A 115,343-nucleotide genomic window follows, 5' to 3' on the forward strand; every position below is an offset into this window, starting at 1 on the left:
CATATCCGGAAGATACGTCTTAAAGTCATCTTTAGCCTGTTTCACCAAAGCTGTACGATCCGCTAAAAATAAGATATTGGTGACATAGCCGCCACGGGATAAGACATCGCTTAAACTGGAAGCTGTCCTTGTCTTCCCTGTTCCGGTGGCCATGACTAATAAGGATCGGCGGTGTCCAGTTTCGATATTCTCACAAACCGCGCGGATGGCCTCTTTTTGGTAATAGCGGTCGGTAATTTTATCGTCAATGACGATCTCATTTAACTTTTTGCGCTCCTGGCGGCGGTTCATGAGCTTTTCCAAATCCGCTTTGGCAAATACCCCGCTCACCTTGCGCTGGGGAGAAGTCACATCATCCCAGAGATAGGTTTCAAAGCCATTGGTGATAAACATCATAGGCCTTCTGCCGGTTATTTTCTCCAAGCAGTCAGCATACAGCTTGGCCTGCTGGGTGCCGATCTTCGGATCTTTGGAAGTCCGTTTAGCCTCAATGACAGCCAGCGGCAAACCATCTTTGCCGTAAAGCACATAGTCGGCGTAGCCTTTCCCTTCCGGGTTCGGCATCCCAACAAGTTCAACCTCTTCCCGGACATCTTCCCCGAATACCCACCCTAAGAGCTTTAAATCTACATCAATATATTTTTTACGGGTCAGGAATTCGGAGATATCTTCCGGATTAAACTGGCGTTCTTCCTTATGCTGCTGCTTATCTGCAGTAAGCTGGCCGCTCATGCCGGCAATCTGTGCCCGCAGAGCTTGGATTTCCGAATCCTTTTGCTCGATCAGGGTTTCTTTTTCCTTAATCTTGGTTTCATCGATGATGATCTTTTCACCAGGAATCTTGGCTTCCTCAAATGACCGTTCTTCATAATGAGCGCCATAGCAATAATCGATCCATTGCACAAATTCAAACAAGGATGCTAAAGAAAGAATCGAATCACTGCGGCTGATCGCTTTTTCCGTGTGTACGGCAAGGTTACCGAGCTTAATAATGTAGGGCAGCTTATTCCAGGTGATATTGTCCATTGCAAAACGGAAACTCGGTTCGTGAATGAGCGCCTGCAAATTATCCTTATAAGGTAAGGAGATGGTATTATCCGCAGAGTACACCCATTTGACCGCCAGCTCAAAGGCCTTACGGCTACCTACGGCCGCCATAGCCGGGGAGGTAGTTAGTACCCGCTCCGCTTCGATACAGGCTGGGGCGAAGAGTTGATATTCTTTTTGGCCTTCAAGGAATCCAAAGTTTGCAGGCATCTAAATCACCTCGGATTAATCAAAATACTGGCTCATTAGGCTGTCTAAGTTGTATTGGGTTTCGTCGATGGCTTTTTTGACAAGGGCTTTTTGTTCTTCGATTTTGGTAACGATGGTGGCGAATTGAGTTTGGACCCCTATCGGAATTTCAAATATATCAAATTCTTTTATATGATTCATATTTAGAAAGGCTTGAACTCCAGCAGATGCAATCTCTAACATTTTCGGTTTATAGAAATGTAAATAGTATAAAAGAAATTTTGTATCGACAATTTCTTTATTAACCCGAATTCTACAGCTCCCAGTTGTTGATAATACCGCCTCAGAAAATTTTTCAGGAAAGATACATAGGTTCCCTATAGTTCCAACTTTAGTAAGTACAATATCATTCGGTAGAACTTGACTTCTAATAACTGTTTCATATTTTTCTCTTTTCATGAATTTCAGATCTTCAGTTACGAATTCTAAGTTACTGACATTTTTTGTTCGTATGACAGGTATTTCTCCGTCAGATACATAGTCAACTTTTGTATTTACAGATGATCCAAATGGCCCATCGACTAAATCATTTTTATTTTTTATCAGAGACTTCAATTTTACTAACTTCTGATGTAACGAGTTTCTGACAGGATCCCCAAACATATCATAAAAGACAGCCTTGATAAGCCCATCTAATTCTGCAAGCTGCTGTTTGCGCATACTAAGAAGCTCTGAAACTGTATCTAAGGTTTTGGCAATTTGCTTTTGGGTTTCGAGGGGTGGGAGAGGGATAAGAGATTCTTTGAATTCTTTAGTAACAACTCGCGGCATTTTCGCTCCAGCGACTTTTTCAGAAATATGTGAAACAAATACACAAGAACGCAAATAATGCGTCAAATATTCTCTTGATAACAATCTCGGATTAGGACGCAAAGGTAACATTTCAGAAGTTGCATATCCTGCTTGGTCTGGCATGACAACCTTATTTAAATAAGGACGCAGTTTGGAGTAGAGTACATTCTCTGTGTCAAATTTTATTGTTGAATTCCCTATCTCTTTTTGATTCACAAAAACGTACTCCAACACTGCCCCACTATTTGACTGAACCACGTCTAAATTTAATAACCATACTTTTTCGTTTGGAATATTTACAGAACTAGCAACAATAGGGGAAACGTCACCTATTTTCACCTTCTCCCACTTACTCACCAATAAGCCCCCTCAACTCTTCCATCTTGGAAGCGATATTAATCGTAAGCTCATCCAAACGCGCCATAATAACGTCCGGCGCATCATATTCTACTTTTTCATAAACAACTTCTTTATAGCGGTTGATGGACAAATCATAGTCATTTGCAGCTATCGCAGACTTCTTTACAAAAAAGCTCTGCTCAGTAGGTTTCCGATCCGCTTCCCCTTCAAGGTTATGGAAACGGGCTAGGATATCCGGAATATCATTGGCTTCGATCGGTGTGCGTTTATCATCTAAGGAGTAACCGTCTGCCTTCATATCATAGAACCAGACCTTATCCGTTCCCCCTGCTCCGGTCTTCGTAAAGACCAGAACAGCGGTGCTCACGCCGGCATAGGGTTTAAATACACCGCTCGGCATAGAAATAACCGCCTGAAGCTGGTGATTTTCTACTAATTCCTTGCGTAAAGCTTTATGGGCCTTCGTGGTTCCGAATAATACCCCATCAGGAACAATACAGGAGCAACGACCACCTTTGCGCAACATCCGCAAAAACAAGGCCACAAAAAGCAACTCTGTTTTCTTAGTGCTGCAGACCGCTTTGAGGTTATCATTAATGCTCTCTTCGTCGACTGTTCCGGTAAAAGGCGGATTCGCTAGGACAATATCATAGGTAGAGGAAATACTGTTCTGCTTGGAAACGCTATCTACATAATCAATACGCGGTTGTGTAATCGAGTGTAGCATCAGGTTCATAGCGGAAAGGCGCAACATGGTCCGGTCGGTATCAAAGCCGGTAAACATATCCCCGCTGAAATGCTCCCATTGTTCACTGCTCATTTCTGTTTCAAACTTTTCCCGGATGTACTCGGCACAGGATACGAGAAATCCTGCCGTCCCACAGGCAGGGTCACAGATTTTATCGTCCGGAGTTGGGGCTAAGAGCCGAACCATCATATCCCGGATCTGTTTGGGTGTCCTGAACTGACCATTGGTACCTGCCTGAGATAGCTTACCGAGCATATACTCATAAACATCGCCCTGCATGTCTAAATCTTTAATATCGTATTCATAAAGTTCATCCAGGCCGGTAATAATCTTCTGCAATACCTGAGGGGTCGGAATTAAAAACATGGCATCCTGCATATAACGCGAAAAGGCCGACTGGCTTTCCCCATTCATCGTTTTGATAAACGGAAATACCTTCGTCCCGACAATGTCATAAATGATCCGGGAATCCTTTGTTTTAAATTTGCTCCAGCGCATATCCTGTCCGTCTTCGGTCTGAGGGAAGATCTTCTGAAGGGATTCTCCGCTTAATGCTTCAGCACTCTCTATTTCCAGTTCCTTTTCGTCTAAGGAACGGATAAACATTAAATACGTAAGTTGTTCAATAACGGTTAGCGGATTGGTTATACCTCCGGCCCACATATCGGTCCAGATCTTGTCAACCTTGTTGCGAATATTTCCTGTTAACATCTGTTAGCTCCTATTCAGCTTGATTTTAAAATGCTACGAAATGACCTTTTACATTATTCTTCATCGAAAATATATTTCCTTTTTAACTTTAACGGTTTTAGATTATCGGACATATCATTTGCGTAAGTGACCTACTCTTATCCATCATCGGTTTTTCAGGTATGGTATACAGCCCATTCTCCTGCCCCGGTAACCGTCAGACAAAGTGCATCGATCACATCATCGGTTTTCTGGCGATAAGGTACATAGGCCAAATACTTTTCTACAACTGGCCTCGGGATAATATCGCTGTAACATGCGAAGTTTATACTTACCTTTAAAAGACTGATCATAAATATAATGAAAAGCACCTCTGTGAATCATAATAGGCAAATAACTATGACTAATAAACTATCTTTAAGACTATATGTAAATAGTTCTACATTAGGGCAAATTCATAGCTCAGAAATCATGTTTTGAATAACCTTATTTCGCAATTTATATGCAATTGGGTTGAGCTTTTGGCATTGCGGGTCCAAGTGCATAGCTTCGTTGTAAATAATACTAAGCAAAAAGTGAACCTCTGGGATATTCGCACCTTTTTCTTTTGCGAATGCAAGTTTGTCGGTTGTTTTGAATATTGTCAAAAAAACTACTTGTTCCTCCGTTGATAGTTGTCCATAGGCAAATCTTTCAATATATATTCTTAGCCCACAACAGACTAAAGCAGGATCGTACTCTCTAGTGTTCTTATAATTTTCCAACTCACGTAACGCTGCTATACGAAAGCTCTCTGGACTAAGTAATGGAGTTTCAATGCCTATTGATTGGAGATATATGGTTTCATCAGTATTATCGATAGAATAATGCAAGTAATTTGAGGAAATACGGTCATAAAGAGCTTTGTCCTGCTTTTTACAATGCTCTCGGTCCTTAAGCAGATTATTTATCTTATACTTGTTCGTTATTATAGTAACTCGATCTAGATAGACAACATTCTTCGTAGAAAAGCTGTATGTATTAAAAAACATTGGATCTAGGTGAGTTAGAATTATTGGGAATAACTCTTTGTTTGCGTCTTTGAATTGACCAATGAATTTAACAAGGAAATATTGAACCGCTATTATGTTCGCATCGTCTAAATAGTCAAAGATTTCATCAATTATGAGGATAGCCTTATCTTTACGTAGTTTGTTGCGTGCTTCAAATAGTTTTCCAATAAAACATAGAACATCACGCTCACCATTAGAAATCTGATTTGCTTTCGGAAATTCTATGACAAACTGCGTTCCATTTTTTCTGGCTTTAATGTTTTTCCATGTACAGTTGAAAAAACTGAGCATTTCATTTATTTCGTTCTTATCGGATACAAAATCATAGTAACTGATAATACTTGAAATTCGTTGTTCATTTATTCGATACAACTCCCGTAACTGAGCAATGTTTACCAATTTCTCATTTATAGAACGGCCCTTAAAGAGAAAATCAAATGCGTCAATTATTCGGTTAACCGCATCGATGCCTAATAAAGCAGATGTATCAATATTACAATTAGCAACTTCTGCTGTGCTTCCTTTAGTTTTGTTGACCTCAATTAAAAAGGATTTAATTTTGCAATTATTACGGCTTTGAAGTAACCGTACGAGGTCAGACTTTATAACAGAAAAGCGATGAACAAAAGTTGAATCCTTAATTGATGTATTCATATTGATAAGCAATTTACCAGCAGAGGTTCCAAACACGCGTTTCATCTCTGAAAATGAATAAGTAAATTCACTTTTATTGGGTATTGTCTTATATAATACAATGGGTTCAACTACTAATGTTGGTGTTGACGAAGAAAAACTTCCAAAGTTTCGCGTAGAAGCTTTTGGCTTAACTTGACTATTGATAACGCAGATGCTAAAAGTATCAGTTATCGTGTTTGATATTGAATTCGCAATATACACAGTTCTCGTTTCGTCGGTGATTTCTACCTGAGGTAGTGCATTCGGATTATTCTGAAACATATCTTCATCTTGAACTTCAATCCTATTTCGGTTCATGGAATTGAAGGCAGTCGCAATGGAGGTTTTACCAAATCCGTTAGGCGCAACAAAAAAGGTTGGTGTGTTGGGATGGATATCTAAAGATATCTCTCGTGAAGATATTCCGCGGACATTTTTGATCTTAATTTTTCTTATATTCATGTAACCACCTACAATAAGCGTTATATAAGTTGTTTCTATTGCCAGTTTAAAAATAGTAATACTAAACCGTCGATTAAGCATTCCCAAGTCCCCATTATTATCCTAATGGGTATATGGGTAATGTAAACATAATTGGCTAATACGAAAGTCATACTATCCAAGATCTTGGATCTGTTTTAACACTATTTCTTCCAAATCTAAAATGATTTTTGTTTGCAATATTAAAAAGCCGTTGTCGACAAACTGAGGAAAGCAACCATTAATATCTTCATTAAGAAATTCAAAAAAAGTATTCTTATATTGCTCTTCTAGTACCAAATGATTCATATAATTTCGGTATAATCGGATTTTATATAATTGACGTTGTAGTTTTGGATATTTTTCTTTAAATGTATTCCAAAAGTACTTTTTAACTCCATGCTGTTTTGTTGCCTGTTCTATCGACTCTACAAGCGATTTGTTCATTGCGTTAATAAAGGTTTTAAAAGTATTCTCATTTTTAGCAACTGGTGAATCAAGCAAATTAGTCATTTCTGGCATAGCGACTTCACCTAACCATCCGATATTCTCATGTTCCCTCATTCTTTCATCTAATGTGTAAACTTGTTTTACAATATTTTTGAGTTTATTTTCTAAAGATTGTTTTGTGGTAATTAAATCAATCTTCTTTATCGTGTGATTTACTCGTTTATTACTATAGTAATCATTTACAAGCTTTACTTCTTCTTTAGTTAAATGAAAACCTTCTTCATATAGACCTTGTTTTGAGCTTGGCAGACATAATTCATTTTTTATAAATACAGAAATTATACCTCTAAAATCATCGACTAAAATACACTTATTTAAGGATTGAGGTATATGAGTAAGTACTAGATTCTTATATATTTTTTTAAGTTTAAAGAAGTAATCAATTTTATTTTTCCTGTCTGAATTAAGAAATTCTTGCCCACTAAAGATAATTTCTGTTTTAATCCCTTTTTCGAGTGCCTTTTCAATCAAATAAGTAATTTGTTCATTAGGCGTACAAATATCGATTAATGGAAAGTTTATTATTATTTTACTGTTTGCCAGTTTTAAATTATCACACCATCCTCTCCAAACCTTTCCTGGTCCTATTTTTTCGCTTACACTTATAGAAAGTTCCTCAATCATTTCATATTGATGATCAAAATACTTTCCTCCATATGTTTTAATTACTTGAAACCCTTTTTCTTCAAGTTCATGTAATTTGGCTTCATATCCATCTAATTTTTGAGAACCATCATAAATCTGAAATCTAATGCTATCGTTGTTTCTAAACACCAATAAATTGAGCCTTTTAAATTTTGTATTTCCCGTTTCAACGTGAAATACATCTATAATCTCTCCTGGATAGCTCTCAGGTGAAGTCTTTTTATACTCTTTAACAACATTTTTAACTTGCCTTAAATCGATATCTTCAATATCCGGCGATTCTACTAACGGATGCAAAGCCCGTAACTGTTGGTCTTTAACAGCGGTACGAGACATTAACATGCTACTTTCCTTTTTCATCTTACCAGTTAGTCCATCGACATTTACTTTTACAAATATTTTTTCGAAATCATCAAGCTTATTTTCTTTTATATATTTTTTACCTTCAGTAGTTATACTCTTTGTCCTTAGATTAATTAATTCTGCCTCGATAAGTTTCCACCAAGCATTATCAACTATTTCTGCATCTATACCTAATAACTTATGTATTTGGTATTTCGGAACATCTGCATCATAATAATTAAGAACAAATTCTTCTATAACAGGGAGTTGTCTTTCAGTTTGAAATAAGCAGTACAAATGGGCTGAGAATACTGGAAAAGCTAACTCTTCATATCCTACCAAGCTATAACCCGGCAATTCATTTTCAAACCTATCAACGATCTCCTCAATACTCATTTCTATATGTCCTCCACTATGCAATCATTTGGATTATTTCTAAAATATCTGATAACTGCTTCAAATGGGTTACCACCTAAAGCCTTAGCTCGTTCAGCAAATTTGATATTTCCAACTATAATTAGGCATGTTTTTCCTCTTGATAAAGCTACATTTAAACGTCTTGAATCATTTAAGAATCCAAGCCTAAGCTCTTTATTCGACCTTACGACACTATAAATTGCAATATCAGTTTCCGAACCCTGAAAGGCGTCAACGTTGTCTATAAGGATATTTGCATATTTCCATTTTTGAGTGTTATGCGGATCAATTAAGTTTTTTAGTTGAGCTTTTTGTGCCTCATATCCCGAAATTACGGACACGGATATATGTTGGTTATTGTTCTCATAAGCTGTTTCTATGTTTTCAAGAGTTTTTAAAATTACCTGTGCTTCAACTTTATTCCTTTTTGATTGTCCAAATTCCTGCTCGATATTTCCTTGTATATTTTCTGTATTTAACCATATAAGGGTTTTAGGCCACCAATTTAGATGGTGTTTTCGATTTTCCGGAAGTGTTTTTGTATCAAGTTTTACCGTCGGGTAGAATACTTCAAAAATTAACTTTGCTATGGACGGATGCATTCTAAACTGAGCGTTTAAAATTGTTTTAGCCTGACTTGGTACTCTTTCAATAAGTTCCTCAAATAAACTTTTTTCAAGATCACTAGCCTTTAATCCCTCCTCTTTTTTTACTTCAAAATCCAAATTGACAACCGGTGGAAGCTGATGATGATCACCCACAAGGACTATTTTGTGCCCCTTTATCATTGGCACTAATAATTCTGGTGCAGTTGCTCTGGCGGCTTCATCAATAATTACCCAATCGTACTGGACTTTATTTAAAACATGTCTTGATGCAATTCCTAAACATGTTGCGGCTACAATAGAAGCTTTATCGGCAAAAATTTCATTAAACTCTTCCGATTTTCCGAGTCTTCGATGCCATTCCATAGAAAGTCTTTTTATTGACCTTATTTTTTGGTCATTTTCATCTGAAAACGGTATGTCTATATTATTTTTTTGTTGATCTTCAGTTCTATATTTCTTATCTCTGAATAACTGTAACTCCAAAATAAAATCATTTATAAATTGCTCAGAACATCCTAACTCTTCTTTAAGATAATTTTCTATACCAGTTTCAGACTTATTTTGAACTTCCTTTTCCCAGGTTCTTAATTGATTCTCTATCAATAAAGATTCGGAATCTATTGAAATTCTTTCACGCCTTCCAAGTCTTATAGGGAGCTTACCCTCAATGTATTTAGTAATGCCTTTTAGTACATGATCAACAGCAACATGGGACTGAGAAGATATAAGTATTCGTGCTTTTGGTTCTTTTTGTAAAACCTGACATACTAACTCAGTTATAAAAGTTGTTTTACCTGTTCCAGGAGGACCTTGAACCAAAAATATATCCTTTGTCGCGAGTGCCCTGTTAACTGCCTTTTTGATTGCATCATCCAAATTCTGAAAATAGTTTATAGTATCCTGTCGCAAATTATTTGTAGTAACCAATTCCGGTTCATTTATTACTCCGACTAAATTGGGATTAACTAAATCTCGAATTTTTAATGCCCGTGTTGCATTTTTTAATCTTTTTAAACTTGTAGTAACCTGAATTACGTCAACTCCAATTACACCTCTGTCAGATATATCTTCTAAATCAATATCCGAATTCAATATGACGTGTAAAGTATTATCCTGTATATCTTCTAAGGTGCCAATTGCTATTGGTTTTCCTGCTTTTGACGTAACTTGTATAGGATCATTTTTTTGCAGATTTAAATTGGAGTCATTAGCATAAATATTTATTCCATAACCTGTGTCGTCAAGGTCATAACCAGAATAATTAGACATTTTAGTACGTTTATTTAATAAATTTAATTCGTCATCTAGGTATTTATCCCATTTTGCTACAAGCTCATTTGCTATAGATTCACGTTTAAGTTTAGCTTGCCTTACCTGTTCTTTATCGTTGACATCTTCTAGAAGATCTATTAGGTCATCAGAATCATTTATAGAATCGGAAGGTTTAACGATTTTCCATATTGCTCCTAGTTTTATACCCCGATTATTTTCATGCTCATAGATAGTATAATCGTCAAGACTATGTACTTTGGATATTATTAAACTCGTTTGTTCATCAGAAAGTTTACACATATATTTTATTTTATTACCAATAAGGTAATAGTTACTTTTGTTTTTGTAGATTTTACAATCATTTAAATCAGCCTGAACATATTTAACTGCATGTTCTATCAACGCATATGATATCTTACCAATTTCGCAAAGCTGCCGTGGGGTACTGTTGGAGAGTTTGACATAGATTTGACTCTTTTCATGCGTTTGTTTCCTGAATTCCTTTTGTATCTGTCGAAGAACTTGAAAAGCGCTTTGAGGTCTTTGCTTAGGATTTAACTCTAATAATTTTCTAATAACTTCTTCAAGTCCAAAGTAATTCTTAATAGAATTCAAATAAGCTTCTAATTTCTCTTTCTCAACTGGAGGCTCAGTACCAGTAATAACATAAGCCATTATCGCCCCAATCGAGAATAAATCACTCTCTGGTTTAACTACGTTCCGAAGTAATTGTTCAGGAGAAGCGTAAGATGCTGTCATATAGTCTTTTAATGTTAGAGACGCATCATAGGTCAAGCCAACAATTTTACTAATGCCAAAATCAATAATTTTTAGATCTCCGTTATCATCAACCAAAATGTTAGTAGGTTTCAAATCTCGGTGTATTATTAAATTTTTATGTGCCTCACCAATTCCTTCTAGCATTTGAATAAAAATACTGTATATGTCTTGAACTCTAAGCTGTTTGCTTTTTATATATTGAAACAGATTACAGCTGTGGAAGTATTCGGTCACTATGTAAAATTTATCATTATCTATTCCAGAATCTATATATGAAATAATATTTGAATGATTAATTTTAGATAACGAGTTACATTCACGTCTAAATAATTCAGATATCCCATTCTTTTCTTCGCCCAAATTTGCAATAGTCAATATTTTTACAGCAACCACATTTAAATCTTTCATTAAATCTTTAGCAGTAAATACTTCACTTATGTGACTGCCACCAATCCGTTCTAATAACTCGTATCTGTTACCTATTATCATTTGAATCTTCCTCCAGAATGAACTTTCTATGAAACGTCATGATTTCATTTAAAAACTATTATTCATCATTATTGCACCTTTTCCCCAACCTCTCCGCCACCTCAACATCCGCCGGGCAAAACGTATACTGCGCCAATTCCTCCGCCCTCACCCATCGTATATCCCAGTGAACTATTCTTTGCAGCTCCCCCTTAATAATCCGACTCTCAAAGAAAGTAAAGCCCATCTCTTTCTCTCCATACGTATACCGGCTCTCCGCAAACACCTCACCAACCTGAATCGTGATCCCCAGCTCCTCCTGACATTCCCGAACCAGACATTCCTCCAAGGTCTCCCCGATTTCCTGCTTCCCGCCCGGAAATTCCCAAAGCAGCGGACAGCTGCCGCTATCGTCGCGCTGACATATCAAAATCTTATCATCCTGTCTCAGAATCGCTGCGGTGACTTGCGTTATTTTTTTCTGATCCATCATTTCATCCCTCGTCTTAACCCACAATCAGTTTATTGGTTTTCTTCATAAACTTCGCCGGAATCGCCTCATGCAGCCGCCAGATAATATTCATCGGCCTGCTGGCCTCATGTTTGACATAATCCGCTAACCCCAGAAATGTATAAGGTTCTGCGCCTGTGGCATCCGCTTTATATTCCCGCACAAATAGCAGAACCTTGCTGCCGTTTTCTTGATGATGAATATAACGATGACCCGTCGCCGAATCTGCCGATGTCGTGCTCTGGCTCTGCCAGTGGAACAAGCGGTCATTGATCGAATAATCATGATAGAGGGTGGTCGGCGAGTAGTCTTTATCCGATTTATTGAGGGTAATAAAGAAAATATCCGCTTTCTTATCCGGTAAATACTTGACTCCCTCCCGAACGGTCGCCGGTTTCAGAAAATCATAAGCGACCATAATTTGATCCCGGGTATAGGTACAGTGCAAATCTAAGGGGCAATCAAATCCCAGGTTCACCGGCCTATCCAGAAAATCAATCTTGTCATAGTTGTAGCGCAAGATCTCCAATAACTCCTCGCACAATACCGGATTCTTTTTCAAGAGCATTAGACCCTCTTTGAGTGACGAAGATCCGCAGTCTTCCACTGATTTCTGCCAAACGGTAAAATGGAACATCTGCAGCATCCGCTTCTCACTATCTGAGAAGTCCTCTTCGTCCAATGCTTCCATCTCCGGCAGCACCTCGAGCAGAAATCGAATCCACCTTCGGGAATCCATGGCACAGATCCGGCCGAATGCCTTGGTCAAGATATTCTCCAGTTCCTCTTCAAAATCATCCCTGACCCCTGCTATCACACAAAGCCGGGAGAAAGAGCCTCTCGCATAAAGCGTTTTGATACCGATATGTGCGTGCTCCAAGAAATTAGCCAGGTTTAATTCTAAGCCGGTATCTTCCGTAAAACTGGCCAGTCGCGTAATCATCCCTGTTTTATTGCCGTAAGAACTGCGAATATTGTCCAGGATATATTCCTTTGCTTTACGTTCCAGCTGAATAAAACAGCCTTTGGGTAAAGCGTTAAACCCTTCTTTGACTTCACGCTGGATATTTCGGGTCGTGTTATCTAGGAGTGCGGCAAATTTCTCTTCAAAATTATATTTTTTATTGGCAAGACCTATAAAATCAAGAACGGTCAGACAGTCCTTATTGTCAGCCAGTCGCAAACCCCTCCCGAGCTGCTGCAGGAAAATGGTGAGACTCTCCGTTGGGCGCAAGAAAAGAACTGTATTGATCTCGGGAATGTCGACCCCTTCGTTATATAAATCCACAACAAAAATAAACCGTATTTCGCCGCTTACCAATTTCTTTTTGGCGGTGTTCCGTTCTTCATCACTGGAATTCGAAGTCAAAGATATTGAGGGAATATGGGAACGGTTAAAACTTTCTGCCATATACACGGCGTGTTCCTTCGAGACACAAAAGCCTAACCCCTTTACCTCTTCCATATCTGAGACATATTTCATCAGGGCTTTCAGAATCATCATGGTGCGGATATCGTTGCCGGTATAAACCTTGGAAAGCTCGTTTTTCTCGTACCCGCCCCGGATCCATTTCAGGCTTTCTAAATCAACCGTATCAGTCACCCCAAAATATTGAAAAGGGCATAAGAGTTTTCGTTCGATCGCTTCCGGCAGACGGATTTCAGCTGCGATTCTCTGGTCGAAATAAGCCAGAATATCTTTGCCGTCCATACGTTCCGGCGTTGCCGTCAGCCCGAGTAATATTTGCGGCTGGTAATAGGACATCAGTTGGTGGTAGCTTGGTGCCGCCGCATGGTGGAACTCGTCGACAACTACATAATCGTAAAAATCCGCTGACGTATGGTCGGTCAGTTCTTTGGAATTTAGCGTCTGAATCGAAATAAACAGATGATCGATTTTCGTTGGCTGGTAACCGCCAACAAACAGTTCGCCGAAATTCGGATCTTTTAAGACGCCCCGGAAACAAGCCATGCTCTGTTTTAAAATTTCCTCCCGGTGCGCGACGAATAACAGGCGGCAGGGTTTTTCTTTGTTCTCCTTACGAAACCGCAGGTAATCAAAGGCCGAGATGACTGTTTTTCCAGTTCCGGTCGCTGCTACGATTAGATTACGATAATGTCCGCGAACACTTCTTTCCACCACGAGCTTATCCAGAATTTCCTGCTGAAAAGAAAAAGGTGTCAAATCAAAGTAATAAGAAACCACGTCCTCTTTTTCCTGATAACGTTCTTGTTTCAACGCCTTGCTCAGACGGGATTTCTGATCTGGGCTGTAAGTTTCAAACTCCCGCGCATACCAATAGCTCTCAAAGGTCGCTTCAATCTTTGTGATCGTATCGGGCATATCTTTGGCGGTTGCTTTCACATTCCATTCCAGACCGCTGGAAAGGGCGGCATTGGAAAGATTAGATGAACCGATATAGGCTGTGGTGAAGCCCGTCTGGCGGTAAAAGACATACGTTTTCGCATGCAGCCGGGTCCGCTTGGTATCATAAGATATTTTGATCTCGGTGTTTGGTAATTCCACGAGTTCGGCGATCGCTTTCACGTCGGTCGCACCCATATACGACGTCGTAATCACTCTGAGCTTGCCACCGCTTTGGGTAAAGCTTTTTAGTTCCTCTATAAGCAAACGAAGCCCGCTCCATTTAATAAAGGAGACGAGCATATCGATCCGGTCGCAGGATAGAATTTCTCTTTTCAGTTCAGCGAACATGCTGGGCTCATGGACTGCCCCGGTAAATAATGAGCTTTCGGCGAGAGACGTAACTGGGCGCACGATCTCTGCTTTGTCATTTAAAGCAAATGCGCTGTTTTCTTTATCAAATAAAGCGAATAGCTGTTCAGCCTTTTCATCGACAGATAACGCAGCGAGACTTTCTTGGGCAGTTTGATCAGATACAAGCGCAACAATATGATTGGCCAGCGCCACTTGGTCTCCAATACTGCCGCCATTATCTTTGACATTGGACAGAACGGCTTCCAGGACTTCAGCCAGGTATTTGGAAAGTATTCTTGGGGCTTCTTCCTGATCGATTGGCAATGCCTGAATGACCTTTCCCATGGATGTCGAAAGTTCTTGACGAAGAAGTTTGTTGATCAGTTGTTCATAGAGACCGGGCTTTAGCATGGGTTGTCTCCTGTATGGTGATACATTGTCACTTAGCTAAGTATATAAGCACGCTCATCAAACCGTAAACTTACACTTCGGATAATTACTGCATCCTTTAAATGTTCCATTCTTTCCTTTGCGAATGACCAGTTCCCCGCCACATCTTGGGCAGGTATTGGCAGCGATGATCTGAGCTTTTGTGATTTGAGTATTCTTAATTTCATTGACATGGTGCGATCGAATATCTTTATCCTTAAGGTTTAACGCTAGCAATCTGTTATAGATTGCTTCCACTTGTTCATTGTTGATCGTTTCCGTACTGTATTTCTTTATTGTTTTTAGCAGCTTAACAGAATAAATGAGATTCTCCTTAGTTTTGACTTTGAGATCGGCCTTAACCGAGAAAACGACAATGGGAATATAATTGATGCTGTCATACTCGTGTAAATTCTCTTTTAATGCCTGGATATGCCCATAATTTTGTCTTAGTGGATTATAAAGTTTTTCCTTCCGCTTATAAATCACCTGGGTCCAATATTCGGCATGATCATCTCCGACAATCCACCCCTTATAGTTTTTGGTTTCAATCACAAATACCCCAAAATTGGACACAATTACGTGATCAATCTGGGACGTCTTCCCTGAATGATTAAGCATTAGATCATTAATGACTTTATATTTGTTTTTATCCAGCCTGGATAAAATTACGGATATCGTTTTCTCTCCGAGCATTCCTTTTATCTTAGGTCGAAATAATCGATAGACAAAAGCAAGGATAATGAATACCCACAGGTACCAAAAATTGACAAAGATTGAGGTCATGCTTTTCTCCTAATCATTGACTTCATTTTCTATCTAGTCTGGATAAATTCACCATATGTGATATAATTCTCCTTATTTCCTTCAGTTCCTGTTTATTTTTGCCATTAAAATAAAAAAGTTTTCTTGTAATAAAATTACCGTATACAAATGCATACGGTTAAAAAATCTCTTTTTTGGTCGAAAACATCGAAGCAACATCAGGATGTATAGGTTCAATAACGTCTGAAATCTGTTATCAGAAAGGCTTCAGGGATGCAATGAAACTCATCATTGAGTCACTTGTTTATTGAAGTTTCTACCTTATGATCCGGCACATACTCCAACAAATCCTCGATCCTGCATTGAAACACCGCACAAATTTGATTGATCTGATCAATCTCAATTCGCTTTGTCTCCTCATAGTACATCTTGGATATGGTCGCCGGTCTGATTCCAGTAAGTGATGCTAACGTCTTTTGATTCATTTTATGTTTTCCGAGCAGTTCGGATAGTTTGATTCTGACCATACGGAACACACTCCACTATTTTATCTATTGGCTTGATTGTATCAATAAGCGTAATAAAATCATATAATTCCCGAATAATATAACCTATGTCGTATTTTTATATACCTCAGGAGTAATTTCGTGATAAAATTACTCCTGAGGTTATTTTGTTTCTGTTATCAGTAAACATAAGGAGTGATTCTTCTGATCAAAATACTAAGAACCTGCGGCTTCACCGGCTATCGTCCATCTAAGCTCCCTTTCCCCAACAATGAAAAGCATCCCGCCTGCCTGCGTTTAAAAGCTTTAATCCACGACACTGTCGAAGCAGCCATTCATGACGGCTACACCCACTTCATCTGTGGCTTTGCTCTGGGTTCGGATACTTATTTCGCCGAAGCGGTTCTAGTATTACGTACGCTTTATCCACAAATCACCCTGGAAGCAGCCCTGGCTTGCGAAGCCCAGGCGGAAAACTGGGCACAGAAAGACCGGGACAGGTTCTATGACCTCTTATCCCGGTGTGATGTCGAGACCTATATCAGCCGTAAGTATTATCCGCGCTGTTATCTGGACCGGAATCGCTATATCGTCGACCACTCGCGGCGGCTGATCGCGGTGTTCGACGGGAAACTTGGAGGAACGATGTATACCGTGAACCGGGCCCAAGCCAAAAAGATCGAACTGGTCATCATTAATCCGAGTGCCTATGCCGCGGATAACACTTAAGCCGGACAAAGCATATATTGTATTGGAATCGAAAATATCATCCGTTTCCGTATAAGCAGAAGCCCGGTTTGTCGCTGACCGGGCTTCCGCTTTTTGACTTGCCATTTATATCGCCGAATATATCGCTTAATATATCGCCAGTTTTCTTGATAAATTCTTCTTGAAATTATAATTGCTGTCAAGGAAAGAACGAAATCGTGCTCAGTTTAAAATTCTGGGTAAAGAAGGTTAATGGATCATTTTGGTGAATTTAATATTATATTCCATTCCAGCGGAGGTAAAAAATGTTTATTGAGAAATATGATATCATTATTATCGGAGCTGGGCCGGCAGGGCTGGTTTGTGGCAGGACTTTGGCATTAGCTCATAAAAAATGCTTGATTCTGGAAAAGAAGCTTAATTTGCACGGGAAAGTATGCGGAGATGGAATCTCCAGCAGATGTGTCAAGGTGTTGGAAGCTTTGAATATTTCACCGGAACTGTTAATTCGAGCAGGGGGTCATCCTGTACACTACAATATAGCGATACATCCAAACACGATCCATAAGTCAAAAGATCAGGAAAACGAGGCAAGTACTGAATATGGTATTGGGTTATCCAGAGATACGCTAGCCGATATTTTACTGGAGCAAGCTGTAAAGGCAGGATGTGAAATCAGATTCGGTGCAGATGGCATGGAAATCAGTCACACAGACGACGGGTATTTTTGGGGTAATGCTTGGGGACGGGATATTGTTATTGCGGCAGGAGCTGCTACTGGATATAAAATTCATCGCCTAATGGGTAAAGGGAGCCATAACCTTAAATATTTACCCGCTGGAATATCCAGCAGGGTTGTTGCCAATACGGATTTGTCGGACGATGCCTTTTATTTTGTATTTGATTCAGAGGAGCCATCCACAGGGTACTCCTGGGCATTTCCGCTTGGGAACCGCTTATGGAATATTGGTTCTTGGAGCAATCAAAAGGCAGTCAATTTAAAAGCCAAATATAGCACTTTTATGAAAGGTTTTGTGGCACAAAATTTTAACATCTTGTCTTATGACAGGGTTGCAAAAGGTGGAATCATTGGTGCGGTCCCCCTCAATTTGGAGATTGAAGTCAATGATCTATGCATTGGAGATTGTGCTTTTTGTGCCGATTTCATAACTGGAGAAGGAATATCTTATGCGATGATTTCAGGATATAACCGGGCCATCGACCTGCTTCAACAGGATTGATGACGGGTTAAGGGCTATTGCACAACAAACTGACTAGTTCTTATTTATATACCTGATCAACGTTCGGCAATACATATATAAAAGGAAATAGACCGCCAATCTGCAACTGTTAATACAGATAGATATCCGACGGCGTGTGCTGAGAGGCCGTCTGCTCATCCTTGGGGCTTTTGCTGCAGGACATATACGTGAAATAAAGTTCTCCTTCCGGGTCATTTACCGCAAATTCAATCTTCCATTCGCAGCCCAATTCCAGAATCGAACTCGGATTTTTTAATATCAAGCTGTCTTGCACCTGCCAGAAGGTAAGTCCCTTATTTTCTTCGTTTTTTATTTCTGCCCAAACTGCTTTGCCGTTTTTCGAATAACCTTCCTCGGCAGGGTCACTGTCCAGTTCATGAAAAAAGTAGCCTCTGATCGTCGCTTCCCATTTATCAGGCCCTCGTTCGGTCTTGCCCTTGTTTTTGAGTCCGGTCAATTCATAGATCGCCCAGCCGTGCGCATCAGAACCGTATCTAATGGTATACTTCCCATCCTCATAAATAAGCTCTGTTCCATCTTTTTGCGTATCAATTATCGGCCAGAAAAATCTCGTCACCTGGTGGTCAAAATTCTCTTCGCTGATAGAACCGTCCACAAAGTCCTCACCGGCATTGAAAATAATATAATGCGTAAGGTCGTCCCATGCTGGCGCTTGGCCGAAGGTAAACTCCGGCAGGAGTCTCAGCTCATTGCCGTTCTTAGAAAAATAGTCCTGAAAGAACAGCATAAGCTCCGGCGTAATCTCCATTTCACCGTTTACAATCTGGTTCGTATAGAACTCCTGCTGATGCGCGTATCCCGCAGGGCCGCTATCAGCGCCATCCCCGTTTTTAAGTGCTGTTTCCGAGTCATACGTCTCCGATATAGGGGAAGGTGCAGGTGAACAAGCAGACAAAAACAAGAGGATCATGATTAATACCGGGATTATCGCTTTCTTAAAAACCTTCATGTTATTCACCTCGCCCATCATCACTTAAACAGTCCCCCATATGTCCACTCTTCGCCAGTGAATTCCAGCGTGTATTTAGCCGAGACCGCCTGAGCGTTCTTTTCTTGCAGTAGGTATTCGGCGTAATCCTGCCAGAGGTTTTCCTGCTTAATCCAAAGGGCTAAAAGTATGCATATATAAATTCCGTAAATCAACATCTAATTCACTCTACAAAAAAAATGTATTCCCAAAATTAAAAATAAAGACCCCACTATGCTGTTTATGGCAGAAGGATATTTTCATTTGGCTAAATTAACCACATTTGTATAATTCTCTACAATCCTCACTATTCCTGTCCACAAACTGGGCAAGTATGTGAACTGCGGAATTCAGCAATAGGCGAACTTTTATACTCATCCCTGACGGCTTATTCTGCCGCACTTAGGGCAAGCCACGGTCGCCACTTTTGAGCCATCTTTACTCGCTAAAAGTACCATAACGGACATATCGTGAACCTCCAGTTCTTCTGATTCTATCAAGATTAATCCTCATTTTGTGTTGCACTATTAGAAATTTCCTCTGTGTCAGCCGCTGCTCCTGGCCGAATCCATTCGTAGACTTCGGAAATCTTGAACTTTCACTGCCGACCGACCTTTTGCGCGGGCATAACTTTTCAATTGTGAAATTTGTTGTTTTTGACGTATATAAGCCTACTTTTTTGAAAGTTTTACTCCCCATATATTAATGGCAATCCCAATGATTAGCAAAACCCATATCCACCAAGGCATATTTACAATAATCATTTGAATAGTAAGAAATGTCCAATGAAGAACTTCACCCATATCAATATTAAATTTAATAATTATCACACGCTTTCCTTAAATTTTTTCGTATTTCTTCACAAATTTTTACAAATTCAACAAGAAAAATTTTATGGATAATTGCATGTAAGATTTTACTCCCCATTATAGACATAGCCCTACTTCCTTTTAAAGGCTAGTCTTTATCATATTTACCCCTTCCCCAACCTCTCCGCCACTTCCACATCCGCCGGGCAAAACTCGTACTCTCCCAACTCGTCCGCCCTCACCCACCGAATATCCTGATGCACCGTTCTTTGCAGCTCCCCCTCTATAATCCGTCCCTCAAAGAAAGTAAACTGCATCTCTTTCTCCCCATACGAATACCGACTCTCAGCAAACACCTCTTCAACTTGAATCGTCACGCCCAGTTCCTCCTGGCATTCCCGAACTAGACATTCAGCCAGAGTCTCCCCTTCTTCCTGCTTCCCGCCCGGAAATTCCCAGAGCGACGGGCAGCTGCCGCTGTTGTCTCGCTGGCAGATTAATATCTTCTCATCCTGACGCAGGATCGCCGCAGTAACCTGCGTTATTTTCTTCTCTTCCATCATCTCAACCCACAATCAATTGATTGGTTTAATATCTTTGAACTGCACTCTCAAACATTTCATAGCTCTATATTTTCGCCTGGCTAAAATACCCAATTTTGTTTAATTCTCTTTTATTTTTCTATTTCCTTTTGTTTTTTTACAATAATTTGCAATAAAACTCTAAGGAATGGACTTTTTCGAACATTAAATACGAAGTGTAAGATTGCAAAAAGATACTGCAAGTTATACTTTCTTTCCACAAACGAAAATAGACCGCCCCAACTCACATTGATAACGGTCTATCCGTATTCATCTGCCGAACGCCCATAAGGCGGCTGTTGCAGGGAATCATGTTACTGCATGATTCCTCTTTGGTTATATATACCATATTGAAGTTAAAATACATAGTCATATGTTAAATTTTGTTAAAACATACTTGTACTTGTGATTTTCCTTTGCCAAGTCTCTTATTTCACGCTGTCGCCGGCGTTATCACGATCGTTAATCGCGGGTGTGTTCGCGGGCTGATTCATCAGGCGTTTCATTATTTGTTCCAGGTCTACGCCGGAAACACTTTTCAGCATCTCCGGGGCGGTAGCCATGAGGGACGTTACATAGTTGCTGAGCCTTGCAGCGCCTTGCCCGTTTCCGGTATCCACGACCGTCAGCTTATTGATGGACTGCAGCGGTTCGGCTACCTTGGCCGCCAGTTCAGGCAGCATTTTCACGATAATATCCAACACGGCCGCTTCGCCGTACTTGGCGAAGGCTTCGGCCAGCTTTTGCTTGGCTTCGGCTTCAGCCAGACCTTTCAGCCGGATAACTTCCGCTTCGGCGGTTCCTTTGGCTTTTTCGGCATCGGCGATGGCTAGCCCTTCCAGGCGTTTTTGTTCAGCATTGGCTTTCGCTTCGGCCTCGATCTTATATTTGAGGGCATCCGCTTCCCGCATATTTTTGGCTTTGGTAGCTTCGGCGCCTTGTTCGACGGAATACCGGTCGGCGTCGGCTTTTTTCTTGACTTCGGCGTCGTACTGTTTTTCCCGGCGCAGGATTTCTTTTTCTTCCAGCTCAATTTCTTTTTGTTTCTTAACGATCTCGACTTTCATTTGCTCTTCCGTAACCTGCTGCTGCGAACGGGCCTCCTGAATATTGTAAGCTTGGTCGGCCTCGGCCTTCGCCGTATCCTGATCTTTCTTAAAGGAAGCGACCTTCAGTTCTTTTTCTTTATTGGCTTCGGCAATATTGGTATCCCTAAGTAATTCGGCTTTCTGGCCGTCTTCGTCCGCCTGGGCTTTCTGAATTCGGGCATCCCGGATGGCTTGTGCTTCCGCAACCTCAGCGTCACGCTTTACAGCGGCGATCCGCGGTTTTCCCAGCGCTTCCAGGTAACCGTTTTTGTCCCGGATATCCTTAATCGTAAAGGATACGATCTGCAGGCCCATTTTTTTCAGGTCTCTGGCCGCGACGCCCTGCACTTCCTGCGCGAATTTGTCCCGGTTGCGGTAGACTTCCTCCACCGTCATGGTTCCCAGGATAGCTCTTAAGTGGCCCTCAAGGACTTCCTGGGCTTCCAGGTCCAGCGCTTCGACCGGCTTGCCCATGAATTGCTCTGCCGCCGTCGCCACATCTTCAACGGAACCGCCGATTTTAATGATGGCCACCCCGTCCGCCATGACCGGAACACCCTGCTCTGTGTAGACTTCCGGTGTGGTGACATCCAGTTTATGGGATAATAGAGAAATAAACTCCGCTTGCTGGAATACCGGAAGGATAAAAGCGCCGCCACCGCGGATAATTTTGATTTTGCGGCCTGACTCATCCGTATGGACATTTTTACGGCCCAGATAGGAGCCGGTAACAATCATGGCCTCATCAGGCCCGACTGTCTTATACCTGGCCCAAAAGACCAAGCCGAGCACAATCAATACGACAACGATAATGATGGGAATAGACAGAAAACCGGAAATAAAACTGACCATTCTTTTTCCTCCAATTATTATTTTTTATTCAAAGGGGAATACGTAGAGTATCCCGTCTTTCACCTCGCCAACCACGATCCTTGTTCCGTCCGGTATTTCCGCTTGGGTCATATTGGCGGCGATTTGATTGGTAAGACCGGCCCCGATTTTCATGACGACTTCGCCATACCCCCCGGCCGGGATGGGAACAGATACGTCACCGATTTTGCCGACAAGATCATTCATCGAAAAACCGGAGGAGTTTTCACAGTTTTTCATCGGTTTGACATAGGCAAAGAAAACAATCACCGAGACAAGAACAGCAATGGCCAGGGAAATAACAGCGACCGGCAAAGGTTCCAAACGGGTATAGCGATTAAGCATGATCCCCGAGCCGCCCAGGACGGTAATCCCTCCGACCAGGACCATCGGCTGCAGAAAGTCAAGGTGGTTCATGGAGAAGGTGTCGAAGAGTCCATCGAAAAAATTGCCCAGAATATCCCCGAAGATGATGGTAACGAAGGCGAATAGCACCCCGCCGATCAAGCATACCCAGTAAAATTCGTGCATCGTCATCCCCCCTCCATCGACTATTTTACCAACATTTTACGAAAAAGATAGTTTTTTTTAATTCAGGAACTATTCCTCTTCATTGGCAATATTTTCTTTTTGAATACTTTCCTTTAAGGCTGCCAATTCTTTTTCGATGTCCGCTTGATCATTACCCAATGCTTCCAGTTCCCGGTCCAGGCTGTCACGCATTCCCGCTATTTCCCCAATCGCTTGGGCTTGGGCTTCCATATGGAAGATTTTATCTTCCATCCGTTCAAAATTACGGCGGGCGTTGTCCCGGCCTAAACCGCTTTGGGCATCATAAATTCCTTTTTGGGCTTTTGCCGACTGGGCTCTCGCAACGAGGCTGTCCCGTTTGAACCGCAGTTTTTCGTATTCGTTTTTCATTTCCCGCAATTGCGACTTGAGCTGTTCAGCAAGGGTATCGCAGTTTTCATACTCCCGCCGGTAGTCTTCCGCTTTAGCCTGCTGTATTTTCTTGTCTTCCAGTGCTTTTCTGGCCAGGTCTTCACGATCTTTCTTCAAGGCTTCAACAGCTTGGCTCTCACGTTTTTCGGCCAGAGCCAGGGCATCGTCCAACTGGACTTTAAACTTCCTGGCGATGGCCAATTGTCTGGCTACCGAAGATTCCGCATCGTCCATATCCTCTTCCATATCCCGCAGATACTGGTCCAGAAGTTTTTCCGGATCTTCGGTCTTATCCAGGAGAACATTCAGATTTGCCCGGATATTGTCACTCACGCGTTTGAATAAACTCATTTCTCCGCACTCCCTTCATTATTAAACCTATTCCGTAAGTATTTTCTCTAAACCTCCTTTGCTAACGCACTATGATCTCGACACTTATATTATATATAACAGCTATATAAACCTCAACACGTAGTTTTAATTACCACGTGTTGTTTTGGTTTGTTTCCTTTTCCTGCCTTTTATTTGCTCATCCGCACGCAACGTAGCATCGGTTACTACGTCAAATGGCTTCCTATATCTTGTTAAATCACCATGATTTCTTTATAATAGGAGCTGAGGTGATTATGATGATAGAATTCGACGAAGCCGTACTGGACCAATTAATTGAAGAGTTATCACTGACAGAAGATATCGCGATCTCGGAGATTCCGGATATCGAGCTGTACATGGAACAATTGACGACGTTTATGGAAAGCAAGCTGGAAAGCCAAGTAAACGGTACCCCGGAAAAGGTGCTGACCAAAACCATGATCAACAATTACACCAAAGCCGGCATTGTGATGCCGCCGGTTAATAAGAAATACACGAAGCGGCATATCATTCTGTTAATCCTGATCTATAACCTGAAAAACATTTTATCGATCAAAGATATTAAAAGCCTGTTCGGACCCGTGCTTAACAATATTGCCACCCCGGACGACGATCTGATTACGCTGGAAGAGATTTATACGACCTTTCTCGATGTAAAAAACGTCGAATTGGCTTGTTTTCGCCAGGGACTGGCTGAAAAGGCCAATATGATCAAGGCCAAGACGGAGGCTTCGGATAACGCGGGCAAGAAAACCGCCGAACTGTTCCTGATCGTTATCATGCTGGTCGCGCAAGCGGATGCCCATAAAAAACTGGCGGAAAAGATCATTGAAAAGTATTTTTAGGATTTTCTGAGAGGGATGAGATGACAAAATTATTTTGAGGAGACAATAAAATAAGCACCTGTCATAAACAGATGCCGCTCGCAATACCCACCCCTTCAGCCCACCAACAATCACTCTAGCCATATGTAAAATTTTGTTAAAACATACATTTCTGCCGTTGTTCGTTTTATGGATTTTATAGGTCATGATTCTTTCTCCCCCAACGCTTCCCTCGCTTTAGCGGAATAATAATTCTTTATCTTCCACGCTGCCGCTTTATGCAAATACGGCGCTGCTAATTCCTGCTCGCCGGCTTTCAGATAAGCCAGACCGATAAAGTAATTGTTTTCCACTTCTAAAATAAAAGCATCATAGATCAGCGTCGTTTCTTTCAAACTGAGGACAGTCTTCTTCTTTTTGCCTTGCGGCGGCTGGTAGTTTCGGACGTATTCCAGCGCCGCTTGGAAATCTCCGCGGCAGCTTTCACGCAAAGCCAGAAGGGGCTGTAATTCATTGTTATTATAAAGTTCTCGAGCCTTATCCAGCATCTCGCCGGCGTTTTCCAATTCTTGTTCTAACAGCAGCAAATTGATTGCATAAAGGCAGTGATAACAATACAGAAGTTTGTTGTCCTTGATGTCTTCCAGTTTGATTTCATCCAATACGGCGAGGGAACGGTGCAAATCCCCAGCGCGGTTATGACAGTTGGCAATATTATATACCATGGGGTTTTTTAATTTAGGGTTACGCTTGTAAGCCGAGGTGTTCATCGCCTTTTTCATTTTTTCTATTGCCTGTGCATAGTCCCCTTTTGCCATAAGCTGCAGAGGGTCCATAAAAGAATAGAGTCGCAGCAGGGTCAAACCTATGAATATGACCAGGAAGACACAAAGATAAATATAGACAAAATCAAGAAGATGACTCATGCTTCCTCCCTCCAATCATGTAACTCTTTCCTATAAGTTATCAATTTTTTGGCTATTTCACAATCTTTCTCCGTAAATTTACAGCTTTAATGTAAAAAAAAATACATAGTCCATGACTATGCAAAGTTCTTTCTTTCCACAAAAGGAAATTGACCGCCAATCTGCAATGGATACACCGGTCTATTTCGTTACAACAGCCGACCGCCCTAAAGTGACTGTTACGGGGAATCATGTCTCCAGCATGATTCCTCTTTGCTTATACTATATACCATATTTAGGTAAAAATAAAGAGTTTTTTGTCACTATACTCTTTCTACATTAATTATACCAAAAATATTTCTCTAATAACATTCTTATAATTATCCTATATTTTGTGTAAGATAAAACTTATCAAACTTAAGCCGAACTTAGGGGGTAAACTTTTGGAACGGGACCGCCTTGATCAAGATTTTGAAATCAGACGCCTGGAGCAGGTGCTGGCTCTCGCCCGGGAACAATTAGACTCTGCCCTGCAAAAGAGCGAGGAAAATAAAGACGCCATTATTGCCGCGAAGTTAGATATGTGGGAGGATACCTCCCGCTCCATCTCCGGCCTTTGGAATATGGATAATTTCCATGAGCTTGTCGAGTTGAGCCAGTATGCCAATCCGGTGTCGGAACGGGTGTCGGATTACGAACGGGATGCAGCTAAGATCCTGGCTTTAAAAAGATTGCTCTATTCCCCCTACTTTGCGCGGATCGACTTTCAGTTCGAGGGCGAGGAAGCCTTTGAGAATATTTATATCGGGCGGTCTTCACTGCAGGACGGCCTAACCCGGGAAATGGTTGTCTATGACTGGAGATCTCCCATCGCCAGTGTCTTTTACCGCTTTGGCCCGGGGAAAGCGTTCTATGAGTCGCCGGGCGGTAAAATAACGGGAGAGGTCCATTTAAAACGCCAATACGAGATCAAAGATGGCAAACTGCAATATTTCTTCGATGCGGATATTCAAATCATTGACGAATTTTTGCGCGAACTGCTTTCCCGGAATGCTTCCCCGAAAATGAAAACCATCGTCGAAACCATCCAGAAAGACCAGGATATGGTGATCCGCGATCTGGAAATGGATTTGCTGATGGTTCAGGGAGCTGCCGGAAGCGGCAAAACTTCGGTGGCACTGCACCGCGCGGCTTATCTGATGTACCAGGGGCTGGCGGCCAAGCTGGCTTCCAATGAGATTGTGATTATTTCTCCCAACACCCTGTTTGAACAGTACATCGCCAATGTCTTGCCTGAGCTGGGCGAAAAGAATGTCCATTCGCTCGTCTTTGAAGAAATATTCGGCAAGGTTTTACAGACTGGTTCTATCCAAAGCAGGAATCAATATTGGGAAGGCCTGCTCTCCCCCGGCCAAAATGACCGAGCGCTTAGTTATAACGACAAGAAGCTCGCCAAACGCAGCATGGCCTTTAAAGGCTCCGGCCTGTTTGCTGAAATTTTAAGACGTTTCATTAAGGACTTGCCTTATCGCTGGCTGCCGTTTGCCGATATTTATTATGACGGAAAGGTCGTCGCTGACCGGCAATTGCTGAAAGCTAAAATCCTGAAGGGCGGTCAGGAATTCCTGCTGAGCGTACGTTTAAAGCAATTGGAAGCGTCGATTCTGCAAATTGTCCATGAACTGCGTCCCAGCCGTCAGGAAAAATTAAAAAAGTTTATTCAGGCCAAACCCGAGCATGAATTTGAATGGAAAGAAGTAGCCCGGCGGTTATCCATTCTGGAAAGCGCCGCCTTGCTGAAGAAGATACGAAGGTTTACCGAGCTGGATTGTCAGGAACTATACCGGAAGCTGTTCAGCGATAAAAGCTATTTTTATCATTTAGCTGAAGGTCTGGAGCTGCCTGATTGTATGGAAGAGATTCTTGACTACACCAGGGAAAACCTGCAAAAGGACGGTTTGCTTTATGATGACGCCCTGGCCCTTACTTTTCTCCATATCCATATCAAAGGATATACGGCTTACCGTGATATCAAGCAGGTTGTGGTCGATGAAGCCCAGGATTATGATCCTCTGCATTTTGAAATACTCCACGGTCTGTTTCCCAAAGCGCATTATACCATCCTGGGCGATATTCATCAGACGATCGGCAAACAGGAAGATTCCGCACGCTATGAACAGATTGGCAAGATATTCGCTAAGCCTAAATCCACGCTGGTGACTTTGGACAAAAGCTTTCGCTCCACCAAGGAGATCTTGACGTACAGCGCCAGGTTTCTTGACCCAAGCGTGAAGCTCCATCCTTTCGGGAGATCGGGAGATGCGCCTGCCGTGTTTGCGGCGCCAAACCGGGCGGCGCTGACTGCTCTCCTGCTTGCGGAAATGAATACCTGCCGGGAAATGGGTTACCAATCCATCGGGTTAATCTGTAAAACGGAACATGACGCCCTTGCCTTATATGAGCAGCTCAAGGACCAAAGCGATATTCAGCTGTTAAAAGGTGACGTTCAATTTGATTTAAACGGCGTATTCCTGATCCCGGTCTATCTGGCCAAAGGCCTGGAATTTGACGCCGTACTGATCTGCGAGGCCGATCAGGGGCATTATCACAGCACTGATGATAAAAACCTTTTATATGTTGCCTGTACGCGGGCGCTGCATCGACTGAACCTATTTTATACCGGAGAGATCAGCCCGCTTTTATAATACCGCGATCATTTGGTTGATTATCTATTGATTCTGCGAGCTGCATATAAAGCTGGATCGCTTCAAACTTACCACTTGCCTCGTCCAACATGGCCTGCGATTTCTGCTTTGCTTCTTTGTTTGATGACCCAGGCCTCGTCATGAGCTTGTTTAAACAAAGCAACACATGGCGGGTCAAGATTGATTTCGATACCTTCTTTTGCTAAATCTTTTATTCTCATCGCTAATTTGATGATTTCCATGTGGATGTCATTGGTCCGGTCTGAATTCAGGATCTTTTTGGCATCTTCTTCAGATAAGAGGTTGAATTTTTCCTTTGGCGCTCCACATTTCGGACAAAAATCGGGTGCGTCGTTTCCCTCATGAACGTAACCACAAACAGAACATTTCCATAACATTGTTATTTCCTCCTCGTATTTTTTGTTTTATCTTCTTAATGTTTCCTGGACTGTTTTAACCGGTTCGGTCACCGCATTAATCCCTGCAATATGACCGAAAGTCATTGCGGGACCGATGGTGCTCCCCGCACCCCAATAGGCATTGGCTGTCGGTGAAGCAATGCAGTTTCCCGCGCCATAAAGGCCTGGGATTGGATTTCCACGTACATCCAGGACTTGGGCACGACTGTCAATGACGGGCCCCCCATTGGTATCCAGCGTCCCTGCTCCAAGGATAACCGCATAGTACGGCCCATGATCACTTAGCGGATACATACAATAATTCCGGCTTCCTTCCGGAGGCCAAGGGGCACCGGGAACCGTCGGTGGAAATGTTGTCCATTCCCTGTCATACGTATAATCTCCCCGATGAAAATCCTCATCTTTGCCGTTTTGGGCAAATTCGTTAAAACGGGTCACCGTATTTTTTAAGCTTTCCAGAAAATCAGGGGCCAGTTCAAAGCCCCCGGTATGTTCGGCTAATGCCGACAACCGCTGAGATAATGATCGCGTGAGCTCCTCCAGCGTAGACCCTGAAATGATATAGGAAGGAAGCTCATCGCTTTGCAGCGGGTACGGCGGAAATCCTTGCCATAATTCTGCCGTCCTCTGGTCATAAATCATAAACACCAGCATGTTTGTCCATTCAGCACGTTGGGGATCCCATACGAAGTGGGTCATGGTTCGATCCGAATAATTTCTTTTTTCATCCATCATGCGTTTGCCGTAACGGTTGACTTCAATGACACTGTCACCGGGAATATAAAAGACGTTATTCGAACCTTCAGGATAGGCAAGGGCATTTTCCAGTATACTTTCTGCACGGAAAGCGCCGGCCATATTACCGAGCTTGGCACCGATTTCCACTGACATCGTAATGAAGTCGCCGGTATTCGTCGGTGCGGAGCAGCCGCCAAAGTGAGGCCCCCGCTGGAAATGAAGCATTAACTCCGGGTTGTGGGAATAACCTCCGCTGCCAAAGATAGCTGCCCTGCGCGCTCTGAACCTGATGATTTCTTTTCCTCCCCTGACAACTTCCAGCCCGACCACTTCTTTCCGGTCGTTCTGCAGGATATGGATAACCTGATGATCCGTCATGATCTTTATCCCATTGGCTTTCGCCCAATCCTCCAGTTGTCTGACCAGTTCAAAGCCGTAACTCATCTTGCCTTCGGGATTTTTAGAATACAAAACGCGTCCCCGGACGCCTTTGTTCTCCGGAAGATGATCCATATAATCCACCTGGGGTTTCCCTGTCCAGTTAATTTCCTGAATGCTGTTCAGGGCACCGCATTCAGCAAGAAACTCTACTGTCTCCGACGCCGTGTCAACCATTGCTTCGATCAGTTCATACGCGTTCTTCGGAATCCCCAACCTGAAATCCTTTGGGTTGTACAGATGGGGATAGGAATATCGTGCCATATAGCGAAGGGCATCCTCTTTTTTATCTTCAATCCCCCGTTCACGTTGAAACCGATTGTTTGGCGTCCAATAACCGCCTCCCGACCGAATGGTCGTTCCACCGACTGAAGACGCTTTTTCCAGCATGATAACACTGGCTCCTTGCTTTCTTGCAGTGATTGCTGCAGAAAATGCAGCCGCACCGCTTCCCACAATAAGAATATCTGCTTCATCATCAAAGGTAGACGATCTCGTTAACGAAGGGTTATTCAAGCCATGAGCATCTTGGCCGGGATCAACAAGTAATTGAAATTTCTCCTTTGGGGCGCCACACATGGGACATTTTTCAGGTGGTCCGGCCCCCTCATGGACGTATCCACAGACAGTACAAATCCATTTTTTCATAGTTTCAATCCTTCTTTCTCTTATGTACTGTTGAATGAAAAAAGTTTTTGCTGTTATTGTAACTGGTCGAGATCATATTTATATGCAGTTACTTTTTGAACATAATCATCATTTTCACAAGAGCCGCTGTCATTGAGGAAAATTTTGCTCCCTTCGATTCCTCTTTGTCTGGATAGTATGATGAGATCAAAGACCATCTCATCAGGATATCCTTGCTCGGTCCAATAGTCCCGATAATCAATCAGCTCTTGAATTGTGCTATTAATGTCATGAGGCTGCGCATCATTATTTCCATCTACTTGGAAAATCGCTAAAACTAGCTCATACGATAAGTTGTTTTTCTCGCACAGTTCCCAAATATCACGCTGCATTTTTTCCGGAATAGGTATCTTATAAATTGGCACTTTATCATCTGCAGAAAAGACTTCAGCTGACGTATGAACAGGGCCAGGGCAAATCAAGATTAGGATAAGAATTAAGATGATGAGAACTTGTTCTTGAATCAATTTTCTTAAATGAAACATGATTTTCACCCCTATCTATTAATCCAACTGTGATTACCCTGCCGATTTCTACATCTTTACTTTTTAGTTAACGATAATCTTCCCCTTCATGTATGGGTGATAGGTACAGATATAATCAAATGTTCCTGCATCACTGAAAGTTTGTTGATACGATTGGCCCTGGTTCAAGCGTCCGCTGTCGAAAGACTTACCTGTAGCCGTATGATCCATTGCATCCTTATTGATCCAAGTAATGGTTTCACCCTTTTGTATGGTTATCTCGGCTGGTTGGAATTGATTATTCTCAATAAGAACCGAATTTTTTTCAGGCGCTTGGGCAGACGGCTGCCCGCTCTTAGTAGGACTGCACCCTGTAAGGATTATGGTCAGTATCGCCAACATGATGCTGATAAACAGAAGTATCTTTTTCATAAACAACCCTCCATTTTCATAAACTTTTACAATCTAAATATTCCCCAATAGAGCCCTATTGCCATAGAACCATGGATCATTGCTACCAGAAGAATGACGTATCCCATGATTCGGTGCCATCGAAAAGGAATAGGGATGATTCTTTTCGCAACAAGAATCTGAAAAACGATCAGTAAGAATAATAGCAAACCAAGCCAAAGATGGAGCGGCTTTCCCATGATTACCGGTATCATCATGCTTTTACACTTCCAACCTTGCTATCTTCATACCTTCGTTTATTGCTAAGGACTGATTCATCATTATCTTCTAAGCGCTGCATGTTATCTTTGCCATATAATCCTTTTATGATCGCTCTAATGATCTTTACTTCCTTTTCATTGTTGAATGAATAAAGTATTTGCATATTTTCACCCTCATTTCTCAACTAACTTTTATGGATATTAAGAATGATAACAAAAAAAAATGTCATTATTATGACATTTTTCTTGCATTTAGCCTCTATTCTTTTCACATGGTCTTCATACTACAAAGTCTTTATACTACAAGGTCTTCATAGAAAGTCCTTGGGCGCAGTTGTCCGCATCTTCTTTGATTCGTTCCAGGTGATGAACTTCTCAAGTTTGCTCTGAAGAACTCCGAAGTTAATGGGTTTAGAAATATAGTCATCACATCCTGCGCGGAAAAACTCCCGGATGTCTTCTCGGAAAGTCGTGGCCGTTTGCATAATGACGTGAATGCCTTTCAGCGCCGGATCCTCACGGATTAATTTAAGTATCGTCATCCCATCCATCACCGGCATCTGAGAATCTAACAGCACGACATGAAAACTTTCTTCATGTAACAACTTCAGTGCAGCCTCTCCGTTTTCGGCTTCTTGATAATTGAGATTCATCCGGTTAAGGAAATAAGCAATCAGTTTCCGATTCTCCAAGTTATCGTCTACCACCAGGATCCGTAATCTCCCTAAGGCCTGCTTCTGTTTTTCTATATGGAGCTGTTTCATATCAAAATACGCTTTTGGAATCAATCCTAATATTTCCTTCACATCGGAGAATCTCTTCCTGACCTTCTCCATATCGGGTGGATTTTTTCTTAGTTCCGCCTCTATTTCAGAGGATTTCAGATAGACCTCTGTCATTCGTAGTGTCCCAGCGCTTCCTTTTAGAGAATGCGTCAGAGACTGAATTTTTTCGATCACCTGCTCAACAAGGGCATTCTCCAGAGCCTCTATTCTTATCACGATATGATTCAGGCACTCCAGCAGCATCTCAGGAGTTCCCATCTCCTCTTCTGCTTTGTTAAGCCATCTTTCCGCCATGGCTGTACCGAAGGCCTCCCTGCCTTGCATGACTTGACGGATAAACGAATAGAAGTCGTCTTCTTGATTGGGCTTTCCGTATTTCAGGGCGTTAGCGTCCGCCTGGAAACTGATCCGATCCGACCTGCATTTCTTCAGGCGGATGACTGGGACAAAGGTTGTCCGGAAATCCTGTTCCAAATCATGGGCCAACAGCTTCATCGTGCTGCTTCCGGTATCTTCATACAGTAGGACAACGTCGGCACTACCGATCATAATGCTGTCTTTTGTTTTCGAATCAAAAGGAAGTACTTTTATTGCGACCCCATCGCAGGAACCTCGTTTCACGATGTTCAGAACAACTTCCATATCGATCGGTTTGCTGCTGTCCACAATCAGGAATATAACCCGCTCATTGCTATTCGGTCCAGTTCCCGCTAAGACCGGTTCGATATAATCCTGTAATTCTATTTCCCCGGCTTCAGCCGGCAGGGATACGATAAATTCAGAACCCGTACCGGTGCTTTCATACCGAATGCTTCCCCCCATCACGTCCAGCAGGTTTTGCGTGATCGACAGTCCCAAGCCGGTCCCCCCATATTTTCTGGCATAAGAAGTATCTGCCTGCTCAAAAGCGGAGAAGATTACAATTTGTTTATCCTCTGGAATTCCGATGCCGGTATCTTTAACGATGATTTCCAGTTGCCCATTCTGGTAGGTAACCCGGATACTCACGCCGCCAAACTCGGTGAATTTGAATGCGTTCCCCGTCAAATTGACCAAAACTTGCATGATCCGGTGTTCATCACCTACGATGATTTCAGGAACAGAAGAATCAATATACACCTCCCAGGATAGGCGGCGTTCCTGCGATTGAATCATAAACATTTTTTTCAGGTTCTCCAACAGTTTGCGTATGGAAAACCTTTTTTGTTCTATTTGGATCATACCGGCTTCGATCTTAGAAAACTCGAGAATATTATTGATCAGGTTCAGAAGATGGCTGCCGGCATTTTTTATGATTTCAAGTTTTTCCCGTTTCTCAGAAGCCTTCTCCTCCTCATACAGGATATTTGTAAACCCTATGATTGAGTTGAGCGGTGTGCGGATTTCATGGGACATATTTGCTAAAAAACGGCTTTTCATGTTGTTGGCTGCTTCAGCTGCATTTTTTGCGTCTTTAAGCTTGATTTCATTAATTGTCAGTTCACGAAAGATTGAATTATAGGGGTCTTCAATCCCGGTCTTTACGATGGCACGGTACATGAGGTAGAAGGAGATGATTTTAAAGTAATGTCCGACCATATTCAGGATGCCAAAGTTATCAATATAGAGAGTAAAAGACAGTTCCTGAAAGATCGTGAAGACCATCGCAGCTGTCAACAATTTATAAGTCTTCTCATCGAAATTTTTTCTGTTCTTCCAAAGCAACAAAATACCGGTTACTAAAATAGAACAGATGATGTATTCACTGATAATCTTAAATTCTGTTTGTCCTTGGTTGGCAATAAAACAGATCGGGAAGATCTTCCATACAAAGATCGATGCCAAAAGGACCGCTGTTATAAGGAAATAGATTACGATTATTCCCCGGGTCCCGACCCTGTGTATCATTTGGTTAACCCTTTCAGGCCAGGCGAATGCGACCATCAAGGTCAGGCTTTCCATATATCGCGCCGCAATCCATAACTGATTGGCATAGAAGTCGTAATCCTTAAAAATAGACATGCCCTGATACGAAAGCGTATGCAAAAGATCGATAATGGCAACGAAAAGGTAGCCGATGCTAATAAACACCAGCACTTTGTTTTCCATATATTTTTTAGAATTCCACATGATCAGAAAAAGGGTTCCGGCGATGGCAATGCTGAATAATTCTACTAAAGAATGGAACAGTAAGTAATTAAACTTTCTGATAAAAAAAAGTCCAACGACGACAATCATCGCGCTAATCATATAATTCAGCGGATTTTCTTTCGCATTTTCCATAAAACACTTCCTTAGTGAAGGGTTCGGTTCCGCTATGTTTTTGGACGGTACCCCGAACAATAATTTAATTATAATGTCCTTTATTAGATGATAATAGATAATAATCCTTCTTTCTTGGATAAATGTTCTTTTACGGATACTAACAAAAAAAAATGCCATTATTATGACATTTTCATTTTATTTAGAATCTATGCTGCCAGATCTGATGAAAAGAGTTCTTTACAGGGGTTTCACTCCCAGTTTGTATCCGACTCCGTGTACCGTTTTGATGTAATAGGGATTGGTAACATCCGGTTCAATCTTTTCCCGCAGACGTTTTACCAGCGATGCAACGACTGAATCACTTCCAAAATAGTCAGTGTCCCAAATTTGGTTAAGGATCAGGTCTTTCGTAAAGACCTGATCAGGACGGTTGGCAAGTAACCAGAGAAGCGCATATTCCTTGGGGGTCAGATCAATTTCCTGGCTTCTTACCATGGTTGTGCGGCTGGTATTATTAATCGTCAGGCCAGGAAGTTCCACGATATTTTGAATGTTTTCCGATCGCCCATGTTCTTTAACCCGGCGCAATACCGCTTTAATACGTAAGATAAGTTCCGTACTGTCAAACGGCTTGGTGATATAGTCATCACATCCTAAAATAAGTCCGGAAATCTTATCTGCATGATCTTCCTTGGCCGTTAAAATGACAATCGGCACATTACTTTCTTTCCGTATTTTACGGATAACTTCAAATCCATCCATCCCGGGCATCATAATATCGAGCAAAAGCAGATCTGGTTTGTAATTCCGATACTCCGTGCTGACTTCCGTACCGTCTCCGACTACCTTTACATCATATCCTTCGCGGCTTAATAAGATATGCAAGAATTGCCGGATACTGGTGTCATCTTCTGCAACCAGAATTTTTGTTTCCAAGATGACGACCTCCTTCTCACTCAATAGCTTTGTCAGCCTGGATTTTTGCTTCATCCACAATCTCATTGAATACTTTCAGCAGTGATTTTGTCGATGACTTTATGATCATCAGATAGTCCCGTTGTTCATCCGTGATTTCCGTCATCAGTGTCAAATCAGTCATACTCATGATTCTTGTCATATACGTGCGAACTTCATGACTCTTATCTAGGACCATCACAAGAAGCACACTCCTCAAAGGGTCTTATCCCGCCTAAGATATATCTCAACATATTCCACGTTTTCTCGTCATTTCCTGCTCAAATGGCAGTACCTCCAGCGAAAAAATGATAAAGGCCAGAACGTCTGAAGACTTCTGACCTTTATGATTTGTTTGCCCTGCATGGCCGATTGATTACAGTTACAGTGTCATTTATTTAACTATCCATGATTGAGCTATACATGTTTGAACAGCTTGTGGTTAACGCTATTTGGTAATAAGTTCATACCCTTTCTAGCTCTTAAGAATCCATCGATTCCGATAAGCTCAGCATATTTTGAAAATTTCAGCATCGCTAAGTTTGTCCAGATATAACCAAAGTTGTTAAACGATCCACTGGCCATGAATTGCGTATTCATAAACATTGCAATTAAGGCGAACCAGAAAATTCTAAATCCAAGAATCATGGAGATACCTATCGTAATCTCAAATACAACGACGAGCGTATCCGTTACTCCTGGCATCCCTAAGAAGAAAGTGTTGGCAATCCATGCGAATGCTTTGTTCATATAAAGCGGATCAAACCTTGTAACTTCAGGTCCGGCAATATTCGCAACAAGCTTCGTGATCACCCCCGCTGAATGGATGTTTCCATCAGAAAGCCATGTTAACTTGTGAAGCCCGGAGGTAACCCAACCAACCCCATAGATAAGTCTAGTGATGGTGAAAACAATGACGAGAAAGGCTGCTTTACCATTTTTCATTTCGGCTGTTACTGAATCAATATAACTTTTCATTGCTGTAGACATTCTTTCCATCTCCTTCTTTCTTTGTATCAACGCTATGATAGCAAAAAAAAATATCATTTTTATGACATTTTTCTTTTATTTAGACGTTATTCTTTTTACTTGTGATCACGTTTTGCCCATCTCTCGACAATTTCATAAAATGCACTTGTTTCGACGGGTTTCGTTAAATAATCATCCATTCCTGCGTTAATACAGGTTTCCCTGACCCCTTCTAACGCATCAGCCGTCATAGCGATAATCGGTGTGTGCGCGCCTCGCTGACGCTCTAATTGTCTGATTGCTTCCGTTGTTTGGTAACCATCTAATCCCGGCATCTGACAATCCATCATGATGATATCAAATTCCTGTTTTTGATAAGCATCGAGGGCAGCATACCCGTCCTCTGCCAAAACAACTTTCCAGCCTTTGCGTAAGGAAAATTTTTCAATTACAATCCGGATGATCTCATCGTCCTCCACAATTAAAAGTGTTAATGAAAATTGGATTCCATGGGTCATGATGCTTCCTCGCCCAGCCACGCTTTGATGGATCGGTACAGGATCTCGGTCTCTGCCGGGGTCTTGCCGTTGACAATGACATATCCTGGATTGTCCCCGTCCAGCTTGAGGACAATGTACGCTCCGCCCTGGCTGTACACATAGAGCATGCATTTCCCGTATCCCTCGACAGTGAAATGGCCGAAACTTTTGCTTTCTCCGCCGTAGCCGTTGGTACGCAAGCTTCGGGGCAGGCTTTCTAGGGTGGAAACGGATACGATCTGGTCTTTTGCAAGGCTTAGGTCATACATTGCGGCGTCGATGGTGATCTGGGAACCGTTCTCCGTGATCACATAATCTTTGGCGCCGCCGTAGAATACAGGAATCAGGGCAGCCAGGACCAGCGCCAGGATACCGAAGCCGACGGCCTTACCGACCGGGTGGGCGAGATTAATGGTGAAGCCCATGCCCGCGATCCGTTTGGGTACGAAGATTCTGGGATCACTCGGGCTATAGTAGCATCCCCATTTGTAAGCGCCTTCTTGTTCGGAAAGATGGCTTTCGTTTTGAAGTTCAGGACCGAAGAAGTGATTTTCAGCAGCACGGATTTTTTTCTGCTGCCAGTAGGCAATGAGGAGCAGCGCGGTGATCAGGACAAACACCGGCAATATAATCAGGATACCATTTCCGGCGTAAAAGACGGAAAAACTGAACAGAAACCAAAACACCAGCATCGTCAGCCCGCTCAGCGTCGCCGCCTGCGTACGGATACGCTCCTGAGTTCTGGCGCAGACCTTATTGATCTCGGTGTTCTCGCTTAAGGCCGGGGTATGGCTATTGCGCATCTGGTAATACAAGAAAATCATATTCAGTTGGCAGAACGGACCGATCAAGCTGAAGACGACGGGATAGAACGCCTGCGCCGCCGGTGAGAACAGCAAGTAGAACGTCGGAATGAAACTCAGGAGCAGAAACAACCAGGACCAAACCGCGGAAACGCCTGCTTTACCTTTCTCTTTGACCACGTTCATATCCACGGTTACGATCCGCGAGCGCTGGTAGATCCAGCCTTTTTCCTTCTTCAGCGTCCGGAGCCTGCGCTGATAGCGGTGAACCGCCAGCCAATTGAAGAAAATATTGACCAGTACTAGGATCAGCAGGAAGAACTCCGTGAAGGATGCCGCGGCTGGAAGCAGCAGCAGAAGGCTGAGCCCTGCGGACAGCAGAAAAATGAGATAACACATCCGTTTGTAGCCGCTGATGATGTCCTGAACTTCCGGTGATAGGGCATGGGTGGCGGACAGGGTTACGCCCAGAATCTGCTGATTTTGCTGGTTCTTATAAAAGAGCGTAAACGCAGCCATCGTCCCGAAAATCAACCAGGATAGGATGAGCAGTGTTAAAAGCATAAACATTCCTCCTTATTCGTAAACCAAGTCAATCAGACCGGATAGATGCGTTGTGATCTCCTGCTTGGACGCACCTTTCATCCGGGCCTCCGAAAGCAGAAGTTCCAGCCGGCGGTCAAAATCCTGATTAAAAACCATGCCGGTCTTGCCGCAATCTCTGATCTGGGCGCCGTGCCGCCGGTCAATGATGATGATGCCTTCGTCTTTTAAGAGGGCATAGGCTTTGTTGACCGTCATAGGATTCACCCCAATATCCTGGGCCAGCTGGCGGACGGTCGGCAGCGCATCCCCGGGCTTTAAACTCCCTTTGGCTGCAGCAAACACGATCTGATTGCGGATCTGCTGGTAAATCGGGATATCGCTGGTCATGTCGATCCTTAATAGCATGGGCGTTCCCTTCTTTGCGTTAATGTGTTCTTTGTATTATTTGTATTACATAATATAATACAAATAATACAAAGATGTCAATAAAAAAATGGAAGCAGCGTCAAAAAACAGAAATCTGCAGCGTTAAGACATGCCAATGGATTCAGGCCATGAAGCAATCTTTTACTTCACGAGTCCAATTAAATTTCCGTACCCTTCCCGTTCCATATCTTCTTTAGGCACGAACCGCAGCGAGGCGCTGTTGATACAATATCTCAGACCGCCGGATTCCCTGGGTCCATCAGCAAACACATGCCCCAGATGGGCATCGCCGGCACGGCTCCTGACCTCGGTCCGCAGCATGCTATGGGAAGTATCGGTCTTTTCCCAGACTACATTCGGATCGATAGGCCTGGTAAAGCTCGGCCAGCCGCAGCCTGATTCAAATTTATCCGAGGAGGCAAAAAGCGGCTCGCCTGTCGTAATATCCACGTAAATACCCGGCCGGAAAATGTCCCAGAACGCGTTATGAAACGGCGGCTCGGTGGCATTATTCTGCGTCACTTCGTACTGCGTTCCGGTCAGGGTTTGGCGAAGCCTGCCAGGATCCGGCGCCTGATAATCGGCTGGGTTAATAATGGCCCCTGCCGCCTTCGTGAATTGATCCCTGCCAATGTGACAATAGCCGTCCGGGTTTTTATCCAGATATTTTTGGTGGTACGCTTCCGCCGGACAGAAGTTCTCGATTGCTTTTATCTCGATCACGACAGGTTTGTCGTAGTTTTTTTGCAGCTTGGCCAGGGACCGTTCTATCACCGGCAGATCATTCATATCCGCATAATAAATCCCGGTACGGTATTGCGTCCCCTTGTCGCCGCCCTGCCGGTTAAGTGAGACCGGATCAATCGCCTGATAATATAATTCCAGCAAGAATTCCAGCGGCACAATCTCCGGATCATAGTCTACATACACCGTCTCGGCATGTCCGCTGCCGCGCTGACACACATCCTCATAGGTCGGGTTCGCGGTCTTGCCATTGGCATAGCCCACTTGCGTGGTACGGACCCCGCGAATAGACGCAATATATTTTTCCACACCCCAAAAACAGCCGCCTGCAAGATAAATCTCAGACATAACAGACCCTCCATGATATCAGATGATGATATAATTCTCTGAAGCATGCGCTTTATTTTCTTTCATCCATCGTTGACCGTGACTGCAAAAAGAGCTCACATTTCATACAACTTTTGTTAATAAATGGTTTGTTTTGCCAATATGTGTTATCATTAGACTGCCTGATTTCCTCTTTGCTTATAGTATATACTCTATTCAAGTCGAAATACAAACTACTGACCAGGGTTCTTGCGCAACCAAACAGGCGTATTATCTTTCATTTATAAAGTAAAATTTCAGGAGATGAAACTTGATAAATGGAGGGATCGTTAAATTGAAAAAAATGATTACACATATATTGATCATCTGTCTTATATTTTCATTTACTTCCTGCGCCAAGAAACAAGAAACCCTGGTACCTCCGGCTGAAACGCCTGTAACAGAGAAAAAATATATCGCTAACCCCAAAATTGTCGTTTCCAGCAGCCATCATTACCAAGGTACCAGTTGGGTTGGCGACGAGGCAGAGGTAAAAAATAATACCGTAAGCCTGTCCGGGGATATCATAGGTTTTGAGATTACCTGCCCAATTTCTATGCAGATAAAATCAAGGTTATCGGATACGAGGAACCCCTGGAACTAGCCTTATTCGACGGCTATATGAAACAAAGCAAGATCATTCACGGCGTGGCACGCAACATTGAACATGGCAAGACTTACACCTTACATATTGCCAAAGATCTCTTGCTTGATCAGGAAGGCAATACGTTGGAAAAAGATATAGAAATCGGTATTCTAATTGAAGAAGATCCCGAAGCGTATTTTTCCCTTATCGGGTCGGAAAAAAGTTATACCGGTTTAGGACAGATGGAATCAGACCCCTATTCTGTACACGAAAATCTTTTTCTGACGACGGAACCAAAAACTTTTGAGATCGACTTCACCAAAGAAGTTAATACGAAAAGTGTTGAACAATCTATCTCCAAGGGGCTTGGCGATAAGGCTCAGGTCAAATTCGAGTGGGCCGATACGAAGAGACTTAAACTTTATGTCGATAAACTGGTTGCTGACACTGAATATCTTTTGTCCATGAAAAGCGCAGTTGATCAAAAGGGCTATCCGATTATCGGAAACCTTTTCTTCAGGGTCAATGCTCCCAATCAATTATGTATGGTTAATATCAAAGATAACACGACAAAAGTTCTCAAAGAATTCCGTGATAAAAGCTATATGATCTGGCCGGCTAAGGAATTAGGCAAACTATTTATCCTTGATGATACGCAGCAGTCTTATCTTTTCGATACAGAAAAAGAAAAAATAACCATACTTCATAGCAGGGCTTATGGCTTGGGATTCCCTGGACTGGATTGGTCTTCTAACTGGCTGGATCCTACTACCGTACTATATAGGGAATCTACGGAAAAGGATATCTCGATCTTTACCGAGAAGCTGACTATCGGGCAAAAAAATAAACTCTTTGAGTTACCGTCCCAACCCGTATTTTATGACGCTTTACTGTCTCCGGACAAACAGAAAATTGCTTTTACGTCCGACGATCTTGCCGCCTTTATGAATATTTATGTTTATTCCCTTGACGGGAAGATGCTCTATACTTTTAATCATATTGCCAGCGGAGAGGGCAGGAAAGTATGGCCGACAACAATTTATATCCAATGGCTGGACGAAGATAATCTTGTATTTATTGATAACGATGATGTGGTTAAACTCAATATTGCCACAGGAAAAAAAGAAACCCTCCTGAGGAATGCCACAAAACCTGTTACATTTCCCGGAAAAGGAATAGTGCTCGCTCAGGGTAAGGATCCAGGTAAACCTAGAAGCCTGTTATTTACGCCGGACGGAGTAAAAGAGGTACTGCCGGGCAATGACCTAAGTAATGTAAATTTTATTAGTACCGAAGAGTTTATATTTAATATCGAAGAAGATATTTATATCTATAATCTCAAGGAAGATAAGAAAAAAAGGATAGGCATAGGGTATATCCTTGGCCTGTCCCCCGATAAAAAAACAGTCTATTATCTAACCAATTATGATAACCTTTATTTTCATCTGGATTGGTAAGAGGAGTATATCTTTTCATCTTTGTAAATTCTTTGCATCTTTTGTTCGTTAATAAAAAGAAATCCGGCTGTCTGGAACAGCTGGATTTCCTTTATTATGGATACAACTATAATTTTATGGAATTAATATCTTTTGTCCCTCATAAATCAAATCTGGACTGGATAGTATATTTTTATTTGCTGCGTATATTTTCATGTAAAGTGAAGCATCACCATACTCTAATTGGGCTATTTTTGCCAGGGTATCTCCTGCTTTCACGGTATATATTCTTTGCTTTTCACCGGCAACGATATCCGGGAGCAGCCCCTCAGGCGGAAGGGTTAAAACCATTCCTGCGTATAAACGGTTATTATTCTTCTCAATAATATCACGATTTGCCTCATATATCTTACTGGAGTATTTGTAACTTCCGTAATGGTTTAAGGCGATCGTAGCTAACGTATCACCGGGCAGAACCTTATACGTGCTGTTAACCACTTCTACATCTGTTTTTGGTATCAGGTCAAGATAACTAAACGAGTTGCTTGAATTTAGCTCAGGCATTTGAATGTCCACGGGTAGGTTAATGTTTGTTATATCTGTATCATAGTTAAACGTAAGATTCAAAATGCCGGTAACATCCGATTGAATTTCTTCTCCGCCTACGGTATCATTCATCAATTTATTTAATGCTGACATATCGAGCTCTAGGTTGATACTTCCATTTTCATGGGTGATATAACCTTCGCTTGAAATCGTATACGTTAACTCGATACCTTTGTCCCCTAGAATAGAAACATCATTCAATTGATCCATGACTGAATTAAATTCAGTTAAAAACTCTTCATCAATAGAACCAAATTCCGATGAACTGCCTGAGAGCTCACTATACTGAGCAATTATCGTGAAGTATTCATTTAAAAAGTTCGACGCTTCTTTGTCCTTCGCAAAGTTATTAATCCCATAACGGATAAATTCCTTCAATTGTGCATCATTAAGTTTTATCGTATATTTTTGTGAGCCAAGGCCATCGTTTGCTGATTCACTAACGACGTCAATATTCGGGTTGAACCTTTGAACATAACTGTTTAGAAAATCAGTACTTTTTTTCTGTAGATCTGACTGCAATTTTATAAGGTTCGTTACATCCATATTTTTAAGATCCGTATTTTTCGCATCAAAAGGATTTATAACCATATATGGCTTTCCAGCATATCCAGGGGGTAAATAGGCTGCTGCAATTTGCGGGATTTTAAAGACTTCAATTAGCTTTGGAGTTTTTCCTGAGAAATCTTCATCTACCCAAAATGGCATGTTAATACTAAGACCGGATGCAATTACGTTACAATCTGCCTGTAATTTAGCGATTGTTTTCTCTTCGTTACAATTCATTTTCAAAACGACATCGAGTTTCGCATTATTTAACATCTCAGCAACTGAATCGATTTGTTCTTGGTCTGCCTGATCAAACCCTGTGCCGGACATTTGAAGAGACATCGTCATATGCTGCTGCATTGAAGTCACATCTTGCATTTTCATATAGGCATTAAAGATTGCCAGCTGATTTTGGGTACAACCAGCTAATACCACAACGAATACAAATAAGACCGTAAGAATTAAGGCTGTTTTTTTTCTAATCTTCATATAGTTACTCCCCTCTCCACTATGTTGTAACTATATGATTCTTCAGCTTAACGCCAAATACCTCCCAAATTATTCCTATATTTTCAATATTTTTGTACGCATAGCTTATCAGCCTGCGGATCATATTGAAAACCGTATCAATCAGAACTTGTTGTCAGAACTTGTTGTATGATACGACATCTTCTATTGGCTTGAATTCCGAATGTCCGGGGAAAGGCTTTGCAGCCGGCGCAGGATAGCCCATTACCAGCAAGGCGACCGGCTCAATGTTGTCCGGAATCGCAAACTCCTCCCTAACAGCCTCAGGTATAAAGTACATGACCCACGTCGTGCCCACGCCCAGTGTCGTAGCCTCCAGCATCATGTGTGTTGTTACAATGCTCGCGTCGATAACCCCGCTGGTCTCCCAGGTCAACGGGCAGGCGAGCCGATGCCGATAACAGTAGCATCGTTAGTGACTCCGGCGGGAAACCTGGCTTGGTTCGGATCGTTCTTTTCCGCCAGGACAATCGGACAATTGTTCTGGGCAGCCAACGGTGCAACCATCAGAGCTGCGGCCAAAGAGTAACCGTCAGCAAAGTAAACCTTGCTGGTATTAAGTCCCATCCTCTCGTTAAAATCCTGGTTGGTCACGTAGCGATCCACGCCGGACATGCGGCGGAATCCGTTTGTATCCTGAACTCTGGACGTGCCGCCCAAGATAACCAAATTATTGGCGTCTAGTCCAGCCTTTAGTAAACTCCAAGCTTCGGGATGATAGACACCGGCTCCGTCCGTTATGCGGATTAGCCATCCGTTGGCTGCCGCGTAGGGCCCGGCGCTCACGGCGTCGGCCAGAGCATCAAAACCTACGAGAAATACCCCACGTGGATCAGCAATTTCGTCTCCTACCAGGTTCGCCGTCTCCACGCGCCCTTCCCCCTGCAGCACTTTTGCCTCGAGATCGGGGATGGCTGCTTTCAATTTTTCAGACACGACATCCGCTTGGAAGCCGATGCAGTAAGCTCTTTTTGCTCCCAGCCGTTTTATCTCACCAATCACTTCGGCCGTCGGGACGCCACCTTCCACCATAAGGATCGGCGCCTGCTCCTGGCCGGCCAAGGGTGCTGCTGCAAGGGCGTCGATCAAATGGTTGTTTTCTCCGGGGACGACGACCACTGAATCAGCCTTTAGCCATCCTTCTTGGGACACTTTTACCGAGGTAGCCGGCGTACTGCCCCCGTTTATGGTTCTGTCCGCAGTGATTCCACTCGCCGGCATGGCCGGTTCGGAAACTTTCAGCCGTACGACGGCGATGATATTGGAGAGCTGACGCCCTGCGGGCGTTATTGTCTTTCCGCCCAGCCACAGGGCGCTGGAGGCGCCGCCGTCTAAATTCATAGCGTCTGATAGGTTATACGCCTGGGCAACCTGAGCCAAATTTTTGATCGTAAGACCCGGCGTGGTACCGAAAACCAATTGTTTGTCGGTCGTCAGCCCAATGAACGAACGATTGCCAGCAGCCGTGGTGAGTTTCGGGTCGTTCCAGCCCTCACCGGCCGGATCGGCAGTCACCTGTCCATCCAAGATGAGGCTCGGGCCGCAACCGGTGATGTTGGTCAAATTGATCCAATCAGCCGTATCATCCGTATTTGTGCGGCTATTCCATACTTGCCGCACAAAATCAATCGTCGATCCAACATGGAATAGCTGGCGGTAGGCGCTGTCAGTCGGCATCAGCAGCAAAAATCCATCGGCCGGAATTGCCGTATTGCCCTGGCTGATATCGGTAACAGTACCTTTCTGCAGAACTTTCACACCACCCGCTGTATAAACGCTACCCGTCACGTCTTTGACATTGCGTACCACCACACAGATCATATCTGTATCCCCGGTTTCCGTACCGTAATCCGGGGTGATGATCGCCTCGCGATAACTCGTATAGCCGACTGGCCTGATGACATTCCAGTTGCGTAAGTAAAAGAGTTGTTTATAAAGGTAATTGCCTCCGGTAACGTCGACATAGACGTACTGCCTGAAGGCCACCCTATCAAGCTGCGCTTCGCCGGCGCTGCCGAAACCTATCATGCTGCTGGTTTCATAGTGCATCGTCGCCCCATTATGTACCAAGGTCCCGTTTATGGGCTTCTTGCCTTCATTGTAGGCCTCAAAGAACGCGCCGTTGACTGCCGCCAATACTTCATACTTGTTTTTGTCTATGCTGCCGATGATCTGCTCAAAGGGCTTAACATCGCCGACTTTGCCTGCCGGCACGGAAAGCACACGGATATTGGGATCATTCAGATCGGCGCGCACCGCCTTAATTGTGGTGGATTGACCGGCAATACTGACGGACTTGTCGGCGCTCATCACCGAGCTTGAGTCGGCCCAAACCGTCGGTGCCTGCCAACCCACCAGCACCAGGGTAAAAATCGAAATCGCAACCCATAATCTCTTTACCAATCCCCGTTCTCCTTTCAATCTTCTCAGGATTCTTTGCGCTGATTGCCATTATTTGAATTCTACCCCATAAAAAAACGGCATGTCAACAGCCTATGTGCTTGCCATGCGCGTTTGAACGGACAAATCAAAAAGGATAACTTTTGTATTCTAACAGTCTAGCGTGACGGTGAGGGTACCGTCACGATTCCTGACTGCTTTATCCAGTTCAATACCCCAGCCATTCACTTCAGTTTGTAAAAAAAGAATGGCGGCCATTAGGCCGCCATTCTTTTTTTACTGCTTAATTATTCTTTCAGAAGATCTTCAAATGCACTGATGAATCCACCCAGGATCGCATCTGCGAATTCGTCATCCATGGTAATTGTCCAGCTGTTATTATTCTTCACAAGATTCACTTCGATTGTGACTGTTGTTGTCTGGTCCTCATTGGCAATGGCGTCAAACAGTAGCTGCTGTATCGCCTGTTCAGCTTCTGCATCACTTAATTGTTCCTCTTCAGGCAATAATCCCTGTTCAATCGCCAATTTCATGACCGCACCGAGATAAGCATCCAAGACGGCAGCGAAATCGGTATTGGTGATCTCCGCTGTCACGGTTGCCGTATCACCGTTTACGGCTGAAGACACAATGTTGTAATCGAGTTTGGCGAAGAAAGAGGCAATATTTTCATCGGTGATCGTGGTGCTGGTCGATTCATCAGAATTCATGAGTCCATCGTAGCTGAAATACCGGTCAACGGTATCCTGATCCAGCGCTTTGATCGCGTTCATCGCGTTGGCAAATGCTTCGGTGGGTTGCTCCAAAACGATACAAGAATAGATCTGATTCAGGACCAATGGCTTCACAACACTGGTACCGCCGACAGAATAAATTTTATTGATTTGTCCTACCTTGCCTGCTAAAAAAGTTTCTACGGAAGGATCAAGGCCATTGCCAACGAGCAGAATGGCTTTTCCCTGTTTTGCAGCTAACGCGGAACCAGCCAAGGCATCGGGGAAATTTAGCCCTGTGGCAACAAAGAGGGCATCCGTCGCTTGACCAAGGCCATTAATAATGTTGACTGCTGTTTCATAACGATTATTTCCGCCATAACGGGTTGGATCCGGAAGTTTGGATTCGACTTGCGCACTGATGACGCCAGTCCCGCCAGTAATAATCGTATCGGTTACTTGCAGCGTAGTTAAAGCTTGGCTTGTCGCTGCTGGTAGAGAATTTGTTTCGGATAACAGAATCGGTACACCGTTTTGCGCTGCCCAGGATGAGATCGCCAAGGCATCCGGGAAATTCTGTGCATAGGCGATAACAGCCTTTTTCGTCAACAGTTTATGATTGTCTTGCAGATATTTGGCAATATTCGCTGAAGTCTCATAACGATTGCCGCCTGTGATACGCTCGACCGTATAGTCCGCAGACAGATCCTCTTCAATCGCTGCGGATACCGCACCGGTACCGCCAAGGATATAGATCGTTTGCGCTTGGAGTCGTTCGATCTCCAACGCAGTGTCAGGAGAGAGTGATTGACTGTTCGTTAAAAGTATCGGGGCATCATAGGCTGCCGCCAGGACAGCACCGGCTAACGCATCTGGAAAATTGTTATCACGGACAAGGATAACGGCATTTGAACCTGCAGTCCATCCCTCCTTGGAGATTTCAATCGCAGTTAGCGTCCTGCTATCCCCTGCAAGTCTTTTATTTTCTACTGCCTGGGCAGCATACGTTTGCAAAGGCATCGCGGGAATTGTGATTGTGAACACCAGTGCCATTGAAAGCAGGAACTTCAGCCAATTTTTTCGAAAGCTCATTCTTTCTTCCTCCTAAAAATAGTAAGTAAGATATCTGGTAGATAACGGATAAGATATAAAAAAATAACACCAAGGAAAATTATATATTAAATCATGTTTTATTTCCTTCTGAAATTACAGGAAAAGATATTAGCAATGTTTGGCAATGAACAAATGAGCATTCGAATAATTTTAATTATTCCAATAAAATATCAAGCATTTTTTTCGTGTTATTAATCTGAATCAATACTGTGAAGCCAAATACTGGTGACATAATTCTCTCCTTCAAAATATTCTTTTACCCACAATTCTGAAGTCTTCTCGGTAAATTTGGTTCAGTTCTAATATATTTGTTAAAATATTAGCCATCAGCTACAGCCGAACGTGCTCAAGAAAAACAATCTTATTTGTCTTTTCATCGAAATAGAATTGAAAACGCTCCGTGCTGTTCTTCATAAATTTAGCCGTATCCCCATCGGTAATCATTTCCCGGATTGCTTGCCAGACCTTTAGCTTACCGTTCCTAATTGCTTTTTTCTCCAGCACATATTGCATGGGTTTGGATAAGGTTTGGCGATGGCTACACTACCATCGGGTTCTGCCTATTCCTGAAACGACCAGCGGCTGACTTCCCCGGTTTGCAGATTGATCCGGGCAAAAGTAGGGGGCTGGGCATTCTCGTCTTCCTCAATATAATAGCCATAGCCGTCCAAATAAAAAAGATATCCGTCGACGAGATACTCGGCTTCATAATCATCACAAGGCCATTTTACCCGGTATGTCCCCCTTTGACCAGTGGGCCCGCCATCCATCGTGTAAAAATAGAGCCAATCACCATACACATAGCTCATACCATCGAGTCCAAACCGGTCCATTTCCAGGAAAGCAAGTTTCACAGCTTTTCCTGCTTTTTGATCGACCCGGAAGACCGACCAGCCTGTGGAAGAAGGAATACCATTCGGACCCCGCTCTTCAGTCACAATGTAGAATTGACCGTTATAACGGGAGCCTCCTCCAAACTGTCCAAGGATAATATTTTCGCCGGTCCGGTTATTCAGCAAATGCTGCGTTTCACCGTCTTCGTAATCCGTATAAATCAGGTAGTCATTGTCGGCAGCAGTGATATAGGTGCGCCCTTGGGCCTGACATTCACTGCGGCTCCCGTCCAAGACCGCCCGGTAAAGGTCCCTGTTACTCAAGTGGGTGTAATAAATCCATTCGTCCTGAATGGAAAAGTAATTGCCGACGTTCTTGATCAAAATCTGGATGTTGGTGCCGTCTTTATTCATCGTACACAAATTTCCGCGCGGGGTCTGGTTAATATCGTCAAAGCCGATCTGATCGGTAAAATAGATCTTATCTTCTGTCAGCCACAGTTGCAGCGAAGAGTTCGTACAGATCTTTTCTGTGTTTCCCTTAAGGTCAACCCGGTAAATACCCCGTCCCAGATAATAGTAGGGCATATAGTAGACGTAGGTGCCGTCAAAGTAGAGCTTATGCACGGAGTGGGTCTTCACCAGTCGCCGTACTGTATTCTTTGCGGTATCCACCATATAGATCCCATCCTGCAGTTCGGCATAATAAATCAGGATGTTGTCGTTCTTGGCGAAAAACTTCCCGCTGTGCATGCTGTCGCTTTTTTCATCCGAGATAGCTGCACTATTCTCACTTGAAGCTCCGGTCTCCTGTAGCCCCGGCGCTATGTCTCCTTGGTTGTCGGTGTTTTCAGTTGCCGGAGATGGTTCAGCAGCACCGGCAGGACCTGTGGAAGACCCAGGCTGCGCAACGCAGCCTGACACCAGCAGAAGGATTAGCGCAAGGCAAACCCACCCATATTTCTTTTTTTTCATCCGGTGCACATTCATCTTATCTCCCCAAAACCTATTATTTTTTATATTTACTCACCTTCGTTGCTGGTTGCCGTACTCGTTACCAATAAATACCTGATTACTGCTTTCATAAACAGGCAGACTATAAGATAAACTCATTTTCATAGGAAGGATATGATCTTGTGGCCTTACTTGGAAACCCATTTGTAGCGAATGTCCCTAAGCAGATGTCCAATGAGGAGTTGGCTCAGGCCCTTCGGGTTGATATTGCAGGGGAGTACGAAGCAATTATCGGCTATGAATCTCATGCTATGGCAACAAATGATGAGAGAGTAAAAAAGGTTCTCCATCATATTGCTGATGAAGAAAGACAACACGTCGGAGAATTAGAACAGTTGCTAGCCATGATTAGTCCAAAGGACTTGACGTCTATAGAAAAGGGAAGACAAGCCGTACAACAACAGCAATCTCAAAATTTTCAGGCCCCTATGCAATAAGGACTTTATTTTAGTAAAATTCTCCAAATAAATTTGTTCTCCTTTATTTTTCCCATGCTATCAGCGCTTGTCATAAAAAAACAGCCTTGTCCCAAGGCTGTCACTTCTTCATATTTCCTCACGTTTTAACTGCTCAATTTTCCACTGGCATTTCCATACGATCTTTAACATCGCTATAGCAATAATCCCAAGTAACACTGTAAAAGCCCCAAAGAGAACCTCGCCGCTTTCAATGGCTGCCATCAACTCCACCAAGAAACAGATGATTTCTATGGCCAAAAAGACGGTGAAAAAACGCTTGATCTTACTGTATTGCATGATTTTGGATTGGGCATCCGTATACATCTCGAATGGCCCATCCGCAGCCTTTTTCCGCAGAAAGACCCATCTGAACCACTGACCGACGACTTCTACGCCGGTATCCTCCATGAAAGATGCATAATCAGCCTTGTCCCCGTCCCATTTATCCAGTAAATCGATCTGATAATTGTACTCACCAGGGTCGCAGGGTTCAAACGTATAAAATCCAAGGAAGAATTTTTTAAAGGCCCATCCTTCCAAAGACATTTTTCTAAGCCAATCCTGTTCGGCATCTTTGTCATAATACCATTTGAATTTTATCATCTTTTAGATCCGCCCCTCATCCATCTTTTTTGCATTCTTGACAAGTTCATTCAGCCTTTGGACTTCGTTATGAAAGACTTCCGCACCCCGGCTCGTCAGAAGATATTCTTTTTTCTTTCTGGATTCCTTATCCTCACTGTATAAACGGATCCACCCTTTTGAAAGCATGGAATTAATCGCCCCGTATAAGGTCCCCGGTCCTAATGTGACTCTGCCGCCGGTCATTTCACTGATATCCTGAATAATCCCATAGCCATGATTCGGTATGCGTACCGCCAATAAGATATAAAACAAGGCTTCTGTCAAAGGTGTATTATTGTCCAAACCAATCATCCTCCGATATATCTTTTAACGATATATAATATATCATCAGCCGATATATCTGTCAATATCTTTTGCCCCCCGAGAAAAAAAATCCCGTGGAACACTTTTCCACGGAAACATGCAGCATTTTTATTAAGCCGCCTGCTTAAAACTGTATTGCAAAGCGAACAGGCCTATAACCTCGCTTCTTCTAATTGTTGATGATCGTTCCGCCGTTGATATGCAGGATTTGCCCCGACATATAGGCGGAATCGGCACTGGCCAGAAAAAGATAGGCAGGAGCAAGCTCCACTGGCTGGCCGGCACGCTGCATCGGGTTCGTACTGCCGAATGTATGGACTTCCTCTGCGCTGAAAGAAGCGGGAATAAGCGGAGTCCAGATCGGGCCGGGGGCTACGCCGTTGACCCTGATGCCCTGTTTGGCTAAGGATTCGGACAAAGACCGCGTAAAAGATACGACTGCACCTTTTGAAGAAGCGTAGTCAATTAAACGGACTTCACCTTGATAGGCGGTAATCGAAGCCGTATTGATAACCGCAGCACCTTTTTGGAGGTAAGGCAATGCGGCGCGGGTCAGGTAAAACATAGCAAAGATGTTTGTCCTGAATGTTCTTTCCAACTGTTCGGAAGTGATATCCAGAATAGAGTTCTGGGGATGCTGCTCCCCGGCATTATTGACCAAAATATCCAGATGACTAAAGGTTTGGACCGTTTCCCGGACTGCTTGATTGCAGAACATTTCGTCGGCGACATCCCCTGCGATCAGGAGGCAGCGACGGCCAAGCTGTTCTATTCTTTCTTTGGTCATTTCAGCATCCTGATGTTCATTGAAATAGATAATCGCCAGGTCGGCTCCTTCTTTGGCATAAAGAATAGCAACGGCCCTGCCGATCCCACTGTCCCCTCCGCTGATCAAGGCAACTTTCCCCCGGAGTTTGCCTCCCGGCTGATAGTTGGGATCCTCAAAGGCAGGACTCGGGTTCATTAATGTTTCCAGTCCGGGCTGAAAATTCTGGTGCTGAGCAGGGAAAGTCGGCTGCGGAATGATTGCTTCTGTCATAACGGTTCTCCTTTGGTTTTTCCTTCATTTTCTCCTAAAAAAGCAGTATTCATTCCGCGAACCGTGCTGCGATCACACCATTCATTAATTTTGCGGGACGCTGCAGTGAAGCAATTGGTTTTTATTTTCTTTTTATATCCCTGATTAACCAGTTAAACAGCGACACGATGAGGGATGTCAAAAAAGCAGCGAAGAAACCGTGAATTCCCAGACCGGGCATCAATGCCGCCGTCAGCATGACCATCCAGGTATTGACGATTAGGATGAATAAGCCGAAAGTGAGCAGGCTAAAAGGAATGGTCAGCAGCAGGATCACAGGCCGGATCAGCAGATTGATTACGCCGAGCAGCAGCCCGGCCCCAAGGAGTGTCAATGGATTACTTACCACAATCCCCGGTACAATATAAGAAGCGATGATTAATGCTAAAACATTAATTAAACATGTCAGTAACCATTTGCGCATGTTCTATTCCCCTTACTAAAATAAATCCACAACAATTTGGATGGTCTCGTTTTCGACCTCAATCATCCTGAATCTGCCCTGGAGACGTAATTCCCGGATGACTCCGTTTACAGCTTGGAGCGCAGAACTGACAGGCATTCCTTCAATATACTGACGCCATGGACCGGCGGTTCGCTTATACCCGTCGGCTCGTTTATTCTCACGGTCCCTTCCTAACAGCCTCAGTATCCATTCTCCTACACAGGCGATATCCTGTAAGGCGTCGATAGTGTCTTCGATGACCCAAACCGTGATAGGAACGCATATCCTGCGGTTTTTATTTTGAATGCTGACCAACAGCAGAAAAGCTCTACGCGGCCGCTTAGTCCACAAATACCTCAACTTTCATCCTTCCTTCGTGCGGATCATCGACATCGACATCTACCAGTTTACCGCCGGAAGATCCTTGTTCTAATTCCTGGATAAGTTCATTCAGAAGGTATTCAAGGTCGATTCCTCTTTTGTCGATTTCACTTTTTGCTTCCGGCGGGATGAAGGCCATCGCCGCATTGGCTAGCTTTGTCACCGATTTAACCAGGTTCATCGGAATATTGACGTTAACTTTCGGCGCTTTCTCCCCTTCTACCCGGACTCGTAAAAAACGGTTCGCAAAAACCGATACGGCAGGACTGACTTCAGGCGCACTTTCCTCGATGGCTTTCAGAAGCTCCATCCCTTCGGCAGCAGTAATTTTACCCTCTTGAATCATTTCCAGGACTTTTAACCTTTCGCTGCTCATGACACCATTCCCTTTCTTATTTCCACTCTTCTTATTTTCCAGCTTTTTTCAGGCGGCTGGCGGCTTCCTGCGAAGTGATTTCTCCACGATCCAGGGCGTCCAGAATCTCCTTGCGGTTTTCTCTTTCCTCCCGCAGATCCGAACCATCCACTTTATACCCCAATGCTTGAATGACGCTGTCCAGACGTCCCCTGACTGTAGGGTAAGAAATTCCCAGTTCCTTTTCCACATCTTTGATGTTACCCCGGCACTTAATAAAAACTTCAATAAATTCAAGCTGGTCGGGAGGAAGCTGACAAAATTTGCATGGGATAAACTGCCCTTCCAGGGTAGTATTGCAGTTCATACAGTTCAGTTTGCTGACATACAGGCTATGTCCGCAAATCGGACACAAACCCGGTGCTTTGTATTGAATTATTTTCACCCCCAAATTGGAACCACTCTAAGATTTTACAAATTAAGAATAGCAGTGAATATTAACTTTGTCAATAATTACGTTAACTATATTAATGAAATGATTAATTATATTAATATAGTTGATTGTTATGCCTATAATTTATCACTATAATTTATCCTTTATAAATTATAGAAATTGCTTAAGGCGAGAAAAAGCCGCGATGAAGGATCATATACGACTTCATCAGCGGCTTATAGTTAGTTTTTGCCCTTGTTACCAACGGACAGCATTGAGGATGAAGAAAGCTATCCGATAAACCTGTCCAGCAATACGTCCTCAACATTTCTTCTTCCGTCGATTACTGCAAGTATCCATACTTTATTTTCTTCAATCTTATAAATCAGCCGCCATGGAGGGATTATTAATTCCCGATAAATCAAAATTCCGAAATAATTCAATTCCGGAACAATCCTTCCCTGGAGGGGTAATAGGTATAAATTTTCGGATTTTTTTTTGATGTCTGTATAGACCTTTCCCGCATTGATTGTACTGTCGATCGCAATATACTCTATTATTTTTTTTAAATCCTGCTGAGCGGTTTTGGTCCAAAAAACCTGATATTTTTTAATATTCATCGTTGCTCGTCCTGCTCAAGAAGATGATGATCCATACTCAAAAAAAGTCATCCTGAGATAAAGCATTTCCGTTAACGATGTCACTTTCCCCTTGCGTCAACAATTTTAGCAGCCCAAGCGTATTTTTCATTTTTTCGTAAGATTCCGTATCCAATAAAACGGCTTTGGCTTCTCCATTTTGGGTTACATAAACCGGCCTGCGGGACTCGTTCACTTGATTCAGTACCTCAGCTGCATTGGCTTTAATATAAGAAATCGGCCGAATATCATCCTTAATGCTCATAGAAACGAATCACCTCCTGCACAAATATAGTACTAAATTTAGTCCGGTTAGTCAAGAAATCTTAATCAGTAGCCGAACAAACAGCTTTATTTCCTTTTCTAATAAGTCAAAACGGGCATAATTTTCTGATGTTGTTTATTTCCCTAACTCAAAAAGAACACCGCCAATATTGGTATACAGCCGTTTGTCGTTTGTAAGATGGCTTCCTTTGCTGGCTGGACTGTTAGGGCTTAGTTTGAAATCCCCAAAAAGCCCTGCCTAATCCATAAAAACTCAATGGCCATCATTCCTCTTTACTTCTTTATAGAACCGATTACCGGTTTCCGGTTCATAATAGACTTTAAATTTCTTACCATTAACTGGATCGATAAAAACCTCATCCGTAGCCATATACCCTTTGGGTATATCGTTTCCATGATTCTTTCGATAGCGTTTATCCCAAATAAACCATGAACAGAAGGCAATGATAAGAAATATCCCCACTTCCAATAATATATAGATTTCAGCCGTTATTCTCATTTTAAGCTTCTTTCTCCACCACAACCGCGGTTCCAAAGGCTACAATCTCGCTCATGGTCTGTCCAATTTCGCTGGAATCAAACCTCATCATCACCACAGCGTTTGCTCCCATCGCCTGGGCATTCTTGACCATACGGTCTATCGCCTGTTTACGGGTATCTTCAAGCAGGGCGGTATATTCATGGATTTCCCCGCCGATAAGACTGCGCAGCCCAGCTATGATATTCCCGCCCAATCCCCGGCTGCGAACAACGAGACCGAACACCTGTCCTTTAACATCCGTTACTTTGTAACCTTTGATATTTTCGGTCGTAACGATTAACATACTGTCACTCCCTTTTTATTTTTATTTTACAGATCTTGTAGCCAGCTTACAATTATTTTTGCAATTTTTGACTCAATCCATTCTATTAATAAACAGCTGTTCCAGATATCTGCTAAAAATGCCAACCGGAACACCTGCCGTTAAAATGATATTTCCTCTGTTTTATGGTATTCTAGGATTATTGCACATCATTAATCCTCAAAGGAGTTCCTTTCATGGCCTTATTCAACGTCACAGAAAGGGAGATTCAAGCCCTTGCCTCCAACCGAAAATCTTACGAGCTCGGTGTCATTTATGCGCAGAGCCGGAAAGTAAGCAACTTTAATTTTGACCCTGAGCAAAGGGCCATCAAAGCGATTGTCGCCGGCAATTGGCACTACGATGTCCGTATTGTGTTAAATCAAAGCGGGACCGTGAGCTCCGCTCATTGCACTTGTCCGGCCTACGCCGAATATCCCGGGGCCTGTAAACATGTCGTCGCAGTTTTAAAAACTGCACGGCAAAAACTTTCTGCCATACAGTCTTCATTTTCGGATTCCATCAAGGCCGGCAGTGAGTTCATGACCTTCATCTCCGACCGCAAGCAGGAGAATCCGCTGGAAGAGCTGAACCTCGAGGTGGGACTTCAGCTCAGTACGGTTTTTCGCAAAATAAGTGCCCAGCTCCAGCTGAAAGTAGGCCTAAAACGTCCTTATGTCGTTAAAAACTTAAAGGATTTTTTACTTGCCGTAAAAAATGAGCATTCTCTTGGGGCAAAATTCACCTATGATCCGGCCCGTCACAAATTCAAAGAAACTGACGCGCCTTTGATCGCCATGCTCCAGGATATGCTGGCCCAATATGAAGCTTTCCAGGAAATCAGGAATGTCTCCAATTTTGCCTATACAGCTTCTCCGTTCAGTCAAAAACCGTTTGTACTCAGCACTTACTATTTGAGCAAATTATTGGATGCGCTGGGATCAAAGCCTTTTTCCCTGCATGCCGGTTTTGCCAACGACTATGAAACAACCGAATTTCTGACTGTAAATATCAGACGGAAGGATATCCCGCTAGACTTTTCCGTTGAGGCCGAAGAACAAAATATCCTTCTGTTGCTGCAAAATGAACTGCCTGTCCCGTTAACCGCAGATGGGAGATATTATCTTTACAACCGGCAGATTTATCAGGTCTCTCAGGAGCAAACGGAATTCCTGCCCAACCTGCTCAAAGCCCTGAACGGCAAGCAGCGTCCAGGCATTCTGTTTACTGCGGCGCAAAAAGACCGGTTTGCTTCAGAAGCCCTCCCGTTGATGCAAAAAATCGCGACAGTCCGCGTAGAGCCAACACTTGCAGATAGATTTATCCGTGAGGATTTGCAGCCGAAGATCTATTTTGACCGGGCCGGAGAAAACGGAGTTACAGCCCGCCTGGAATTTCATTACGGGGAGATCTCGATTAATCCGTTTTCTTCACGCGGGGGCTTCCGGACTGCGCCAGGTGATGATCAAATCCTGATCCGGAATCTTGAGCAGGAAAGAAAGATCCTGAATATCTTTGAACAGGCTGATTTTATCGTATCTGAAGGCAAAATCAGTCTGGAGGATGACGAGAAGATCTTTGATTTTACCGTCAAGGGATTTCCGGAGCTTCAAGATTTGGCGGAAACCTACTATTCCGATGATTTCCGATTGAAAATTCAAACTTCCGCCACCTTTTCCGGCCGGATTCGTCTGGATGAATCCCTGGATATGCTGGAAGTCTCTTTTACCTGCGGTGATATTGATCCGGGGGAATTAGCTGATATCTTTCAATCCCTGCAGATGAAGAAGAAATACTACCGCCTGCGTGACGGCTCATTTCTTGATTTGCAGCAGCATGACCTGGAAGCCATGAGCAAACTTCTCGATCACCTGGATCTGAAGGGGCAGGATTTAACCAACCAAACGCTTCACCTCCCGAAGTTCCGGGCCCTGTACATTGACAGCTTCCTCAGGCAGGCCGAACTTTCTGGAATCCAACGCAATAAAGCTTTCAAACAACTGGTCCAAAGCATCCTGGAACCCCAGGACGGGGAATATGATCCTCCACTGCCGCTGCAGCAGGTGCTGCGTGATTACCAGAAAACAGGTTTTAAATGGCTGAAGACGCTTGCTTCCTATGGTCTGGGCGGTATCCTTGCCGATGACATGGGTCTCGGCAAAACCCTGCAGGTTTTAGCCTTCGTTCTATCGGAAAAGCTCACTGCCGCCCAAAATCCCTCCTCTTTATTACCGTTTTTAGTCATCGCGCCGACTTCCCTGGTCTACAACTGGCAAAGTGAAGCAGAGAAATTTACGCCTGACCTTCATGTGCTCGTCATCGATGGGCAGCCTGCCGAGAGGCAGGAACAAATCAGCCGGATTGCGCCAGCTGATCTTGTTGTCGTTTCTTATGCCGTACTGCGCCGTGATATTGAGCAATTTTCCAAGTTGGCATTCTCCTATTGTTTTTTGGATGAGGCCCAAAACATCAAGAATCCGCAAACCCTCAATGCCAAGTCTGTCCAGAAAATTCAAGCCAAAGGATATTTTGCTCTAACCGGAACACCCATTGAAAATTCCCTGTCGGAGCTCTGGTCCATCTTTCATTTCATTATGCCCGGCTATCTGCCTAGCCACCAGGAATTTCACAAGAAATACGCCCTGCCCGTGTCGAAAGGAGACACGGAATCTCTTCAGGAATTGAGCAGGCAAATCAAGCCGTTCATCCTGCGCAGACTGAAAGTTGATGTCCTAAAAGAACTGCCTCCCAAAATCGAAACGGAGATCAAAGCAGCTTTGACAGATGAGCAACGAAAAATCTACCTGGCCTACCTCCAGCAAACGAAACGTCAGATTGCTGAGGAGCTGGCTGTCTCAGGTTTTGCCAAAAGCCAGATTAAAATACTGGCAGCCTTAACCCGCTTGCGGCAAATCTGCTCCCACCCGGCAATGTTTATTGAAAATTATACGGGGGGAAGCGGCAAGATGCTGTTGTTTCAGGAGATTTTGACAGAATCGCTGGACGCCGGCCATCGGATTCTGGTCTTTTCCCAGTTTACTTCGATGCTGGATCTGATTCAGAACGACCTTAATCAACATAAGATCACGCACTTTTACCTGAGCGGTTCTACCAAGGCTCTGGAAAGAACTCAAATGGCCCAAGCCTTCAATGACGGTCAAGGCAAGGTCTTTCTTATTTCTTTAAGAGCAGGTGGGACGGGCCTTAACCTGACGGGCGCCGATACTGTCATTCATTTTGACCCCTGGTGGAATCCGGCCGTTGAAGACCAGGCTACGGACCGCGCGCACCGGATCGGGCAAAATAATTCGGTCCAGGTCATCAAGCTTTTGACCCAAGGGACCATCGAAGAAAAAGTCAACGCCTTGCAGGCCAAGAAGAAAAAGCTGATCGATTCCGTCATCCAGCCCGGAGAAACGATGTTGTCCAAGCTAACAGAACAGGAGCTCAATGCGCTGTTTGATTTTGACTAATAACTCTCTATTTTTTTGTTAAACAACCTGATTGGTACGAGGATTATACGCATCAATTTGACGCTAGGTCACCCTGACTCCTTTAAAAAAATTTCTGTGTCAGAACTGGACAATGTTCATATGATGTACCAGGAAAAAGTCTGTCCTAATTTTTTGGAGGGTGATTATGTGTTCAATAAATATGGTTTCCAAAAAATAACTCCCCGAAACGGTTTTGATACAAATCCCAACAACGCCATGCAAAACAATTATGCCTGGTCAATGGCTGAGATGGGAGAATATCTCTATGTAGGAACCGGAAGAAATATTCTCTATAACATTCTCCTGACTATTAAGAATGCAGGAATATTGGGGGATTTCGAAATCCCGAAGGAGCTAACCCCTGAGGTTGTCGATAACAGAGCAGAAATCTGGCGTTATAACAAAGCGCTTCCCCATGCCGGTTGGGAGAAAGTTTTTAAAGCTCCAGCTGATTTCAATATTATCCAAGGTTTTCGGTATATGATCCGTTATACCGACCTGAATGGTCAAACGGCGCTTTATGTTGGTGGGTATTGTCAGGGTAAGGTAAGGACATTTAGGTCCACAGATGGATTGTCCTGGCTTGAAATACCCAATGATAATCTTAACGGTACTTCCACAAGGGCAATGGTGATTCATACCAACGAAAAACTCTATATGTCAACTGTAGATGAGATCTCTCAAACTCTAACTGCTCTGATTTATGAATATATCCCTCCTACCGTTCACTTTCCAAATGGCAGATGGGAGCAGGTTACAGGGGATCCAAGCAACCCGGGATTTATCCAAGGTAAAAACCCAAGCGGGCAAGTAATGATGATGGCAAGCTTTAAAGGACACCTTTATGCCGCTACCTCTAATCTGGTGGAAGGATTTGAACTTTGGAGAACTGAAGGCACAGGAACCATCATTAATGAATGGAAATTGGTGATCGACAAGGGAGCCGGTGATGCGCTTAATATTATTCCCTTAACACTTGGAGCGTTTAAAGATTATTTATATGTTGGCGCCATTATGTTCCCTCTTCTTGCGCAACAGCCGATGAATCTCTCCGCATTTAAACCCTTTGACCTGGTGAGGATAGATGCGCAGGATCATTGGCAGCTGGTAATCGGGGGCAAGGCAAAAAAGCCTACCAACCCCACCACGGGCACACGTGGTAAAGCATTAAGCCATAAACCCTCGGGGTTAGGAAATCCCTTTAATTTATACTGCTGGCAGCTGGAAGAATACAATGGGGAATTTTTCCTGGGCACATTTGACTGGTCTGTACTCCTTAAACCGCTCGTTCCCGCTATCATTCCTGCAATTCTAAATTTACCGGGATTTCTAGAAGAACTTCTACGAATTATTCTTAGCGTGCTGCTTACAGTAGGTGATGCAATCTATCCATTTAATGGATTTGATTTGTTTAAGTCCAAGGATGGCATTCATTGGGCTCCAATTACCTTAAACGGTTTGGGAAATCCGCATAACTACGGTGCAAGGATCTTGTTTAAAACAGCAAACGGGCACTTGAATTTAGGAACCGCCAACCCCTTTGATGGTTGTGAAGTTTGGTTCCGCTAAAGAAATATTTTTGCTAAAATGGTTAGATACTTGGCAAGCTATCCGGGAAATGAGAGATGAACTGACAAATAATAGCTTAAAAATAAAAATTATTGATAACAAAGTAAAGGCTTTATAGCCTTTATTTTTTTTGACACGTTTTTTGACATAAAGTTGAATCTTCATTTGCATTATAAGGCAGTTCTGTAAAATAGTTGATGCTTTTTGAAAAATGATGAAGGAGAATGTAGTTAAAAGTAGAATAATTTGTTTAAAAGCCATTGATTACTCTATCAAAAATGATGTAAATCTGATTTTAGCAGTATTTCCATCAGAGAAGGGAAATATGGAATCATCACATTTTTTTTCAGTTTTATTTTTCTTTTCTTGTGTAATGAGCAGCTCTCTTGGGGCCTATACACTTTATCTTGACCCGAAAGCCGGATTGAACAAAGCTTTTTTTGTACTGTGTATTTCCTTGAGTCTATGGGCTTTCGGGTTTTCCATTTGCGTTTCTGCCCAGAATCAAGAACTTAGCTTAATCTGGCGTAGGATCTCAGTCGTTGGTTGGGGTTCGTTTTTCAGTATCCTGCTTCATTTCAGTTTAATTCTAACCGAGAAAAAAAATTTGTTAAATAAATGGTGGTTATACCTGCTGCTTTATTTCCCCTCAGTCCTGACAATGTATATTTATGGGATCTCCGGTTCTGCGGAATCGAAGTATAAATTAATTCATACGGTCAATGGCTGGATTAATGTTCCGAATAGTGGCTTTAATTCTTTCTTCAATTATTATTATATTATTTTCTGCATCGTTTCCGCAGGAATGATTTGGTTATGGGGGAGAAGAGCTTCTGCCCGGAGTAGTAAGAAAAAGGCAAGGCTCATCCTATCTTGGATTATTGCAACCTTAATCTTTGCATCCTTTACGGATATTGTCGCCAGCACTTTTTGGAAAATGCCGCTTCCCCAATTGGCTCCTTTTATTATCTCGATGTCGCTCATCGTCATTTACTACGCTATTAAAAAATACGGACTGATGAAGCCTGAAAAGATCATCAATGCTGAGGAAACCATCTTAAATGAATCGACCCGCGGAAATATTATCAGCTATATGGCCTTTGCTATGTTTGCCTGCGGCGTTATTAATTTTGTATCGTTTTTTCTTTTTAACATGACAAATGATTTAATGCCTATCATATTGACAAGTATCGCTGTCCTTTTTCTAGGACTTGTCATTTTGTTCGTGAAGTGGATGCCTATCGCGGAAAATAAAAAAGATATTATTTATTTTGTGGTGAATGTTCTGGCCATTCCAGTTTTTACTTTAAGGTTTATTGAAACCGGGAGTATTACGGTTTGGGCGTTTCCTATTATTTTTGTAATTATTGCCCTGGTGTTCAATCAACGCATTATCTTAGCTTCATTGGGAGTCTCCATCATATCTACCCAGATTCTGGGCTGGTTCATCACGCCAAAGGTTAACGTTGAGATAAATGCTCAAGACTATTTGGCAAGAATCTTATTTTTCCTTGTCGTTCTTGGGTTGGCTTTCTATGTCAATAAACTGTATATTCGCAGACTGAGAGAAAACGCTGAGCAGATAAAACTGCAGAAATTAATCTCGAAGATTTCTTCGGATTTCATCACAGCAAATCAAATGAATTTAGAGCAGAAAATCAATCAGGCGCTTGAGGAATGCGGACGGTTTTTTGAGATGGACAGGGCATGGATTTATTTACTGGACAGGGAGCAACATCGCGTTACCCTTCCGTTTGCTTGGTACCGGCATGGTCTTATTGTCAGCGAAGCGATAGAATGCCCGGGAGCGGAAGACTCGATCCTCATGAATCAGATATCAGAGGGTAAAATTATTCATACAAAATCAGAAATTTGCCTACCCATTGCTGGAAACGGTCAGATATTAGGCTCATTTGGGATTGATTCCCGCAGAATCCCTAAAAAATGGCGTGAAGACCAGATTGATTTACTCAAGGTCATTGCAAATATTTTGGGAGACGCTCTGACGAAAGTCCAGGCGGAAAGAGAAATTAAACAATTAGCCTACTATGATCATTTAACGAAGCTACCCAACCGGGTGTTGTTCCAGGACAGGGTTACACAAGCGATCCACCAAGCCGGCCGGATTCAAAAGATGCTCGCGGTGATTTTCCTGGATCTTGATTCTTTCAAAACGGTTAATGATACTTTGGGCCATGAAGGCGGGGACGAACTGATCACTAAAGTCGGGCAGGAATTATTGGAATGTACCCGCAAAACCGACACAGTATCCCGTTTTGGCGGCGATGAATTTCTGATTTTGCTGAATAATATTTCCGACTATCAAGATGTTATGGTTATTGCCGATAAAATAATGGGTTTATTCAAAGAACCGGCGGTACTAAGAGGTAAGGAATTCTTTGTTACAGCAAGTGCAGGGATTGCACTATATCCTATTGATGGACAAGATACAGAAACGTTGATTATAAACTCGGATATTGCAATGTATAAGGCCAAAGAGAAAGGGAAAAACCAGTATGCCCTCTGTTCTTCCGAGATGAAAGAGGACATTCGGAATAAAATGATACTGAAAAACAGTCTGTTCCGAGCTTTAGAACGCGAAGAATTGTTGGTGTATTACCAGCCCCAGGTCCATCTTCCGGAAGCAAAAATCATCGGAATGGAAGCTTTGTTAAGATGGAAGCATCCGGAGTTGGGAATGGTATCCCCGGCAGTATTCATCCCGATTGCCGAGCAAAGTGGGATCATTAACACGATCGGGGAATGGGTACTTAAAACAGCTTGCCGGCAAAATAAGATCTGGCAGGAAAAAGGATATCCTCCGGTGCGGATGTCTGTTAATATTTCGGTAAATCAACTTCGCAACCCGAATATTGTTGGTCAGATCGCAAATGTCCTTCAAGAAACCGGACTTCAACCCAAGTATCTGGAATTGGAAATTACAGAAGGTTCTGCGATAAATGAAGCAAATATTATTCAGGTTTTAAACGATTTTAAGAAGTTAGGGATTACCATCTCTATCGACGACTTTGGCACAGAATACTCCTCTTTAAACAGGCTGAAAAATTTGCCGATCGATCGATTGAAGATGGATATGCATTTTGTTCACGGTATTGAAAAAGATGAAAAAGACAGAGCAATCACCAAAGTCATCATAAATCTTGCTAAAAATCTAGACCTGGAGGTTATTGCCGAAGGGGTGGAAACCGAGAAACAAGTACAATTCTTAAGTCGGAACATGTGCGACGAGGTTCAGGGTTATTATTTCTACCGACCAATGCCTGCTGAGGAAATCGAAGAATTATTAAGAAAACCATGCGCCAATATCCTATAGATACATAGTTTTTCTACAAAATCAACTCCAACCACCGACTGTTTTCGCTGTAAATTCCTCATGTACTTTCTTCAGCAAGACCGGGATACTCAGCGCCTGCGGGCAATGTTCCTCACAGATTCCGCAAGAAATACACTGATCAGCTCCGGAACCGGAGGGGAGCAAACTTTCCCTGTACATCCCTTTGTCTACCCAATGCGTTTTCATGAGCTGGTGGCTGTTATAGAGTCTGAATATTTCAGGAATGCTTACGCCTTGGGGACAAGGCATACAATAGCTGCAGCTTGTACAGCCGATGCTGTTATTGGACTCGAAAGCTTCCCGGATTTTTTTGATCAGATTTTGGTCGGCCTCGGACATTGCGTTGACTGCAGATTCATCAAATATCCGCAAATTGTCCTTCAACTGCTCCAGCGTACTGGCGCCACTAAGAATCACGGAAACCTCAGGCATATTGTAAAGCCAGCGGAAACACCACGCGACCAAGGATCTCTTCTCCGGATATTGATGAACCAAATCAGCGACTGCTTCGGGAACGTTAGCCAGCATGTAGCCACCCCTTAACGGTTCCATGATAACAACCGCCAGACCCTTTCCTGCCGCATATCTCAACCCCTCAATCCCGGCCTGCTGATTTTCATCCAGAATATTCAGCTGGATTTGTGCCATCTCCCAGTCAAAGGCATCCACGACCTGTTTGAATGCCGGCAGTGTCCCATGAAAAGAAAAACTCTTGTGCAGTATTTTACCCTTTTGGACCATTTTATCAAGGAAAGTAAGACCATCAAAATGATTGACTTTCTCCCAGTTGTCATGGTTCATGTTGTGGAGAAGATACATGTCGATATGATCGGTTCCCAAGCGTTTCAGCTCTTCATCCAAGTATTTCTCGAAGTCTCCGTGTTTGCCGATTTTCCATATGGGGCTTTTGGTGGCGATCAACGCCTTATTCCGATAGCCCCCTTGAAGCGCTTTCCCGGTAATCATTTCACTGTTTGGATAGATGTAAGCGGTGTCCAGGTAATTGACTCCGTGATCTACCGCATACCGCACCATTTCTATCGCTTCTTTTTCACTTTTCGGGAATCGCATACAGCCAAGCCCCAGCCTTGAAACTTGGAGTCCCGTTTTTCCTAGTAGCGTATATTGCATGATATTACACTCCATTTTTTCTTCATTCTTTGTTATATGCTATTGCGTTATTTACTAAGCATCTCTTTAATTTTCTTCCACAGTCCGGTGCCAACCATATTATCGGCAACTTTTATGATTTCCTGGACTTTAATCAGGATATCACCCTCACCGGCCCAGTGCCTGCGGACAACTTCCGGGTTCGTGTTATTAATAATGGTGTTCAGGACATAAGCAGCCACGGATATATCGTCAACAAATCCTACCGGTCCTACAAAGAGCTCAGGGATTAAATCAATCGGTGAGACAAAATAAGCAATCGCAATCGCCAGTTTTGCTTTATCGTCTACGTTGACTTCCTTGTCTATAGTCAATTTGCACAGAAGATGAAATAAGTCGGGGGCAATCAGGATATACTCTGCATACTTATTCGTTTTACCTTCCTCACTTGTGAAGTAATCCTTGATCTTTTTCCTTAGAGATTGATAAAAATCATCATGGTCGTTCTCATGGTCGTTCCTCATTTGGTCACTCATGATCTAACCTCTTTTCGTTATTTTTCGTTATTTTATGTACAACAGAATATTTTATAGGCGTCGTCTTTTATTGCTTTTATTGTATCTTCTTTCTCTAACAATTGCACCAAGGTTTCAAAGGGTATTTTCCTGTCCATGACGAATGTCTTCTTAACCGACAATAAACGCTTACGCTTGGAGAAGGTAAATCATGAAAATCACTGACAAGAAGCTTCTTACGATTACCGTCCTATTGCTCATAAGTACCTTGATCCTTTCCGCTTGCAGCTTTAAAAACAATTCTGCTGCTCCTTCGGCTGCAGTTTCCTCCGCTGGAACCGATGACACCAGTGATAACACCTGTGATCAGGAAGTGGTTTCAAACTTAATTATGAAAGGTACAGGTCTCAGAGAGATTTCTTATCATCTTGTAACAACGAATGCGGGAGTATCTTCCGAAAGCAACGTTTGGTTTAAAGATACCAAAATGAAAACGGATACGATTACGAATGGGCAAAGAACGGTCTCCATCTTCGATTTGGAAAACGGAGAAATCGTTTCCTACCGGCCAGGACAAAATGTGGCTGCCAAGGTAAATATTAACGAATATAAAGGGAATGACAATATTACCCCCATGGACTATTCACTGGCATTAGATACAGATGAAAATGCTGATGTAAGTTACCAAATCATCGGAACACAAACGCTTAACGGATTGGAATGCAAAATAATTTCTGTAACCAGCGGCCAAGGGAATTATAAAGATTGGTTAAGCACAAAATACGGAATCGTCATTAAGTTTGAACTGGTTCAGGATGGGCAGACCAACACCTCAGAATATACAGACATTAAAGTCGGTGCAGGTTCCATCCCCGAAGGTACATTTGACTTACCGAAAGAAATTCTTATTCAATAAATCCCATGAGGATATCCATGACTTCTTCCATACTTTTAGGAATTTTTTACCGGTATAATGATTGAAATTCTGAGGTATCCTATTTAAGGTTAAAGAAAAGGGAACCGTCACTCTCACGGTTCCCTTCCGGCTTATAATCATTTGCTCTCGAAAATCAGTCTTAACGCATGCCGAGGCTTTCAAAAGTCTTCTTCACCATGTATCCACCTACGGAACCATTTTGTCTAGCAGATGTATCAGGGCCTAAGTTTACACCCATTGAACTAGCTGCCTGACTCTTGTCTATAGGAAGTCTATATTTTGCCATTACTTTTTCCCTCCTTTCCTTTTTGGAATGTACACTTATTATTAACATATTTACCTTTTCTACACTGGCAGTTTTTGTTATAGATCATATAGTCAAAAAAAGACCGGCACTCTTGATACCACCCCCTGAATATATTGACATTAAACGAAGATGCTTTTGGGCGGGTGGTATCCTATGAACGCTGTGGATCGTATATCCAAAGCTTTTCAATCTGCTGAAGAAATCCCTATTGACGATTCCTCAAAGATGATTTTAATGAGTGATGTCCATAGGGGGGACGGCAGCTGGGCTGACGATTTTTCCGGGAATGAGAATCTGTATTTTGCAGCGTTAACGCATTATTATAAGGAACAGTACACGTATATCGAGCTTGGTGACGGTGACGAACTGTGGAAGTATAAAAACATGTCGGACATCGTGCCTGTTCATAAGGATACATTTTCACTCCTGCAAAGATTTTATAATGAAGGCCGCCTTTATTTCATTTACGGAAACCATGACATGGTCAAAAGCAATGATCATTTTGTACAGAAATGCTTTAACCGGTACTATGATGCCGAGGAAAAGCGTCACGTTCCTTTATTTGAGAATGTTAAATTTCACGAGGGGCTTGTTTTACGGTATAAGGATTCAGACCGAAAAATTCTTTTGATCCACGGGCACCAAGGCAGTATGTTGGACTATACGTTTTGGGGGTTAAGAAGATTTCTGGTCAGATATGTATGGAAGAAACTTGAGTTGTTCGGTTTTAAAGACCCCACCAGTACAGCCAAAAATTATCATAAGAAGGATTCTATAGAACAAAACCTTACTGAATGGGTCAACCAGGAAAAGCACATGCTGATTGCCGGTCACACCCATAGGCCCATGTTCCCTGATGCGGGGAAACCGCTATATTTTAATGACGGCAGTTGTGTTCATCCGCGTTCGATCACAGGCATAGAGATCGCGGAAGGCAATATTACACTGGTTAAATGGAATATCAAAACCAAGGATAACGGTACCTTGTATATAGGCCGAGAAGTTCTTGCAGGACCCAGAGACTTAAAGGAATACCTTTAAGTCTCTGGTCTTTCCTCTTATTTTGTATCGTCATGATATTTACAAGCTCCGCACTTGCCCGACCGAAACCATGACGCCGATCATTGACAGCGTCCGCTCCTTATTGATGACTGGGACTGTAAGTAACGCCGTTGGATAGCGATTTAAAATAACCTATCCTTCATTTGGGGCTAAGTGGTGTTACAGCCCTTTTGTATTGGCTGCCGGAGCTATCAGAGCATATGTCTGATGCTTTCCGCCGTATGCCGCTGAAAATTGAAATCCCGGAATGTTTCTTGACGCGACGCTCCAAGCGCAGATCCAGCTGATTGATCAATGGCTGCTTTAAGATCCGCCTTCAGGCTCTGATCCGTTGTTTCCTGGTATAAGGTGTAGATGTACGGGACCGCTGCATCAGACAAGCCGGACAAAGCCTGCACATCGAGATTCTCCAGGGTTCCGTTACTGTACCTGTCAATATTATAGGCAGCGATTCGGCCGTCGATGTTCCCGTAGCTCAGGATCATGAAAAACACTACAAATCCGACCAGCATGATCCTGGCTGCGTTAAATTTTTTAAACTGTCTGACGGCAATCACCGCAAACAGAAAGAGCAGCACAAGCATAAACCAAGTCGTATAGACACGCAGCGGGGTCAAACCAAAATAATGGATGTACATCACCATCTTGCTAATGGCCGTAATGATCAACATCAGGGTGAAAAGGCATAAAATGACTGTTTCTATTTGCAGAATCCTCACCTTGTCCCTTTTCACAATAAGATGGGCCACCGTAATCACGACCATATTGATCCCGGCTACCGCACAAAGTTCAAAAAAACCTCTGCGGGCATACTCCGCATGCGTCATGAGTTCCGGGAGACGGTCATTGAATGCCGAGAAAAGATAGGTGATCTGAGAAAGGAAAAAAACCATAAAGACAAGATTCAACGCTGTCAAGGCGGTGTATACGGTCACTCCCGGGGAAAAACGGAAAGCAGCGGCCGTTTTGTCAACAGTCTCGACGGTGACATATCCCGTATTCCTCCCATGCCGGTCGCCGTAAATCAATCCGTACAGATAACAGGCGACGGGAATTCCCATCAATATCTGGACGATAATATTCATCGATACCGAAAACTGCAGATTGGCGATCATCCCTGCGAAAACAGCATCGGCTCGTGTCAATAGGTTGATGACTGCGGCCAGGATCGGAATCATCACAAGAATACCAACCGCGCCGGCCAGAAGGGATTTCCCCTTTTGATTTCTGCCAAACAGTCTCTTGACCGCGCTAAAGCAGCAGGCAAAATTGCGGAATGGAATGACCAAAACCTGATTAAAAAGATCGCCCAGGATATAGGCGGAGATTCTTTTCTCCAGGTTTCTGCCCGTAAACAGGCTGATCCAATAGATGACAGCGGCTGTAAGAAAGATAAAATTCAGTCCTTTGATCAGGATATTATCAAAAAGCAAGAAGACCAGGGACGACAGGATAATGACAATGAAACACAACCAGCTCGTTCTTGTTTGACGGAACTTACCTGATTTCAGATATAGGACGGTAGACAGACAGAATACTGCTGCAAATAAGGTAACACCCGCACCAAGACCGGCAGCCAGGATCAGATTCCAATATAAGAAGCCGCAGACCAGCATGGCCAATGCGAAAACAATATCACTCCTTGTATAGGTTGCCGTATCCGTACTGTTATTCATCTCTCTATTATTCATCTCCCTGTTATTCATCTTCCTGTTCTCCTTTCCGATACTCTAATAAATCTCCGGGCTGGCAATTCAGAACTTTGCAAACTTCTTCCAGTGTGGAAAAGCGGATAGCCTTTGCCTTGTTGTTTTTTAGAATTGAAAGATTAGCCGGAGTGATTCCGATTTTATCCGCCAGCTCACCGGCAGAAATTTTTCTTTTTGCCATCATAACGTCGAGATTAACGACAATCAATGAGAATCCCTCCCCTAAATCGTAAAATCATTTTCTCTTTTGATAACAATCGCCTGTTCAAAAACATTTTTGATCACTCTCAGGATCAGCCCTAAAAAAGCGGCACAAACGGCTATAATCACAAAAAGAATATAATAAAATCCTGAGATGAACAAAATGGCGGAGACGACAAAACTGCACCATGACAACACCCGCAGGAGTTTGACATTTTTTTCCACAAACACTTCTTCCCGCCTGATGTTGGAAAGAAGCCTGCCAAGGCAGATCAAAGATAACATCCCCGGCAGAACACAGGCATAGACCGTTAGGAGCAAGGAATGAATGATTTCAGGATCTTTTCCTGTATAGTTTACATATGTAGGGATTAAATTCGGCATAGCAAAAGCTGCACATATGACCAGGACAATGGCGATCTTGGTACAAATGGAAGATAGTTTTACGGACTTACTTGGATTCCACATTGTATCATACCCTTTCTATCTATTTTGGTTCTATTGTAAATGGTATATTATTGTAAGTCAATATTAATTTATCATTTATCAATATATTTATGTTGTTTATAGATAAACTCAAACGACTAAATTGAAAACTTAATTGAAAGGCGAGATGCCATTTTGTAAATCAAAACGCGGTCTTTGTAACGAAAACAAAATGCAGCTTTGTAACCCACTTGCAGTTTGGTTTATTCGTTCTTCTATGGAAAAAGATATTAAACAGATCCTCAAAGCAAAATATTAACCAAAAAAAATAACCTTGGAATGACTTGAAAGTTCCAAGGTTATTCTTTTTAGTTCTTATTGTTTATGAAGTACTACTATGATCAAATTTATTTGTTCTTAGTTATAAGCGGATACAGAGCTCGAATTCATGATGGCAGCAAGGGCACTTTACTGTATGTTTGCCTTTTCGCCGCGGCAGCCGAAGTACTCTTTTACAGTGCGGGCATTTGCGGAAACGGTGGGTTTTAATTTCTTTGATTCGGCGCATCGTCAAAGAACCTTCAGCCTTAATCCTATTCCACATTTTCATGAATTTATCGTTTTCCTGGCGTCTTTTATAGATGTTTCGGGATAAGGTTCTGAAGATCATTCCAGCCAGAACGACCCCCATTAAAATACTGATGATTCCTGAACGGATAAACGTATTGGCGATCAGTAATACAAACCAGACCCCAAGTAAAGCATAATACAACTGATCAATGCCGTACCGGCCAATCATCAAACGTGTCAGCTTATTTTTCAAATTACCCATTGCCCACACTCCTTACGCTATTTTCATCAACAGAACGGACAGCAAAGGTCCGCGATACATAAGCCAAAACAGAGTTTGTCCAGCGTGTCATTCGGCATGCCGAAGCCGCGTCTTTGTTGCTGATAAACGCGTCCGCCGCGTTGCAGCATATTCAAGATGCGTTGGTATTCCGGATTGCCAGGATTCATGCGTACCGCTGTTTCGGCGTGGTTCAGCGCCGTGATGATGTTGCCGATACCGGCATTGGCAACAGCACTGCAATAGTACCATTCGGCACTTCGGTCACTCATCCTGGCCAGAATATTCAGCGCCTCGCGAAAATAGCCCAGATTGATATAGTGTTTTACCGAATCATACGCTGAGGAAGCATATTCCCGGGAAGCGTTGCTCCCGTTGTAATAGGTGTTTGGGTAGGGGTTTCCGCTTTTGATCTGTTCGTAAGCGGCATTGATTTCACTCATTTTTTTAGCCGCTTCCGCATTGCCGGGGTTCAGGTCCGGGTGGTATTTTTTGGCCAGTTTGCGATAGGCCTTTTTTATTTCATCATCCGCAGCCGTCTGAGGAACACCAAGTACTTGATAAGGATCGGATATCATTCTTTCTTATCTCCCCTTTACTTTCTTATTCGCTGCTTCATACCTTGTCCAAACGCCTGAAAAGAGAATGTTTTCAATAAGGTTTTGATCGCGTTTGATTGGCAGTTGCCGGTATTTTTCCATACAGTCGGCCATAAGCAGATTTAATATTTGCGGAAAATGGTCTGTTGACAACGCAGTCAGCGGATTATAGCATTCCTTTTGGATGTCCTTTTTGAGATCAAGACAGGCATCCATAATGTAAATGAATTTGCCAAGTGATTTTCCAAAGTTACGTAAATCTTGGGCATCGTCATCTTCTTGGAAAACGAAGACTTCGCCCATGAGTCTGCCGAAACAACCTGCAGGAATATCCGGTTTCAGTTCCCCTGATTTTTCTATGTCGGAAAGGGTGTTCAAGCACTCACTGATGACAGCACATTGCCTGGGATGGCGGATGGCAGCCTGCCTGTATTTCTTTTCGAACAGCTTGGCTTCAGCCAGCGACAGGATCTTCCGTTCGTCCTTCCAATCATCGAGAAATTTGAAATAAGTCAGGACAATACTCATATCGGCGGTATAATCTGAGATCTCGTTATGCCAATAACAGTGAGGTTTGTGGGGATGCATGATGCATCGCCCGGTTTGAATGGTGGTATCTTTCTGATAAAGCGCGGAAAGGAACAGTACGAGGAAAGTCATGTCATAGTTTAGTGTGATACGGCTAAGGATGCCGTGACGGTCTCCCAGCGTCTGGCATAAACCGCAGTAGCACGACCGATAGTGGAGTTTTTCTTCGGCAGTTAGCTTATCGATATTGGCGACGACATAACCGAACATATTTTTCACCTGACTTCATTCATATCTTATTTAAATATAAATAAAAAAACCTTCACCCCCAAGGGCAAAGGTCTCGCTTACAATCAGTCAATTGCAATAAAGCCGGGATCGAAATCCGTCTTGACGACTTTATTATCCAGCTACTCCCCTTTGATTTACGATAACGCAATTATACCAGAAGGAAAATGTTGATGCAACTACGAATATTTTGTTTTGCGAAAATTTACTGCTAATATAAAAATGAATATAACCTCCATCTTCCCGGTAACTCAGAACAGCAGCGGACAAAAGGCTGCGCTCCCCCGAATTGCCATTATAAACAAAACTTGACCAAAACCGTTCCGCCGTACGCGGTATTCTGCCTTTGTAATCAGGATCTCTTCAGCCTGACTTCAAAGGCAGTTTTGTTGGACAACCCCGGCTGGTTAATACGGTATTGGTATACGGCATCATAGTAAAAATACCGCTGTTATGACCCCCGATCCGGCCGCGTTTGTCGCTGTTGCACCCGGCACTGTGAAATAGTTTGCGCTAATGCCTTCCAATGTATATCCTTCTTTCGGAACCAGCGTGATGGTCGCTGTGTATTGCTGGCCTTCCACAAAGGGGGCGTCGGCCGGTGTCCAGGTGACCGACCCGGTATACTGCTCCGTTACGGTGATCGCTGTCACAGGTGCCGCTCCCGGTGCAGGCGGTGTAACCCCGGCTATTTCCGAAATGTCGATGGTGGCTGCTGACGTTATAGGTGGTAACGCCTTGAACACTGCCGTAATGACCCCGGATCCTGCAGCATTATGCGCTGCTGCTCCCGGTACGGTGAAAAAGTTCGCACCGACGCCTTTTAAGGTATACCCTGCTTTAGGAACAAGCGTAATCGTCGCCGTGTATTCCTGGCCGTCAACAAAGGTACTGTCAGCAGGCGACCAGGTGATTGTTCCTGAATACTGCTCCGTTTGGATCGTTGTCACGGGTATCGCCCCCGGTTCAGGTGCAGTTACGCCGGATATTTCCGGTATATCAATCGCAGCTGCCGTAGACGGGGCCGCAAGGTGGGCTTTAACTTCCGGATCCAAGGAGGCAAGGACCGTGCTGTCCCAGACTTTATCAGTGGTTTTACCTAAAAGAAGGTTCTGAGCGACTTCTTTGGCTGCGTCTCTGTTTACCTCCCAGTAGCTTAACCCATCAAGATTAATTGCATCGCCGGGCAGTGTTTGGGTCACGATCGTTGCGTCTTCAAAAGACTTGGCCGCCCCGGCGAGTTTTAGGAGATCTTTCAGAGACAAGTCTGTTTCCACAGCCTTCATTAATTCCGGAATCAGCTCGGGCAATTTTAATAGGGTGGCAGGCTGAAGCATTTTTTTACCCACAGCAGTCAGTACTTTCTGCTGCCTGGCCGTTCTCCCGATATCGGCGGTTGCGTCATGACGGAAACGGGCATATTGGAGCGCTTTTGTCCCGTCTAATTCCTGTACCCCGGCTTTTAGGTTGATATAGCCGTCCTCTTTATCCCCGGTCTCATATTTCATGTCTTTTTCCACGTCAATGGTGATCCCGTCCAGCGTATCGATCATATCCTTGAACCCATTAAAATTCGTCAGGACATACCCATCCAGCTCAATACCGGTCAGTTCGGTAACTTGTTTTTCCAGCTCCGGAATCCCTTTTAACATGGGAACGGCATTGATCTTACAATAGCTTTTTGATCCGGGGAGTGTTACCCGGGTGTCTCTCGGAATGGACAGTAAGGAAATAAGTTTCGTCTTCGGGTCAAAGCTGGCTACAATGATCGAGTCCGAATTGTAAGAACTTGCCCCTGGCCTTTTATCCGTCCCGATCAAAAGAATACTGACCCGATTGTTCAAATTCACACTGTCGCCGGGCAGATTGCCTCCTTTAGCGAAATAGAAGGCAAATGCTGCCGTCCCGGCAACAATGCCTGCGATTACCAGTGCTATGATCATAAAAACTTTTTTCAGTTTTTTCTTCTTTCTCTTTTTTTCAACCAATACATTCACCCCATTTTGATTTTGTGCCATAAAAAACATACCACTTATTACCGCATGTATCAATACCAATTTTTTGTTATTCTGCAAACCAAGCAATAAATTTTATCGCAATATCCAACATTTCTTGCTTAGTGAAATCGATTTGATCTGATCTTTGAGATCGTACCATTATTCTCGGCATGCAATTTGAGAGATCGTTGGCAAATAATTTTTACAAAACCAGAGAAAACTAATGAATACTTGCTCTTCTAAAATAAATACTTACTCTTCTATAGGAGATTAAAAATGGATGAAAAACGAACAGCAAAATTAAAAAGGATCTACGAGCTGGAGAACCTTCAGATCCATTATTATCAGTCCCAATTGTCCGAAAGCGACGACCCGATATTTGACAAAGCTCTATTCAAAATCGTCGAAGCTGATAAAATGCATGCTGAATTTTTTACTGAGCTTTTTCGTGAACATAACATAGACATCCCGCTAATCAAAGCAAGTATTGCTGACATTGCAGGGAGCATTATCGGGGAGGCGATTGAATTAGCCGGGCAGGAAAATATCTGTAAGATTGGGTTTGCCTTAGAAAATCAGATTTTGGAAATATACGCTGATTTAGTAGAAGAAAACCTAAATTCAGATTTATTAGATAAGCTCATAGACTTTAAGATTGATAAGGAATTTCATGCCTTATGGCTGCAACACTATGCTCAGTATCTAAAACACCAAAAATCCCAAAAATCCTATAGTAATAATCTCATCCAAGATTCCGTTGAAGATCATCCAACCGTGAATATGAATGTGCGTTTGATCTAAATGATTTCAATTTCAGGCAGTTAAACAAAAGATCTATGGACCTCAAGTAGAACTTTTGTTAGTGCCATTTTCAAAATAAAAAGTTTTGATCTTCAGTCAGGTAATCTGAAAAGCCAGCCTGAAGGTACTCGATTATATAATTTGTCCTAGACAATGCTGTTGCCAACATAAATTGGTCATCCAGACCATTTCCATTGCACTAGAAACACTGTAAAATATACTTATATCTTTGTCCAAAGGCAAAAACAAAAATACTTCAAGCAAACATACGTTCTCATATCATCCATTATATGGTATAATAAGGACAGTAGGAAGTAACCTCAACTGAAAGGGGGTAAACCAGATGGATAACGATCAATTTCAGGAACTGGTACTGGATCAATTGGGTTCTCTTGGGAAAAGAATGGAACGACTTGATAACCGGCAGGATCGGTTTGAAGAAGGGCTGCAGCAACTTCACTTTGATCAGCAACAGCTCAAGACCGGTCAGCAGCAGCTTCACTCTGATCAACAAGAGCTCAAGGCAAGTCAGCAGCAGCTTCACTCTAATCAGCAAGAGCTCAAGGCAGGCCAGCAGCAAATCTGGACGAGTATAGATACAATTGCTGTTAGCCAAGAGCTGATGCAGCAGGACATACAAACGATTAAGGGGGACATCATCCATACGCGCCAAAGCCAAGCGCGTGTGGAGCATGATCTTTCTGGAAAAGTCAATGCTTTATTCGATTTCCGCGAGAGTCAAATCGAAACCAATCAACGTGTTTCTGAAAGACTAGAACGGCTTGAAGCTAAACGATAAATATTTTCTCTAAATTTATTTATTTTCTTAATTTTATATGAGGTCTTTTCTTTTTATAACCGTTTAATTTGCCTTGATTAAGAAGAAATTTTTCCGTTGAAATATGTCAGGTCACCTTCTGGATAATGCCAGACTGCCTTTAAAATGGTCGGTTTGAAAATGCCGTTCTCATTCCTCTCATAACCTTCATATACCGCCGACCAGGGGATGCTTTGCTTACTGCCGTCAAAACCTACAGCCATTCGGTCATTGGTGGTAAATTCAAACATTTTTCCCACTTCATTGAAGGTAAAGATGCCGCTCGCACTTATACTGAAGGAAGTAATCGACGCTTTGGCATGCGTATCGTCAATCGCTTCCCAAGTGATGTAGTCTTGTAAGGCAATGTTCGGTACATACAAACTCTCTGCGAGAACCGTTACCAGACAGGCCTTATCCATTTCGACACCTTTTTGGTCAAACAGCGTAAAGGCTTTGGCGATCACGCCTTTCATGGAGCCCACGCTCTGATTGTAGCTGTCGAAGCCCTGAAAAGGTATTCCGTACATCGCACTGTCAATGAAAGCCAAGCGGTTCGGCGTTTCAACAAAGTTGTACTGCGTATAGTCAATGGTAAGCGTTGCTTTATCCACGCCGGTGGAGAAAGGTACATCTTTAAATTCGGTTTTCATCCAGGACATTTTGGAAGTACCGATATAGCCGCAGTGATTAAAATATTTTTGTACAGGCTCAGGCAGATGGGCAATATCCTGCTGCGAAAACATTTCTGTTTCCGGTCGGGTCTCGGAAATAAGCTGGGCAGCCGTCTTATTAAAGTCTGATTTTAAAGACGAATAGGGTTGGATAAAGTAAACGACGGCCAGCAAAATAATCGCTGCAAGAATACCTGTAACAACACCTAACGTTATCATTTTTTTACTCCTTAATCTTTTCATTTTCATTCTCCATCATTTCGATATTGCGGCCGAGCTTGACTAGCCCTTGGTAAAATCCATTTGTTGATTCAGGTTCAAATCCGTTAAAAAGCTTCTGCATGAATGCTAATTCCCTGTGTCTCCGTTCGCCAAAATAGGTGTTAAATTTGGGGGTGAGTGCAATTCTCAAAGCTCTGGCATCATTTTTGTCTTTGGAGATAGTTATAAATCCGCTTGCTTCGAGCGTCGCTGCCAGGCGTTTGGCATTCTGCCTGGAATAACCGATATAATCAGCTGCTTCGCTAACCGTCGGCGGTTCTTCAAAACGGGCTACACTGACTAAAAAAAGCCACTGCTTAATGGTAATATTCTGATCAAAAGCATCCCCAAGTACCTGCAGCTTGTTTGACAATACAAAGATAGTTCCGAAAATATCAGCCTGCTGTTCCAGTTCGTTCATTATTTTTTACCTCCATAAACACAAAAAAGGTAACATGTTACTTTTTTAGTATACGTAACATGTTACCTTTTGTCAATAACCAGCCTGCTCTCTTCCGCTAAGACATAGCAAAACTGAAGATGTGCGGTATAACATTCAATTTTTATAAACAAATTATGTAAGCGAAGTCAACCTGTAAGCCGAGTTCTGTACCTCTTGCGAGGTGATGATCATCTATCTAGGACTGCCGTTACCGACAGTCTCAAGCGACCTTACCCGGGAACAGAGCGGGCAGCTCCATCGTTCCTCTATTTGGTCTTGCTCCAGGTGGGGTTTGCAGGGCCAGCCAGTTACCTGACTGCCGGTGAGCTCTTACCTCACCTTTCCACCCTTACCGCTTGGCAGCGGCGGTATATCTCTGTTGCACTTTCCTCGAAGGGATTCTCCCCCCGCCGGGCGTTACCCGGCACCCTGCCCTGTGGAGCTCGGACTTTCCTCAGAGACGACCTTTCGGCACTTGTCCCCGCGACCATCCGATTGACTTCGCTATCCAATCTTACTAGATTATTTGTGTTTGGTCAAATAATTCTTAAGCGTATCTAAAGTAAATCGCCGTAATCAATTTGTTGCCTATTTCATATAGCGTATATCAGGAATTCAATGATTTGTTTCGACATTAGTTGCTTCGACAAATTACGGCGTAATCACAGTATATCATTCCAAAAACAAAATTCAAGCTACAATTTATAACACTATAATCAAATTTTCCCTATAATTTTGTAATTATTTTAATTCTTAGTTATGCACAAGTTGTGAACAAATTGTGCATAACTTTTGAGTTCTTATGATCATCCGCCCAAAAATAACCAGGACGCTATTGGAACCAACTATAGATTTATCTTTCAGACAATTCAGTCATGTTGATAACTTTATCAACGCTTCAACCACGGTATTTTGCTCGCCGCGCTGATAACCAGTTCTACGTCATCCATTGTTCGATCGGCTCTAATATAATCGTAAAGTGCATGGATCATTGGGATTTCGCTAAGAAAATGCCCGAGCTCACCGACGGCCATACCTGATTCGAGACAATCCAGCACGTTATGGTAGCCGATCTCTCCTGTGATATATAAATCAGCACCCTTAAAGGCAGCCTTCGCCACAAAACTGCTTCCGCTGCCATTTAAAATGGCAATTTTTTTGATCTTTCTGTCAGGATCTCCTGCCAATCGCACTGAAGAACAGTCATGGCCATACTTCTCCGTAAGCTGCTTCAGAAATCCTTCCCACAAATCGGCTAGTCTGACAGGTTTCAGTAATGTTCCGATCACCCCGTATCCTCTGGGTTTCCCGGTATTTCGGAGTGGTATCAGGTCGTAAGCGGGTTCTTCATACGGATGTGCCTTATGCAAAGCCTTAATCGCCCTGCCAAGGCTGCGCTCTTCGACAATGCTCTCGAGCCGGATCTCGGGTACTCTGGTCAGCTCTCCAACTTTTCCTATAGTTGGCTCGGCTCCGTCCAGCGCCCGGAACATGCCTTCACCGTTCGTCTGGAAGAAACATTCGCTGTAGGCATCACTGTGCTCGCCATCGGTAATTCCACTGCCGACGCCTTCGGCGGTCAGAGCCTTCCGGATGGTCTCGACGTGTTCTTCCGGAACAAAAGTGACGATCTTAATCAGTTTCTCAGCAGAGGTGGTTTCCAGGAACTCTGTTTTCTGCAGTCCGAGCATTTTCGCAAACTTCAGGCTCGACGACAGATACGACTGGTCCAGATTCGTGTGGGCAGCATAAAATGATATCCCATTGCGGAAAAGCGATAGGGGGGCCAAGGCCGCCTGGTTGTCCATACGGAGATTCTTCAGCGGTTTAAACAGCAGCGGGTGGTGGGAAACAATCAGTTCAGCTTTTTCCGAAACAGCTTCTTCGACGGCTTCCATGGTTCCGTCCAGCGTCAGTAAAATCTTATTGACGCGCTGGGCGCTGCTGCCGACCAGGAGTCCGGGATTGTCCCAGTCTTCTGCCCAGGAACGCGGCGCTATCTTTTCGATGAGTTGTTCAACCTGGCCTACTGATACAGCCATCTTTTTATTACCTCCATCATGGCGATTTCCTGCCTCATCTGTTCTGCCCTCTGGGAAACTGCAGCCCTGTTTGTGCGCATCATTTCCAGAACGACCCTTCTGAGATTGCTCGTGGTGTCAGCAATGATGTCGTTTAACCGGGGTTCTTTGCGTTCGATGATCAGCGGTCCGAGCTGCCAGATGAAATTACGCAGCGTCTGTTCCAGATCCTTTGCTGCTTCCAACCCAGGCACTCCGGTACAGTCCGCGGCAATATCCTGAATGACCTGCTTCATCCGCTGTTCGACTTCCTCTCTATCCAGACCTTCTGAGCGGGACAGGCAAATGACGGTATACAGCCTGCCGTCTTCTTCTGTCAGACATTCTTCGCTCAGCCTCCAACCCTCAGAAAGCAGTTCGAATCTGACCCTGTTTTCTGCGCCCTGCGGCTGAAGGATCAATGTCTGAACACTCTGCAGTACGTCCGGCTTCGTGGCGAGTATTTCGAGGATCGTCACGCCGCCCATACCGGCAATGACCAATGTATCGACTTCTCCGGACTCCAGCGGAATCAGTCCGTCTCCGTGCCGGATCTGGATGTTGTCCTGTAATCCATAGGCTTTAACATTTTCGACAGCAGATTCATAAGGCCCTCTGTGGACATCTACCCCGACAGCCTGGCAAATCACTCCGGCCTGTACCAGATAGACAGGCAGATAGGCGTGGTCCGTACCGATATCCCCGATTCTGGCGCCGGCGGGCACCAGTGACGCAATTGTCTCCAGGCGGGAGCCAAGCTTTATGGCCGTTTTATTTTCCAGCTTATTATCTTGCTGTTCTGAAACCATTGTATTCCTCAATGTTATCATCCCTATAACAATAAACTCCGGCTTGCACCAGAGTTTTGTTTTTGATTTCAAATTCATTATTTTTGGTGGTGGGCCCACCTGGGATCGAACCAGGGACCAACCGGTTATGAGCCGGCCGCTCTACCGCTGAGCTATAGGCCCAAAAAATATGGCTCCCCGAGCTGGATTCGAACCAGCAACCTATCGGTTAACAGCCGATTGCTCTACCGTTGAGCTATCGAGGAAAGCCTGCGACGTTTATTATACGGAATTATTGCGCGATGGTCAAGCATGTTTTATCAATTTTATCTTGCGTTATCTGGATTTATCTCAACTTTTCTTAATCCTTTTTAGTCTTATTTATTGTCTTTAGCATAACAAGAATTTTTTAAGAAAATCCTGATTTTTAGTCTAAATAATCCTTCAATTTTTTGCTGCGGCTTGGATGGCGGAGCTTGCGCAGCGCCTTGGCCTCGATCTGCCTGATTCTTTCTCTGGTTACGCCGAATTCCTGGCCGACTTCCTCCAAAGTCCTGGTGCGTCCGTCATCGAGTCCGAAACGCAGTCTGAGGACTTTCTCTTCTCTTGGGGTGAGCGTCTCAAGGACCTCTTCAAGCTGTTCCTTGAGCAGGATGAATGACGCGGCTTCAGAGGGAGCCGGAGCATCCTCGTCGGGAATAAAATCTCCGAGGTGGGAATCTTCCTCTTCCCCGATCGGTGTTTCCAAAGAAACAGGTTCCTGAGCGATCTTTAAGATCTCCCGCACACGTTCTTCCGGTATCTCCATGACCTTGGCTGTTTCATCCGGGGTTGGATCGCGGCCCAGTTCCTGCAGGAGCTGTCTGTTGACCCGGATCAGTTTATTAATCGTTTCGACCATATGAACCGGTATGCGGATCGTTCTGGCCTGGTCGGCGATCGCGCGCGTGATGGCCTGTCTGATCCACCAGGTTGCATACGTACTGAATTTAAAGCCTTTGCGGTAATCAAATTTTTCCACAGCTTTAATCAGACCAAGATTGCCCTCTTGGATCAGGTCCAGGAAAAGCATGCCGCGGCCCACATAGCGCTTGGCAATACTGACCACCAGACGCAGGTTTGCTTCCGCCAGACGGCGCTTGGCCATTTCATCCCCGGCCTCCATCTTGAGAGCCAGTTCAATCTCATCTTCCGCTGTCAGCAAAGGAACCCGGCCGATCTCCTCCAGGTACATCCTGACGGGATCGTCGATCCCCACACCTTCAGGAATGGAAAGGTCAATGTCTGTTTCATTAGCGATCTCGTCGGCAAGATCTTTTGTTTCTTTGTCGATAACCACTTCGACGCTGTCGTCAACAACATCAATGCCGAGCCCGCTCAGCTGGTCATAGATCTCCTCAATCTGGTCCTCAGAAAGGTCGACCTTCTGCAAAGCATTGGCAATCTCATCATAGGTAAGATTACCCTTGGTTTTGCCCAGCTCAATTAAAGTCGAGACATTTTCCTTTTTCATTTCATCTACGGTCACGGAATTCTCCCCTTCCAGCGGATAATTCGCAACAAATTGTTTCTTATTATTTCTCGCCACGTTTCAACCGCTCTCCTATCTCCTGGAGCAGGACAAGCGCCCCAGCCATATCTCCAGTTTTTTCCAACAAAATCATTTTGGCCTGCAAATCTTCGATCGTCTCTTTCTTCTTTGTCTCCTTAATCAAAGCAATGCAGTCCTTAAGGAGCATATCGGCTTTATCGAAATCGATGGACAATTCATATATTTCGGCAAGACGCCTTTGAACCTTCTCATACCAGCTGTCATCATTGATAAGATTCAAACTGTTTTCCGGGAAATTCTCGAAGATATATCTATGTTCCTGCAGCCTCCAAAATTCCTTATCCAGGTTGTCGGCTACTTGATTTTTATAATTGGGATTCTCCAGGATGATTCTGAGAATGGTCTGTTCGGCCCGGAAAACTCCTAAATGGACATAAGATTCGTTAGAACTGTCAATGTCCGTCCCTTCTATAGTATTTCTTTTTTTTACAGAAATATCCTGTTGTTGCGAAAAAATTTCGGAATTGCCCCTGTTTCCTCTGGTTTTCTTCGTCAAGCTGTCGATCTCGTGCTGAACTGCTTCGAGCGTGAGACCGAGCTCCAGACTTAGATATCTTTCATATCCTTCTTTCTCAACTACGCTTGAAACTTTAAGGATATCGGGAGCAAGCTTTCTGATCAGCTCTGCTTTATCCGGTATGGTCCGCAGGGGGGTGTCCCGGATCAGCATTTTATATTTAAACTCGATGAAAGTAATGGTATTTTCGAGTTTCTTGCGGAATTCAGCGACGGTGTGCTTTTTCAGGAATTCATCAGGATCCTTGGCATCCTCGAGCAGCAGCACCTGAATGTTCAGGCCTTCATCAAGAAGGATCTCACCGGCGCGCAGGGCTGCCTGAATCCCTGCCTTATCCGAGTCATAGCCGATTACGATCTTGCCTGAATATTTTTTAAGCAGCCTGGACTGATCCTTAGTCAGGGCGGTTCCGAGTGAGGCGACAGCATTTGTGAAGCCTGCTCTCTGCGCTGCGATTGTATCCATATACCCTTCAAGGAGTAAAGAATACCCTGCCTCCCTGATTCCCCGGGAAGCCAGATGAATGCCGTAAAGATTGCGTCCTTTATGAAAAAATTTTGTTTCCGGTGAATTCAGATATTTAGGTGTAGAATCATCGAGCACCCTTCCGCCAAAAGCAATCGGAGCCCCTTTGACATCGAGGATGGTATAAATCACTCTGTTGCGGAACCTGTCGTAATAACTGATTTCATGCTCACTGGTTTCCCTACGGACAGCGAGCCCGAATTCAGCCAGTTCTTCCGGTGCGACTCCTTTGTCTGCAAGCTCCCTGATCAAGCCATCCCACCTGTCCGGCGCAAACCCAAGACGGAAATCCCGGATGACTTCGGGGCCAATCCCTCTGTGTTCAAAGTAAGCCAGTCCATCCTGTCCTTCGGGACGATGCAGAAGCACGTCGTGGTAGTAGCAGGCAGCCCACTCATGAATCTCCCGCCAGCGGCTGCGCTGGGCTTCGTTCTTCCTTTCCTCCGAAGAAAGCTCTCTTTCCGGCAGCGCCATCCCATACTTCCCGGCTACCTTCTTCAAAGCTTCGATGAAGGCTAAGCCTTCTTTCTTCATCAGGAAAGAAAAAACATTTCCGCCGGTGTGGCAGCCAAAACAGTAGAACATCTGACGATCGGGATTTACATTGAAACTCGGTGTCTTTTCAGAATGAAACGGACAAAGCCCTTGATAGTTTTTGCCCGTACGTTTCAGCACCACATGTTCAGAGATAATTTCAACAATGTCAGCTTGGCGGCGTACTTCTTCAATAAAATCCTCAGATATTTTATAATCCATACCAGCACGCCCTTCATGGATTTACGTTTTTCTGACAAGTCTTTATCTTTTTCGATAAACTTTTTATTTTTCCTTCTTATTTTGAGACAATTTTTTGCACTTTTTGTTTAGTACTTTATCTCCCTGCTATTCTTTAGGAATAAAAAGATGTTTGAAGATGCTGATGGCATAGTTATCTGTCAGACCCGCAACATAGTCAGTGATGGCTTGTTTCAGATCTCCCCCTGTCCATCTCAGATAATCTTCAGGCAGAATTTCCGGGTGATGCAGGTAGTAATCGAAAAGAATTCCCAAAATCAATCGGCTTTTGCTGCGTTCCTCCTGCAGTGAGCTGCTGTAGTATACTCTCTCAAACATGAAGTCGCGGAATTCTTTCATGATTGCGGAAATTTCTGCGGACTGACAAATCGTGCCCTTGCCTTCGGAAGCCTGAATCATATCGAGGACCATGGTCGTGATCATTTCGCTGGTGCTGGAGCCGATCTCTTTTCTGATCGTGGCCGGAAGATCGTTCACGGACAGAATCTCAGCGCGCAAAGCATCGTCAAAATCGTGGCAGAGATAGGCAATCCTGTCTCCAATCCTTACAATCTGCCCCTCCAATGTTTTGGGCATCCCAGGACCGGTATGGTGTAGAATTCCGTCCAGAACCTGCTCCGTGAGGTTTAGGCCCTCGCCGTCTCCGGTAAGGACAGTGTAGATTCTGACCGACTGTTCATTGTGTTCAAAATGGCCGATCAGGGAGGCCAGCGTTTCTTCTCCGACGTGTCCAAAAGGTGTATGACCGACATCATGCCCCAGGGAAATTGCCTCAATCAAATCTTCGTTTAAGCTCAGCGCCCGGCCGATAGTCCGGCAGATCTGTGCGACTTCCAGGCTGTGCGTCATCCTGGTTCGATAGTGATCTCCGACAGGAGCAATATAGACCTGCGTTTTGTGTTTCAGACGGCGAAAAGGCTTGCTGTGCAAAATCCTGTCCCTGTCTCGTTGAAACCTGGTTCGAACGCTGCATTCGACTTCTTCTCTCGTTCTCCTTGCTTCGGCACTTTTCGCTGCCAGAGGCGAGAGCCGCTGAAATTCATGTTCCTCCGTTCTTAACCTGATCGACTGGGACATCTATAACCACCTTCTTCACAAGAATCAAAAGGGATCAGACGCGAAAACAAAAGAAATAGCACCTGAGGCCACAATTCCGCCACTTTCTGGCGGAATAAGCTAAGACTTTGTACTTCGTCTTTTATTTTTCACAAAAAACCTTCAGACGTTCTTTCAATTCTTTAACTGTTTAATTCAACATTAAGTTTAAAAATCCTGCTTAAAGTATTAAATTGTATCATAAAATAAAATATTTACAAAATACTGCAAAAGTCATCTTTTACGTTAAATTGTCAGTTAACTGCGCTCTGGGGCTGATTGCTTACCACATTACGTAAAGACATTATACTGACAAGACCTCTCAATATTCGGGTAGGTAGGTCTGGGTACCATAATACAGCCTACAACTACAACCACCCAAACAAAAAAAATGACGCCTCAATGTTATTGATGACGTCATTCCCATTGGTCTAGGTTTTGATATCGTGCAGTGCCGCTTAAGCCCGATTCTTTAAGGCAGCCTGCGCAGCGCCTAGGCGGGCAATTGGTACGCGGAAGGGTGAACAGGAGACATAGTCCAGGTTGATTTCCTGGCAAAATTCGATTGAGGAAGGATCTCCGCCGTGTTCACCGCAGATTCCGATTTTGATGCCCGGATTTGTTTTACGTCCGAGATCGACGCAGATCTTCATGATCCTGCCAACGCCGTCCCGGTCTAAGACTGCAAATGGGTTATTGGCCAAGATATTCTGGTTCAAATAGTCGGGCAGGAATTTGCCTTCAGCGTCGTCACGGGAGAAGCCTAAAACAGTCTGGGTAAGGTCATTGGTTCCAAACGAGAAGAACTCGGCAAATGGTGCAATTTCGTCTGCGGTAAGCGCCGCTCTCGGCACTTCGATCATCGTTCCGATTTGGTAGTTGATCTTGACGCCTTCGGTTTTGATGATTTCCTGAGCGATTTCCTCGGTTTGCTTGCGCAGAATTTCAAGTTCTTTATGATGAATGACAAGCGGGATCTTGACATGCGGACGCACGTCAACTCCTTCTTTCACGAGTCTAGCTGCAGCTTTAAAAATAGCTCTGGACTGCATCGCGTAGATTTCCGGATACGAGATTCCAAGACGGCAGCCGCGATGCCCGAGCATCGGATTCATCTCTTGGAGACCGCGGACTTTCTTCAGCAGAACCTCTTTAGCCTTGATTTCCTTTTGGACTTTTTCATCCTGCAGGTTGGCCGTGAGTTTTAATTCCTGAATCTCGAGAGCAAGTTCTTCGCCATTTGGCAGGAATTCATGGAGAGGCGGATCCAGCAGACGAATCGTCACCGGCAGTCCGTGCATGGCCTTCAAAATGCCGTAGAAATCGCCTTCCTGCATCGGCAGAAGTTCAGCCAAGGCAGCTTCTCTTTCGGGAAGCGTCTGAGCCAGAATCATCTTCTGGACAATCGGGATACGGGCAGGATCCATAAACATGTGCTCCGTCCGGCAAAGTCCGATGCCCTGGGCGCCGAATTCTCTTGCTTTGGCGGCATCAGGTGGATTATCGGCATTGGCCATAACCTGAAGCTTTCTGATTCCATCAGACCACTCCAGAATTTTTTGGAATTCACCGCTTAAGTCAGGATCCTTCATCGGAACAGTTCCTCTGATGACCCTGCCTGTTGCGCCGTCGATCGTAATCTCGGTACCTTCGGGATAAGCATCATCGCCAATCATAAAGATCTTGTCGGCAAGGTTGATTTTCAAAGCGTCACAACCGCAGACTGCAGGTTTGCCCATATGTCTGGCTACAACAGCAGCGTGGCTGGTCATGCCTCCTCTGCTGGTCAGAATCCCTTGGGCTGCAAGCATGCCGTGAATATCGTCCGGGGTGGTTTCCGTACCAACGAGGATGACTTTTTCTCCGGCCTGGCCAAGCTTTTCGGCTTCATCCGCACTGAAGATAATCTTGCCGGAAGCTGCTCCAGGTGAGGCAGGCAGTCCTGTCGCTACAACATCGAGCTTCGCGGCATCATCGATTCTGCGGTGCAGCAGTTTTTCCAGCTGATGCGGATCAATTCTCTCGACTGCTTCTTCTTTGGTGATGAGGCCTTCCTGACAAAGTTCAACAGCAATGCGGATCGCAGCAGAAATCGTACATTTTCCGTTACGGGTCTGGAGTATGTAGAGTCTGCCTTTCTCAATCGTGAACTCGATATCCTGCATGTTTTTATAATGGTTTTCCAGATTCTTGGCGATCTCACTGAATTGGCGGTAAATTTCCGGATTGTCACTTTGCAGGCTATCAATCGAAAGTGGTGTACGGATGCCTGCAACGACATCTTCACCCTGGGCATTCATCAAATATTCCCCATACAAGTGTTTTTCACCGGTTGACGGGTTCCGGGTAAAGGCCACGCCCGTACCGGAGTCATTACCCATGTTGCCAAATACCATCGACTGGACGTTGACGGCGGTGCCGTAGCTGTCCGGAATACCATTGGCTTTCCGGTACACGATCGCCCGGTGGTTGTTCCAGGATTTGAAAACGGCGGTGATCGCTTCCTTAAGCTGTTCATACGGATCATCAGGGAATGGTACGCCGGTCTCCTGCTTAACAAGCGCTTTAAACTTGATCACAAGTCCTTTCAGGCTTTCCGGAGAAAGCTCGGAATCGAACGTCACACCCTGCTTTTCTTTGACTTCTTCCAGGATATTCTCAAATTTGTGGCTGGCAATTCCAAGTACGACATCGCCAAACATCTGGATAAAGCGTCTGTAGCAGTCAAAAGCAAATCTCTCATTGCCTGTTGCCTTGCTGACGCCGCTGGCTGTTCCTTCGTTCAAACCGAGGTTCAGGATTGTATCCATCATCCCAGGCATGGAAACCCTCGCACCGGAACGGACCGAAACCAGAAGCGGATTTTCGGGATCGCCAAATTTCTTGCCGCTTGCCCTCTCGACATCCTGGATTGCGGGAAGGATCTGTTCCCATAATCCTCCGGGCAGCTGCTCGCCGCAGTCATAGTATTCGAGGCAGGCTTCCGTGGTAATCGTAAAGCCTTGCGGGACATTCAGTCCGATGTTGGTCATTTCAGCCAGGTTTGCTCCCTTGCCTCCAAGAAGGTTTTTCATGTCGGCACTGCCTTCACGAAACAAGTACACATATTTTTTGTCAACCATCTTTTCTCAACTCCCCGTTTATTGTTACTTTCTGCAGAATCACACTTGCGGTTTCTTCGACCGCTTTATTGGTGGTATCTATGATTACACAGCCAATCTTTTTCATGATCTGTTTGGCATAGTCGAGCTCTTCCATAATTCTGTTCAGATTGGCATAATCGGCAGATGCTCCAAGTCCCAGCGTTTTCAGCCGTTCACTGCGTATTTGGTTCAGTTTTTCCGGGCTTAAGATCAACCCGAAGACTTTATTCCGGGGAACTTCATACAGTTCCCGGGGCGGTGTCACTTCCGGCACCAGCGGGATATTCGCAGCCTTAATCCCTTTATGGGCAAGGTACATGCTTAGCGGTGTTTTTGAGGTCCGGGACACGCCTATTAGGACGACATCAGCATACAGCAGTCCTCGCGGGTCCTTGCCATCGTCATATTTAACTGCAAACTCCACAGCCTCTACCTTCCGAAAGTACTGTTCATCCAGTCGGTGCGTAACATTGGGTATATTTTTGGGATCAAGTCCGGTTTTATCAGCCAATGCCGAAATCAGCGGACTCAAAATATCGATGGTGATCAGATTTTTTTCCTTGGCCCGTCGTTCTATGTAGAGCCTCAAATTTGTCAGGACCAGCGTGTAAACGAGAATTGCCTGTTCCTCTACCGCTTCTTCCAGGATGTCATCAATATGCGTTTCGTCCAGAACATAAGGCACCCGGCGAATTTTTGTCTTTATTCCGTTAAACTGTGCTGCTGCCGCTCTGCTGACAAACTCTGCCGTCTCTCCCAGCGCATCGGAAATTACATAAATTACCGGGATTTGATCGGTCACCAAAACACCCCCTCGCTTTCTCCTCTAAAACCACTTTGCGGTATTTGGAAATTTATCCTGGCCCAGTTCTACAAATAGGCTGGTTACATTGGTCTTTGTAAATCTGCCAACTACCTCAAAACTTTCGCGGCCTCCCTCATTGATATAGCTTTCGACGACCGGAAGCGTATCAATTTGGTGCTGTACCAGCTTTCTGGCGGCCTCGAGTACGGATTCATCGGATGCAGCCATGATAATATTCGGCATCCTGGTCATGATGACACTGATCGGCATCCCGTGCAGATCCATATTGCCAAGTGAAGCCTTCAGGATATCCTTGCGGGAAACCATCCCCTTAAGCTCACGTTCATCATTAATCACGATCAGGCTGCCGACATTGTTGGTAAACATGGATACGACTGCATCGTAAATCGAGATGCTCTCCTTGACCGCAGCTGCAATTGATTTGAAATCACCGACTCTGAGCTGCCTGAACCTTTGGGCGATAGGTGAAGGTCCAGCATTTCCATTATAAAAATAGCCGACTCGGGGACGCGCCTCCAATACACCCGCCATGGTCAGAATTGTCAGATCAGGTCTTAACGTCGCCCTGTTCAAATTCAGCTGACTGGCTATTTGTTCTCCCGTCATCGGGCTGGATTTTTTCACAAGTTCGAGGATCTTCTCCTGGCGCTCGGAAAGCTGCATTTTTCTCACCCTCCGGAAAATAGAAACTAAAGTTCAAATATCGTAGCACATTGACGGTAATCCAATGATATAGTATGTCATATTACTATATTATATAACATATTCGAAAAAAGGAAAGCCTTATCATTAAAAAGAAAAACAAAAAATATATTTTAGGAAAATATCCAAAATACCTCCAGAAATAATCTAAATCAACCCTCAGAAGAATCAGACATACAGAGACATACAGACGATCAATGTCATCCCTCTGAAAACGAGGGTAAACCTACGCAAGAAGTGTCAGGTCTCCGAGACAGCCCAGGGCTTCCACACAGCTCTTCAACAATCCCAGACGAGCATTTCTGAGCTTTTCATCTTCGACCATGATCATGACATCTTCAAACAGTTTTTCGATCAATGGTACGATCTCAGCAGCAAACGCGTAGGCTTTCCTGAAATCCGCATCGTTCACAGCCGTCCGAATCAGTGGAGCTTTTTCGTGCAAACATTCGGCGAGCGCCAGCTCCGAGCTTACTTGTAAATCGGAAACCTGCCATGCAGCGGCAGCTGCTTTCTTGCAGAGGTTCACGCAACGGACATAGGCGTTGCTGTAGGAGGCAAAGTCAGCTTCATCCCTGACTTGGGCGAGTACTACGGCCTTTTTCATCAGATGAGCAGGCTTTTCTGTTTCGTGGGCCATGACAGCGTCAATCGTATCATAGCGCAGTCCGGATTCCTGGAGCAGGTAGCGGACCCTTTGGACGAAGAAGTCCAGAAGGGCCGGTCTGATCTTCTCCAGCGGTTCCAGCGTGATTCCCTGCACGGTGAATATACTGTAGGACTCTTCGATTAGCCGCAGAAGAGACAGGTCCAGTTCGTCTTGAACCATCAGGCCGACAATTCCAAGCGCCTGACGCCTTAGCGCATACGGGTCCTGCGAACCGGTCGGCTGGATGCCGATCCCGAAAGAACCGACGATCGCATCAAGTTTATCAGCGAGACTGACCACTTTCCCGGTTACAGAGGAAGGGAACGCGTCTCCGGCATGACGCGGCCGGTAATGTTCAAGGATTCCAGCACAAACGGCCGGGACTTCGCCATTGCTTCCGGCATAGTACGCACCCATGATTCCCTGAAGTTCAGGAAAATCGTAAACCATGTGCGACACAAGATCTGCTTTAGCCAGATAGGCCGTCCGGTCGACCAGTTCTGCTTCTTTTGTATCGAGACCCATTTCGTTCGCAATCGCAACAGCCAGTTTCTGAAGACGGGCGACCCTTTGTCCGACAGTACCAAGTTTCTCGTGATACACAACCCTGTCCAGTTTCGGAATCAGGGTATGCAGCGGACTTTTCAGATCTTCCCGGTAATAGAAAGCGGCATCTTCCAAACGGGCTTTGAGCACTTTCTTATTACCTTCTTTCACGATATCGAGTGAGGTTCTGTCGCCGTTCCGTACCGTAATAAAGTACGGCAGCAGCTTGCCGTCTTCCGCCTTGACCGGAAAATAACGCTGATGTTCCTTCATCGGCGTGGTGATGACTTCTCCCGGCAGGACCATATATTTGACATCGACTTCGCCCAGAAGAGCGGTCGGATATTCCACCAGATGGCAGATCTCAGTCAGCAGGTTCTCGTCCTGGTCGACTTTGCCGCCGACCTTAGCGGCCAACAGTTGGATCTGGCTCCAGATATTCTGTTTTCTTTTCTCCTGGTCAGCCAGCACAAAAACCGATTCCAGCGCATTCAGATATTCAGCCGGCTGAACGATCCGGATATAGCTGCCAAGCGTACGGTGGCCACGTGAGGTTCTTCCGGCCTGAATTCCGGCATAGCTGAAAGGGATTACCTCGTCGCCAAACAAGGAGATAAGCCAGCGGATCGGGCGTGCAAAACGGATCTCATAATCTCCCCAGCGCATCGGTTTCGGGAAGTTGAGGCTCGTAACAAGATTCAGTGAGACCTGTGACAGCAGCTTTTCGGTTTCTTCGCCTTTTTGGTATTTTACAGCATACACATAGGGCACGCCATTGATTTCTTTCAAAAAAAAGTCTTCGATGTTGACGCCCTGTCCGCGCGCAAATCCTTCAGCAGCTTTGGTCGGTTTGCCTTCAGCATCAAACGCTGCCTTCTGGGCAGGTCCTTTGACTTCCTCACTGATATCCTGCTGTTTCTCAGCCAGAGCTTCTACATAGAGCGCCAGGCGCCTCGGTGTCACATAGCACTGCAGATTCTTATACGCTAAACGCAGTTCCGCCAGCATTTTTCGGGCATTGTTCTCCAGCTGGACCACTGCACCTGGTGCAAATTTGGCGGGCATTTCTTCCATGCCGATTTCCAATAAAAAGTCCTTGCTCATTTTTATTCCCCCCTTTTTTTCAGTAAAGGAAACCCAAGTGTTTCCCTCTGGGTGACATAGGCCTGGGCACACAGACGGGCCAGGTGTCTTACTCTGGCAATGTACCCGGTTCTTTCCGTCACACTGATCGCCCCCCGGGCTTCCAGAAGGTTAAACGCGTGAGAGCATTTCAGTACATAATCGTAGGCCGGCACGACCAGGCCTGCCTGGACGGTCCGCTCTGATTCCTTCTCGTACATATCAAACCACTGCCGCAGCGCATCGATGTCAGCCACTTCAAAGTTGTAGCGTGAAAAATCAATTTCATTCTGCAGATAAATATCACCGTAGCTAATGTCTCCGACCCACTCAATATCAAAGACGCTGTCCTTGCCCTGAATAAAGGTCGCCAGCCTTTCTATCCCATACGTAATTTCTGCGCAGACGGGTTTGCAGTCAATGCCGCCGCACTGCTGAAAGTAGGTGAACTGCGTGACTTCCATGCCGTCCAGCCAAACTTCCCAACCAAGGCCCCAGGCCCCCAGTGTAGGGGATTCCCAGTTGTCTTCCACAAACCGGATATCATGGTCGGCCGGATTAATTCCGAGCCGCTCCAAGCTTTCCAAATAAAGCTCCTGAACATTATCCGGCGAAGGCTTCAGAATGACCTGGTACTGAAAATAGTGCTGTAGACGGTTCGGGTTTTCACCGTATCTGCCGTCGGTCGGACGTCTGGACGGCTCCACATAAGCCACATTCCAGGGTTCCGGTCCCAGCGCCCGTAAAAAAGTGGCCGGGTTCATCGTTCCTGCACCTTTTTCAATATCATAGGGCTGAGCAATAATACATCCCTGCTCCCCCCAAAACTGGTTAAGGGCCAGAATAAGATCTTGAAATTTCATATGATTTCCTCCGTTCAAAAATAAAAACCCCCATCCATACAGCAAATAATTGCTGCAGGGACGAGAGTATTTCCCGCGGTTCCACCCTGCTTGATTCCAATATACTTACGTAACTTTGTCAGGTAACTTGGAATCCTCTTTAAACCTGATCCGCTCCAGACTGCCCAACCTGTTTTCACCTGTCCGGCTCTCACCCTCCCGGACTCTCTTAGCGGCTATTGCAGGCATCTTTTCCATCTATGCGGACAAAATATTTTCATAAAAAGGAAGCTACTTATATGCAGTATAACCTTTATCTGAGATATTATATGCCAATAAAGCTTCACTGTCAATTCTTCCAGAACTCACTTGTTCCAGAACTCACTGCCTTGTCTCCAGGCCAGGAGTTTGCGTTCAAATTTCTGTTCACAGTAATGGCAAAGGCTTTCGAGGATTTCCTGCCGCATTTTTTTGTTCCAGCGCAGTCGATCAATCTTCACGAGATCGGCCTGGTACAGCTGGCGCATCAGGGCCAGGCTTCCCGGGTTCAGCGCTATGACGATCCGGTTGTTTTTACAGGCCGCGCAAAGAAAACCTCCGGCCTCCGCACTTAAATAGACCTGCTCGCCGGAAAGGTCTCCGCCGCATTCGGTACAACCCTCCATTGACGGCAGATACCCCTGCAGGTGCATGAGCCTGAGCGCATAAGCGGCCTGAGCCATATACGGGTCAAGATGTTTGAGCAAAAAAAGAAAGCTTAAGGTAAGGGTGAACAGTTCCGGATCAGGCTGTTCCCTGACAGTAGAAATATCCAGCAGTTCGACCATTGCCGACGCAGTGATCGTCCGATCAAAATCGTCCCAGAGATGGATGAAGTTTTCTCGGGGCTGAGCCTGATTCACCGTATCCAGTGTTTTCCCCCTGTACAGCAAAAAATCGGCATACGTGAAAAGCTGCGTCCCGCCCCTCTGGGTGCTTTTGGGTTTCCGAACCCCCTTGGCCACAGCCTCCAGTTTTCCTTTTTCCCTTGAAAAAAGCGTGATAAGCCTGTCCGACTCACCATACTCCCTGCTGCGGATCACAATCGCATCCGCCTGATAGACTGCCATCTCCCAACATCATCCCCGGTCGTGTCTTTATTCCCTATTATATCTTCAATAGATGGTATCTATTTGGGTAGCATTCCTATTTATGTAATTTCTATTGACTAAACAGTTAATACATCTAAGAACTAAATACTACTGGATTATTACGATCCCAGAACTGGTTCCGAGTCTGTCGGCACCTGCTTTGATCAGTTCCAAGGCAAACTCTTTCGTCTTGATTCCGCCGGATGCTTTGACTTTAACACCAGGGCCTGCCCAATTTTTCAGGCTCTTGACGTCTTCAACTGTTGCGCCACCAAAATAACCGGTCGATGTTTTGATATAGTCTGCTCCGGCTTCCCGGACAATCTCAGCTGCTTTTTGTTTTTCGTCCTCGTTTAAAAGCCCGGTTTCAATAATTATTTTTATTTTTAGACCGCAGCCCTGTGCCGTCTGAACCATCAAATTCACATCACGCTGTACGGCCTTCCAATCGCCGGATTTGGCTTTGCCGATGCACATCACGGCATCAACTTCCCGCGCACCATGGGCTTTTGCTGCCAGAATCTCCTGCATCTTTATTTCGATAAACGCAGCTCCAAGTGGAAAACCTATGACCGTGCACGGTATGACACTCGTTCCGTGCAGCAGGCGTGCGGCGGTACAAATATACACGGGATTTACACAAACGGAAGCAAAACCGTGTTTGACAGCCTCATGGCAAAGATCGACGATATCCTTCTCCGTCGCTTCAGGTTTCAGAAGCGTATGGTCAATTCTTCCGGCGATATTCATAAGTCTACCTTCCCTTCAGCGTTCTTTTATACTTTCCGTATCGCTAATATGCTAAGATACCCTATTTTTTGTAAGCTTAATTTACCCCGCAGCATTTATTCTTTCAGGTCCTTCAGATTATATCCCAGATCCCTGAGCTGGTTATTCTGGTTGCGCCAGTCCTTCTTGACTTTGACCCAAAGTTCAAGGAATACCTTGCTGCCAAGCAGCGTTTCAATTTCTTCCCGGGCGAGCCTTCCGACTTCTTTTAAGACATTTCCTTCCTTGCCAATCACAATTCCTTTCTGGGAATCACGCTCGACAAGGATCACAGCCTCTATCTTAATCAGGGATTTTTTCTCTTCCATCTTATCGACCACGACCGCGACGGAGTGCGGGACTTCTTCTCTGGTCAGGTTCATCAGCTTTTCTCTGATCAGCTCTGCAACGACAAACTTCTCCGGCTGGTCAATGACGACATCATCCGGAAAATACATTGGACCAGGCAGAAGCGCTTCAAAAATCAGATCCATTAACTTTATGGTATTCTCGGACTGTAAAGCTGAAATTGGAACAATTTCTTTAAAATTTGCTATTTTGGCAAAGCCGGCTATTTTCTCCAGCAGCTGATCCTTGGAGATCAGGTCAATTTTATTTAAGGCCAAAATGCACGGGACTCCGCTGTCCTTAATGACCTGAAGCACGTATTCATCCCCCGATCCAAACGGTACAGAGGCATCGACCACGCATATCGCAAAATCGACGCCCTGCAAAGTGCTTTTGGCGGCCGCGACCATGTATTCACCCAGACGGTGCTTCGGTTTATGAATACCGGGCGTGTCAAAAAAGATGATCTGCCCGCGTTCTTCGGTAAGGATACACCGGATTCTGTTTCTGGTTGCCTGCGGCTTGTCGGATATAATCAGCACTTTCTGACCCAAAAGCGTATTCAGCAAGGTCGATTTCCCGGCATTGGGTCGTCCGATCACCGCAACAAAACCCGATCGAAAACCTTTTTTCTCTTGTTTATTCAAATGCTTTACCTTCCTTGTATCATAAAGTCTCGTATCATAAAATTGTGTATCCTAATCGTTATATTATCCTATAGCTGTATATCATGTGGTCTCTTACCTAAATGCTTTTTAAAAAGTCCGGCCCAAACGAATCAGGAAGAAGATCCTTCAAACGGGTTTTCCTGATTTCTCCGCTGCCATTGCTGAGCAAAACAAGGCAGTCCGAAGCAAACTCCCGGATCACCTGCCGGCAGGCACCACATGGAGGCGGCATCTCCTCGAGCGGAACTGCGACAGCAACCGCTTTGATCCGCCTTTCCCCCAAACCGATCCCATGGAACACAGCATTACGTTCCGCACAGACAGTCAGGCCATAGGAAGCATTCTCGACATTGACACCGGAAGTAATTCTTCCGGATTCCCAGAGAACGGCGGCTCCAACCTTGTAGCAAGAGTAAGGGGCATAAGCATCTTCACAAGCCTGATGCGCCTGGCGAATCAGCTCCGCAGCCTGGTTGATGTCCAAAACCTGTTCGTTCTTCATCTCATTCCGCCCCCGTCTTAGATAATAACAACGCTACGACTTGCAGACTTCCTTAAACAATCTTAAGATCAGTCTGAGGGCTACAGTTCCGCTGTGAGCGGAGCATGGAGTGCAAAGCGCGGCCTTTTGACGGCCACGAATGGCCTAATGTCGCGGTGCCATGGAGGGCAAGGAGCGACAAGTCAAGGATGGCGCAACAGCCGAAAAGCGGTATTTGTCCCACAGGTCTACTCTAAAAAATATAAGATCCGAATATAATGATCCCAATAACGACAGCCTGGATGGCGGCAACCAGTACGGCACCGGAAGCAACATCCTTGCCGAGGCCGGCAAGGGGATGGTACCCGGGTTCAGCCAAATCAATCGCGCTTTCCAGCGCGGTATTGAACAATTCCGCCACCAGAACGCTGCCAATGGCATAAATAATAAATAGCCAGTGAACGCCTGAAAGACGAAAGTAAGCGCTGGCTAAAACAACAACCGCAGCGACAGAAAAATGAAATCTGAGGTGTTTTTCTGTTCTCAGCGAGTAAGCAATCCCTTGCAAAGACCGTCTGCAGCTGCCAATAAAACCAGCAGGCTTATGGATATCCGGCATTATTCTTCCCCCTTGTCAGCGCAGCAGGCTCAGCTGATCCATAACCTGTTCCTCCAGACGCCTCATGACACTGGAATCCTCCTCACTGCCATGATCGTACCCCAGAAGGTGCAGTGTTCCGTGCACTGCCAGGTAAACAATCTCTCTGGCAAAGGAATGTCCATACGCAATGGCCTGAGAACGGGCTCTTTCGACAGAAATCACGATATCACCGAGAGTTGTATCGCAATAGCTCAAATCATCGTCATCCTCTTCGTACTCCTCAAAATTATCTGCTTCGTATTCGTCAAGGTCTTGATCTTCTTCGTCGATAATTTCTTCGAGAGAATACTCAACCCGTTCTTTCATATCTTTGTCCGACTGAGGACTAAAATAAATCTCTGGCTCCCCTTCCCCCTTTTCCCGAAGGGCAAAAGACAGGACGTCCGTAGGGCTGTCAATTCCGCGGTACGTCTTATTCAGGAGATGAATGGATTCATCATTGGTCAGGACAAGTCCGATCTCAGCGTCATCCTGGCCGCCTCCCTCAAGAAGCGCTTTCTGAATGCCCGTACGAAGCAGTTTTGCTATTTTATTTTGTTCATCTTCTGCAACAGAATCCTCTTCCCAACTGATATCTAGTTCCATTTTCTCAGAAAAGACCTGCCTTTAAAGAGCAAGTCTTTTTCTCCCCCCTATTCGTGAGAATTATTTTTTTCAGACGGCGAACCAGGCTCGCTGTCCTGCTTAGTCGGAGACTCATTCTCTTTTTGCGTTTTGGGTTCCTCCTGTTTCTGATCAGTGCCCGCTTCCTCTGCCACTTTGGTCTTGGCGGACGGTAATTCAGGGTACTCGATCCTTGAATGGAATATTCCGCTTAGAACCTTAACAAAAGCTATAGATATCTTATCCAGATCCTTAAAGGTTAAGTCACATTGATCAAGCAGGCCCTCATCAAATTTCTCCTTAATAATCTTACGCACCAATCCTTCAATTTTTCCCGGCGAACTGTCCTTCTGGGAACGAACGGCTGCTTCAACATTATCCGCCAGAAGAACCAGCGCCGCCTCTTTAGACTGGGGACGCTGCCCGTCATACCTGAAAGCTTCTTCCGAAATATCCGGATTCTCTTCCAGTGCTTTATGGTAAAAGAACGATGCCGTGCTGTCCCCGTGGTGCTGCGCAATAATATCTTGAATATTGGATGGAAGCTTATGCGCTTTGGCCATTTCTAGCCCGTCTTTGATATGGGAAATGATAATCAGCGAACTAAGCGTCGGGGCAATCTTCTCGTGGGGATTATCCTTGGAAAACTGGTTTTCTATAAAGAAGTATGGTCTTTTCAGCTTGCCGATATCATGATAGAGCGCGCCGACTCTGACCAGCACAGGGTCGGCTTTAATTTCCTCAGCGGCAGTTTCAGCAAGATTCCCGACCAGGACGCTGTGATGGTAGGTCCCTGGCGCTTCGATCAATAAGCTTTTCAATAGTGGCGCATTCGGGTTGGATAATTCCAACAGTCTTACAGCCGATGTAATGTTGAAGCCCTGTTCCAGCCAGGGCAAAATACCCATGGTAAGAACAGACGACAAAAATCCGTTGGCAACGCTCAGTATGCAGCCGATCAGCCAATCAGTTGGGCTGATCTGAAGAATCAAGGCAACACCGCTTACAAGGGCAATGTTTACCAAAGCCACAAACAATCCTGCCCTAGCCAGCTCAGAACGGCGGTCCAGTTTGGCAACACCCTGTATGCCGACAATACCGCTAAGCAAAGAAAATAAGGCTGCCAGCGAACCTGCTGCTCCCATATTCCCTGGATCTGCCATCATTCCGGTGAAAATAGCCAGAATGACGCCTACTAGAACTGCAATCTTAACGCCAAGTAGGAGTGTTACCGTCATCGTAACCCAGGCCGCAGGTATCAGGATAGCCGTCAAAGTATTTAATTCATTGTCCCCAAGACTGATCGCCATAAAGGCTTTACCCATGGCCAGTGCAACAATCATCAGAAGTCCGATCAGCACCATCCTTTGCCAGTGGGTAAACGTGTCTGGACTGAACTGGTAGGCGAACAAAATCAAAATGATCATTGAAACCAAGACAATAATTGCAATTCCGGAAGCCGGCTTCCACGGAGATTTTACTTTGATCAATCCATACGCCTGCAAGGCCTGATAAACCTGATCATCAACAATTTCCCCCGGTCCGATAATTTTTTCATTTTCTCGATAGGTCCGGATGGATGGTTTAACGTCGGAAATGGCAATATCCTGCATTTTCTTTGTCGCTTCTTTATCGATGGTCAGTGTCGGTTTGATCACACACTGCTCGATAAATTCATTTATAAGTTCTTTCATAGGTTCAGTCATGCTAGATTTATTGATCTGTTCAATCATTCGGTCCTGCAAGAGTGATACTTCTGCCTGAGATCTCGCTCCGCTTTCGGCATTGCTTGCTATCCCAAGGATGACAACTGAACCAGTTCCAGAGGCAGTTACAATCTCGTGATCAGACAAATTCAGCAGCGCTCCAAGCGTGCTGTCCAATAATTCGCTGAAAGGGACTCTCTTGCGGAGCTCGTCCATTTTTTCAGTAAGACTGTCCTTAGAATCTTTCTGATCCGCCAGAATCTCGAATGTCCGATCCAAATCTTTTGACAAGTTGGAGATTTGACCGTCATCGGCCATATAAACAGGTTCGACCGCATTCGCTGCTGCTTTCTGTTCCTCCTGGAACTTGGCAAGATCCGTCACTTTCTTTTCATAAGGTGCCGTAATCAATTCCGGACTGGGTTCACCGGATTCAATATTTAATTTAGACTGAAAAAGATCCGAGGCCAATATCGCGGTTAAAAGAATAAAGAACAGCAGAAATAATGCTATCTGGTATTTTGTCATAGCATTCTTGGTCTCTTTAGGCAAAAGCATTGTTTTCAATTTTTTATTCAAGTCCCATCAATCCTTACCGGACTGCTTGTCCTCTTTTATATCTTGCGCATCGTAAGCGTGAATAATGCTTTGTACAAGCGGGTTACGTACAATATCGTCCAAAGTAAAGTAATGGAAGGAAATATCTCCGATACCTTTCAGGATATGTTGTACTTCAATCAGCCCTGAATAATTACCGCGGGGAAGGTCAACCTGGGTAATGTCGCCGGTAACCACTGCTTTCGAGGCAAACCCGAGTCTGGTCAAAAACATTTTCATTTGCTCCGGGGATGTATTTTGGGCCTCATCCAGAATAATAAAGGAATCGTCTAGCGTACGCCCGCGCATATAGGCCAGCGGAGCAATCTCAATCGTACCTTTCTCAATATACCGCGCGGTCGTTTCCGGTCCAAGAAGATCATAGAGCGCATCATAGAGCGGCCTGAGGTACGGATTGACCTTCTCCTGCAAATCCCCGGGCAAAAAACCGAGTTTTTCTCCGGCTTCCACCGCAGGCCGGGTGAGAACAATCCTGTTCACTTCTTTGGCCCTCAGCGCCTTGACCGCCATGACCACCGCCAGATAGGTCTTTCCTGTGCCGGCGGGTCCGATGCCAAAGACGAGTGAATCCTTAGCAATGGCTTTAACATACTTGGCCTGTCCGAGCGTCTTGGGTTTGATCGGACGCCCCCTTTGCGTCGTCGCGATTATATGGGTGAGGTTTTGAGCCATATCCTTCGCGCTGCCCTCTTCCACCTGGGAAACAACATACGTTACATCTGCCAGGGTCAGTGTATTGCCTTTCTGAATTAAGTCCAGAAGCTGTTTGAGGACTGCTTCGGCAAGCTTGACCTGCTGTTCTTCGCCTGAAATCGTCATCTCTTCACTGCGAAAAACAATCTGACAGCCGAGACGTTCTTCCAGAAATCTTAAGTTGACGTCCTCGAGACCAAACAGGTTTAATGCTTCTTCTTTATCTTTCAGGTTGAGTTTTGATTCATTACGCAAATGTGAGTTCCTCCAAATGCAAAGATATTTGCTTATTTTTTATATACCGCTATATCTTCAAAGGTCTCAACTTCAACCCTGACATGTTCCGTTCCTTTTTGGGATGAAAGGATCCGGACCTTATCATGCAGTACTTTGACCCCTGAAGGCAGTTTTTGTTTCAATTCCTCCCTGGCCAGGGTCTCGGCAAGCTTCCTTGCTTCTGCTGCCGTACGGCTTACATGTACTTTTTGAGTTTCTTCATAATGTACTTTTAACAATTCGACAGGAAAACGCCAATTCCTCCAACTGGGCAATGCATATGTGCAGGTTTCTTGGATCGAATCGGAATAGGGGCTATCCTGATTCATTATCATTATTACACGATTATTTATTTTTATTCCCCAGCCATTGGTCCTATTTGCCGTCTTTTCCGTCCTATCCTCTTCCATGGGAATAATCTTATCCGCGCTGTACCAGACCCTTGCCCGGACAAACCCTTTGGCCGCCGGCGCATCGGTCGCGTTCTGTTTGGTTCTGTTCTGACCAGATACGTCAAAGCTGTATTCCGTCATTCCTCCTGCAGCCTTGATTAAAACCTGTCCGGCGGTAACCAGCTGTCCTTCAGCAATTAGCGCCTGCCCCTGAATGACGATGACATCTTCCACATAGCCTGTTTTGGCTGCCAGGAGATCTCCCCGGAATAAAACGGTTTGCGGCAGGGTTTTTTCGACAACTCTGATTTTAATATTCGTTCCGCGCTCTTCCATCGTCATCCAGACCAGGTCAGGCATGCTCTCCTGAACTTGTTTGCTCATCTGATCGAGGTCAAGGGAACTTTTCAGCACCCATTTATTTAAGCCGGCTTTCCCGGCTTCGGCAATAATCTGATCCGCCGACACCCTGCTGTTTCCTTCCACACTTATAGAAAGCACATACTGAGAAAGAACCGTGAGTGCTGCAATGATGATAAAAACACCAAAAATCAGACCCTTGCGTTTTTGCCAGCGTAGCGCTACAAACGGAAATCCGTACCTGTTCCGGATATTGATTTTGATTCCTGCTTTTTTGGCTGCCTTACGCAAACGCCTGAAATCTGCAGCATTGATTTCGGCCAAAAAGCTATCCGTCAATTTTTTTCCATTATAAAATTCAATCCTGTCTTTAAGCGCCTCATTAATAAATCCGGCTAAATTCTTACCCTGCGCTTGAATGGTTACCCTTCCGTGCAGGTACCTGCCAAATTTTCCGAACACCTTCAGCCCTCCCCAAAGCCTAGTCCGGTTAACCGGCCGCGGATATTGATCTCATGATCCTGCACAGTGGTAAGGATGAATTTATCTCCGTTAAGACAGAGTTTACCCTCGGAAGTTTGCAAAGTAATCTCCTGATCCGAAAATCCGACCACTTCATCAAAATATTCTATGATGATCTCACTGCGTCCGATAATGGTTATTTTAGGTCCGTTATTCAGGACATCCGTCGGAAATTCCAGGATCTCACCAGCATGTTTTTGAAGCCTTTTCAGCACGCTTACCACTCCCTTCATAGCATGTCTATGCATCAGGAGCAGAGAATAGTCCAAGCAGTTCGCGGGAAACCCAGAGGAACAAAGGAGAGCAAAGAAAAATAAAAGAGCAGATTCTCGCTCACTTTTAATATGATAGCTTAAAATTTAACGCCAATTAAAACAAAAAAACTGCCGCTTATGTTTTAGCGGCAGTTTTTCACTACTCTTTTTTAGGAACCCAGGAGTCCTCTCACGACTTGATTCACAAGCTTCCCTTCGGCTCTTCCTTTTATCTTCGGCGTAATAATTCCCATGACTTTCCCCAGATCTTTGGGGCCTTGGGCACCGGTTTCAGCGATGATTTCTTTAGCTATTTCGCGGATTTCCCCTTCAGTGAGCTGCTGAGGTAAGTATTCCATTAGGATGGCGACTTCCTCTTCGAGCTCCTGAACTTTGTCGGGCCTGTTCGCGTTGGCAAACTGTTCCATCGCATCCCGCCGCATTTTTAACTCGCGGGCAAGAACCTCGATAACCTGATTATCATCGTTGAACTCCATTTTCTTGTCTATCTCAGCGTATTTGATGGCAGCCCGTACCATTCGGATAACAGAAAGTCTAACCTTCCCCTCCTCTTTGGCCTTCATAGCTGTCTTCATATCCTCAATCAGACGATCCTTCAGGGACAATTGGAGCCAACTCCCTTATTTGAATTTACGTTTCCGCGCAGCCTCAGATTTCTTTTTTCTCTTAACGCTTGGCTTCTCGTAATGCTCGTGTTTGCGAGCTTCCGATAATACCCCCGAACGTTGACAATTTCGCTTGAACCGGCGGAGTGCGGAATCCAGGGATTCATTTTTACCGACTCTGACTTCACTCATTTTTTATCCCTCCCTCCACTGGTAAATGATACGAAATAATTATAAAGGATGAATATGGACACGTCAAGCTGGAAGGAGCCTGCTTTTTTGGCATATCAAAACACAACTCAGTCCTAATCTGACGGTTTTTCCAAAAGATGTTTAGCCGATTTTCTTGCCCAGCGGCTTGCCGCCGATCAGATGATAGTGCAGATGTCCGACTTCCTGACCTCCGTCAGGTCCGCAGTTCACAACAATCCTGTAGCCCGATTCCGCGACCCCGAATTCTGCTGCAAGCTGCTTGATCAGGACAAAAATCCTGCCGGTCACAGCCATGTCATCTTCTGTCAAATCATTCAGACTGGTTAAGTGCTTTTTCGGAATAACCAGAATGTGAACAGGCGCCACGGGGTTAATATCCTTAAAGCACAGGATATCTTCGTTTTCAAAGACGATTGCTGAAGGAATTTCCTTGTTCACGATTTTGCAAAAAATACAATTGTCCACGAACCGAACCTCCAATTTTGTATCCTTAATACCTTATCAACTCTAAACCTACATGTTCCTACTGGTTAGATTAATGTCCTTTGCTTCCGGGTTATTCGCTTTTTGCAATCACTGTCTTACTGAGAATTTGTTGGTCGCATTGCTCCAGCGTATCTGCAAAAGGAGTCAAAATATACAAAAAGACTGTACTGTCAAACTCCTTAAAATATCTTGCATAAATTCTTGCACGGGATTTAATCAGCGGGAAATCCTCCAGACTGGTTTTTTTGAGCGGATTACCGTACTGAATGTAAGCCCGGCGGCTGCCCTCATATTTGTGGGCCGGACTGTTTACCAAGATGATTGCATCGATTTGTTCCCAGCCTTCATAACCTGCATACGTAACCCCGCTCTTAACCTCGGAAGAAAGAACATTCATTTTCTGCTGCTTGGCAGGGCATCCCAGGCCGTCCAGGACCAGCTTCTTATAATCATATTTCGCTACAGCCATTATTTCGTTGTTATTCAGCTTCCCATCCGCCGAAAAACCATACTTGCTTTGCCCGGAGTTGTCCTTGATCAGATATCCGCCATAAAAGCTCGCATAATAAGGCGAGTCATCCTTGTAAAGCGTGGACGAACCGTAATTCCAGCTGAACGCGCCAAAATTATAGAGTATCGACAGGGAAAGGTCTCTTCCGGTGTACTGCGAAAAACCTTTATTATCGTTAAATACCATGACAAATGGGTACCAGTCTTTTTCTTCCGTACTGGAACCGCCCGGGATCTGAACAGAGACTTGCTGTTTATCCATTAGGCTCTTGGAATTTTCATATTTGGTGTAAGCCCACATCACCGCATAGCTTCGGACTTGTGCGTACAATGGTGCTTTTAATAATAATACACCCAGCGCAATGACTACAATTAAAACAATAATAAGGGGCTTCTTCCAATTCCCGATCTTCTTCATTGTGGCTCCTTGTATTTAGAGGATTATTTGTTAATTATTATATTATAAAATATTAGAAGATTAAACACCATTTGACAAATTGTGCTTTATTCAGCTTCATTGATTTCCCTGCTAGCAGCGTTTCCCGGGACAGAAACCAGATCCTCCTCACGGACAGTATAAGTGATGAGATCGCTCTCAGCCAGGCTGAACGGAATTCGAAGTTCCAGATAATTTCGGGTATGTCCGCGGGCTCTTCCGTCTTGATCCACATTCTCCAAAAGTACTTCAAGCTGTTTTCCAATAAATTTTCTCTCGTATTTTCTTCGGCTCTTTTCACCGATCTGAATCAGTTCCCTGACCCTGGCTGTTTTGATACGGTTGGGTATCTGCTCCGGCATATCCGCCGCGGGTGTACCGGGCCTCCGGGAATAAGGGAAAACATGAATACCGGAAAATTCGCAGCTCTCAATAAAACGCAGGCCGTCCTGATAATCCTGATCTGTTTCTCCGGGAAAGCCGACCATAATATCGGTGGCGATTGCCACGTCTGGAACTCTGGCCCTTATCTGCTTCAGCAAAGCAGCATAATCCTCTATCGTATAAGGTCTGTTCATTTTTCCCAGGATCTTGTTGGAACCGCTCTGAAGCGGAATATGGAAATGGGGGCAAACTGCTGCATTGGCAGCAATAACCTCCAGTAATTCCAGCGAAAACTCCATCGGTTCAATCGAGCCAAGCCGGAGTCTCTTCATCCCCGGTAGTTTCACCAGCTCACTGACCAGAAGTCCCAGATTCATATTCTTATCGGCAAAGTCCCTGCCAAAGGCGCCGATATGAATACCGGTCAGTACAATTTCCTTGTATCCTGCCTTCAGAAGTTCCCTGGCCTCCCGGTAGATATTTTCAGGATCACGGCTACGTGACGGCCCCCTGGTATAGGGTACGATGCAGTATGTACAAAACTGGCTGCAGCCATCCTGAATCTTCAGCATGGCCCGTGTCCGGCTCTCACTTTTGATCAGCGGAAGCTCCTCATATTTCACGCTTTCTTCAAAACTTTTGACCTTTCGGAGAGGTCTTAAAGATTCGGCTGCCTTCTTTGCTGAAGCACCGGCAGCACGTTCGTCCTGAATATCGCGTAAAAACTGAAGCAGGGAACTCCGGTCCTGAGTTCCCATGATCAGACCAACTCCATCGATCCCTGCAACCTCATCAGGACTTAGCTGGGCATAGCAGCCCATGACAGCGATGATCGCACCCGGATGATCCTTGACCATCTTACGGATGAGCTTGCGGGATTTCATGCTCCCTGTACCGGTTACGGTGCAAGTATTAATAATGATCACGTCGGCAGAATCGGCCTCCTGGACGGTCTTATAACCTTCACCGGCCAGCAGCTGAGAAAGTGCTTCGCTTTCAGTCTGGTTGACCTTGCAGCCAAGCGTCAGAAAACTTACCTTCAAGCCTTCTGCGTTTTTCATGTTTTCGGTTATCATCTGCTTATCTTCTTTATTCATACGCTTGGCTTCTTTTCCTCTTAACAAATACAACATCCATCAAATAACTGCCCGAATAGAAAATATAAAAATTCTTCTGGCTTATGAACTAACATAAATGACCATATGATCAAAGCATCTATCCAAGATCGCCGAAGTAAGCGAGAGCCATTACAAGGGCTGCCAGAGCTGCCGTCTCTGTCCGCAGAATACGCGGTCCCAAAGAGACACTCCTGGCCTGAAGTTTTTCCTCGGCCCAGGCCACCTCTTCCGGCGCAAAGCCCCCTTCAGCCCCGATAAGCACGGCAATCGGGTATCTGGGTTCATATCCCTGAAGCACTTCCCTTAAGGAGTGCGTCTTTTCATCTTCATAAGGAATCAGCCACTGCGTCTCTACCGGCAGCAGTCCCTTCAGTTGCGTCCAATCGGCAACTTCCATAATTTCCGGTTCGATAACCCGGTGAGATTGTTTCACAGCCTCAGCCGCGATTCTTTGCCAACGGACCACCCTGTCCCGTGCTTTAGCTCCTTCCAGTTGCAGGACAGACCGTTTCGTCCTTAAAGGGATAAGTCCGGCCATTCCGAGCTCAGTCCCTTTTTGGATGACCCACTCCATCTTTTCTCCCTTGGCCAGTCCCATGACAAGGTATACCCTTGCCTTTGCTTCCACGTCAGGGAATTCCTCTTCAACAATTCTGCAGCAGGCTGAGTCCCTGGCTAGTTCTTCAATGACCCCGACCCACTGACCGCCGGAATTATCAAAGCCCATGACTTTTGCGCCGCATTCAAGCCGCACCACATGAGTCAGGTGATGAAGTTCTTCTCCGGTTATGTTAAAAGTGTCCTTTTCGCGGGACGAGATTTTAAAACGGTGCATAGGATTCCCTCTCTCGATACACTCAAGTAAACGTAGCTTTCAGCAGTACCCAGCCTGCATCTTCAAGCCTTCCAATACAGCGGAGGCCTGCCGCATTCATTTTTTCCAGAACATTGTTTTCCCGGGTATCAATGATGCCGGAAGCAAGAAGGATACCCTCCGGTTTCATCAGCTGAGGCAGGGAAGGCAGGAGTTCAATGATTATATCCGCGATGATATTAGCGATGACGACATCAGCTTTCCCCGTAAAGACCTCACCGAGGTTTCCCGTTTCAACCTTAATTTTATCTTCCATGTGATTCAGCGCTGCATTTTGCCGCGCAATCCGCACAGCCAGGGAGTCAATGTCTCCGGCCTGGACGTTTGCCCCGAGCTTGGCGGCCGCCACAGCCAGGATCCCGGAGCCGGTGCCAATATCAAAGACGTCCGAACCTTCCTGAATATAGTCTTCCAGCGCCTCCAGGCAGAGAGCGGTTGTCGGATGGGTACCCGTCCCAAAAGCCATCCCGGGATCAATCTCAATGATGACCACCTGATCCTGCGCGTCCGCCTGTTCCCAGGTCGGTTTGATCAGGAAGCGTTTGCCGATTCGGACTGGTTTAAAGTATTGCTTCCATTCATTCTCCCAGTCTTCTTCCTTAACCATCACGGAATTCGTCTCCACCATCCAGTCCGGAAATAATTCCTTGAAAAGCAGAAGTTCTTCCCGTAAGGAGGCGATCCTGGGACTTAAGCTTTCATCCTCCGGAAAATAACCCTTGACCACACACTTTCCCGTTACTTCTAAATCCGCATAGATGTGATAATCCCAGATCCCGGATTCAACATACCCTTTAATCAGCTCAGGCGATTCGACAACCACACCCTTGCTGCCTATCCGATAAAAAAGATCGGTAACAGCCTCCTCTCCCTCAGATGATACTGTTACCGCTATCTCAGTCCAATTCATTGCAAACTCCCTTTTCTCAGATCTTATTCACCGTTAAACTGCAATTAACCGATAGCATCCCGGACATTATCCTTCACCTTGTCCCAAAGCGATTTTTTGCCAAGCTGCTGACCTTCGGTCGTTATTTTTCCAAATTCGCTGAGCAGCTCTTTCTGACGTTCCGTGAGTTTGGTAGGCGTTGCTACAATCACCCTGACATGCTGGTCACCGCACCCGCTGCCCCTCCGGTAAGGAACACCCATTCCTTTGACTCTGAAGACTTTCGATGTCTGGGTTCCTTCGGGTATCTTTATTTTGACATCTCCGTGAAGGGTAGGCACGTCGATTTCATCACCCAGGGCGGCCTGAACAAAAGTGATCGGAATTTCAACGTAGATATCATTGCCGTTTCTCTGGAAGAATTCATCCTTCTTAACGAGCAGAACAACATATAGGTCTCCGGACGGTCCTCCTCTTTCTCCAGCCTCGCCATAACCGCTGTAACGCAGACTTAATCCATCCTCAGTGCCTGCCGGGATATTGACTTCGATCTTTTTAACTTCTTTCACTTTACCCTTGCCGTTGCATTTGCTGCACGGAGAGCTGATCATTGTCCCTTTTCCGCCACAAGCAACACAAGTCTTGGTCGTAGCGATCTGCCCGAACGGCGTACGCTGAGTTGCCCTGATTTGCCCAGTACCGCCGCATTGTGAACATGTGGTCGGATTCGTGCCGGGAGCCGCGCCGCTTCCTCCGCACTCGGTACAGTATACTGAGATCGGAACTTCGATCTGCTTCTTCATGCCAAAGGCAGCTTCATGCAGCGTGATGGACAGATCATATCTCAAATCGGCGCCTTTCACCGGGCCTTTTCTTCTGGAACCTCCGCCCATACCACCGCCGAAAAACATTTCAAAAACATCTCCAAGGCCGAAATCAGCAAAATCAGAGAAATCGCCAAATCCTCCAAAGCCCTGTCCGTTAAAGTCCACCCCGGAGTGGCCATATTGGTCATATTTTGCTTTCTTATCCGGATCGCTCAATACCGCATAAGCCTCGGTAGCTTCCTTAAAGCGTTCTTCCGCTTGCTTATCTCCCGGTTTGACATCGGGATGGTTTTCCTTTGCTATCTTCCTGTAAGCTTTTTTAATTTCATCCACGCTGGAAGATTTGCTGACACCCAGAACTTCATGGTAGTCGCGTTTCATAATTTAAGCCGAAACTCCTCCCTAAATATCAATACAAGACGCATAAGACATAAATAAGACCTGCATTCCTCCGAATGCCGAAGCAGGTCCAAAGATACTGCTGCACCCTTAGACCCTTTTGATTACCTATAGACTCTTTCTAATGTATCATTATACTACCATTATCATTAATATGTTAAGATTCAAGGCGCGTTGTACCGGTATTTAGCTTTGAGGCTAAATACCGGTACTTTTTGTGTTTCAACATCGTTATTATCTGCAGACTCTTCATGATTAATCGATTAAATAAATGATCTGATTAATACTGATTCTGTTTATTTATCCTTGTCCACTTCGGTATATTCAGCATCGACAACATTGTCATCTTCCTTGCCGGCTCCGGTATCCTGCTGTCCTGGATTTGGTCCTGCGTCAGGTCCCTGCGAACCTGCACCGGGTGCTCCCTGCTGTTGATACATTTTTTCCACAAACGGATAGAGGATTTTGGTCAGCGCTTCCGATTTTGCATTAATTTCCTGGACATTATCGCTGCCGGCCGTGGCTCTGAGTTCTTCAGCAGCCTTCTTGACCGCATCCCGCTCGGTGGCGTCGCCTTTGCCTTCAAAGTCCTTCAGGGTCTTTTCAGCCTGGTATGCCAGTGAATCTGCTTGATTTCTGGCATCAATCAATTCTCTGGCCTGTTTGTCTTTCTCAGCATTGGCCTCGGCATCCTGACGCATCTTTTCAATTTCGTCTTTGCTTAAGCCGGTTGAAGCCGTGATGGTTACTTTCTGTTCGTTACCGGTTGCCATATCTTTCGCCGAAACGTGTACAATACCGTTTACGTCAATATCAAATTTGACTTCGATCTGCGGCACACCTCTTGGGGCAGGCGGAATTCCGGTAAGCTGGAAGCGGCCGAGTGTCTTATTGTAAGCAGCCATCTCGCGCTCACCCTGAAGCACATGGATATCTACCGAAGTCTGGCTGTCGGCTGCAGTCGAGAAGACTTGAGATTTGGTGGTCGGAATGGTCGTGTTCCGGTCAATGATCCTGGTGAATACACCGCCCAGGGTCTCAATCCCGAGGGAAAGCGGGGCAACGTCAACCAGAACAATATCTTTCATTTCACCGGCCAGAACCCCGCCCTGGATAGCCGCGCCGAGCGCAACGACTTCATCCGGGTTAACACCTTTATGTGGTTCCTTGCCACTAATTCTCTTAATGGCTTCCTGGACTGCAGGGATTCTGCTAGATCCCCCGACAAGAATCACCTGATCGATTTCGTTGAAGGAAAGTTTGGCATCTTCCATCGCTTGACGGGTAGGTCCCATTGTTTTTTCGATCAAATCTGCTACAAGCTCTTCAAATTTGGCGCGGGTGATATTCATATCCAGATGAAGCGGCCCTTCAGCAGACATTGTGATAAACGGCAGGTTAATATTAGTCTGGGCAACGCCGGAAAGCTCAATTTTGGCTTTTTCAGCAGCTTCCTTCAGACGCTGCAGGGCCATCCGGTCTTTGGCAAGATCAACACCGTTGCTCTTTTTAAATTCGGCAACAATGTAATCCATTAAACGCTGGTCAAAGTCGTCACCGCCGAGAAGGTTGTTCCCATTTGTCGCTTTAACTTCGACCATTCCCTGACTCAGTTCGAGGATCGAGACGTCAAATGTTCCGCCGCCAAGGTCGTAAACGAGTACGGTCTGGTCATGTTCTTTGTCAAGTCCATAAGCCAGTGCTGCTGCAGTAGGTTCGTTGATAATACGCAGAACTTCAAGACCGGCGATCGTGCCGGCATCTTTGGTAGCCTGACGCTGGGCGTCGGTAAAATACGCCGGAACGGTGATGACAGCCTGAGTGACTGAAGACCCCAGATAAGCTTCCGCATCAGCTTTGAGCTTCTGCAGGATCATTGCAGATACTTCCTGCGGTGTATAGGATTTATCCATCAAAGTCACTTTATAGTTAGTGCCCATATGACGCTTAATTGAACTAACCGTGTTGTCCGGATTGGAAACAGCCTGGCGTTTAGCCACCTGACCTACCAGTTTCTCGCCGTTCTTGGAGAAGCCGACGACTGAAGGTGTAATACGTGCTCCTTCAGGATTAGGGATTACAACAGGTTCACCACCTTCAAGTACTGCAACACAAGAGTTGGTGGTTCCTAAGTCAATACCAATTACTTTACCCATTTGATTTCCTCCTTGCAAATTCTCATATCGTATTTTTCGTTTCTTTCAACTCATATACTCTTTGATCAGACTGAGATTTAGCTTAATACTATCAGCCTGAAACTTTGACCCGGCTAGGCCTGATCACTTTATCCTTCAGATAATATCCCTTTTGAAGTTCTTCCAGAATCATATTCTCCGGCTGGTCGGATTCTTCTTTCAGCAGGGCTTCGTGGAGATTCGGATCAAATTCCTGGCCGACGGTTTCAATGATTCTGAGCCCCTCATCTTCCAGAACTTTCACAAACATTCTTTCGATCATTTCCACACCCTGGGATAATGCTTCAAAATCTTTGTTTTTTCGACTGGAAGCAATCGCTCTTTCAAAATTATCCAGGACCGGCAGCAGGGACTGAATGACCCTTTCCGAAGCATATCGGGCAGTGTCTTCTTTTTCCTTCTGAGTTCTTTTGCGGAAATTGTCAAATTCAGCTTTCAGTCTTTGCATCTGGGCATAATAGTCTTCCGCTTTGAACTTATGCTCTTCAATTTCCTCACGCAGGCGCTGCAAATGATCGACAGGATCAATCTCCTCAGTCAGGCATTCTTCATTCTCCTGCCCAATGTTCTGGTTTTCTTTATCTTCCTGAGCGTTTGCAGACGCTTGATTTGTTTTTTCTTTGTTCACGCAGTTGCCTCCCTTCTTGATCTAAGTCCGGGTCCTCCGGTGCCTCTCTGTCAGCAATTCGGTCAAGCTGTTTGTCATATAATCTACAATCGCAATCGCTTTGCCGTAATCCATTCTGGTCGGACCCAAAACTCCCACTGAACCAATCTGTTTCCCGTTAATCTGGTAGGTTGCAGATATGATACTGCAATTTTTAAATACCTGATCAGCATTTTCCGCTCCGATCATGATACTTAATCCCTTTTGATCATGACTTAGAAGCTCCTTCAGCTTATTGTTCTCCTCAAATACGGAAAAGAGACTTCGAACTTTATTGATATCCCTGAATTCAGGCTGATCAAGCATATTTAATGTCCCGCCAAGGTAGACCCGTTCTTCGGACTCTCCATCCTTATCATCAAACATTCTTTCCAAAATACCCATCATTCCATCAATAATGCGGCGTTTTCTGGAAAGCTCGCTGTATATTTCGTTGATCAGGCCTTTTTTCAAATCCTGTACCCTGGTTCCGCTCATTTTCTGGTTGAAAATATTCGCCAGAATCTGAAGTTCCTCCGGGCTTGTATCCGAACCGATATCGACAATATTATTCTCTACCGAACCATTCTCTTTCACGGTCACCATGATGGCCTTCCCCTGCTCGTAGGGGAGAAAATACAAATTCTTTAGAATACCGTTTCGGCTTTTTGGTCCAAGTACAATACTGGTCAGGTTCGTCACCTGGGAAATAAGCTTTCCGGTGTATTCGATGACTTCCTGCACTTCGCTGAGTCTGCTGGTGATCTCCTGGTTGATATTTTTCTTTTCATCATGGTTCAGGCTCAAAGGGTCCATCAGATAATCGACATAATAGCGATAGCCTGAGTCGGAAGGAATCCTTCCTGCAGATGTATGGGGCTGTTCAATAAGTCCCAACTCTTCGAGATCTGCCATCTCATTGCGGATCGTCGCCGGAGACACCCCCAGCTCAAACTTTTTGGAAACGGTTCTGGAACCGACAGGCTCCGCGGTGGCAATATAATCCTGCACAATCGCTTTTAAAATCTTGTGTTTTCTTTCATCCATTTCCATCAAAGTGCCACCTCCGATTGATTTGTTAGCACTCTACTAAGGTGAGTGCTAATCATCTGAACATAATTTAGCATGATGGTAAAATAATGTCAAGAGGAATAATCATCGAATCGTGTACAATGTAGCTGCAATTCAGCTTAGATCATCGTTAAATTTAGCTACAAAATGAAATCCACCAGAACCGCATTGAGCACGAAAAAGCAGGCAGGGTTAATTTTCAACCTGCCTTCGGCAAGTCGGAAAATATCTCTATCAATATAGTTTTGCAAAATTTGTCCATAAATATCCTGAATTTCCGTTTGAAATTTTGCAGAAAATTCTGCGGTGTCGATTCCATCTGCCGTACGCAGCCCCAGCATCATAAATTCAGAGATCTGCTGCTCTCTGGTCAGTACTTCGGTTGCCGAAGGGTCCAAAGGTCTTTGTCCAGATTCCAATATCCGGGTATAACCGGCAATATCCTCTGGATTCCTGGTTCTAACGTTGTTCAGACATGAGACTGCCCCCGGTCCAAGACCTATATAATCCTGCCCTCGCCAATAAGACCGGTTATGTTTGCATTCAAAACCGGGCCTCGCAAAGTTGGAAACTTCATAGCGGCCATAGCCGCAGCTTTGAAGATAAGAAACCGCCCATTCGTACATATCGGCCTGCAAGTCGTCATCCGGCAGACGATCCAGGCGATTCCGGCTGTTCAAGCCATCCAAGGTTTCCTTGCAGTCCGGACTGCCTGCCTGACTGTATGCATATTCTTTATGCAGCGGGGTATCTTCCTCAAGCGTAAGTGCATAGAGTGAAAGGTGTTCAGGCGACAATGCGATGGCCTGGCGAAGCGTATCCTGCCAATCTCCCATTCTCTGTCCCGGAAGTCCAAAAATCAGGTCAAGGTTCAGGTTATCTATCCCCGATTGTCTGATAAGGGTGACGCTCCTGTGAATATCCTCCACGGTATGGATTCTGTCGATGCTTTTCAGCAGACGGTCATCAAAGCTCTGAGCGCCGAGCGATATCCGGTTGATCCCGTACGTCCGGCAGAGCATCAATTTCTCCCGGTCAAGTGTGCCGGGATTACACTCAATTGTTTTTTCTAGGACCTGACCGGTCCTGGAAGTATGGATACGGGGATCCCTTATCGGATCAGATAGTTCTGTCGAGTCTGTCCGGCTCAGGGCCTTAAAATAATACCGGTAAATCAGATTCAGCAGCTGATCAAGCTGACTGGCATTCAGAACTGTGGGCGTTCCGCCCCCAATAAAAAGAGAAGAAACCCCCTGGGAGGCTTCCTTAGCTCGCAACTCAAGCTCCCGCTCCAGTCCGCGCAAATAGACGAAGACCAAATCGGAGGCCGGGTCTGATAATAACATATGGTCAGCCCCATCTACGCTACCGAATATTTTACTGTCTGCGATAATGGGAGCAGTATAAGGTACCGAATAGAATGCGCAGTAGGAACATTTTTTTACACAAAACGGAACATGAACATATAAAGAAGTCATACGAATCACCTAATACAGCGATTTTTAATATTTACGTTCCCAAGCTGCAGACTAAGTCACCGTAATGGATGTCCAGCGCCAAGCGGAGCACAGCGCAGGAGGTGCTGCCTTGGGTCTAACCCGAGCAAAGTAAAATTAATCGTCCATCTTGAGCACTGCCATGAAAGCATCCTGGGGTATTTCCACACTGCCGACTTGTTTCATGCGTTTCTTGCCTTCTTTTTGCTTTTCCAGCAGTTTGCGTTTCCGGGAAATGTCACCACCGTAGCATTTGGCCAGAACATCTTTGCGCATAGCCCGGATATTCTCCCTGGCAATGACCTTGGCACCGATCACGGCCTGAACAGGTATCTCAAACATCTGCCGCGGAATCAGGCTGCGCAGCTTTTCAACAAGTTTGCGTCCACGAGAATATGCTTTGTCTTTATGGACAATGAAGGAGAGTGCATCAACAATTTCAGCGTTCAGCATGATATCGAGTTTCACAAGATCCGCTTCCTTGTATCCGATCAGTTCATAGTCCAGAGACGCATACCCTTTGGTCCGGGATTTAAGCTGATCAAAATAATCATATACAATTTCGCTTAACGGAAGCTCATAATAGAGACTTACGCGCGAAGCGGTGATGTAATCCATGTTCAGGAACGTACCCCTTTTCTCCTGGTTCAGTTCCATGATGGTGCCTACGTACTCGGAGGGTACCATAATCGTAGCCTTGACCACAGGCTCTTCAATCGATTCGATCTTTCCTTCAGGCGGCAGAAGCGCAGGGTTATCGATAAAGACCTGTTCCTTGGCTGTGGTATTTACTTTATAAACAACGCTCGGTGCGGTCGTAATAATACTGAGGCCAAATTCCCTCTCGAGTCTCTCCTGGATAATTTCCATGTGCAGGAGACCCAGGAAACCACAGCGAAAACCAAAACCCAGCGCTGCGGACGTTTCATTTTCATACATTAAACTCGCATCATTCAACTGAAGTTTCTCCAGCGCA

At 44.5% G+C, this 115,343-nt stretch carries 110 protein-coding genes, 2 tRNA genes and 1 other RNA gene (2 of these 113 cut by a window edge); 15 read left to right on the forward strand and 98 right to left on the reverse strand.

From position 1 onward, the window contains the following. From AB3489_RS12015 to AB3489_RS12065, 11 genes are all read right to left on the reverse strand, one after another. Positions 1–1,257 carry the beginning of a DEAD/DEAH box helicase family protein gene (locus tag AB3489_RS12015; protein WP_368293082.1) on the reverse strand. 2,094 nt of this gene lie to the left of the window's left edge, so the window shows 1,257 of its 3,351 coding nt (coding positions 1–1,257); the start codon lies at positions 1,255–1,257; the stop codon falls past the left edge of the window. 15 nt (positions 1,258–1,272) lie between these two features. Next, complete coding sequence (locus tag AB3489_RS12020) at positions 1,273–2,445, reverse strand: restriction endonuclease subunit S (protein ID WP_368293084.1); 1,173 nt, start codon at positions 2,443–2,445, stop codon at positions 1,273–1,275. Continuing rightward, positions 2,438–3,907, reverse strand: a complete 1,470-nt coding sequence (locus AB3489_RS12025) for an N-6 DNA methylase (RefSeq protein WP_368293085.1) — start codon at positions 3,905–3,907, stop codon at positions 2,438–2,440. Before AB3489_RS12025 ends, AB3489_RS12020 begins: the two co-directional genes overlap by 8 nt. A gap of 155 nt (positions 3,908–4,062) precedes the next feature. Then, positions 4,063–4,239 (reverse strand): hypothetical protein, encoded by a 177-nt coding sequence (locus AB3489_RS12030; RefSeq protein ID WP_368293086.1) that lies wholly within the window; start codon positions 4,237–4,239, stop codon positions 4,063–4,065. Positions 4,240–4,341: 102 nt separating this feature from the next. Then, positions 4,342–6,075, reverse strand: coding sequence for a hypothetical protein (locus tag AB3489_RS12035; protein ID WP_368293087.1), 1,734 nt, complete (start codon positions 6,073–6,075; stop codon positions 4,342–4,344). A gap of 153 nt (positions 6,076–6,228) precedes the next feature. Beyond that, on the reverse strand, positions 6,229–7,986 hold the full coding sequence (locus AB3489_RS12040) for a hypothetical protein (protein ID WP_368293088.1): 1,758 nt from the start codon (positions 7,984–7,986) through the stop codon (positions 6,229–6,231). 2 nt (positions 7,987–7,988) lie between these two features. Further along, positions 7,989–11,156, reverse strand: a complete 3,168-nt coding sequence (locus AB3489_RS12045) for an AAA domain-containing protein (protein WP_368293089.1) — start codon at positions 11,154–11,156, stop codon at positions 7,989–7,991. Between the two features lie 58 nt (positions 11,157–11,214). Further along, a complete protein-coding gene (locus AB3489_RS12050) occupies positions 11,215–11,625 on the reverse strand; it encodes a (deoxy)nucleoside triphosphate pyrophosphohydrolase (RefSeq protein ID WP_368293090.1) in 411 nt (136 codons plus the stop codon). A gap of 16 nt (positions 11,626–11,641) precedes the next feature. After that, positions 11,642–14,776, reverse strand: coding sequence for a DUF3427 domain-containing protein (locus tag AB3489_RS12055; protein WP_368293091.1), 3,135 nt, complete (start codon positions 14,774–14,776; stop codon positions 11,642–11,644). A gap of 57 nt (positions 14,777–14,833) precedes the next feature. Then, positions 14,834–15,580: an NERD domain-containing protein gene (locus AB3489_RS12060; RefSeq protein WP_368293092.1), complete on the reverse strand. Its 747-nt coding sequence runs from the start codon at positions 15,578–15,580 to the stop codon at positions 14,834–14,836. A 275-nt stretch (positions 15,581–15,855) separates the two neighbouring features. Next, positions 15,856–16,086, reverse strand: coding sequence for a helix-turn-helix domain-containing protein (locus tag AB3489_RS12065; RefSeq protein ID WP_368293093.1), 231 nt, complete (start codon positions 16,084–16,086; stop codon positions 15,856–15,858). A gap of 174 nt (positions 16,087–16,260) precedes the next feature. Here AB3489_RS12065 and AB3489_RS12070 point away from each other — a divergent pair, with 174 nt between their 5' ends. After that, the gene (locus AB3489_RS12070) at positions 16,261–16,794 is read left to right on the forward strand and encodes an SLOG family protein (protein ID WP_368293094.1); all 534 of its coding nucleotides are present in this window, start codon (positions 16,261–16,263) and stop codon (positions 16,792–16,794) included. Positions 16,795–17,078: 284 nt separating this feature from the next. Further along, on the forward strand, positions 17,079–18,014 hold the full coding sequence (locus AB3489_RS12075; protein ID WP_368293095.1) for an NAD(P)/FAD-dependent oxidoreductase: 936 nt from the start codon (positions 17,079–17,081) through the stop codon (positions 18,012–18,014). Positions 18,015–18,123: 109 nt separating this feature from the next. Here AB3489_RS12075 and AB3489_RS12080 read toward each other — a convergent pair whose 3' ends face one another. From AB3489_RS12080 to AB3489_RS12105, 6 genes are all read right to left on the reverse strand, one after another. Further along, entirely contained in the window at positions 18,124–19,026 is a 903-nt protein-coding gene (locus AB3489_RS12080; RefSeq protein WP_368294633.1) for a hypothetical protein, read from the reverse strand. Positions 19,027–19,397: 371 nt separating this feature from the next. After that, on the reverse strand, positions 19,398–19,523 hold the full coding sequence (locus AB3489_RS12085) for a hypothetical protein (RefSeq protein ID WP_368293096.1): 126 nt from the start codon (positions 19,521–19,523) through the stop codon (positions 19,398–19,400). A gap of 473 nt (positions 19,524–19,996) precedes the next feature. After that, complete coding sequence (mutT, locus tag AB3489_RS12090) at positions 19,997–20,392, reverse strand: 8-oxo-dGTP diphosphatase MutT (RefSeq protein WP_368293097.1); 396 nt, start codon at positions 20,390–20,392, stop codon at positions 19,997–19,999. A 449-nt stretch (positions 20,393–20,841) separates the two neighbouring features. After that, on the reverse strand, positions 20,842–22,353 hold the full coding sequence (locus tag AB3489_RS12095) for a flotillin family protein (protein WP_368293098.1): 1,512 nt from the start codon (positions 22,351–22,353) through the stop codon (positions 20,842–20,844). 24 nt (positions 22,354–22,377) lie between these two features. Beyond that, on the reverse strand, positions 22,378–22,902 hold the full coding sequence (locus AB3489_RS12100; RefSeq protein WP_368293099.1) for a protease: 525 nt from the start codon (positions 22,900–22,902) through the stop codon (positions 22,378–22,380). A gap of 69 nt (positions 22,903–22,971) precedes the next feature. Beyond that, on the reverse strand, positions 22,972–23,664 hold the full coding sequence (locus AB3489_RS12105; RefSeq protein WP_368293100.1) for a PspA/IM30 family protein: 693 nt from the start codon (positions 23,662–23,664) through the stop codon (positions 22,972–22,974). Between the two features lie 275 nt (positions 23,665–23,939). On the opposite strand from AB3489_RS12105, the gene AB3489_RS12110 reads away from it, so the two are divergent. Continuing rightward, a complete protein-coding gene (locus tag AB3489_RS12110; RefSeq protein WP_368293101.1) occupies positions 23,940–24,530 on the forward strand; it encodes a DUF1836 domain-containing protein in 591 nt (196 codons plus the stop codon). 182 nt (positions 24,531–24,712) lie between these two features. Here AB3489_RS12110 and AB3489_RS12115 read toward each other — a convergent pair whose 3' ends face one another. Beyond that, positions 24,713–25,435 carry a hypothetical protein gene (locus AB3489_RS12115; RefSeq protein ID WP_368293102.1) on the reverse strand — a complete coding sequence of 241 codons (723 nt, stop codon included), beginning with the start codon at positions 25,433–25,435 and terminating at the stop codon, positions 24,713–24,715. Positions 25,436–25,857: 422 nt separating this feature from the next. Between AB3489_RS12115 and AB3489_RS12120 the strand changes: the two genes are divergently transcribed. After that, entirely contained in the window at positions 25,858–28,119 is a 2,262-nt protein-coding gene (locus AB3489_RS12120; protein WP_368293103.1) for a 3'-5' exonuclease, read from the forward strand. A gap of 68 nt (positions 28,120–28,187) precedes the next feature. Here the strand turns inward: AB3489_RS12120 and AB3489_RS12125 are convergent, their stop codons facing one another. From AB3489_RS12125 to msrB, 14 genes are all read right to left on the reverse strand, one after another. Then, positions 28,188–28,517 (reverse strand): rubredoxin-like domain-containing protein, encoded by a 330-nt coding sequence (locus AB3489_RS12125; protein WP_368293104.1) that lies wholly within the window; start codon positions 28,515–28,517, stop codon positions 28,188–28,190. Positions 28,518–28,544: 27 nt separating this feature from the next. Then, positions 28,545–30,362 carry an FAD-dependent oxidoreductase gene (locus tag AB3489_RS12130; protein WP_368293105.1) on the reverse strand — a complete coding sequence of 606 codons (1,818 nt, stop codon included), beginning with the start codon at positions 30,360–30,362 and terminating at the stop codon, positions 28,545–28,547. Positions 30,363–30,415: 53 nt separating this feature from the next. Next, on the reverse strand, positions 30,416–30,868 hold the full coding sequence (locus AB3489_RS12135; protein WP_368293106.1) for a hypothetical protein: 453 nt from the start codon (positions 30,866–30,868) through the stop codon (positions 30,416–30,418). An 81-nt stretch (positions 30,869–30,949) separates the two neighbouring features. Then, positions 30,950–31,297 carry a cupredoxin family copper-binding protein gene (locus AB3489_RS12140; protein ID WP_368293107.1) on the reverse strand — a complete coding sequence of 116 codons (348 nt, stop codon included), beginning with the start codon at positions 31,295–31,297 and terminating at the stop codon, positions 30,950–30,952. A gap of 26 nt (positions 31,298–31,323) precedes the next feature. Further along, a complete protein-coding gene (locus AB3489_RS12145; protein ID WP_368293108.1) occupies positions 31,324–31,533 on the reverse strand; it encodes a hypothetical protein in 210 nt (69 codons plus the stop codon). Further along, positions 31,530–31,700, reverse strand: coding sequence for a hypothetical protein (locus AB3489_RS12150; RefSeq protein WP_368293109.1), 171 nt, complete (start codon positions 31,698–31,700; stop codon positions 31,530–31,532). The genes AB3489_RS12145 and AB3489_RS12150 overlap by 4 nt, the downstream gene beginning before the upstream one ends. A gap of 147 nt (positions 31,701–31,847) precedes the next feature. Further along, entirely contained in the window at positions 31,848–34,583 is a 2,736-nt protein-coding gene (locus tag AB3489_RS12155; protein ID WP_368293110.1) for an MASE3 domain-containing protein, read from the reverse strand. Positions 34,584–34,802: 219 nt separating this feature from the next. Then, the gene (locus tag AB3489_RS12160; protein ID WP_368293111.1) at positions 34,803–35,501 is read right to left on the reverse strand and encodes a response regulator; all 699 of its coding nucleotides are present in this window, start codon (positions 35,499–35,501) and stop codon (positions 34,803–34,805) included. A 16-nt stretch (positions 35,502–35,517) separates the two neighbouring features. After that, positions 35,518–35,718, reverse strand: coding sequence for a histidine kinase dimerization/phospho-acceptor domain-containing protein (locus tag AB3489_RS12165; protein WP_368294634.1), 201 nt, complete (start codon positions 35,716–35,718; stop codon positions 35,518–35,520). A gap of 218 nt (positions 35,719–35,936) precedes the next feature. Beyond that, positions 35,937–36,509 carry a DoxX family protein gene (locus tag AB3489_RS12170; RefSeq protein WP_368293112.1) on the reverse strand — a complete coding sequence of 191 codons (573 nt, stop codon included), beginning with the start codon at positions 36,507–36,509 and terminating at the stop codon, positions 35,937–35,939. Positions 36,510–36,604: 95 nt separating this feature from the next. Next, positions 36,605–37,006, reverse strand: coding sequence for a response regulator (locus AB3489_RS12175; RefSeq protein WP_368293113.1), 402 nt, complete (start codon positions 37,004–37,006; stop codon positions 36,605–36,607). Further along, the gene (locus AB3489_RS12180) at positions 37,003–38,394 is read right to left on the reverse strand and encodes a DUF5808 domain-containing protein (RefSeq protein ID WP_368293114.1); all 1,392 of its coding nucleotides are present in this window, start codon (positions 38,392–38,394) and stop codon (positions 37,003–37,005) included. Before AB3489_RS12180 ends, AB3489_RS12175 begins: the two co-directional genes overlap by 4 nt. Positions 38,395–38,406: 12 nt before the next feature. Then, complete coding sequence (locus AB3489_RS12185; RefSeq protein WP_368293115.1) at positions 38,407–38,781, reverse strand: GntR family transcriptional regulator; 375 nt, start codon at positions 38,779–38,781, stop codon at positions 38,407–38,409. Positions 38,782–38,943: 162 nt separating this feature from the next. Further along, complete coding sequence (gene msrB / locus AB3489_RS12190) at positions 38,944–39,894, reverse strand: peptide-methionine (R)-S-oxide reductase MsrB (RefSeq protein WP_368293116.1); 951 nt, start codon at positions 39,892–39,894, stop codon at positions 38,944–38,946. A gap of 313 nt (positions 39,895–40,207) precedes the next feature. On the opposite strand from msrB, the gene AB3489_RS12195 reads away from it, so the two are divergent. Together AB3489_RS12195 and AB3489_RS12200 are read left to right on the forward strand one after the other, a co-directional pair. After that, a complete protein-coding gene (locus AB3489_RS12195; protein WP_368293117.1) occupies positions 40,208–40,516 on the forward strand; it encodes a hypothetical protein in 309 nt (102 codons plus the stop codon). A 17-nt stretch (positions 40,517–40,533) separates the two neighbouring features. Then, the gene (locus tag AB3489_RS12200) at positions 40,534–41,955 is read left to right on the forward strand and encodes a TolB family protein (RefSeq protein WP_368293118.1); all 1,422 of its coding nucleotides are present in this window, start codon (positions 40,534–40,536) and stop codon (positions 41,953–41,955) included. Positions 41,956–42,069: 114 nt separating this feature from the next. Here AB3489_RS12200 and AB3489_RS12205 read toward each other — a convergent pair whose 3' ends face one another. From AB3489_RS12205 to AB3489_RS12230, 6 genes are all read right to left on the reverse strand, one after another. Further along, positions 42,070–43,578, reverse strand: a complete 1,509-nt coding sequence (locus AB3489_RS12205; RefSeq protein ID WP_368293119.1) for a LysM peptidoglycan-binding domain-containing protein — start codon at positions 43,576–43,578, stop codon at positions 42,070–42,072. 154 nt (positions 43,579–43,732) lie between these two features. Then, complete coding sequence (locus tag AB3489_RS12210; RefSeq protein WP_368293120.1) at positions 43,733–43,993, reverse strand: nitroreductase family protein; 261 nt, start codon at positions 43,991–43,993, stop codon at positions 43,733–43,735. Then, the gene (locus AB3489_RS12215) at positions 43,990–46,038 is read right to left on the reverse strand and encodes a cell wall-binding repeat-containing protein (protein ID WP_368293121.1); all 2,049 of its coding nucleotides are present in this window, start codon (positions 46,036–46,038) and stop codon (positions 43,990–43,992) included. Before AB3489_RS12215 ends, AB3489_RS12210 begins: the two co-directional genes overlap by 4 nt. A 266-nt stretch (positions 46,039–46,304) precedes the next feature. Next, on the reverse strand, positions 46,305–47,822 hold the full coding sequence (locus AB3489_RS12220; protein ID WP_368293122.1) for a cell wall-binding repeat-containing protein: 1,518 nt from the start codon (positions 47,820–47,822) through the stop codon (positions 46,305–46,307). A gap of 351 nt (positions 47,823–48,173) precedes the next feature. Further along, a complete protein-coding gene (locus tag AB3489_RS12225; RefSeq protein WP_019225689.1) occupies positions 48,174–48,356 on the reverse strand; it encodes a hypothetical protein in 183 nt (60 codons plus the stop codon). A gap of 47 nt (positions 48,357–48,403) precedes the next feature. Further along, positions 48,404–49,651, reverse strand: coding sequence for a DUF5050 domain-containing protein (locus AB3489_RS12230; RefSeq protein ID WP_368293123.1), 1,248 nt, complete (start codon positions 49,649–49,651; stop codon positions 48,404–48,406). 161 nt (positions 49,652–49,812) lie between these two features. On the opposite strand from AB3489_RS12230, the gene AB3489_RS12235 reads away from it, so the two are divergent. Then, positions 49,813–50,127: a demethoxyubiquinone hydroxylase family protein gene (locus AB3489_RS12235; RefSeq protein ID WP_019225691.1), complete on the forward strand. Its 315-nt coding sequence runs from the start codon at positions 49,813–49,815 to the stop codon at positions 50,125–50,127. 108 nt (positions 50,128–50,235) lie between these two features. Here the strand turns inward: AB3489_RS12235 and AB3489_RS12240 are convergent, their stop codons facing one another. The 11 genes from AB3489_RS12240 to AB3489_RS12290 form a co-directional block, all read right to left on the reverse strand. Next, complete coding sequence (locus AB3489_RS12240; RefSeq protein WP_368293124.1) at positions 50,236–50,751, reverse strand: DUF2812 domain-containing protein; 516 nt, start codon at positions 50,749–50,751, stop codon at positions 50,236–50,238. Positions 50,752–50,754: 3 nt separating this feature from the next. Next, positions 50,755–51,075, reverse strand: a complete 321-nt coding sequence (locus AB3489_RS12245; protein ID WP_368293125.1) for a PadR family transcriptional regulator — start codon at positions 51,073–51,075, stop codon at positions 50,755–50,757. Positions 51,076–51,265: 190 nt separating this feature from the next. Beyond that, the gene (locus AB3489_RS12250) at positions 51,266–52,135 is read right to left on the reverse strand and encodes an SDR family oxidoreductase (RefSeq protein WP_368293126.1); all 870 of its coding nucleotides are present in this window, start codon (positions 52,133–52,135) and stop codon (positions 51,266–51,268) included. Positions 52,136–52,256: 121 nt separating this feature from the next. Continuing rightward, positions 52,257–52,598 carry a phage holin family protein gene (locus tag AB3489_RS12255; RefSeq protein WP_368293127.1) on the reverse strand — a complete coding sequence of 114 codons (342 nt, stop codon included), beginning with the start codon at positions 52,596–52,598 and terminating at the stop codon, positions 52,257–52,259. 15 nt (positions 52,599–52,613) lie between these two features. Then, positions 52,614–52,979: a hypothetical protein gene (locus tag AB3489_RS12260; protein ID WP_368293128.1), complete on the reverse strand. Its 366-nt coding sequence runs from the start codon at positions 52,977–52,979 to the stop codon at positions 52,614–52,616. Next, positions 52,960–53,376, reverse strand: a complete 417-nt coding sequence (locus AB3489_RS12265; RefSeq protein ID WP_026071858.1) for a hypothetical protein — start codon at positions 53,374–53,376, stop codon at positions 52,960–52,962. The genes AB3489_RS12260 and AB3489_RS12265 overlap by 20 nt, the downstream gene beginning before the upstream one ends. 31 nt (positions 53,377–53,407) lie before the next feature. Beyond that, a complete protein-coding gene (locus tag AB3489_RS12270) occupies positions 53,408–53,791 on the reverse strand; it encodes a DUF2089 domain-containing protein (protein ID WP_026071859.1) in 384 nt (127 codons plus the stop codon). A 287-nt stretch (positions 53,792–54,078) separates the two neighbouring features. Beyond that, positions 54,079–54,408 (reverse strand): type II toxin-antitoxin system RelE/ParE family toxin, encoded by a 330-nt coding sequence (locus tag AB3489_RS12275; RefSeq protein WP_368293129.1) that lies wholly within the window; start codon positions 54,406–54,408, stop codon positions 54,079–54,081. 37 nt (positions 54,409–54,445) lie between these two features. Next, the gene (locus AB3489_RS12280) at positions 54,446–54,691 is read right to left on the reverse strand and encodes a type II toxin-antitoxin system Phd/YefM family antitoxin (protein WP_368293130.1); all 246 of its coding nucleotides are present in this window, start codon (positions 54,689–54,691) and stop codon (positions 54,446–54,448) included. Positions 54,692–54,964: 273 nt separating this feature from the next. Next, positions 54,965–55,210 carry a hypothetical protein gene (locus AB3489_RS12285; RefSeq protein ID WP_019225703.1) on the reverse strand — a complete coding sequence of 82 codons (246 nt, stop codon included), beginning with the start codon at positions 55,208–55,210 and terminating at the stop codon, positions 54,965–54,967. A 1-nt stretch (position 55,211) separates the two neighbouring features. Then, complete coding sequence (locus AB3489_RS12290; protein WP_015044541.1) at positions 55,212–55,535, reverse strand: heavy metal-binding domain-containing protein; 324 nt, start codon at positions 55,533–55,535, stop codon at positions 55,212–55,214. 215 nt (positions 55,536–55,750) lie between these two features. Between AB3489_RS12290 and AB3489_RS12295 the strand changes: the two genes are divergently transcribed. The 4 genes from AB3489_RS12295 to AB3489_RS12310 all read left to right on the forward strand — a co-directional run bounded on the left by AB3489_RS12295 (position 55,751) and on the right by AB3489_RS12310 (position 63,950). After that, on the forward strand, positions 55,751–59,026 hold the full coding sequence (locus AB3489_RS12295) for an SNF2 helicase associated domain-containing protein (RefSeq protein WP_368293131.1): 3,276 nt from the start codon (positions 55,751–55,753) through the stop codon (positions 59,024–59,026). 15 nt (positions 59,027–59,041) lie between these two features. After that, the gene (locus tag AB3489_RS12300; RefSeq protein ID WP_368293132.1) at positions 59,042–60,616 is read left to right on the forward strand and encodes a hypothetical protein; all 1,575 of its coding nucleotides are present in this window, start codon (positions 59,042–59,044) and stop codon (positions 60,614–60,616) included. After that, complete coding sequence (locus AB3489_RS12305; RefSeq protein WP_368293133.1) at positions 60,591–60,734, forward strand: hypothetical protein; 144 nt, start codon at positions 60,591–60,593, stop codon at positions 60,732–60,734. The genes AB3489_RS12300 and AB3489_RS12305 overlap by 26 nt, the downstream gene beginning before the upstream one ends. 207 nt (positions 60,735–60,941) lie before the next feature. Beyond that, positions 60,942–63,950 carry an EAL domain-containing protein gene (locus AB3489_RS12310; RefSeq protein WP_368293134.1) on the forward strand — a complete coding sequence of 1,003 codons (3,009 nt, stop codon included), beginning with the start codon at positions 60,942–60,944 and terminating at the stop codon, positions 63,948–63,950. Between the two features lie 21 nt (positions 63,951–63,971). Here AB3489_RS12310 and AB3489_RS12315 read toward each other — a convergent pair whose 3' ends face one another. Together AB3489_RS12315 and AB3489_RS12320 are read right to left on the reverse strand one after the other, a co-directional pair. Continuing rightward, the gene (locus AB3489_RS12315) at positions 63,972–65,102 is read right to left on the reverse strand and encodes an aldo/keto reductase (protein ID WP_368293135.1); all 1,131 of its coding nucleotides are present in this window, start codon (positions 65,100–65,102) and stop codon (positions 63,972–63,974) included. A gap of 47 nt (positions 65,103–65,149) precedes the next feature. Next, positions 65,150–65,617: a DUF1232 domain-containing protein gene (locus AB3489_RS12320; RefSeq protein WP_019225709.1), complete on the reverse strand. Its 468-nt coding sequence runs from the start codon at positions 65,615–65,617 to the stop codon at positions 65,150–65,152. A 190-nt stretch (positions 65,618–65,807) separates the two neighbouring features. On the opposite strand from AB3489_RS12320, the gene AB3489_RS12325 reads away from it, so the two are divergent. Beyond that, on the forward strand, positions 65,808–66,512 hold the full coding sequence (locus AB3489_RS12325; protein ID WP_368293136.1) for a DUF4412 domain-containing protein: 705 nt from the start codon (positions 65,808–65,810) through the stop codon (positions 66,510–66,512). A 160-nt stretch (positions 66,513–66,672) separates the two neighbouring features. Here AB3489_RS12325 and AB3489_RS12330 read toward each other — a convergent pair whose 3' ends face one another. Continuing rightward, positions 66,673–66,819 (reverse strand): small, acid-soluble spore protein, alpha/beta type, encoded by a 147-nt coding sequence (locus AB3489_RS12330; RefSeq protein ID WP_019225711.1) that lies wholly within the window; start codon positions 66,817–66,819, stop codon positions 66,673–66,675. A 174-nt stretch (positions 66,820–66,993) separates the two neighbouring features. Between AB3489_RS12330 and AB3489_RS12335 the strand changes: the two genes are divergently transcribed. Further along, positions 66,994–67,881, forward strand: coding sequence for a metallophosphoesterase family protein (locus AB3489_RS12335; protein WP_368293137.1), 888 nt, complete (start codon positions 66,994–66,996; stop codon positions 67,879–67,881). A gap of 212 nt (positions 67,882–68,093) precedes the next feature. On the opposite strand, the gene AB3489_RS12340 is transcribed toward AB3489_RS12335, so the two are convergent. The 7 genes from AB3489_RS12340 to AB3489_RS12370 all read right to left on the reverse strand — a co-directional run bounded on the left by AB3489_RS12340 (position 68,094) and on the right by AB3489_RS12370 (position 74,521). Next, positions 68,094–69,593: a DUF4153 domain-containing protein gene (locus AB3489_RS12340; protein WP_368293138.1), complete on the reverse strand. Its 1,500-nt coding sequence runs from the start codon at positions 69,591–69,593 to the stop codon at positions 68,094–68,096. A gap of 7 nt (positions 69,594–69,600) precedes the next feature. Then, positions 69,601–69,819 (reverse strand): helix-turn-helix domain-containing protein, encoded by a 219-nt coding sequence (locus AB3489_RS12345; RefSeq protein WP_368293139.1) that lies wholly within the window; start codon positions 69,817–69,819, stop codon positions 69,601–69,603. A gap of 14 nt (positions 69,820–69,833) precedes the next feature. Further along, entirely contained in the window at positions 69,834–70,280 is a 447-nt protein-coding gene (locus AB3489_RS12350) for a DUF2975 domain-containing protein (RefSeq protein WP_368293140.1), read from the reverse strand. Between the two features lie 379 nt (positions 70,281–70,659). Then, a complete protein-coding gene (locus AB3489_RS12355) occupies positions 70,660–71,070 on the reverse strand; it encodes a hypothetical protein (RefSeq protein ID WP_368293141.1) in 411 nt (136 codons plus the stop codon). A 26-nt stretch (positions 71,071–71,096) separates the two neighbouring features. Next, positions 71,097–71,666 (reverse strand): DnaJ domain-containing protein, encoded by a 570-nt coding sequence (locus AB3489_RS12360; protein WP_368293142.1) that lies wholly within the window; start codon positions 71,664–71,666, stop codon positions 71,097–71,099. A 6-nt stretch (positions 71,667–71,672) separates the two neighbouring features. Further along, positions 71,673–72,485, reverse strand: a complete 813-nt coding sequence (locus AB3489_RS12365; protein ID WP_368293143.1) for a DUF5685 family protein — start codon at positions 72,483–72,485, stop codon at positions 71,673–71,675. Between the two features lie 449 nt (positions 72,486–72,934). Continuing rightward, on the reverse strand, positions 72,935–74,521 hold the full coding sequence (locus AB3489_RS12370; protein WP_368293144.1) for an LCP family protein: 1,587 nt from the start codon (positions 74,519–74,521) through the stop codon (positions 72,935–72,937). A 255-nt stretch (positions 74,522–74,776) separates the two neighbouring features. Between AB3489_RS12370 and AB3489_RS12375 the strand changes: the two genes are divergently transcribed. Both AB3489_RS12375 and AB3489_RS12380 read left to right on the forward strand, forming a co-directional pair. Continuing rightward, positions 74,777–75,301, forward strand: coding sequence for a hypothetical protein (locus AB3489_RS12375; protein ID WP_368293145.1), 525 nt, complete (start codon positions 74,777–74,779; stop codon positions 75,299–75,301). A gap of 343 nt (positions 75,302–75,644) precedes the next feature. Beyond that, positions 75,645–76,100: a hypothetical protein gene (locus tag AB3489_RS12380; protein WP_368293146.1), complete on the forward strand. Its 456-nt coding sequence runs from the start codon at positions 75,645–75,647 to the stop codon at positions 76,098–76,100. Positions 76,101–76,177: 77 nt separating this feature from the next. On the opposite strand, the gene AB3489_RS12385 is transcribed toward AB3489_RS12380, so the two are convergent. The 39 genes from AB3489_RS12385 to lepA all read right to left on the reverse strand — a co-directional run. Continuing rightward, a complete protein-coding gene (locus AB3489_RS12385; RefSeq protein ID WP_368293147.1) occupies positions 76,178–77,011 on the reverse strand; it encodes a DUF6544 family protein in 834 nt (277 codons plus the stop codon). A gap of 4 nt (positions 77,012–77,015) precedes the next feature. Beyond that, positions 77,016–77,474, reverse strand: coding sequence for a MarR family winged helix-turn-helix transcriptional regulator (locus AB3489_RS12390; RefSeq protein ID WP_368293148.1), 459 nt, complete (start codon positions 77,472–77,474; stop codon positions 77,016–77,018). 159 nt (positions 77,475–77,633) lie between these two features. After that, positions 77,634–77,998: RNase P RNA component class A (gene rnpB, locus AB3489_RS12395), an RNA gene on the reverse strand. A gap of 387 nt (positions 77,999–78,385) precedes the next feature. Further along, the gene (locus AB3489_RS12400) at positions 78,386–79,537 is read right to left on the reverse strand and encodes a Nif3-like dinuclear metal center hexameric protein (RefSeq protein WP_368293149.1); all 1,152 of its coding nucleotides are present in this window, start codon (positions 79,535–79,537) and stop codon (positions 78,386–78,388) included. After that, positions 79,522–80,385: a tRNA (adenine(22)-N(1))-methyltransferase TrmK gene (locus tag AB3489_RS12405; protein ID WP_368294635.1), complete on the reverse strand. Its 864-nt coding sequence runs from the start codon at positions 80,383–80,385 to the stop codon at positions 79,522–79,524. The genes AB3489_RS12400 and AB3489_RS12405 overlap by 16 nt, the downstream gene beginning before the upstream one ends. Before the next feature lie 66 nt (positions 80,386–80,451). Continuing rightward, positions 80,452–80,526 (reverse strand) — tRNA-Ile (locus AB3489_RS12410). 8 nt (positions 80,527–80,534) lie between these two features. Next, positions 80,535–80,609: transfer RNA gene (locus AB3489_RS12415), tRNA-Asn, on the reverse strand. Between the two features lie 161 nt (positions 80,610–80,770). After that, positions 80,771–81,856 carry an RNA polymerase sigma factor RpoD gene (gene rpoD / locus AB3489_RS12420; RefSeq protein ID WP_368294636.1) on the reverse strand — a complete coding sequence of 362 codons (1,086 nt, stop codon included), beginning with the start codon at positions 81,854–81,856 and terminating at the stop codon, positions 80,771–80,773. A 61-nt stretch (positions 81,857–81,917) separates the two neighbouring features. After that, positions 81,918–83,753 (reverse strand): DNA primase, encoded by a 1,836-nt coding sequence (gene dnaG, locus AB3489_RS12425; protein WP_368293150.1) that lies wholly within the window; start codon positions 83,751–83,753, stop codon positions 81,918–81,920. 126 nt (positions 83,754–83,879) lie between these two features. Continuing rightward, positions 83,880–84,869 carry a deoxyguanosinetriphosphate triphosphohydrolase gene (locus AB3489_RS12430; RefSeq protein ID WP_368293151.1) on the reverse strand — a complete coding sequence of 330 codons (990 nt, stop codon included), beginning with the start codon at positions 84,867–84,869 and terminating at the stop codon, positions 83,880–83,882. A gap of 476 nt (positions 84,870–85,345) precedes the next feature. After that, positions 85,346–88,009, reverse strand: a complete 2,664-nt coding sequence (gene ppdK / locus AB3489_RS12435; protein WP_368293152.1) for a pyruvate, phosphate dikinase — start codon at positions 88,007–88,009, stop codon at positions 85,346–85,348. Next, positions 88,002–88,832, reverse strand: coding sequence for a pyruvate, water dikinase regulatory protein (locus AB3489_RS12440; RefSeq protein WP_019225733.1), 831 nt, complete (start codon positions 88,830–88,832; stop codon positions 88,002–88,004). The genes ppdK and AB3489_RS12440 overlap by 8 nt, the downstream gene beginning before the upstream one ends. Before the next feature lie 24 nt (positions 88,833–88,856). Beyond that, a complete protein-coding gene (locus AB3489_RS12445) occupies positions 88,857–89,519 on the reverse strand; it encodes a helix-turn-helix transcriptional regulator (RefSeq protein ID WP_368293153.1) in 663 nt (220 codons plus the stop codon). Between the two features lie 265 nt (positions 89,520–89,784). After that, a complete protein-coding gene (gene glyS, locus AB3489_RS12450; protein WP_368293154.1) occupies positions 89,785–91,857 on the reverse strand; it encodes a glycine--tRNA ligase subunit beta in 2,073 nt (690 codons plus the stop codon). Between the two features lie 2 nt (positions 91,858–91,859). Next, complete coding sequence (glyQ, locus tag AB3489_RS12455; RefSeq protein WP_015044578.1) at positions 91,860–92,738, reverse strand: glycine--tRNA ligase subunit alpha; 879 nt, start codon at positions 92,736–92,738, stop codon at positions 91,860–91,862. Between the two features lie 105 nt (positions 92,739–92,843). Beyond that, positions 92,844–92,966: a hypothetical protein gene (locus AB3489_RS12460; RefSeq protein WP_368293155.1), complete on the reverse strand. Its 123-nt coding sequence runs from the start codon at positions 92,964–92,966 to the stop codon at positions 92,844–92,846. A 116-nt stretch (positions 92,967–93,082) separates the two neighbouring features. Then, complete coding sequence (recO, locus tag AB3489_RS12465; protein ID WP_368293156.1) at positions 93,083–93,826, reverse strand: DNA repair protein RecO; 744 nt, start codon at positions 93,824–93,826, stop codon at positions 93,083–93,085. Positions 93,827–93,955: 129 nt separating this feature from the next. Further along, a complete protein-coding gene (gene deoC, locus AB3489_RS12470) occupies positions 93,956–94,597 on the reverse strand; it encodes a deoxyribose-phosphate aldolase (RefSeq protein WP_368293157.1) in 642 nt (213 codons plus the stop codon). A gap of 95 nt (positions 94,598–94,692) precedes the next feature. Continuing rightward, positions 94,693–95,610, reverse strand: coding sequence for a GTPase Era (gene era / locus AB3489_RS12475; RefSeq protein ID WP_368293158.1), 918 nt, complete (start codon positions 95,608–95,610; stop codon positions 94,693–94,695). A 97-nt stretch (positions 95,611–95,707) separates the two neighbouring features. Continuing rightward, positions 95,708–96,133, reverse strand: a complete 426-nt coding sequence (locus AB3489_RS12480; protein ID WP_368293159.1) for a cytidine deaminase — start codon at positions 96,131–96,133, stop codon at positions 95,708–95,710. Between the two features lie 232 nt (positions 96,134–96,365). Further along, positions 96,366–96,731 carry a diacylglycerol kinase family protein gene (locus AB3489_RS12485; RefSeq protein ID WP_368293160.1) on the reverse strand — a complete coding sequence of 122 codons (366 nt, stop codon included), beginning with the start codon at positions 96,729–96,731 and terminating at the stop codon, positions 96,366–96,368. 15 nt (positions 96,732–96,746) lie between these two features. Then, positions 96,747–97,358 (reverse strand): rRNA maturation RNase YbeY, encoded by a 612-nt coding sequence (gene ybeY / locus AB3489_RS12490; RefSeq protein ID WP_368293161.1) that lies wholly within the window; start codon positions 97,356–97,358, stop codon positions 96,747–96,749. A 47-nt stretch (positions 97,359–97,405) separates the two neighbouring features. Then, positions 97,406–99,661, reverse strand: a complete 2,256-nt coding sequence (locus AB3489_RS12495; RefSeq protein WP_368293162.1) for an HD family phosphohydrolase — start codon at positions 99,659–99,661, stop codon at positions 97,406–97,408. 6 nt (positions 99,662–99,667) lie between these two features. After that, a complete protein-coding gene (locus AB3489_RS12500) occupies positions 99,668–100,648 on the reverse strand; it encodes a PhoH family protein (protein WP_368293163.1) in 981 nt (326 codons plus the stop codon). A gap of 32 nt (positions 100,649–100,680) precedes the next feature. Continuing rightward, the gene (gene yqfD, locus AB3489_RS12505; RefSeq protein WP_368293164.1) at positions 100,681–101,883 is read right to left on the reverse strand and encodes a sporulation protein YqfD; all 1,203 of its coding nucleotides are present in this window, start codon (positions 101,881–101,883) and stop codon (positions 100,681–100,683) included. A gap of 2 nt (positions 101,884–101,885) precedes the next feature. Beyond that, entirely contained in the window at positions 101,886–102,158 is a 273-nt protein-coding gene (locus AB3489_RS12510; RefSeq protein ID WP_368293165.1) for a YabP/YqfC family sporulation protein, read from the reverse strand. 209 nt (positions 102,159–102,367) lie between these two features. Then, positions 102,368–102,823: a GatB/YqeY domain-containing protein gene (locus tag AB3489_RS12515; RefSeq protein WP_015044590.1), complete on the reverse strand. Its 456-nt coding sequence runs from the start codon at positions 102,821–102,823 to the stop codon at positions 102,368–102,370. 15 nt (positions 102,824–102,838) lie between these two features. Then, the gene (gene rpsU / locus AB3489_RS12520) at positions 102,839–103,015 is read right to left on the reverse strand and encodes a 30S ribosomal protein S21 (protein ID WP_015044591.1); all 177 of its coding nucleotides are present in this window, start codon (positions 103,013–103,015) and stop codon (positions 102,839–102,841) included. 141 nt (positions 103,016–103,156) lie between these two features. Beyond that, the gene (locus AB3489_RS12525; protein WP_368293166.1) at positions 103,157–103,501 is read right to left on the reverse strand and encodes a histidine triad nucleotide-binding protein; all 345 of its coding nucleotides are present in this window, start codon (positions 103,499–103,501) and stop codon (positions 103,157–103,159) included. A 91-nt stretch (positions 103,502–103,592) separates the two neighbouring features. Beyond that, complete coding sequence (locus tag AB3489_RS12530; RefSeq protein WP_368293167.1) at positions 103,593–104,450, reverse strand: hypothetical protein; 858 nt, start codon at positions 104,448–104,450, stop codon at positions 103,593–103,595. A gap of 86 nt (positions 104,451–104,536) precedes the next feature. Next, positions 104,537–105,949 (reverse strand): tRNA (N(6)-L-threonylcarbamoyladenosine(37)-C(2))-methylthiotransferase MtaB, encoded by a 1,413-nt coding sequence (mtaB, locus tag AB3489_RS12535; RefSeq protein ID WP_368293168.1) that lies wholly within the window; start codon positions 105,947–105,949, stop codon positions 104,537–104,539. Positions 105,950–106,067: 118 nt separating this feature from the next. Further along, on the reverse strand, positions 106,068–106,805 hold the full coding sequence (locus AB3489_RS12540; protein ID WP_368293169.1) for a 16S rRNA (uracil(1498)-N(3))-methyltransferase: 738 nt from the start codon (positions 106,803–106,805) through the stop codon (positions 106,068–106,070). Between the two features lie 22 nt (positions 106,806–106,827). Continuing rightward, the gene (prmA, locus tag AB3489_RS12545) at positions 106,828–107,754 is read right to left on the reverse strand and encodes a 50S ribosomal protein L11 methyltransferase (protein ID WP_368293170.1); all 927 of its coding nucleotides are present in this window, start codon (positions 107,752–107,754) and stop codon (positions 106,828–106,830) included. A gap of 44 nt (positions 107,755–107,798) precedes the next feature. Continuing rightward, the gene (gene dnaJ, locus AB3489_RS12550) at positions 107,799–108,941 is read right to left on the reverse strand and encodes a molecular chaperone DnaJ (protein ID WP_368293171.1); all 1,143 of its coding nucleotides are present in this window, start codon (positions 108,939–108,941) and stop codon (positions 107,799–107,801) included. A 314-nt stretch (positions 108,942–109,255) separates the two neighbouring features. Then, entirely contained in the window at positions 109,256–111,115 is a 1,860-nt protein-coding gene (gene dnaK / locus AB3489_RS12555) for a molecular chaperone DnaK (RefSeq protein ID WP_368293172.1), read from the reverse strand. Between the two features lie 91 nt (positions 111,116–111,206). After that, the gene (grpE, locus tag AB3489_RS12560) at positions 111,207–111,782 is read right to left on the reverse strand and encodes a nucleotide exchange factor GrpE (RefSeq protein WP_019226584.1); all 576 of its coding nucleotides are present in this window, start codon (positions 111,780–111,782) and stop codon (positions 111,207–111,209) included. A 21-nt stretch (positions 111,783–111,803) separates the two neighbouring features. Then, entirely contained in the window at positions 111,804–112,853 is a 1,050-nt protein-coding gene (hrcA, locus tag AB3489_RS12565) for a heat-inducible transcriptional repressor HrcA (RefSeq protein ID WP_019226583.1), read from the reverse strand. A 158-nt stretch (positions 112,854–113,011) separates the two neighbouring features. After that, positions 113,012–114,349 carry a radical SAM family heme chaperone HemW gene (gene hemW, locus AB3489_RS12570; RefSeq protein WP_368293173.1) on the reverse strand — a complete coding sequence of 446 codons (1,338 nt, stop codon included), beginning with the start codon at positions 114,347–114,349 and terminating at the stop codon, positions 113,012–113,014. 135 nt (positions 114,350–114,484) lie between these two features. After that, positions 114,485–115,343 carry the 3' end of a translation elongation factor 4 gene (lepA, locus tag AB3489_RS12575; RefSeq protein WP_368293174.1) on the reverse strand. It continues 947 nt past the right edge of the window, so the window shows 859 of its 1,806 coding nt (coding positions 948–1,806); its start codon lies off the right edge, out of view; it ends in the stop codon at positions 114,485–114,487.

This window comes from Dehalobacter sp. TBBPA1 (assembly GCF_040931655.1).
GTDB lineage: Bacteria > Bacillota > Desulfitobacteriia > Desulfitobacteriales > Syntrophobotulaceae > Dehalobacter > Dehalobacter restrictus.

Coding starts and splice junctions, on each gene's coding strand:
- AB3489_RS12025 (WP_368293085.1), bottom strand. CDS start 3,907: ATGTTAACAGGAAATATTCGCAACAAGGTTGACAAGATCTGGACCGAT.
- AB3489_RS12030 (WP_368293086.1), bottom strand. CDS start 4,239: ATGATCAGTCTTTTAAAGGTAAGTATAAACTTCGCATGTTACAGCGAT.
- AB3489_RS12035 (WP_368293087.1), bottom strand. CDS start 6,075: ATGAATATAAGAAAAATTAAGATCAAAAATGTCCGCGGAATATCTTCA.
- AB3489_RS12040 (WP_368293088.1), bottom strand. CDS start 7,986: ATGAGTATTGAGGAGATCGTTGATAGGTTTGAAAATGAATTGCCGGGT.
- AB3489_RS12045 (WP_368293089.1), bottom strand. CDS start 11,156: ATGATAATAGGTAACAGATACGAGTTATTAGAACGGATTGGTGGCAGT.
- AB3489_RS12050 (WP_368293090.1), bottom strand. CDS start 11,625: ATGGATCAGAAAAAAATAACGCAAGTCACCGCAGCGATTCTGAGACAG.
- AB3489_RS12055 (WP_368293091.1), bottom strand. CDS start 14,776: ATGCTAAAGCCCGGTCTCTATGAACAACTGATCAACAAACTTCTTCGT.
- AB3489_RS12060 (WP_368293092.1), bottom strand. CDS start 15,580: ATGACCTCAATCTTTGTCAATTTTTGGTACCTGTGGGTATTCATTATC.
- AB3489_RS12065 (WP_368293093.1), bottom strand. CDS start 16,086: ATGGTCAGAATCAAACTATCCGAACTGCTCGGAAAACATAAAATGAAT.
- AB3489_RS12075 (WP_368293095.1), top strand. CDS start 17,079: ATGTTTATTGAGAAATATGATATCATTATTATCGGAGCTGGGCCGGCA.
- AB3489_RS12080 (WP_368294633.1), bottom strand. CDS start 19,026: ATGATGGGCGAGGTGAATAACATGAAGGTTTTTAAGAAAGCGATAATC.
- mutT (WP_368293097.1), bottom strand. CDS start 20,392: ATGGAAGAGAAGAAAATAACGCAGGTTACTGCGGCGATCCTGCGTCAG.
- AB3489_RS12095 (WP_368293098.1), bottom strand. CDS start 22,353: ATGGTCAGTTTTATTTCCGGTTTTCTGTCTATTCCCATCATTATCGTT.
- AB3489_RS12100 (WP_368293099.1), bottom strand. CDS start 22,902: ATGCACGAATTTTACTGGGTATGCTTGATCGGCGGGGTGCTATTCGCC.
- AB3489_RS12105 (WP_368293100.1), bottom strand. CDS start 23,664: ATGAGTTTATTCAAACGCGTGAGTGACAATATCCGGGCAAATCTGAAT.
- AB3489_RS12110 (WP_368293101.1), top strand. CDS start 23,940: ATGATGATAGAATTCGACGAAGCCGTACTGGACCAATTAATTGAAGAG.
- AB3489_RS12115 (WP_368293102.1), bottom strand. CDS start 25,435: ATGAGTCATCTTCTTGATTTTGTCTATATTTATCTTTGTGTCTTCCTG.
- AB3489_RS12125 (WP_368293104.1), bottom strand. CDS start 28,517: ATGTTATGGAAATGTTCTGTTTGTGGTTACGTTCATGAGGGAAACGAC.
- AB3489_RS12130 (WP_368293105.1), bottom strand. CDS start 30,362: ATGAAAAAATGGATTTGTACTGTCTGTGGATACGTCCATGAGGGGGCC.
- AB3489_RS12140 (WP_368293107.1), bottom strand. CDS start 31,297: ATGAAAAAGATACTTCTGTTTATCAGCATCATGTTGGCGATACTGACC.
- AB3489_RS12145 (WP_368293108.1), bottom strand. CDS start 31,533: ATGATGATACCGGTAATCATGGGAAAGCCGCTCCATCTTTGGCTTGGT.
- AB3489_RS12150 (WP_368293109.1), bottom strand. CDS start 31,700: ATGCAAATACTTTATTCATTCAACAATGAAAAGGAAGTAAAGATCATT.
- AB3489_RS12155 (WP_368293110.1), bottom strand. CDS start 34,583: ATGGAAAATGCGAAAGAAAATCCGCTGAATTATATGATTAGCGCGATG.
- AB3489_RS12165 (WP_368294634.1), bottom strand. CDS start 35,718: ATGGTCCTAGATAAGAGTCATGAAGTTCGCACGTATATGACAAGAATC.
- AB3489_RS12170 (WP_368293112.1), bottom strand. CDS start 36,509: ATGTCTACAGCAATGAAAAGTTATATTGATTCAGTAACAGCCGAAATG.
- AB3489_RS12175 (WP_368293113.1), bottom strand. CDS start 37,006: ATGACCCATGGAATCCAATTTTCATTAACACTTTTAATTGTGGAGGAC.
- AB3489_RS12180 (WP_368293114.1), bottom strand. CDS start 38,394: ATGCTTTTAACACTGCTCATCCTATCCTGGTTGATTTTCGGGACGATG.
- AB3489_RS12185 (WP_368293115.1), bottom strand. CDS start 38,781: ATGCTATTAAGGATCGACATGACCAGCGATATCCCGATTTACCAGCAG.
- msrB (WP_368293116.1), bottom strand. CDS start 39,894: ATGTCTGAGATTTATCTTGCAGGCGGCTGTTTTTGGGGTGTGGAAAAA.
- AB3489_RS12200 (WP_368293118.1), top strand. CDS start 40,534: ATGAAACAAAGCAAGATCATTCACGGCGTGGCACGCAACATTGAACAT.
- AB3489_RS12205 (WP_368293119.1), bottom strand. CDS start 43,578: ATGAAGATTAGAAAAAAAACAGCCTTAATTCTTACGGTCTTATTTGTA.
- AB3489_RS12220 (WP_368293122.1), bottom strand. CDS start 47,822: ATGAGCTTTCGAAAAAATTGGCTGAAGTTCCTGCTTTCAATGGCACTG.
- AB3489_RS12225 (WP_019225689.1), bottom strand. CDS start 48,356: ATGCAATATGTGCTGGAGAAAAAAGCAATTAGGAACGGTAAGCTAAAG.
- AB3489_RS12230 (WP_368293123.1), bottom strand. CDS start 49,651: ATGAAAAAAAAGAAATATGGGTGGGTTTGCCTTGCGCTAATCCTTCTG.
- AB3489_RS12240 (WP_368293124.1), bottom strand. CDS start 50,751: ATGATAAAATTCAAATGGTATTATGACAAAGATGCCGAACAGGATTGG.
- AB3489_RS12250 (WP_368293126.1), bottom strand. CDS start 52,135: ATGACAGAAGCAATCATTCCGCAGCCGACTTTCCCTGCTCAGCACCAG.
- AB3489_RS12255 (WP_368293127.1), bottom strand. CDS start 52,598: ATGCGCAAATGGTTACTGACATGTTTAATTAATGTTTTAGCATTAATC.
- AB3489_RS12265 (WP_026071858.1), bottom strand. CDS start 53,376: ATGAGCAGCGAAAGGTTAAAAGTCCTGGAAATGATTCAAGAGGGTAAA.
- AB3489_RS12275 (WP_368293129.1), bottom strand. CDS start 54,408: ATGAATATTAAAAAATATCAGGTTTTTTGGACCAAAACCGCTCAGCAG.
- AB3489_RS12280 (WP_368293130.1), bottom strand. CDS start 54,691: ATGAGCATTAAGGATGATATTCGGCCGATTTCTTATATTAAAGCCAAT.
- AB3489_RS12285 (WP_019225703.1), bottom strand. CDS start 55,210: ATGAGAATAACGGCTGAAATCTATATATTATTGGAAGTGGGGATATTT.
- AB3489_RS12290 (WP_015044541.1), bottom strand. CDS start 55,535: ATGTTAATCGTTACGACCGAAAATATCAAAGGTTACAAAGTAACGGAT.
- AB3489_RS12295 (WP_368293131.1), top strand. CDS start 55,751: ATGGCCTTATTCAACGTCACAGAAAGGGAGATTCAAGCCCTTGCCTCC.
- AB3489_RS12305 (WP_368293133.1), top strand. CDS start 60,591: ATGGTTGTGAAGTTTGGTTCCGCTAAAGAAATATTTTTGCTAAAATGG.
- AB3489_RS12310 (WP_368293134.1), top strand. CDS start 60,942: ATGGAATCATCACATTTTTTTTCAGTTTTATTTTTCTTTTCTTGTGTA.
- AB3489_RS12315 (WP_368293135.1), bottom strand. CDS start 65,102: ATGCAATATACGCTACTAGGAAAAACGGGACTCCAAGTTTCAAGGCTG.
- AB3489_RS12320 (WP_019225709.1), bottom strand. CDS start 65,617: ATGAGTGACCAAATGAGGAACGACCATGAGAACGACCATGATGATTTT.
- AB3489_RS12325 (WP_368293136.1), top strand. CDS start 65,808: ATGAAAATCACTGACAAGAAGCTTCTTACGATTACCGTCCTATTGCTC.
- AB3489_RS12330 (WP_019225711.1), bottom strand. CDS start 66,819: ATGGCAAAATATAGACTTCCTATAGACAAGAGTCAGGCAGCTAGTTCA.
- AB3489_RS12335 (WP_368293137.1), top strand. CDS start 66,994: ATGAACGCTGTGGATCGTATATCCAAAGCTTTTCAATCTGCTGAAGAA.
- AB3489_RS12340 (WP_368293138.1), bottom strand. CDS start 69,593: ATGAATAATAGAGAGATGAATAACAGTACGGATACGGCAACCTATACA.
- AB3489_RS12350 (WP_368293140.1), bottom strand. CDS start 70,280: ATGTGGAATCCAAGTAAGTCCGTAAAACTATCTTCCATTTGTACCAAG.
- AB3489_RS12355 (WP_368293141.1), bottom strand. CDS start 71,070: ATGGGTAATTTGAAAAATAAGCTGACACGTTTGATGATTGGCCGGTAC.
- AB3489_RS12360 (WP_368293142.1), bottom strand. CDS start 71,666: ATGATATCCGATCCTTATCAAGTACTTGGTGTTCCTCAGACGGCTGCG.
- AB3489_RS12365 (WP_368293143.1), bottom strand. CDS start 72,485: ATGTTCGGTTATGTCGTCGCCAATATCGATAAGCTAACTGCCGAAGAA.
- AB3489_RS12370 (WP_368293144.1), bottom strand. CDS start 74,521: ATGGCACAAAATCAAAATGGGGTGAATGTATTGGTTGAAAAAAAGAGA.
- AB3489_RS12375 (WP_368293145.1), top strand. CDS start 74,777: ATGGATGAAAAACGAACAGCAAAATTAAAAAGGATCTACGAGCTGGAG.
- AB3489_RS12380 (WP_368293146.1), top strand. CDS start 75,645: ATGGATAACGATCAATTTCAGGAACTGGTACTGGATCAATTGGGTTCT.
- AB3489_RS12385 (WP_368293147.1), bottom strand. CDS start 77,011: ATGATAACGTTAGGTGTTGTTACAGGTATTCTTGCAGCGATTATTTTG.
- AB3489_RS12390 (WP_368293148.1), bottom strand. CDS start 77,474: ATGAACGAACTGGAACAGCAGGCTGATATTTTCGGAACTATCTTTGTA.
- AB3489_RS12400 (WP_368293149.1), bottom strand. CDS start 79,537: ATGGCTGTATCAGTAGGCCAGGTTGAACAACTCATCGAAAAGATAGCG.
- AB3489_RS12405 (WP_368294635.1), bottom strand. CDS start 80,385: ATGATAACATTGAGGAATACAATGGTTTCAGAACAGCAAGATAATAAG.
- rpoD (WP_368294636.1), bottom strand. CDS start 81,856: ATGAAAAAGGAAAATGTCTCGACTTTAATTGAGCTGGGCAAAACCAAG.
- dnaG (WP_368293150.1), bottom strand. CDS start 83,753: ATGGATTATAAAATATCTGAGGATTTTATTGAAGAAGTACGCCGCCAA.
- AB3489_RS12430 (WP_368293151.1), bottom strand. CDS start 84,869: ATGTCCCAGTCGATCAGGTTAAGAACGGAGGAACATGAATTTCAGCGG.
- ppdK (WP_368293152.1), bottom strand. CDS start 88,009: ATGGTTGACAAAAAATATGTGTACTTGTTTCGTGAAGGCAGTGCCGAC.
- AB3489_RS12445 (WP_368293153.1), bottom strand. CDS start 89,519: ATGCAGCTTTCCGAGCGCCAGGAGAAGATCCTCGAACTTGTGAAAAAA.
- glyS (WP_368293154.1), bottom strand. CDS start 91,857: ATGAGCAAGGACTTTTTATTGGAAATCGGCATGGAAGAAATGCCCGCC.
- glyQ (WP_015044578.1), bottom strand. CDS start 92,738: ATGAAATTTCAAGATCTTATTCTGGCCCTTAACCAGTTTTGGGGGGAG.
- AB3489_RS12460 (WP_368293155.1), bottom strand. CDS start 92,966: ATGCCTGCAATAGCCGCTAAGAGAGTCCGGGAGGGTGAGAGCCGGACA.
- recO (WP_368293156.1), bottom strand. CDS start 93,826: ATGGCAGTCTATCAGGCGGATGCGATTGTGATCCGCAGCAGGGAGTAT.
- deoC (WP_368293157.1), bottom strand. CDS start 94,597: ATGAATATCGCCGGAAGAATTGACCATACGCTTCTGAAACCTGAAGCG.
- AB3489_RS12480 (WP_368293159.1), bottom strand. CDS start 96,133: ATGAAGAACGAACAGGTTTTGGACATCAACCAGGCTGCGGAGCTGATT.
- AB3489_RS12485 (WP_368293160.1), bottom strand. CDS start 96,731: ATGCCGGATATCCATAAGCCTGCTGGTTTTATTGGCAGCTGCAGACGG.
- ybeY (WP_368293161.1), bottom strand. CDS start 97,358: ATGGAACTAGATATCAGTTGGGAAGAGGATTCTGTTGCAGAAGATGAA.
- rpsU (WP_015044591.1), bottom strand. CDS start 103,015: ATGAGTGAAGTCAGAGTCGGTAAAAATGAATCCCTGGATTCCGCACTC.
- AB3489_RS12530 (WP_368293167.1), bottom strand. CDS start 104,450: ATGAAGAAGATCGGGAATTGGAAGAAGCCCCTTATTATTGTTTTAATT.
- mtaB (WP_368293168.1), bottom strand. CDS start 105,949: ATGAATAAAGAAGATAAGCAGATGATAACCGAAAACATGAAAAACGCA.
- AB3489_RS12540 (WP_368293169.1), bottom strand. CDS start 106,805: ATGCACCGTTTTAAAATCTCGTCCCGCGAAAAGGACACTTTTAACATA.
- prmA (WP_368293170.1), bottom strand. CDS start 107,754: ATGAATTGGACTGAGATAGCGGTAACAGTATCATCTGAGGGAGAGGAG.
- dnaJ (WP_368293171.1), bottom strand. CDS start 108,941: ATGAAACGCGACTACCATGAAGTTCTGGGTGTCAGCAAATCTTCCAGC.
- dnaK (WP_368293172.1), bottom strand. CDS start 111,115: ATGGGTAAAGTAATTGGTATTGACTTAGGAACCACCAACTCTTGTGTT.
- hrcA (WP_019226583.1), bottom strand. CDS start 112,853: ATGGAAATGGATGAAAGAAAACACAAGATTTTAAAAGCGATTGTGCAG.
- hemW (WP_368293173.1), bottom strand. CDS start 114,349: ATGACTTCTTTATATGTTCATGTTCCGTTTTGTGTAAAAAAATGTTCC.